The organism is Luteimonas aestuarii, assembly GCF_004357985.1.
GTDB classification, from domain to species: Bacteria; Pseudomonadota; Gammaproteobacteria; order Xanthomonadales; family Xanthomonadaceae; genus Luteimonas; species Luteimonas aestuarii.
In genome coordinates this window covers 56,481-169,482 of the sequence record NZ_SMTF01000004.1, presented here as the reverse complement: position 1 = coordinate 169,482, position 113,002 = coordinate 56,481, and the positions used below count along the sequence as shown (strand labels likewise).

Annotated in this window: 105 protein-coding genes and 1 pseudogene (2 of these 106 only partly in view); 63 read left to right on the top strand and 43 right to left on the bottom strand. The window is 68.1% G+C overall.

Annotated elements, in window-relative coordinates:
• Both E2F46_RS07860 and E2F46_RS07855 read right to left on the bottom strand, forming a co-directional pair.
• Positions 1-1,222: the 5' portion of an alkaline phosphatase family protein gene (locus E2F46_RS07860; RefSeq protein WP_133321523.1), read on the bottom strand. The gene continues 32 nt to the left of window position 1, outside the view; the window shows 1,222 of its 1,254 coding nt (coding positions 1-1,222); its start codon is at positions 1,220-1,222; the stop codon falls past the left edge of the window.
• A gap of 38 nt (positions 1,223-1,260) precedes the next feature.
• Complete coding sequence (locus E2F46_RS07855; RefSeq protein ID WP_133321522.1) at positions 1,261-2,040, bottom strand: ThuA domain-containing protein; 780 nt, start codon at positions 2,038-2,040, stop codon at positions 1,261-1,263.
• 148 nt (positions 2,041-2,188) lie between these two features.
• On the opposite strand from E2F46_RS07855, the gene E2F46_RS07850 reads away from it, so the two are divergent.
• Positions 2,189-2,500, top strand: coding sequence for a hypothetical protein (locus tag E2F46_RS07850; protein WP_133321521.1), 312 nt, complete (start codon positions 2,189-2,191; stop codon positions 2,498-2,500).
• Positions 2,501-2,602: 102 nt separating this feature from the next.
• Here E2F46_RS07850 and E2F46_RS07845 read toward each other — a convergent pair whose 3' ends face one another.
• Positions 2,603-5,749, bottom strand: a complete 3,147-nt coding sequence (locus tag E2F46_RS07845) for an efflux RND transporter permease subunit (protein ID WP_133321520.1) — start codon at positions 5,747-5,749, stop codon at positions 2,603-2,605.
• Positions 5,749-6,855: an efflux RND transporter periplasmic adaptor subunit gene (locus tag E2F46_RS07840; protein ID WP_165967396.1), complete on the bottom strand. Its 1,107-nt coding sequence runs from the start codon at positions 6,853-6,855 to the stop codon at positions 5,749-5,751. The genes E2F46_RS07845 and E2F46_RS07840 overlap by 1 nt, the downstream gene beginning before the upstream one ends.
• 196 nt (positions 6,856-7,051) lie before the next feature.
• On the opposite strand from E2F46_RS07840, the gene hutU reads away from it, so the two are divergent.
• The 5 genes and pseudogenes from hutU (at position 7,052) to E2F46_RS17825 (ending at position 11,551) form a co-directional block, all read left to right on the top strand.
• Positions 7,052-8,719 carry a urocanate hydratase gene (hutU, locus tag E2F46_RS07835; protein ID WP_133321518.1) on the top strand — a complete coding sequence of 556 codons (1,668 nt, stop codon included), beginning with the start codon at positions 7,052-7,054 and terminating at the stop codon, positions 8,717-8,719.
• 89 nt (positions 8,720-8,808) lie between these two features.
• The gene (locus E2F46_RS07830; protein WP_133321517.1) at positions 8,809-9,054 is read left to right on the top strand and encodes a type II toxin-antitoxin system prevent-host-death family antitoxin; all 246 of its coding nucleotides are present in this window, start codon (positions 8,809-8,811) and stop codon (positions 9,052-9,054) included.
• Entirely contained in the window at positions 9,044-9,334 is a 291-nt protein-coding gene (locus E2F46_RS07825; protein WP_133321516.1) for a type II toxin-antitoxin system RelE family toxin, read from the top strand. The genes E2F46_RS07830 and E2F46_RS07825 overlap by 11 nt, the downstream gene beginning before the upstream one ends.
• 152 nt (positions 9,335-9,486) lie before the next feature.
• Complete coding sequence (locus E2F46_RS07820) at positions 9,487-10,206, top strand: hypothetical protein (RefSeq protein WP_133321515.1); 720 nt, start codon at positions 9,487-9,489, stop codon at positions 10,204-10,206.
• 174 nt (positions 10,207-10,380) lie between these two features.
• Positions 10,381-11,551, top strand: a pseudogene (locus E2F46_RS17825) (AAA family ATPase).
• A 61-nt stretch (positions 11,552-11,612) separates the two neighbouring features.
• Here the strand turns inward: E2F46_RS17825 and E2F46_RS07810 are convergent.
• Positions 11,613-12,482: a leucine-rich repeat domain-containing protein gene (locus tag E2F46_RS07810; protein WP_133321514.1), complete on the bottom strand. Its 870-nt coding sequence runs from the start codon at positions 12,480-12,482 to the stop codon at positions 11,613-11,615.
• A 289-nt stretch (positions 12,483-12,771) separates the two neighbouring features.
• Between E2F46_RS07810 and E2F46_RS07805 the strand changes: the two genes are divergently transcribed.
• From E2F46_RS07805 to E2F46_RS07785, 5 genes are all read left to right on the top strand, one after another.
• Positions 12,772-14,334 carry a M20/M25/M40 family metallo-hydrolase gene (locus E2F46_RS07805; protein WP_133321513.1) on the top strand — a complete coding sequence of 521 codons (1,563 nt, stop codon included), beginning with the start codon at positions 12,772-12,774 and terminating at the stop codon, positions 14,332-14,334.
• A gap of 133 nt (positions 14,335-14,467) precedes the next feature.
• The gene (locus E2F46_RS07800) at positions 14,468-14,878 is read left to right on the top strand and encodes a CopL family metal-binding regulatory protein (RefSeq protein WP_133321512.1); all 411 of its coding nucleotides are present in this window, start codon (positions 14,468-14,470) and stop codon (positions 14,876-14,878) included.
• Between the two features lie 106 nt (positions 14,879-14,984).
• Positions 14,985-16,814 (top strand): copper resistance system multicopper oxidase, encoded by a 1,830-nt coding sequence (locus tag E2F46_RS07795; protein WP_133321511.1) that lies wholly within the window; start codon positions 14,985-14,987, stop codon positions 16,812-16,814.
• 296 nt (positions 16,815-17,110) lie between these two features.
• Positions 17,111-18,127 carry a copper resistance protein B gene (locus tag E2F46_RS07790; protein WP_133321601.1) on the top strand — a complete coding sequence of 339 codons (1,017 nt, stop codon included), beginning with the start codon at positions 17,111-17,113 and terminating at the stop codon, positions 18,125-18,127.
• Between the two features lie 130 nt (positions 18,128-18,257).
• The gene (locus E2F46_RS07785) at positions 18,258-19,010 is read left to right on the top strand and encodes a glutaredoxin family protein (RefSeq protein WP_133321510.1); all 753 of its coding nucleotides are present in this window, start codon (positions 18,258-18,260) and stop codon (positions 19,008-19,010) included.
• 58 nt (positions 19,011-19,068) lie between these two features.
• Here E2F46_RS07785 and E2F46_RS07780 read toward each other — a convergent pair whose 3' ends face one another.
• From E2F46_RS07780 to E2F46_RS07770, 3 genes are all read right to left on the bottom strand, one after another.
• Entirely contained in the window at positions 19,069-19,674 is a 606-nt protein-coding gene (locus E2F46_RS07780) for a YdeI/OmpD-associated family protein (RefSeq protein WP_133321509.1), read from the bottom strand.
• Positions 19,675-19,744: 70 nt separating this feature from the next.
• The gene (locus E2F46_RS07775) at positions 19,745-20,155 is read right to left on the bottom strand and encodes an SRPBCC domain-containing protein (RefSeq protein ID WP_133321508.1); all 411 of its coding nucleotides are present in this window, start codon (positions 20,153-20,155) and stop codon (positions 19,745-19,747) included.
• A gap of 278 nt (positions 20,156-20,433) precedes the next feature.
• A complete protein-coding gene (locus E2F46_RS07770) occupies positions 20,434-20,940 on the bottom strand; it encodes an alpha/beta hydrolase family protein (RefSeq protein WP_133321507.1) in 507 nt (168 codons plus the stop codon).
• Positions 20,941-21,064: 124 nt separating this feature from the next.
• Between E2F46_RS07770 and E2F46_RS07765 the strand changes: the two genes are divergently transcribed.
• The 3 genes from E2F46_RS07765 (at position 21,065) to E2F46_RS07755 (ending at position 24,091) form a co-directional block, all read left to right on the top strand.
• Positions 21,065-21,304 carry a hypothetical protein gene (locus tag E2F46_RS07765; protein ID WP_133321506.1) on the top strand — a complete coding sequence of 80 codons (240 nt, stop codon included), beginning with the start codon at positions 21,065-21,067 and terminating at the stop codon, positions 21,302-21,304.
• Between the two features lie 351 nt (positions 21,305-21,655).
• Complete coding sequence (locus E2F46_RS07760) at positions 21,656-23,098, top strand: MATE family efflux transporter (RefSeq protein ID WP_133321505.1); 1,443 nt, start codon at positions 21,656-21,658, stop codon at positions 23,096-23,098.
• A gap of 108 nt (positions 23,099-23,206) precedes the next feature.
• Positions 23,207-24,091, top strand: a complete 885-nt coding sequence (locus E2F46_RS07755) for an ATP-grasp domain-containing protein (protein ID WP_133321504.1) — start codon at positions 23,207-23,209, stop codon at positions 24,089-24,091.
• 101 nt (positions 24,092-24,192) lie between these two features.
• Here E2F46_RS07755 and E2F46_RS07750 read toward each other — a convergent pair whose 3' ends face one another.
• The gene (locus tag E2F46_RS07750; RefSeq protein WP_133321503.1) at positions 24,193-24,558 is read right to left on the bottom strand and encodes a DUF1428 domain-containing protein; all 366 of its coding nucleotides are present in this window, start codon (positions 24,556-24,558) and stop codon (positions 24,193-24,195) included.
• A gap of 187 nt (positions 24,559-24,745) precedes the next feature.
• Here E2F46_RS07750 and E2F46_RS07745 point away from each other — a divergent pair, with 187 nt between their 5' ends.
• Together E2F46_RS07745 and E2F46_RS07740 are read left to right on the top strand one after the other, a co-directional pair.
• A complete protein-coding gene (locus E2F46_RS07745; RefSeq protein ID WP_133321502.1) occupies positions 24,746-25,147 on the top strand; it encodes a DUF2177 family protein in 402 nt (133 codons plus the stop codon).
• 219 nt (positions 25,148-25,366) lie between these two features.
• On the top strand, positions 25,367-26,518 hold the full coding sequence (locus tag E2F46_RS07740; RefSeq protein WP_133321501.1) for a COG3904 family protein: 1,152 nt from the start codon (positions 25,367-25,369) through the stop codon (positions 26,516-26,518).
• A 24-nt stretch (positions 26,519-26,542) separates the two neighbouring features.
• On the opposite strand, the gene E2F46_RS07735 is transcribed toward E2F46_RS07740, so the two are convergent.
• Both E2F46_RS07735 and E2F46_RS07730 read right to left on the bottom strand, forming a co-directional pair.
• The gene (locus E2F46_RS07735) at positions 26,543-28,414 is read right to left on the bottom strand and encodes an ABC transporter ATP-binding protein (RefSeq protein WP_133321500.1); all 1,872 of its coding nucleotides are present in this window, start codon (positions 28,412-28,414) and stop codon (positions 26,543-26,545) included.
• A 77-nt stretch (positions 28,415-28,491) separates the two neighbouring features.
• A complete protein-coding gene (locus E2F46_RS07730; protein WP_207949549.1) occupies positions 28,492-29,481 on the bottom strand; it encodes a quinone oxidoreductase family protein in 990 nt (329 codons plus the stop codon).
• A gap of 103 nt (positions 29,482-29,584) precedes the next feature.
• On the opposite strand from E2F46_RS07730, the gene soxR reads away from it, so the two are divergent.
• Entirely contained in the window at positions 29,585-30,019 is a 435-nt protein-coding gene (gene soxR, locus E2F46_RS07725) for a redox-sensitive transcriptional activator SoxR (protein WP_279512682.1), read from the top strand.
• A gap of 29 nt (positions 30,020-30,048) precedes the next feature.
• Here soxR and E2F46_RS07720 read toward each other — a convergent pair whose 3' ends face one another.
• The gene (locus E2F46_RS07720; protein WP_133321498.1) at positions 30,049-31,794 is read right to left on the bottom strand and encodes a DUF2207 domain-containing protein; all 1,746 of its coding nucleotides are present in this window, start codon (positions 31,792-31,794) and stop codon (positions 30,049-30,051) included.
• Positions 31,791-32,342 (bottom strand): LemA family protein, encoded by a 552-nt coding sequence (locus E2F46_RS07715; protein ID WP_133321497.1) that lies wholly within the window; start codon positions 32,340-32,342, stop codon positions 31,791-31,793. The genes E2F46_RS07720 and E2F46_RS07715 overlap by 4 nt, the downstream gene beginning before the upstream one ends.
• A 170-nt stretch (positions 32,343-32,512) precedes the next feature.
• On the opposite strand from E2F46_RS07715, the gene E2F46_RS07710 reads away from it, so the two are divergent.
• Complete coding sequence (locus E2F46_RS07710) at positions 32,513-32,998, top strand: DUF4019 domain-containing protein (protein ID WP_133321496.1); 486 nt, start codon at positions 32,513-32,515, stop codon at positions 32,996-32,998.
• 80 nt (positions 32,999-33,078) lie between these two features.
• On the opposite strand, the gene E2F46_RS07705 is transcribed toward E2F46_RS07710, so the two are convergent.
• The 3 genes from E2F46_RS07705 to E2F46_RS07695 form a co-directional block, all read right to left on the bottom strand.
• A complete protein-coding gene (locus E2F46_RS07705; RefSeq protein ID WP_133321495.1) occupies positions 33,079-33,756 on the bottom strand; it encodes a serine/threonine protein kinase in 678 nt (225 codons plus the stop codon).
• Positions 33,757-33,777: 21 nt separating this feature from the next.
• Entirely contained in the window at positions 33,778-34,299 is a 522-nt protein-coding gene (locus tag E2F46_RS07700) for an RNA polymerase sigma factor (protein ID WP_133321599.1), read from the bottom strand.
• Between the two features lie 88 nt (positions 34,300-34,387).
• A complete protein-coding gene (locus E2F46_RS07695; protein ID WP_133321494.1) occupies positions 34,388-35,338 on the bottom strand; it encodes a DMT family transporter in 951 nt (316 codons plus the stop codon).
• 143 nt (positions 35,339-35,481) lie between these two features.
• Between E2F46_RS07695 and E2F46_RS07690 the strand changes: the two genes are divergently transcribed.
• Positions 35,482-36,552 (top strand): GGDEF domain-containing protein, encoded by a 1,071-nt coding sequence (locus tag E2F46_RS07690; protein WP_133321493.1) that lies wholly within the window; start codon positions 35,482-35,484, stop codon positions 36,550-36,552.
• Between the two features lie 91 nt (positions 36,553-36,643).
• Positions 36,644-37,258 (top strand): Pr6Pr family membrane protein, encoded by a 615-nt coding sequence (locus E2F46_RS07685; RefSeq protein ID WP_133321492.1) that lies wholly within the window; start codon positions 36,644-36,646, stop codon positions 37,256-37,258.
• Between the two features lie 25 nt (positions 37,259-37,283).
• Here E2F46_RS07685 and E2F46_RS07680 read toward each other — a convergent pair whose 3' ends face one another.
• Together E2F46_RS07680 and E2F46_RS07675 are read right to left on the bottom strand one after the other, a co-directional pair.
• Positions 37,284-38,618 (bottom strand): NTP/NDP exchange transporter, encoded by a 1,335-nt coding sequence (locus tag E2F46_RS07680; RefSeq protein WP_133321491.1) that lies wholly within the window; start codon positions 38,616-38,618, stop codon positions 37,284-37,286.
• Positions 38,619-38,636: 18 nt separating this feature from the next.
• Complete coding sequence (locus tag E2F46_RS07675; RefSeq protein ID WP_133321490.1) at positions 38,637-39,617, bottom strand: aldo/keto reductase; 981 nt, start codon at positions 39,615-39,617, stop codon at positions 38,637-38,639.
• Positions 39,618-39,959: 342 nt separating this feature from the next.
• On the opposite strand from E2F46_RS07675, the gene E2F46_RS07670 reads away from it, so the two are divergent.
• Both E2F46_RS07670 and E2F46_RS07665 read left to right on the top strand, forming a co-directional pair.
• The gene (locus E2F46_RS07670; RefSeq protein ID WP_165967394.1) at positions 39,960-41,168 is read left to right on the top strand and encodes an HD-GYP domain-containing protein; all 1,209 of its coding nucleotides are present in this window, start codon (positions 39,960-39,962) and stop codon (positions 41,166-41,168) included.
• A gap of 41 nt (positions 41,169-41,209) precedes the next feature.
• Complete coding sequence (locus E2F46_RS07665; protein WP_133321488.1) at positions 41,210-42,433, top strand: putative bifunctional diguanylate cyclase/phosphodiesterase; 1,224 nt, start codon at positions 41,210-41,212, stop codon at positions 42,431-42,433.
• Between the two features lie 25 nt (positions 42,434-42,458).
• Here E2F46_RS07665 and E2F46_RS07660 read toward each other — a convergent pair whose 3' ends face one another.
• Genes E2F46_RS07660 through E2F46_RS07645 form a run of 4 tightly spaced genes read right to left on the bottom strand, consistent with a single transcriptional unit; the run spans position 42,459 to position 47,723 of the window.
• Positions 42,459-42,716 (bottom strand): hypothetical protein, encoded by a 258-nt coding sequence (locus E2F46_RS07660; RefSeq protein WP_133321487.1) that lies wholly within the window; start codon positions 42,714-42,716, stop codon positions 42,459-42,461.
• Positions 42,703-45,048: an FdhF/YdeP family oxidoreductase gene (locus E2F46_RS07655; RefSeq protein ID WP_133321486.1), complete on the bottom strand. Its 2,346-nt coding sequence runs from the start codon at positions 45,046-45,048 to the stop codon at positions 42,703-42,705. The genes E2F46_RS07660 and E2F46_RS07655 overlap by 14 nt, the downstream gene beginning before the upstream one ends.
• Positions 45,045-45,899: a formate dehydrogenase accessory sulfurtransferase FdhD gene (gene fdhD / locus E2F46_RS07650; RefSeq protein ID WP_425599813.1), complete on the bottom strand. Its 855-nt coding sequence runs from the start codon at positions 45,897-45,899 to the stop codon at positions 45,045-45,047. Before fdhD ends, E2F46_RS07655 begins: the two co-directional genes overlap by 4 nt.
• A 6-nt stretch (positions 45,900-45,905) precedes the next feature.
• Positions 45,906-47,723: a DUF885 domain-containing protein gene (locus E2F46_RS07645; RefSeq protein WP_133321597.1), complete on the bottom strand. Its 1,818-nt coding sequence runs from the start codon at positions 47,721-47,723 to the stop codon at positions 45,906-45,908.
• A gap of 145 nt (positions 47,724-47,868) precedes the next feature.
• Here E2F46_RS07645 and E2F46_RS07640 point away from each other — a divergent pair, with 145 nt between their 5' ends.
• From E2F46_RS07640 to E2F46_RS07595, 10 genes are all read left to right on the top strand, one after another.
• Positions 47,869-49,503 (top strand): TldD/PmbA family protein, encoded by a 1,635-nt coding sequence (locus tag E2F46_RS07640; RefSeq protein ID WP_165967393.1) that lies wholly within the window; start codon positions 47,869-47,871, stop codon positions 49,501-49,503.
• Positions 49,504-49,686: 183 nt separating this feature from the next.
• Positions 49,687-51,321, top strand: coding sequence for a TldD/PmbA family protein (locus E2F46_RS07635; protein ID WP_133321485.1), 1,635 nt, complete (start codon positions 49,687-49,689; stop codon positions 51,319-51,321).
• 22 nt (positions 51,322-51,343) lie between these two features.
• Positions 51,344-52,678 carry a TldD/PmbA family protein gene (locus E2F46_RS07630; protein WP_133321484.1) on the top strand — a complete coding sequence of 445 codons (1,335 nt, stop codon included), beginning with the start codon at positions 51,344-51,346 and terminating at the stop codon, positions 52,676-52,678.
• A 563-nt stretch (positions 52,679-53,241) separates the two neighbouring features.
• Positions 53,242-53,940, top strand: coding sequence for a DUF4159 domain-containing protein (locus E2F46_RS07625; RefSeq protein ID WP_133321483.1), 699 nt, complete (start codon positions 53,242-53,244; stop codon positions 53,938-53,940).
• 19 nt (positions 53,941-53,959) lie between these two features.
• Positions 53,960-54,958 carry an AAA family ATPase gene (locus E2F46_RS07620; protein ID WP_133321482.1) on the top strand — a complete coding sequence of 333 codons (999 nt, stop codon included), beginning with the start codon at positions 53,960-53,962 and terminating at the stop codon, positions 54,956-54,958.
• 14 nt (positions 54,959-54,972) lie between these two features.
• Complete coding sequence (locus E2F46_RS07615) at positions 54,973-55,866, top strand: DUF58 domain-containing protein (RefSeq protein ID WP_133321481.1); 894 nt, start codon at positions 54,973-54,975, stop codon at positions 55,864-55,866.
• Positions 55,863-57,041 carry a BatA domain-containing protein gene (locus E2F46_RS07610; protein WP_133321480.1) on the top strand — a complete coding sequence of 393 codons (1,179 nt, stop codon included), beginning with the start codon at positions 55,863-55,865 and terminating at the stop codon, positions 57,039-57,041. The genes E2F46_RS07615 and E2F46_RS07610 overlap by 4 nt, the downstream gene beginning before the upstream one ends.
• Positions 57,038-59,239, top strand: coding sequence for a DUF4175 domain-containing protein (locus tag E2F46_RS07605; RefSeq protein WP_243720347.1), 2,202 nt, complete (start codon positions 57,038-57,040; stop codon positions 59,237-59,239). The genes E2F46_RS07610 and E2F46_RS07605 overlap by 4 nt, the downstream gene beginning before the upstream one ends.
• Positions 59,236-61,074, top strand: coding sequence for a carboxypeptidase regulatory-like domain-containing protein (locus E2F46_RS07600; RefSeq protein ID WP_133321479.1), 1,839 nt, complete (start codon positions 59,236-59,238; stop codon positions 61,072-61,074). Before E2F46_RS07605 ends, E2F46_RS07600 begins: the two co-directional genes overlap by 4 nt.
• 221 nt (positions 61,075-61,295) lie before the next feature.
• The gene (locus E2F46_RS07595; protein WP_165967392.1) at positions 61,296-62,009 is read left to right on the top strand and encodes a DUF4349 domain-containing protein; all 714 of its coding nucleotides are present in this window, start codon (positions 61,296-61,298) and stop codon (positions 62,007-62,009) included.
• On the opposite strand, the gene E2F46_RS07590 is transcribed toward E2F46_RS07595, so the two are convergent.
• Entirely contained in the window at positions 62,006-63,421 is a 1,416-nt protein-coding gene (locus E2F46_RS07590) for a DUF2867 domain-containing protein (protein ID WP_133321477.1), read from the bottom strand. The two genes, E2F46_RS07595 and E2F46_RS07590, sit on opposite strands and share 4 nt — an antisense overlap.
• A gap of 10 nt (positions 63,422-63,431) precedes the next feature.
• On the bottom strand, positions 63,432-63,752 hold the full coding sequence (locus tag E2F46_RS07585; RefSeq protein ID WP_133321476.1) for a metalloregulator ArsR/SmtB family transcription factor: 321 nt from the start codon (positions 63,750-63,752) through the stop codon (positions 63,432-63,434).
• 155 nt (positions 63,753-63,907) lie between these two features.
• On the opposite strand from E2F46_RS07585, the gene E2F46_RS07580 reads away from it, so the two are divergent.
• A complete protein-coding gene (locus E2F46_RS07580) occupies positions 63,908-64,867 on the top strand; it encodes an aldo/keto reductase (protein ID WP_133321475.1) in 960 nt (319 codons plus the stop codon).
• Positions 64,868-64,920: 53 nt separating this feature from the next.
• Here the strand turns inward: E2F46_RS07580 and E2F46_RS07575 are convergent, their stop codons facing one another.
• On the bottom strand, positions 64,921-65,217 hold the full coding sequence (locus E2F46_RS07575) for a hypothetical protein (protein ID WP_133321474.1): 297 nt from the start codon (positions 65,215-65,217) through the stop codon (positions 64,921-64,923).
• Positions 65,218-65,297: 80 nt separating this feature from the next.
• Positions 65,298-66,293, bottom strand: coding sequence for a peptidylprolyl isomerase (locus E2F46_RS07570; protein ID WP_425599812.1), 996 nt, complete (start codon positions 66,291-66,293; stop codon positions 65,298-65,300).
• Between the two features lie 55 nt (positions 66,294-66,348).
• On the opposite strand from E2F46_RS07570, the gene E2F46_RS07565 reads away from it, so the two are divergent.
• From E2F46_RS07565 to E2F46_RS07555, 3 genes are all read left to right on the top strand, one after another.
• Positions 66,349-66,726, top strand: coding sequence for a PadR family transcriptional regulator (locus tag E2F46_RS07565; RefSeq protein ID WP_425599811.1), 378 nt, complete (start codon positions 66,349-66,351; stop codon positions 66,724-66,726).
• Positions 66,723-67,631 (top strand): sensor domain-containing protein, encoded by a 909-nt coding sequence (locus E2F46_RS07560; protein ID WP_133321472.1) that lies wholly within the window; start codon positions 66,723-66,725, stop codon positions 67,629-67,631. Before E2F46_RS07565 ends, E2F46_RS07560 begins: the two co-directional genes overlap by 4 nt.
• Before the next feature lie 68 nt (positions 67,632-67,699).
• Positions 67,700-69,010 (top strand): hypothetical protein, encoded by a 1,311-nt coding sequence (locus tag E2F46_RS07555; protein WP_243720346.1) that lies wholly within the window; start codon positions 67,700-67,702, stop codon positions 69,008-69,010.
• Between the two features lie 13 nt (positions 69,011-69,023).
• Here the strand turns inward: E2F46_RS07555 and E2F46_RS07550 are convergent, their stop codons facing one another.
• A complete protein-coding gene (locus tag E2F46_RS07550) occupies positions 69,024-70,337 on the bottom strand; it encodes a polyhydroxyalkanoate depolymerase (protein ID WP_133321471.1) in 1,314 nt (437 codons plus the stop codon).
• 76 nt (positions 70,338-70,413) lie between these two features.
• Positions 70,414-71,007, bottom strand: a complete 594-nt coding sequence (locus tag E2F46_RS07545) for a class I SAM-dependent methyltransferase (protein ID WP_133321470.1) — start codon at positions 71,005-71,007, stop codon at positions 70,414-70,416.
• 583 nt (positions 71,008-71,590) lie between these two features.
• Here E2F46_RS07545 and E2F46_RS07540 point away from each other — a divergent pair.
• Positions 71,591-72,013: a CopD family protein gene (locus E2F46_RS07540; RefSeq protein WP_133321469.1), complete on the top strand. Its 423-nt coding sequence runs from the start codon at positions 71,591-71,593 to the stop codon at positions 72,011-72,013.
• A 108-nt stretch (positions 72,014-72,121) separates the two neighbouring features.
• Here E2F46_RS07540 and E2F46_RS07535 read toward each other — a convergent pair whose 3' ends face one another.
• Together E2F46_RS07535 and E2F46_RS07530 are read right to left on the bottom strand one after the other, a co-directional pair.
• On the bottom strand, positions 72,122-73,312 hold the full coding sequence (locus E2F46_RS07535; RefSeq protein WP_133321468.1) for a patatin-like phospholipase family protein: 1,191 nt from the start codon (positions 73,310-73,312) through the stop codon (positions 72,122-72,124).
• 213 nt (positions 73,313-73,525) lie between these two features.
• Complete coding sequence (locus E2F46_RS07530) at positions 73,526-75,223, bottom strand: alkaline phosphatase family protein (RefSeq protein ID WP_133321467.1); 1,698 nt, start codon at positions 75,221-75,223, stop codon at positions 73,526-73,528.
• 139 nt (positions 75,224-75,362) lie between these two features.
• On the opposite strand from E2F46_RS07530, the gene E2F46_RS07525 reads away from it, so the two are divergent.
• The 3 genes from E2F46_RS07525 (at position 75,363) to E2F46_RS07515 (ending at position 77,649) form a co-directional block, all read left to right on the top strand.
• On the top strand, positions 75,363-76,709 hold the full coding sequence (locus tag E2F46_RS07525) for a dicarboxylate/amino acid:cation symporter (RefSeq protein WP_133321466.1): 1,347 nt from the start codon (positions 75,363-75,365) through the stop codon (positions 76,707-76,709).
• 88 nt (positions 76,710-76,797) lie between these two features.
• A complete protein-coding gene (locus E2F46_RS07520) occupies positions 76,798-77,151 on the top strand; it encodes a DUF6152 family protein (RefSeq protein WP_133321465.1) in 354 nt (117 codons plus the stop codon).
• A 21-nt stretch (positions 77,152-77,172) separates the two neighbouring features.
• Positions 77,173-77,649, top strand: a complete 477-nt coding sequence (locus tag E2F46_RS07515; RefSeq protein WP_133321464.1) for a hypothetical protein — start codon at positions 77,173-77,175, stop codon at positions 77,647-77,649.
• A 33-nt stretch (positions 77,650-77,682) separates the two neighbouring features.
• Here E2F46_RS07515 and E2F46_RS07510 read toward each other — a convergent pair whose 3' ends face one another.
• The 4 genes from E2F46_RS07510 to E2F46_RS07495 all read right to left on the bottom strand — a co-directional run bounded on the left by E2F46_RS07510 (position 77,683) and on the right by E2F46_RS07495 (position 80,708).
• Complete coding sequence (locus E2F46_RS07510; RefSeq protein WP_133321463.1) at positions 77,683-78,567, bottom strand: bile acid:sodium symporter family protein; 885 nt, start codon at positions 78,565-78,567, stop codon at positions 77,683-77,685.
• Positions 78,568-78,594: 27 nt separating this feature from the next.
• Positions 78,595-79,014, bottom strand: a complete 420-nt coding sequence (locus tag E2F46_RS07505; protein ID WP_133321462.1) for a hypothetical protein — start codon at positions 79,012-79,014, stop codon at positions 78,595-78,597.
• 323 nt (positions 79,015-79,337) lie between these two features.
• Positions 79,338-80,006, bottom strand: a complete 669-nt coding sequence (locus E2F46_RS07500; RefSeq protein WP_133321461.1) for a C40 family peptidase — start codon at positions 80,004-80,006, stop codon at positions 79,338-79,340.
• A 108-nt stretch (positions 80,007-80,114) separates the two neighbouring features.
• A complete protein-coding gene (locus tag E2F46_RS07495) occupies positions 80,115-80,708 on the bottom strand; it encodes a C40 family peptidase (RefSeq protein WP_133321460.1) in 594 nt (197 codons plus the stop codon).
• A 66-nt stretch (positions 80,709-80,774) separates the two neighbouring features.
• On the opposite strand from E2F46_RS07495, the gene E2F46_RS07490 reads away from it, so the two are divergent.
• From E2F46_RS07490 to hutG, 5 genes are all read left to right on the top strand, one after another.
• Positions 80,775-81,254, top strand: a complete 480-nt coding sequence (locus tag E2F46_RS07490) for an FKBP-type peptidyl-prolyl cis-trans isomerase (protein ID WP_133321459.1) — start codon at positions 80,775-80,777, stop codon at positions 81,252-81,254.
• A 76-nt stretch (positions 81,255-81,330) separates the two neighbouring features.
• Entirely contained in the window at positions 81,331-82,581 is a 1,251-nt protein-coding gene (locus E2F46_RS07485) for a DUF418 domain-containing protein (RefSeq protein WP_133321458.1), read from the top strand.
• Positions 82,582-82,653: 72 nt separating this feature from the next.
• Positions 82,654-83,910 (top strand): NAD(P)/FAD-dependent oxidoreductase, encoded by a 1,257-nt coding sequence (locus tag E2F46_RS07480; protein ID WP_133321457.1) that lies wholly within the window; start codon positions 82,654-82,656, stop codon positions 83,908-83,910.
• Positions 83,907-85,277: a glutathione-disulfide reductase gene (gene gorA / locus E2F46_RS07475; RefSeq protein WP_133321456.1), complete on the top strand. Its 1,371-nt coding sequence runs from the start codon at positions 83,907-83,909 to the stop codon at positions 85,275-85,277. The genes E2F46_RS07480 and gorA overlap by 4 nt, the downstream gene beginning before the upstream one ends.
• A 128-nt stretch (positions 85,278-85,405) precedes the next feature.
• On the top strand, positions 85,406-86,191 hold the full coding sequence (gene hutG / locus E2F46_RS07470; protein WP_133321455.1) for an N-formylglutamate deformylase: 786 nt from the start codon (positions 85,406-85,408) through the stop codon (positions 86,189-86,191).
• 363 nt (positions 86,192-86,554) lie between these two features.
• On the opposite strand, the gene E2F46_RS07465 is transcribed toward hutG, so the two are convergent.
• Positions 86,555-87,094: a DUF1697 domain-containing protein gene (locus E2F46_RS07465; protein WP_133321454.1), complete on the bottom strand. Its 540-nt coding sequence runs from the start codon at positions 87,092-87,094 to the stop codon at positions 86,555-86,557.
• Positions 87,095-87,096: 2 nt separating this feature from the next.
• Positions 87,097-88,986, bottom strand: a complete 1,890-nt coding sequence (gene parE / locus E2F46_RS07460; RefSeq protein ID WP_133321453.1) for a DNA topoisomerase IV subunit B — start codon at positions 88,984-88,986, stop codon at positions 87,097-87,099.
• 229 nt (positions 88,987-89,215) lie between these two features.
• On the opposite strand from parE, the gene E2F46_RS07455 reads away from it, so the two are divergent.
• The 11 genes from E2F46_RS07455 (at position 89,216) to E2F46_RS07405 (ending at position 97,450) form a co-directional block, all read left to right on the top strand.
• Complete coding sequence (locus E2F46_RS07455; protein ID WP_133321452.1) at positions 89,216-89,491, top strand: hypothetical protein; 276 nt, start codon at positions 89,216-89,218, stop codon at positions 89,489-89,491.
• A gap of 132 nt (positions 89,492-89,623) precedes the next feature.
• Positions 89,624-91,321, top strand: a complete 1,698-nt coding sequence (gene pyrG, locus E2F46_RS07450; RefSeq protein ID WP_133321451.1) for a CTP synthase — start codon at positions 89,624-89,626, stop codon at positions 91,319-91,321.
• Between the two features lie 127 nt (positions 91,322-91,448).
• Positions 91,449-92,282 (top strand): 3-deoxy-8-phosphooctulonate synthase, encoded by an 834-nt coding sequence (gene kdsA / locus E2F46_RS07445; protein WP_133321450.1) that lies wholly within the window; start codon positions 91,449-91,451, stop codon positions 92,280-92,282.
• Positions 92,279-92,770, top strand: a complete 492-nt coding sequence (locus tag E2F46_RS07440) for a hypothetical protein (RefSeq protein ID WP_133321449.1) — start codon at positions 92,279-92,281, stop codon at positions 92,768-92,770. Before kdsA ends, E2F46_RS07440 begins: the two co-directional genes overlap by 4 nt.
• Entirely contained in the window at positions 92,767-94,053 is a 1,287-nt protein-coding gene (gene eno, locus E2F46_RS07435; protein WP_133321448.1) for a phosphopyruvate hydratase, read from the top strand. Before E2F46_RS07440 ends, eno begins: the two co-directional genes overlap by 4 nt.
• Positions 94,054-94,067: 14 nt before the next feature.
• Entirely contained in the window at positions 94,068-94,400 is a 333-nt protein-coding gene (ftsB, locus tag E2F46_RS07430; protein ID WP_133321447.1) for a cell division protein FtsB, read from the top strand.
• On the top strand, positions 94,393-95,115 hold the full coding sequence (gene ispD / locus E2F46_RS07425) for a 2-C-methyl-D-erythritol 4-phosphate cytidylyltransferase (protein ID WP_133321446.1): 723 nt from the start codon (positions 94,393-94,395) through the stop codon (positions 95,113-95,115). Before ftsB ends, ispD begins: the two co-directional genes overlap by 8 nt.
• Positions 95,112-95,582 (top strand): hypothetical protein, encoded by a 471-nt coding sequence (locus E2F46_RS07420; protein ID WP_133321445.1) that lies wholly within the window; start codon positions 95,112-95,114, stop codon positions 95,580-95,582. Before ispD ends, E2F46_RS07420 begins: the two co-directional genes overlap by 4 nt.
• Complete coding sequence (ispF, locus tag E2F46_RS07415; RefSeq protein WP_133321444.1) at positions 95,579-96,058, top strand: 2-C-methyl-D-erythritol 2,4-cyclodiphosphate synthase; 480 nt, start codon at positions 95,579-95,581, stop codon at positions 96,056-96,058. Before E2F46_RS07420 ends, ispF begins: the two co-directional genes overlap by 4 nt.
• A complete protein-coding gene (gene truD / locus E2F46_RS07410) occupies positions 96,055-97,134 on the top strand; it encodes a tRNA pseudouridine(13) synthase TruD (RefSeq protein WP_133321592.1) in 1,080 nt (359 codons plus the stop codon). Before ispF ends, truD begins: the two co-directional genes overlap by 4 nt.
• Positions 97,135-97,222: 88 nt before the next feature.
• Positions 97,223-97,450: a hypothetical protein gene (locus E2F46_RS07405; RefSeq protein WP_133321443.1), complete on the top strand. Its 228-nt coding sequence runs from the start codon at positions 97,223-97,225 to the stop codon at positions 97,448-97,450.
• Positions 97,451-97,459: 9 nt separating this feature from the next.
• Here the strand turns inward: E2F46_RS07405 and E2F46_RS07400 are convergent, their stop codons facing one another.
• Positions 97,460-98,002: a Smr/MutS family protein gene (locus E2F46_RS07400; RefSeq protein WP_133321442.1), complete on the bottom strand. Its 543-nt coding sequence runs from the start codon at positions 98,000-98,002 to the stop codon at positions 97,460-97,462.
• A gap of 106 nt (positions 98,003-98,108) precedes the next feature.
• Between E2F46_RS07400 and surE the strand changes: the two genes are divergently transcribed.
• From surE to E2F46_RS07380, 4 genes are read left to right on the top strand one after another with little or no spacing between them, the layout of a single operon-like run.
• A complete protein-coding gene (surE, locus tag E2F46_RS07395) occupies positions 98,109-98,891 on the top strand; it encodes a 5'/3'-nucleotidase SurE (RefSeq protein ID WP_133321441.1) in 783 nt (260 codons plus the stop codon).
• A complete protein-coding gene (locus tag E2F46_RS07390; RefSeq protein WP_133321440.1) occupies positions 98,888-99,586 on the top strand; it encodes a protein-L-isoaspartate(D-aspartate) O-methyltransferase in 699 nt (232 codons plus the stop codon). The genes surE and E2F46_RS07390 overlap by 4 nt, the downstream gene beginning before the upstream one ends.
• Entirely contained in the window at positions 99,586-100,170 is a 585-nt protein-coding gene (locus E2F46_RS07385; RefSeq protein ID WP_133321439.1) for a YqaA family protein, read from the top strand. Before E2F46_RS07390 ends, E2F46_RS07385 begins: the two co-directional genes overlap by 1 nt.
• Positions 100,167-100,937: a peptidoglycan DD-metalloendopeptidase family protein gene (locus E2F46_RS07380; RefSeq protein ID WP_133321438.1), complete on the top strand. Its 771-nt coding sequence runs from the start codon at positions 100,167-100,169 to the stop codon at positions 100,935-100,937. The genes E2F46_RS07385 and E2F46_RS07380 overlap by 4 nt, the downstream gene beginning before the upstream one ends.
• A gap of 227 nt (positions 100,938-101,164) precedes the next feature.
• Here E2F46_RS07380 and E2F46_RS07375 read toward each other — a convergent pair whose 3' ends face one another.
• Both E2F46_RS07375 and yhbY read right to left on the bottom strand, forming a co-directional pair.
• Positions 101,165-101,542 carry an Mth938-like domain-containing protein gene (locus E2F46_RS07375; protein WP_133321437.1) on the bottom strand — a complete coding sequence of 126 codons (378 nt, stop codon included), beginning with the start codon at positions 101,540-101,542 and terminating at the stop codon, positions 101,165-101,167.
• 13 nt (positions 101,543-101,555) lie between these two features.
• Positions 101,556-101,861, bottom strand: a complete 306-nt coding sequence (yhbY, locus tag E2F46_RS07370) for a ribosome assembly RNA-binding protein YhbY (protein ID WP_133321436.1) — start codon at positions 101,859-101,861, stop codon at positions 101,556-101,558.
• Positions 101,862-102,001: 140 nt separating this feature from the next.
• Here yhbY and rlmE point away from each other — a divergent pair, with 140 nt between their 5' ends.
• The 3 genes from rlmE to folP all read left to right on the top strand — a co-directional run bounded on the left by rlmE (position 102,002) and on the right by folP (position 105,655).
• A complete protein-coding gene (rlmE, locus tag E2F46_RS07365) occupies positions 102,002-102,649 on the top strand; it encodes a 23S rRNA (uridine(2552)-2'-O)-methyltransferase RlmE (protein WP_133321435.1) in 648 nt (215 codons plus the stop codon).
• Positions 102,650-102,679: 30 nt separating this feature from the next.
• The gene (gene ftsH / locus E2F46_RS07360) at positions 102,680-104,590 is read left to right on the top strand and encodes an ATP-dependent zinc metalloprotease FtsH (RefSeq protein WP_133321434.1); all 1,911 of its coding nucleotides are present in this window, start codon (positions 102,680-102,682) and stop codon (positions 104,588-104,590) included.
• 165 nt (positions 104,591-104,755) lie between these two features.
• Positions 104,756-105,655 (top strand): dihydropteroate synthase, encoded by a 900-nt coding sequence (gene folP / locus E2F46_RS07355; protein WP_133321433.1) that lies wholly within the window; start codon positions 104,756-104,758, stop codon positions 105,653-105,655.
• A 59-nt stretch (positions 105,656-105,714) separates the two neighbouring features.
• Here the strand turns inward: folP and E2F46_RS17445 are convergent, their stop codons facing one another.
• The 4 genes from E2F46_RS17445 to xseA all read right to left on the bottom strand — a co-directional run.
• Positions 105,715-108,141: an HzsA-related protein gene (locus E2F46_RS17445; RefSeq protein ID WP_165967391.1), complete on the bottom strand. Its 2,427-nt coding sequence runs from the start codon at positions 108,139-108,141 to the stop codon at positions 105,715-105,717.
• Between the two features lie 324 nt (positions 108,142-108,465).
• Positions 108,466-109,947 (bottom strand): aldehyde dehydrogenase family protein, encoded by a 1,482-nt coding sequence (locus tag E2F46_RS07345; RefSeq protein ID WP_133321591.1) that lies wholly within the window; start codon positions 109,945-109,947, stop codon positions 108,466-108,468.
• A 22-nt stretch (positions 109,948-109,969) separates the two neighbouring features.
• Complete coding sequence (locus E2F46_RS07340; protein WP_133321432.1) at positions 109,970-111,616, bottom strand: acetolactate synthase large subunit; 1,647 nt, start codon at positions 111,614-111,616, stop codon at positions 109,970-109,972.
• Between the two features lie 120 nt (positions 111,617-111,736).
• Positions 111,737-113,002, bottom strand: the 3' portion of a protein-coding gene (gene xseA, locus E2F46_RS07335) for an exodeoxyribonuclease VII large subunit (protein ID WP_133321431.1). It continues 84 nt past the right edge of the window; 1,266 of the gene's 1,350 nt are visible here — the last part of the coding sequence; the start codon falls outside the window, past its right edge; it ends in the stop codon at positions 111,737-111,739.

Sequence of the window (113,002 nt, the reverse complement as noted above, 5' to 3'; positions counted from 1 at the left end):
GGGTGTCCAGGTCGCCGTCGTTGTCCGCCGGCGGCAGGTCCAGCAGGCGCATCAGCAGCGGGTATACATCGACGTTCTCGAACGCGGGCAGGGTGACGCCGCCGCGGAACGACGGCCCGTGCGCGATGAAGATGGCGCGCATGTCGGGATGCGCGGGGTCGTAGCCGTGCGAGCCGCGGGTCTGTTGCGGACGGCGGGCGATGCGCTCGCGTGGCAGGGCGTCCCAGCCGACATCCATCTGGCAGACGATGGGTGGAATGCGCGGATGCGTGCCGTAGTGCCATCGCGCCGGCATCTCGTGCTTGCGCCAGCATTCGTAGTGCGGGTGCTTGCCCAGCAGCGATGCTTCGGCGGCCGCTTCGTGGCCGGCCCGCGGCGCGAAGCCGACCACCTGCCCCCACATCACCAGGTCGGCGATGCCGGGATCGGCCATGTCCTCGGTGGCGACCACGTTGCCGACCGGCACTTCGGCCATGCCATGGTCGGACACGATGACGATGTCGGTGCGGTCCCACGCGCCGGCCTGCTCCAGCCGCGCCCGCAGCTCGCCGATGGCGGCGTCGACCGAGCGCATCGCCTCGCGCAACGCCTCCGACGACGGGCCATGGTCGTGGCCTGCGCTGTCGGGGTGTTCGAAATACAGCGTCGCGAACCGCGGACGCGTCGCGTCGGGTTCCGTCAGCCAGCCGGCCACGATGCCGATGCGCTCGTCGATGGACCGGTTGGCGTCGAACACGTTCCAGCGTGTCGGCGAGACGCCCCGCACCGGGGCCTCGCTGCCCGGCCAGGACAGCGTGGCGGTTGGCATGCCGGCGTTTTCCGCGCTCACCCAGACCGGTTCACCGCCCCACCAACGGCCATCGCCCACGGCATCACGATTGGCCAGCCAGAACCGGCCGAGCCATTCGTCCTGCATCGTGTTGTGGATGATGCCGTGCCGGTCCGGCCGCAGCCCGGTGACCAGCGTGTAGTGGTTGGGGAAGGTCAGCGACGGATAGGAAGGCGTCATCCACTGCGCATGCACGCCTTCGCGCGCCAGCCGGTCGAGGTGCGGCGTCTCGCCACGGCCGAGGTAGTCGGGATGCACGCCATCCAGCGACACCAGCAGCACGCTGTTGCCGGGGGCTGCGACGGGGACCTCGCGCACCTGCGGAGCGCAGGCAGGAAGCACGAGAAGGATGGCGATGAAGGCGGCGAACAACCGCGGTTGCAATCGGATCATGCGCCCATGATAAAGCGCGATTGTGACGCCCGTCGCGCTCAGCAGTGGTCGCGCATGCCCGTGGTGTAGCGGATTCCCTGCAGCAGGTGCGCACGGAGCACCGGATCGGCATAGACCGCGATGTCGTGGCCCAGCCCGGTGTACCAGGCGCGTCCGCCCAGGCGGGCATGGCACCACGCGATGGGATGGTCATCGCCCATCGCGCCGCCTTCGTAGGCGCGTTCGTCCACGGTCGCCAGCACGTCCACGTGCGGGCGCGGATTGCGCCTGAAGTTGTAGAGCTCGTCGGTGACGTGCCAGCCGTCGCTGCCTTCCGGTGCGGGCCGCGATTCGAAGCGTACGGGCGAGGTCTGCAATCCCGGCGGATGGCTGTCGAACCACGCGCCCACCAGTTCGCCGTACCACGGCCAGTCGTGGCCGGTGTCGGACGCCGAGTGCACGCCCATGAATCCGCCACCGTTGCGCACATAGCGTTCGAACGCGTCGCGCTGCGCCGCATCCAGCAGGTTGCCGGTGGTGTTGGCGAACACCACCGCGCGGAAGCCCGGCAGCGTGGCGTCGTCGAACAGCGCCGGGTCTTCGCCGTGGACCACCGCGAACCCGGCATCGTCGGCCAGCGTGCGCAGGGTGTCCACGGCCACCGGGATGGAATCGTGGCGGAACCCGAGCGTCTGCGTGAACACCAGGATGCGGGGTGCCTGCGTTTCCGCGTGCTCGGCGTTGACGTTGACGTTGGCGGGCGTCGGTGCAGGCATCGCGCAGCCAGCAATCAGCGGGAGGGCGAGCAGCATGGCGGCGAGTCGGCGGATGGAAGACATGCCGCCATCCTAGCCGCCACGGCGGGCGGGCCGCATCGCGACATCACTGACGGCGCCATGAACTGGCATGCGCCAAGCCATTGATTCAGCGTCGAATGGGCGTATTTTGGTGCGTGGCTTCCTGCCACTGAATCCCGAGAGGTGTGCCATGAAATTCCCCCTGATCGCTGCCCTGGTCGCCGGCCTTGCCTTCACCGTCGCCGTGCCTGCCACCGCGCTGGCGCAGGACGAGGAACTGGAAGAGACCGGCGGCGCCACCGCCAAGCGCGGCAAGCCGGACGACCGCTTCTGCATCCGCGAAACCGGTTCGCGCGTGGTCGCCACCCGCAACCGCAACAAGCGCGCCGACGACGAGTGCGTGAACACCAGCGGCCGGGTGTACACCCGCGAGGACATCGAGCGCACCGGCTCGGTCGACATCCGCGACGCGCTGCGCCGGCTGGATCCGTCGATCAACTGATCCAGCGCGCATCCGGTGAATCGACACGCCCGGCGAAAGCCGGGCGTTTTTGTTGGGCTGCCGGGTGCCTGCATCGTCCCGGCCAGTGTTTCCTCTTGCGCCTCAGGACGCCCGCGGCGTTGGCTGCAGCGCTTTCGCGCGCCGCCTCGGCCCGCCCAATCCGCGGTACCACGGCGGCTGCTTCATGAAGAAGCGGTACAGCACCGGCACCACGAACAGGGTCAGCACGCTGGAGAATGCCAGGCCCCAGACGATGCTCGCCGCCACCGGTCCCCACAGCAGCGACTTGCCGCCGAAGCCGAACGCCAGCGACGCCAGTCCCGCGATGGTGGTGCCGGCCGTCATCAGCACCGCGATCACGCGACGCCGCGCGGCGTAGATGGTGGCGTGCAGGGTGCGCATGCCCAGCGCGCGACGGTCGTTGGCGGCGCTGATCAATACGATGGCCGCGTTCACCGCGATGCCGGTCAGCGCGATCACGCCGTACAGCGTGTACAGCGACAGCGGGTTGCGCGAGATCACCAGCCCCAGCACCACGCCGGTGAACGCCAGCGGCACCGACACCAGGATCAGCATCGGCTGGAAGTAGCTGCGGAATTGCGCCGCCAGGATCAGGTAGATCAGCCCCAGCCCGAGCAGGAACAGCGGGCCCATCGCATCCAGCGATTCCTGGATGTCGTCGAGCTGGCCGGAGAAGTCGAGGTCGGCATCGGGGAAGCGCGCGCGGATCGCTTCCCACTCGCGACGCAACTCGGCGTTCGCGGCGGCGGTGTTGTTGGCGTCCAGGTCGAGTTCCGCCTCCACCGTGATCGCGCGGCGCAGGTTCCAGTGGCGGATCATGCCAGGGCTCTTGCCTTCGGTCGCGGTGACGAAGGTCGCCAGCGGGGCGGTGCCACCGCCGGGCAGGGCGATGGGATCGGCCAGGATGTCGCGCACCGCGTCGGCATCGCGGCGCGGGCCGCGCACGCGCAGTTCCACCTTCTCGCCGCGGTCGCGCAGGTCGGCCACCACTTCGCCGTCCATGTGCAGGCGGATCAGCCGCGCCACCGCGCCCGGGTCCAGGCCGGCCCCGCGCGCGGCATCCACGTTGATCTCCAGCGACAGCTCGTCGCGCCCGGCCACGTCGTCGTCCACCACGTCGCGGGTGCCGGCGATGCGGGTCACGATGGCCTTCACCGCGTCGGCCGCCGCGCGCAGTTCCGCGGGATCGTCGGCGCGCACCTTCACGCTGACCGGCTTGCCGGTGGGCGGGCCGCCCGAGAGCGTGAGGAAGCTCACCGTCGCGCGGCCCGGCGTGCCTTCCACGTCGGCGCGCATGTCCTCGATGATCTCGTCGATGGCGCGGATGTCGTCGCTGGCGGGGTTCAGCGCCACCACCACCTGGCCGAACTGGTCGCCGTACAGCGGCTCGACCTCGGTGAACTTCAGCCCGGCCACCGAGGTGACCGCACGCGCTTCGCCTTCGCGCAGGTTGGCGCGCACGCGCGCTTCCACCGCCGATGTCTGCCGCAGCGTGTCGTCGATGCCCGCGTCCGGCGGCATGTCGACGTTGACGTAGTACAGGCGGATCGGGTCGAACGCGAAGAACTGCAGCTTCACCGCGCCCAGCGCCACCGCCAGGATCGCCGCCACGAACAGCCCCGCGGCGATGCCCAGGTAGCGCAGCGGGTAACGCATCACGTGGATCAGCGCCCGCGTGTAGCGCACGCGCACGCGGTGCGTCCAGCGTTCGCGGATGACCTGGTTGCGCGAATTCGAGATCGCGCGCGCGCCCATCGTGCCGACGTGCGCGGGCAGCATCCAGTACGCCTCGACCAGGCTCACCAGCAGGCCCACGGTCACCACGAAGGGGATGACGAACATGAACTTGCCCACGATGCCCGGCAGCAGCATCAGCGGCAGGAACGCGGCCATCGTGGTGCTCACCGCGGCCAGCACCGGCAGGCCCACTTCGCGCAGCGCCGCCATCGCCGCCTCGATCGCCTCCATGCCGCGCTGCATCCGGTAGTACATCGCCTCCATCACCACCACGGCGTCGTCCACCAGCATGCCCAGCACGATCACCACGCCCAGCAGCACGGACACGTTGAGCGTCGAGCCGGTGGCCGACAGCACCCAGAACGTGCCCGAGATCGAGAACACCACGCCCAGGCTGACCATCAGCGCGATCTTCGTGCCGAGGAACAGCCAGCACACCGCCATCACCAGCAGCAGGCCGATCAGCGCGTTCGACTGCATCACGCCCAGCGCCTCGCGCGTGGCCACGGTCTGGTCGTCGGCCAGCTCCAGGCGCAGGCCCTGCTCGGCCAGCACGTGGTTCTTGCTTGCCACGTAATCGTTGATGCGGTCCACCAGCTCCAGGGTGTTGACCCGCGCGATCTTGGTCACCGACAGCATCACCGCCGGCTGGCCTTCCACCGCGGCGCGGGTGCGCGGGTCCTCGCGGCCGCGACGCACGGTGGCCACGGTGTCCAGCGGCACGCGCGCGTCTTCGGCGCCGGGCACGCGCAGCGTGTAACCGGCCAGGCGTTCCGGGTCGGGGCTGGCGCCGGCCACGCGCACCAGCCATTCGCCGCCGCGCGTTTCCACCTTGCCGGCGAACACGTCGCGGAACCAGCCGCGCAGGCCGTCGGACAGCTGCACCGCGTTGAGGTTGCGCGCGGCCAGCTGCTGCGGGTCGAACTCGACCAGCAGTTCCGGGTCCTGGAAGCCCATCGTCAGCACTTGGTCCACGCCACCCAGCTGGCGCAGGTCGTCGCGCACCACGCGCGCGGCCGAGCGCAGGGTTTCGTCGTCGGCCTGCCCACGCAGCACCACCATCGCCGTCGGGAACCCGTTCGACGTGGTGATTTCCATGATGTTGGGGTCGGTGGCTTCCACCGGAAGTTCGGTGTTGGCCTTGTTCTGGATCTCGCGGCGCAGGTCGTTGACGCGCTTGTCGAAGGTGCGCTCGTCGATCTCGCGGAAGCGCACCAGGATGTTGCTGCTGCTCTCGCGCGAGGTGCTGACCACGAACTTCACGTCCTGCACGTTGCGGATCGCGTCCTCCAGCGGATCGGTCACGCGCGATTCGATGTCCGCCGCCGACGCGCCCGGCAGGCCGGTGCCGATGTTCACCCAGTTGAAGTTGATCTCCGGGTCCTGCTCGCGCGGCATGGCGAGGTACGACATCAGGCCCATCACGATCACCACCGCGAAGGTGATGTTGGCCAGCGGATGGTTCTCGATGAGCGCGCGCAGCAGGCGCATCACTCGGCCTGCGTCGGGTCGGCGGCGGCTGCGGCGGCCGCGTCGTTCGCCGGTGTGGCCGCGCCGCGCACGCGCACGGCCTGGCCGTCCTGCAGCGCCTGGTGGCCTTCGGTGACGATGCGGGCATCGGCGGGCAGGTCGGTCTCGCCGCCACGGCCGGGTTGCGCGCCGGGCAGCACCACGTGGCGCGCGCGCCCGTCCTCGACCACGAAGATGCCCAGGCCTCCGTCGCGACTGACCAGCAGGTCGGCGGGCACGCGCCAGCGCGCCGCCTGTTGCCAGCGCAGCGTGCCGTTGCTGCCGGGCGGCGGTGCATCGCCGCCGAACGCCAGCCGCGCCACGCGCGTGCGCGAGGTGGCATCCACCGCATCGGCCATGCGCAGCAGGGTCACCGGCCAAGTGCGGCCATCGATCTCCAGCATCGCCGCGCCCAGCTGTTCCAGCGTGGCGGCCTGCTGCGGCGGCAGGCGCACTTCCACTTCCGGCATCGCGGCATCCACGATGCGCAGCAGCGGGCTGCCCGGTGCCACCGCGGCGCCCACCTGCGCGATGCGTTCCAGTACCACGCCATCGAACGGCGCGACGATGCGGGTCTTCGCCAGCTCGCGCTCGGCCACGGCGCGCGCGGCCTGGCGCACGCGGGCCTCGGCCTGCGCGCCGGCGGTTTCGGCTTCCAGTGCGGCCAGCTCGTCGTCGGACACGTACTTGTCGGCGTTGAGCTGGCGCGCGCGCACCAGCCGCGCCTGCGCCTGCGTGGCGCGCGCCTGCGCGGCGGACGCCTGTGCGCTGGCCTGCGACAGCGACAGCCGGTAGTCGGTGGGGTCCAGTTCGACCAGCAGGTCGCCGCGGCGCACGCGCGCACCGGCATCGGAGCCGATGCGCGACACGCGCGCGGCCACTTCCGACGTCAGCACGCTGTCGTTGCGCGCCAGCACGTCGGCGGCGGCGCTGCCACCGGCGGGCGCGGCGATCTCGCCCAGCGCACGCGCCACCACTTCCGCGCGCGGGTCGGGCGGGGTGGCGCTGTCGTCGGTGTCGCGGCCGCACGCGGCCAGCAGCAGCGCGCAGGCCAACAGCGGGACGATGGAGCGGCGGATGCCGTGCATGCTGCCTCGCACTCTGGGCGCCGGGGCGCCGGGGATTATTGACCGCATCAGTTTACTTTTCGGCCGCGGCCGCGCCTACCTGCCAGATGTCACTTTGCCATCCGGCAGGGCACGCGCCCGTGCAGGCGTGGGGCGCGGCAGGGGCGCTTGGCGGCCGGTGCGATAATTCGCGGCATCGATTCCAGGATGCGTTGCCATGACCGACCCCCGCCACGACCCGTCCCGCGTCATCCGCGCCCCGCGCGGCGCCACGCTGAACTGCCGCAGCTGGCAGACCGAAGCGCCGTACCGGATGCTGCAGAACAACCTGGACGCTGAAGTGGCGGAAGACCCCACGTCGCTGGTGGTCTACGGCGGCATCGGCCGCGCCGCGCGCGACTGGGCCTGCTACGACCGCATCCTCGAGACGCTGCGGACCCTCGGCGACGACGAAACCCTGCTGGTGCAGTCCGGCAAGCCGGTGGGCGTGTTCCCCACGCATCCGGATGCGCCGCGCGTGCTGATCGCCAATTCCAACCTGGTGCCGCACTGGGCCACCTGGGAGCGCTTCAACGAGCTCGACCGCAAGGGCCTGATGATGTACGGCCAGATGACCGCCGGCAGCTGGATCTACATCGGCAGCCAGGGCATCGTGCAGGGCACCTACGAGACCTTCGTGGAGATGGGCCGCCAGCACTATGGCGGCAGCCTCAAGGGCAAGTGGATCCTCACCGCCGGGCTCGGCGGCATGGGCGGCGCGCAGCCGCTGGCCGCATCGCTGGCCGGCGCCTGCAGCCTGAACATCGAATGCCGCCAGAGCAGCATCGATTTCCGGCTGAAGACGCGCTACGTCGACGAGCAGGCCACCGACCTCGACGACGCGTTGGCCCGCATCGAGACGTACACTCGCGCCGGCGAGGCGAAGTCCATCGCCCTGCTGGGCAATGCCGCGGAAATCCTGCCGCAACTGGTCGAACGCGGCGTGCGCCCCGACTGCGTGACCGACCAGACCAGCGCGCACGACCCGGTGCACGGCTACCTGCCGATCGGCTGGACGGTGGAGCAGTGGCTCACCGAACAGAAGCAGCACCCGGAAAAGGTGCGCGACGCGGCCAAGCACTCCATGCGCGTGCATGTCGAAGCCATGCTGGCCTTCCACGCGCAGGGCATCCCCACGGTCGATTACGGCAACAACATCCGCCAGATGGCGCAGGACGAAGGCTGCACCAATGCCTTCGACTTCCCCGGCTTCGTGCCGGCCTATGTGCGTCCGCTGTTCTGCCGCGGCATCGGCCCGTTCCGCTGGGTGGCGCTGAGCGGCGACCCGGAAGACATCTACCGCACCGACGCCAAGGTCAAGGAACTGATCCCCGACGATGCCCACCTGCACAACTGGCTGGACATGGCCCGCGAGCGCATCCGCTTCCAGGGATTGCCCGCGCGCATCTGCTGGGTGGGGCTGGGCCTGCGCCACAAGCTGGGCCTGGCGTTCAACGAGATGGTGCGCAACGGCGAACTGAAGGCGCCGGTGGTGATCGGCCGCGACCACCTCGACAGCGGCAGCGTCGCCTCACCCAACCGCGAAACCGAAGCCATGCAGGACGGCAGCGACGCCGTGAGCGACTGGCCGCTGCTCAACGCCATGCTCAACGTCGCCGGCGGCGCGACCTGGGTCAGCCTGCACCACGGCGGCGGCGTGGGCATGGGCTACAGCCAGCACAGCGGCGTGGTGATCGTCTGCGACGGCACCGAGGAAGCCGACAAGCGCATCGCCCGCGTGCTGTGGAACGACCCCGGCACCGGCGTGATGCGGCATGCGGATGCGGGGTACGACATTGCGAAGGCGTGTGCGAAGGAGCAGGGGTTGAAGTTGCCGATGGGATGAGTCGGCCCGGTTTCAGTGACCCGGCTTATGGCCAGACTTGAAGTGGCGGTAGGTTGGTGCCATATTTGGCTCCGAATATGGAGCCGAAGATGGAACAGATCCTGTCCAGTGCTAGCGTCAGCATCACCGAGCTCAAGCGCAATCCCAGCGCGGTGATCGAGGCCGCCGACGACGAGGCCGTGGCCGTGCTGGTGCACAACAAGCCCTTGGCCTATCTGGTGCCGGCCGCCGCGTACAAGCGGCTGCTGGACCGGCTGGAAGACCTGGAACTTGCAGAATTGGTCCGCGCCCGTGCGAAGGAACGCCGGGTGAGGGTGGCGCTCGATGACCTATGAACTCGCGTTCGTCGAATCGGCACTGAAGGAATGGCGCAAGCTGGCCGCGCCGCTGCGCGAGCAGTTCAAGGCGAAACTGCGCGAGCGCCTTGTCAGGCCGCATGTCCCATCCGCACGCCTGCACGGCCTGCCGGACTGCTACAAGATCAAGCTGCGCGCGGCCGGTTATCGGCTGGTGTACCAGGTCGACGACAAGATCGTGCTGGTCACGGTGATTGCGGTGGGAAAGCGCAGCAAGTCGGACGTTTACCGGGCGGCGGAGGGAAGGGCGAAGCGGTAGTCTTTATCCTACAAGTGTATGCCGGCGAGTAGAAAGGATCGGGAGATGATTGCCTCTGTCCAATGGGCGTCGCTTTCTGGTGATTTTCCGCATGACGGTCCATTTCATTCGATGCCGCTTCGCGGCACGACTTGATACGAGAGTTAGGCGCCATGAGAACACTCGCGCTGGCATTGATGAGCTTCCTCGCGTTTTCGGCATACGGCTCGAGACCGTTGATGGGAGATGAGGCTATGGCCTGTATAAGCGGCGGAACGCCCGGTGAGGTGGGGGAGATGCATGGCGTCTCGTTCAACAATGGACACGAATTGGATGCTCTGCGTCCAGGTACGTTCGCCTCCGCAGTTGTCCTCAAGTCAGCAGAGCAACACAGTGCGGCATTCATGGTTGACGGTGTGATCACTCAGACCATCAGCTTCAGCTTCAACGACTCTCCCGGTCGAGATGTCTGTTTTCGTTACGACAACCACGAGAAGATTTGGTCGGTGAGCAAGACCGAGCGAAACTTCTGCCAAGGCTGCAATTCGGAAATCCAAGTGCGAATCGGCTTGTATCAATCAGAGCCATTCACGCTCAACGCTACCAATGCATCTGATCAGCCACACAGGCTGTACATGAGGGTTTTCCCTCGAAAGAAGATTGCATTGGTAATCTCACCCGCTACAGGTGAAGAGGTTAATCGGCAATTGCTTGAAGGCTCAGACATGGCTGGTGACAACTCTTATGTCGAGTCTGGCAGCGGCATTTCCTTCAACTCCGGACTAACGCAGCATACTGTCACCCCTTTCAAGGCAGGGTCCGTGAGATTGAGATCCGCGTATGCAAACGGCAACACTGAGGAGAGGGATCTTTCATTCGTGCCTATCGATTAATGAGAAAGGGAAATATGGAGTCGGGTTCATTTTTCTCGGCAAACGGGGTCGGGCCGCTGAAGGTGTAGGGTCATTTTATTGGTCGCTTAAGCGGGGCGTGACGGTCCAGTACGCTACGATCGATACGCCAGTTGAAGTTGCCAGTGGCGTGACACGGAAAGCCTTAGGGTCCGCATGCTCACCACCCTCGCCGTAGGCCATTACCGCTCCCTCCGCGAAGTCGTCGTCCCGATGGCGCGGCTCAACCTGGTCACCGGTGCGAACGGCAGCGGCAAGTCGAACCTCTACCGGGCGTTGCGGCTGCTTGCGGAGACGGCGCGTGGTGGCGTGGTGCCCGCGCTTGCCCGCGCTTGCCCGCGAGGGTGGGTCGCGCTCGACGCTGTGGGCCGGCCCGGAAGTCCTGACGCGTGCCATGCGCTGCGGCGACGCGGCGGTGCAGGGCACGGTGCGCCAGCAGTCCGTGGCGCTGCGGCTAGGCTTCGCCAGCGACGAGTTCGGTTACGCGATCGACCTGGGCCTGCCGATCCCGTCGGCATCCGCGTTTTCCCTGGACCCGGAGATCAAGCGCGAGGTGATCTGGAGCGGGCCGTTCCTGCGCAGCGGCAACGTGCTGGTCGAGCGGCGCGGGCCCATGGCCAAGGCGGCCGAAGGCCGCGGGTGGCGGGCGGTCGCGGAGCATCTGAACGCGTTCGACAGCCTGTTCGACCAGCTGGCGGACCCGCAGGCCGCGCCCGAGGCCATGGTGTTGCGCGAACGCATCCGCGGCTGGCGCTTCTACGACCATTTCCGCTCGGACCACCAGGCCCCGGCCCGGCTGCCGCAGCTGGGCACCCGCACGCCGGTGCTCAGCCACGATGGCCACGACCTGGCCGCGGCCTGGCAGACCATCCGCGAGATCGGCGACGCCGAGGCGCTCGCGGCGGCGGTGGACGATGCCTTCCCCGGCGCGAGCGTGGAGATCGGGATGGACGACGCACGGTTCCAGCTGCGCTTCCTGCAGGATGGCCTGCTGCGCCCGCTGTCCGCCGCCGAACTGTCGGACGGCACGCTGCGCTACCTGCTCTGGATCGCCGCGCTGCACACCCCGCGCCCGCCGGAACTGATGGTGCTCAACGAGCCCGAGACCAGCCTGCACCCCGACCTGCTGCCCGCGCTGGCGCGGCTGATCGCTGCGGCCTCGCGCCGCTGCCAGGTCTGGGTGGTCTCGCACGCCTCGCGCCTGATCGCCGCGCTGCGCGAACAGCCCGAGTGCAACGAGATCGCACTGGAGAAATCGCTCAGCGAGACCCGGGTGGCGGGGCAGGGCCTGCTCGACGTGCCTGCATGGCACTGGCCGGAGCGGTAGGCTGCAGATTCCGCTGCCCTGTGGTTCGGACGGCTAGTCCCTTGATGGCCAACGTCCCCGGTCAGGTCAATCTCGGCAGGATCGCCTGGATATCCTTGACTCTCGGATTGTAATGTCGACGATCCTGCATTCTTAGCTCGTGCAAGCGAGGAAGCTCCAGAAGTGGTGTCAAATCGCCATCCTTGATGTTGGTTGTTCCGAAGAGGTAGAGGGTTTCCAGCCGTGCAAGGTTGCGAATCGAACTCAGCGAATCGATCTCCCCGCACTCGCTGAAGTTCAGGCTCTTCAATCCGAGGCAGCAGGAAATGTCGCTGATGCTGGACAGACGACCGCATGACTGGAGCTCCAGGCTCTCAATAGTCTCGACATCCTTCAGGGCGCCAGTATCGTCAAGTTGTCCAGCGGAAAAAATCGAAAGCTCCTTGATGTTATGCAGTTCAGCCAGGCCGTCCAGCGAGCGGAGTCTCGGCTTGTCCTTCATCGTCATCCCGACCAGGCGACTGAGGGACGACAACGGTGAGATGTCTGGGCGGTCGTACCGAAGCAAGAACAAGTACCGAAGGCGTCTTGCGCCGGCGATGGAGTCTTTCACCTGCGCCCAGTCCGCCCCGAGGCTGGTTAATAACTCCAGCCTCGAAAGATCAAGAGTGAGAGAAGGGTTGGTAGTCAACTCCAGCAACTGCAACGTTGGGGCCAAACTATAGATTGGCTCAAGGTCCTTGACCCCGCGGTCCAGAATGACTAGCTGTCGGATCGGCAAGTTGCGCAAGAAGTCCAGGCTTGGTTCGTTGAATCCCAACGCGTAGTTCAAGACCAATCTATCTGCTTCACCCGTCAATAAGGCTCTTTCTGCGGCGGCAGACCAAGGGCCGGTGACCACGAGCTCGAGGTCTTCCTGGCGTGCTCGGATCGCGTAATGATCGCTGGTCACGGTCTTTATGGCTGGTAAGGCATTGGGTGGAGTTTCAACTGATCGATCATTCTGGTGATAGTGATTGCACATCGCTGCCATGGCCAGCGTCGCACCATCACTATCATGTCACCGTCGTTGACCGGCATGTAGTGTCATCGCTTGTCGCGTCTCCTTGCCCGTCATCCCCCTCGCAGCTGGGGAAAAGGGGTCTGGTTCATTTTTCTAAGCTGACCGTTTGTATAGCGCAGCGGTCCGTCCATAGCTGTTGTATGGTCCATCCCACTTGTTGCTGATCCGGAGACCGGGGATGACCGTTTCGCGCCTGTTGCCGTGCCTGCTGGCATCGTTGCTTGTCCTGTCCATGCATGCGGCCGGGGCTTCCGACTCGCCGCGACCCACGTATGCGTGGTCGACCGACGAGGTTTACGACGCGGCCGCCATTCCCGCATACGCCGGCACGCACGAGGCGGTCTACGCGCGCATCGATGCCGACCTGGACGCGCATGTCGCGCACCTGCAGCGCTGGGTGCGGCAGCGCTCGATCAGCGCCCAGGACGACGGCATCCGCGATATGGCCGGCCTGTTGGCCGACGACCTGCGTGCGCTGGGTTTCGCCGAGGTGGAGGTGGTGGACACGCCGGGGCATCCGGGCGTGCTGGGCTGGTACGACGCCGGGGCGGAGCGCACGCTGGTGGTGTACATGATGTACGACGTGCAGCCGATCGAGCCCAACTGGCGCATCGACGATCCGTTCGCGGGCGAGCTGGTCGAGCACGAACTGGGCACGGTGCTGATGGCGCGCGGCGCGACCAACCAGAAGGGGCCGCAGCGCGCCTTCCTCAATGCGCTGGACGCGATGATCGCCACCACCGGCACGCTGCCGGTCAACCTGTACGTGGTGGCCGAGGGCGAGGAAGAGCTCGGCTCGCCCAATTTCGGCGACGTGATCGCGCCCTGGCGCGAGCGCCTGCGCCAGGCCGACGGCGCGTTCTTCCCGATGAACATCCAGACGCCGGACGGCAAGGCGTCGCTCAACCTGGGCGTGAAGGGCATCGTGTATTTCGAGATGGAAGCGAAGGGCGGCGAGTGGGGCGGCCCGTCGAAAGCGGAGGTCCACGGCTCGCTGAAGGCGCTGGTGGATTCGCCGACGCTGCGGCTGGTGCAGGCCATCGCGTCGATGACCACGCCGGACGGCAATACCATCGTGATCCCCGGTTACTACGATGCGGTCACCGCGCCCACCGCCGAGCAGCAGCGGCTGGTGAATGCGCTGGCGCGCGACGCCGACGATGCCGCCATGCAGCGTGCGTTCGCCGTGTCGCGCTGGATCGGCGGCATGGAAGGCCGCGAGGCGATCGTGCGCAACCTGTTCGATCCCACGTTCAACGTGGACGGGCTGTGGAGCGGCTATACCGGCGAGGGCGTGAAGACCATCCTGCCGCACATGGCGACGGCGAAGGTCGATTCGCGCCTGCCGCCGGGGCTGGAGCCGGACGACGCCTACCGCATGATCCGCAGCCATCTGGACGCGAACGGCTTCAACGAAATCGAGATCCGGCCGATGTCCGGCTACCCGGCAGCATCCACGTCGGTCGAAGCACCGCTGGTGCAGGCGCTCCTGGGCGTGTTCAACAAGTACGGCGTGCAGACGCGCGTGTCGCCCTGGCTGGCCGGCAGCGCGCCGTTCTACCAGTTCACGCGCACGCTGGGCCTGCCGTTCGTGTTCGGCGGCCTGGGCCACGGCTCCGGCGCGCACGCCCCGGACGAGTACATGCTGATCCACCCCGCCGAAGGCGTGGGCGCGGCGGGGCTGGCCGACATCGAGAAGTCCTACGTCGACATCCTGCACGCGCTGGCCGACGGGTTCTGATGCAATGTGTTGAGCGTGGTGTCGCGCGCCTTGCGGAAGGCGGGTTGAACCCGCCCTATGCGAGGTGATGCCTCGCAGCCGCTGCCTCGGCTATCATCTGGCCTTCGCTTGAAGGTTGTTCCGGCCCATCCGCGTGAAATCCCTCGTCCTGCGCCTGCTGCTCTGCGCGACCCTGCTGTTCAACGGCATGGCGTCGGCGGTCGCGTCCGCGCACGTGGCGATGATGGCCCTGGACGCCGGGGCCATGGCCGAGGCAGCGCAGCCTGAAGGCCACGACATGGGCGTTGACTGTCCGCATGCGGCGATGCAGGCCGCGGCGACGCAGGCAAGTCCCTCGCATGCCGCGCCCGCGTCGCCCGCTGGCGTGGACACCGACTGCCTGCAGCAATGCATCGATGTCTGCCTGCAGCATTGCCAGGCCATGATCACGGCGATGCCCGCCGTGGCCACTGCGCCGCACGCTGCCGCCGTGCCGATGCCCGCGCCGGCCGGGCAGGCCGCGCCGATGCGGCACCCCCTGTTGCGACCTCCGATCGCCGGCTGACACGCTGGCCGCCACGGCGGCCTTAGCCCCTGCACGCGCGATGTCCGCGCGTGCCGTCATTCCAGATTGCGATTGCCGCGCCGCGTGCCGGCATCAGGAGTCCACCATGCAACACCACCCCTTCCGCGGGGCGCGCGACGGGCAGCTGTCGCGGCGCCGCTTCGTCCAGGGCCTGGCCCTGGGCGGGCTGGCGCTCGGCACCGCCGGCCTGCGCCTGCCGGCCTTCGCCGCCGACAGTGACGCGCGCACCGGACCGAACGTGCTCCGCGGCACCGAGTTCGAGCTGTCCATCGGCACCTCGCCGGTCAACTTCACCGGGCGTACGCGGCCGGCGATGACCATCAACGGCAGCCTGCCCGCACCCATCCTGCGCTGGCGCCAGGGCGACACCGTCACCCTGCGCGTGGCCAACCGGCTGCCCGATGCGATGACGTCGCTGCACTGGCACGGCATCATCCTGCCGGCCAACATGGACGGCGTGCCGGGACTGAGCTTCAACGGCATCCATCCCGGCGAAACCTTCCAGTACCGTTTCACGCTGGGGCAGTCCGGCACGTACTGGTACCACAGCCATTCGCTGTTCCAGGAACAGGCCGGGCTGTACGGCGCGCTGATCGTCGATCCCGTCGAACCGCTGCCGTACAGCTGGGACCGCGAACACGTGGTGCTGCTGTCCGACTGGACCGACCTCGACCCCGGCCGGTTGTTCCGCCGGCTCAAGCAGTACGCCGAGTACGACAACTACTACAAGCCGACCGTCGGCGATTTCTTCCGCGACGTGCGCCGCGATGGCTGGCGCGCCACCGTGGCCGACCGCAAGGCCTGGGGCCGGATGCGGATGACGCCGACCGACCTGTCCGACGTCAACGCGCATACCTACACCTACCTGATGAACGGCACCACGCCCGCGGGCAACTGGACCGGCCTGTTCCGCAGCGGCGAGAAGGTGCTGCTGCGTTTCATCAACGGCTCGGCGATGAGCTACTTCGACGTGCGCATCCCGGGCCTGAAGATGACCGTGGTGGCGGCCGACGGCCTGCCGGTGCACCCGGTCAGCGTGGACGAGTTCCGCATCGCGGTGGCCGAGACCTTCGACGTGATCGTCGAGCCGTCCGGACAGGACGCCTACACCATCTACGCGCAGGACATGGGCCGCACCGGCCACGCGCGCGGCACGCTGGCCGTGCGCGCGGGGCTGGAAGCGCCGGTACCGGCGAACGACCCGCGCCCGCTGCTGACCATGGACGACATGGGCCATGGCGGCCATGGCGGCCACGGCGGCCACGGCGCGCATGGTGCGCACGGTGCCCCAGCCGTGCACGGCGGAAACGATGCGCATGCCGGCCATGGTGCGCACGACGCGCACGCAGGCCACGACATGCCTGCGGGCCATGGCGCGCACGGCGCGGGCATGCAGGCGCATCCGGCCAGCGAAACGCGCAATCCGCTGGTGGACATGCAGACCATGACGCCCACGCACCGGCTGGACGATCCGGGCATCGGGCTGCGCGACAACGGCCGCCGCGTGTTGACCTATGCCGACCTGCACAGCGTGGCCGGGGACGAGGACGGCCGCGACCCCGGCCGCGACGTCGAACTGCACCTCACCGGGCACATGGAGAAGTTCGCGTGGTCGTTCGACGGCATCCCCTTCGCGGGCGCCGAACCGTTGCGGCTGAACTACGGCGAGCGGATGCGCATCGTGCTGGTCAACGACACCATGATGGCGCACCCGATCCACCTGCACGGCATGTGGAGCGACGTGGAGGATGCCGATGGCAATTTCAGGGTGCGCAAGCACACCGTGGACATGCCGCCGGGCAGCAAGCGCAGTTTCCGCGTGCGCGCCGACGCCCTCGGCCGCTGGGCGTTCCATTGCCACCTGCTGTACCACATGGAAGCGGGCATGATGCGCGAAGTGAGGGTGGAAGCATGAAGCACCTCATCCCCGGCCTGGTCTTCGTCATCGCGATCGGCATGGCGCCGGCAGCGGACTCGCAAGCACAGTCGCCCCCGGCGGCGCCTGCCTGCACTGCCGAGCATGCAGCGATGGGGCATTGCGCGTTGCCCGATGCGCCGGTGCAGAGGCATGGGCAACACCAACCAGCTTCGTCCGGTTGCACGCCGGAACACGCGGCGATGGGACACTGCACGTTGCCGGAAGCACCGAAGGCGTCGCACGGCCAGCATCAACAACCGGGCGCGACTGGTTGCACGCCGGAGCATGCGGCGATGGGGCACTGCACGTTGCCCGACGCGTCGGTGCAGGCGCATGGGCAACACGAACCGGCATCGTCCCGCTGCACGCCCGAACACGCGGCAATGGGACATTGCCAGTTGTCGGAAGCCGAAAATCCGTTGCATGAGTGGCATGCGGAACCGGATGCATTTCCCTGCACGCCAGAGCACGCGGCGATGGGCCACTGCACCTTGCCCGATGCGCCGGTGCAAACGCAGGGGCAACATGGCCCGGTGTCCTCCGGCTGCACGCCGGAGCACGCCGCGATGGGGCATTGCCGCATGGAAGCGCCACGTGAGCCGCGCACGCCGATCCCGGTGCCCACCGAGGCGGATATCGCGGCAGCCTTCCCGGCGCTGCACCACCACTCGATGGAACATGCCTCGCCCGTCAACTACATGGTCCTGTTCGATCGCCTCGAAGCCTGGGACGCCGATGACGGCAGTGGCCAGGGTTGGGAGGCGATTGCGTGGATCGGTACCGACCTCGACCGCCTGTGGCTGCGCAGCGGTGGCGAGCGCGAGGGTGGGCGCACCGGTACGTTCGATGTCGAGGCGCTGTACGGCCGCAGCGTGCTGCCATGGTGGGACGTGGTGGCAGGCGTGCGGCAGGAGCTGCGCCCGCGTTCGCGCACCTGGGCGGCACTCGGCGTGCAGGGCCTGGCACCGTACATGTTCGAGGTGTCGGCGACGGCCTATGCCGGTAGCGGTGGACAGGTGCAGGTCAAGGTCGAGGCGGAATACGACATGCGTTTCACCAACCGCCTGATCCTCCAGCCCGTGTTCGAAGCCTCGGTCGCGCTGAAGGACGAACCGATGGAAGGCATCGGTTCCGGGCTTGGCGGCATCGAGGCCGGCCTGCGCCTGCGCTACGAGATCAGCCGGCGCTTCGCGCCGTACATCGGCGTGGTGCACGAACGCGCCTATGGCAACACCGCCGACTACCTGCGTGCCGCGGGCGGACACGCACGCGACACGCGAGTGGTGGCCGGTGTGCGGCTGTGGTTCTGATGCGCGCGATCATCAATGGCGGTCCGGGACGCCGTTCGTCGGACGGCTGCGGGCGGGGTGACGCATTCGACAGGGTTGGCACCGGGCACTGCGTAAGGTGCTGGATGTCCGTGGCACAACGGGAGCTACGATGAATGCAGAAGCCAGGAAACGCGCGACGGTGTACCGGCTCGTCACCAGCGAGCACCTCTGCCCGTGGGGCCTGAAAGTCGTGGATCTGCTGCGGCGCGAAGGCTTCGAGGTGGATGATCGCCATCTCGCCGACAGTGCGCGGAACCAGGCGTTCAAGGCCGAGCATGGCGTCAGCACCACGCCGCAGGTCTTCATCGATGGCGAGCGCGTTGGTGGGTATGAGGACTTGCGACGGCATCTGGGGCTGCCGCTGCGCGACCCCAAGGCGACCAGCTACCAGCCGGTCATCGCGCTGTTCGCGATGACGGCGCTGATGGCGCTGGCGATGAGCCATGTCGTGCACGGCACGCCGTTCACCGGACAGGCCGTTGCATGGTTCATCGCGCTGAGCATGTGCGTGCTGGCGCTGCTGAAGCTGCAGGACCTGCATGCGTTCTCGACGATGTTCCTCGGCTACGACCTGCTGGCACGGCGCTGGGTGCCCTATTCGTATGTCTATCCGTTCGCCGAAGGGCTGGCCGGCGTACTGATGCTGGCCGGTGCGCTGGCGTGGCTCTCGGCGCCGCTGGCGTTGTTCATTGGTGGCGTGGGCGCGGTCTCGGTGTTCAAGGCCGTTTACGTGGACAAGCGCGACATCAAGTGCGCGTGCGTCGGCGGCGGCAGCCGGGTACCGCTCGGGTTCGTATCCTTGTCCGAAAACCTGATGATGGTCGGCATGGCGGCGTGGATGCTGTGGTTCCACATCGCCTGAGCGGCATCCCGGGCAGGGCGGTGGATGGCGTCGGGCCGTGCCGATCGTATCGGCACCATCAGCACTTCTCGTACTTCCAGTTCCGCGCCTTGCCTTCGGCGATCCATTCCACCGCTTGCGTGATGCGCCGTTCGCGCGTGGCGGGTTGTTTGGCTTCGACGATCCATTCCACGTAGTCGCGCTGCTTGCCCGGCGGGAACGCCGCGAAGTGGCGTTTGGCGGCGGCATCCTCCGCCAGGGCACGGGTGAAGTCTTCCGGTGCCGGCAACGCCGGCTTCGGCGCGGCGCGCTTGCTGCGCGGCAGGGTGGCGCCGCCGTCGATGGCCTTCGCCGCCTTGCGCAGTTGCGCGACCAGGGTGCGCCTGGCGGGCAGGTCGGGCAGTGCGGTGATACGGCCGTAGTGGCCCATGGCTTCGCCGCGTTTGCCGGCGTCGCCGTCGCTGGCATCCAGCATCGGCACGGCGAAGGCGACGTGCTGCTTGAACGCGGCCATGCCGGCGAGGATCTTTCCGCCGTGCGTGAAATGCGGGGCGCTCCATTTCAACGTTTCTTCCGCGCCAGGGCAGGCTTCATGCACCACCGCGCGCAGGTGTTCCAGGATGGGCCGCGCGAACGGGGCGGCCTTGGCGATGTAGGCATCGATGCGGGCATCACGCGTACTCATGGCAGGAGCGTCCGTGGTTGGCAGGCGGCATGATGCGCGTCGATGCCGGCCGCCGCCAGCGCCGGCGACGTCATGCGCAGGCTTCCGCATGGCGACCGAACCGTTCCAGGATCGCCTGCCAGCCTTCCTGCTGGTACTCGGCGGGATAGTCGCGATCCGGATCGAAGGCCACGCGCACGCGGACCGCATCGCCCTCCGGTTCGAAACGCACCGTCACTTCGCGACCGTCCGGCATGCGGTATTCGACCAGTTCGTGCGGCAGCACGCGGGTGTAGGTGCCTTCGAAATCGAAGCCCATGCTGCCGTCCTTCGCCTCCATGCGCGTACTGAACGTACCGCCCTCGCGCAGGTCCACGCGGCTGGTGGGCGAGTGCCAGTCGTCGGAAGCGGCATTCCAGCGCACGATGTGCGCCGGCGTGTTGTAGACGTGCCAGGCGTGCGCGGGGTCTGTCTGGACGAGGGTTTCGACGATGATCTTCATCGGGCGCTCCGGTTGCATCTGGGCATGGCGGCGCGTTCGCGCGCTGCCGGGGTGGCGACGAACCGGAGTGCGACGGATCGACATGCCGCTGCCCGCGGCATGCAGGGCGGCGCAACGGGCCGAGGCGTCGTTCAATCGCCCGTGCCGTGCCAGTCGTGGCTGAAGAACGCCTTGAGCCATGCGTTGCCGCGGTACGGCCAGGCATGGCCGGTGTCGTACAGGCCGAAGGCGAACGCCGCGCCTCCCGGCGCGGGTGGTTGCAGCTTGCAGCAGTCCAGCTAGTCGGCAAGCGGACCTTGCGTGCGGTTGTGGCGGACCAGTGCCTGCACGGGGTTCGCCCAATGCCCGCGATCGGCGGGGTTTTCGCCGCGGCCATCGAGATACAGCACCGGGCGAGGCGGCGAGTCGCTGGCGAAATCCGGCCGCACGGTGCCGATCACCGCGAATGCCGCGAATGCATCGGGCCGCGCGTCCATCAGCACGAACTGGAACCGGCCACCATCGGAGAAACCGGCGGCAGACGTGCGTCCTGGCTGCACGCCGTAGCGATCCTGCAGGTCTTCGAGCAGGCGATCGACCAGCTTGAGGTCGCGGTCGTCGGGTTCGCCGCCATGCCCTTGCCAACCGCGCATTCCGGAGGAGGGCGTCGGTTCGCCACGCGGGTAGGCGACGATGGCCTGTGGCCAGTCGGGATGCAATTGCACGGCCTCGGCGAAGGTGGTGCTGTCGTCGCCGTGGCCATGGAACAGGACGGCCAGGGCCGGCGGGCGGGTGCGGGCGTTCATCGGGGCGCGTGGCATCGTCGGCACCGTCACCGGCCCGGGCCATGGTTCAAGGGATGCTTTCACGTCGCGCATTCATGCTTGGCGCGATGATGGAGACACGACTGGATATGCGGGAACCACGCACATGAGTGGACAAGGTTCGGCGGGCAACGTGATCGCGGCCATCTGCAGTTTCTTCATCCCCGGGTTGGGCCAGCTGGTGCAGGGTCGGGTGCTGTCGGCCGTGTTGTGGTTCGTGGCCGCGTGCATCGCCGGTGCGGTGACCTGGCTGCTGACGCTGTCGCTGTTCCCGTTCGGCTGGTTCGTGGTGAGCGTATTCGCGTGTATCAATGCGGCGCTGTATCGCAGGCCTGGCGTGGTCTGAGGACCGAGCGGTTCACCTGGTCCGTGATGCCCGATGCCTCAGGCGCCATCCCCACGCGGGCGGGGATCCATGGACGCTGCGCACCGGGCGGTAACGAGGGTGGGTCCCGTCGTTCGCCGGGATGATGGTGGCCGGCTTGTGATCGCGGTTCCCACGCAGGCGGGAAGCGCTTCGAGGCGGCGCTGGCGCTGGCCATCCGCGGGTGTGGCAACCGGAGGCCAAGCGGCACGCAAGCGCCTCATCGCCATCTTCCGGTTTGTCGAATCCGGAAAGTCCTGATCGTCGTGTCCGGGAGCACGGGCGCCCTGCGTCGCTGCTACCATCCCGCCCGCGCGGCGACAAGGACACGGCATGAGTACGGAACAGACCGGCGGCGGGGACGCGGCCACGGCGGCGATGCCCGCACCCCCGGCGTCGGCCTGGGCCGCGTTGCGCGATGCCATCCGCGGCACCAATGCCGACTACACCCGCATCCCGCTGCGCCGCGCGGTGTTCCTGCTGTCGGTGCCGATGGTGCTGGAGCTGGTGCTGGAAGCCACCTTCGCGGTGGTGGACATCTTCTTCGTGGGCAAGCTCGGCTCGTCTGCCGTGGCGACGGTGGGTCTGACCGAAACCTTCCTGTTCCTGCTGTACTCCATCGCGATGGGGCTGGCGATGGCGGTGACGGCGGTGGTGGCGCGTCGCGTCGGCGAGGACAGGCGCGAGGAAGCATCGATCTCCGCGGTGCAGGCGATCTGGATCGCGGTCCTGGTGTCGATGCCATTCGCCGTGATCGGCATCGTCTGGGCGCAGGACCTGTTGCGGCTGATGGGCGCGGATGCCTGGACCCTGGAGCACGGCTACCGCTATACGCAATGGATGCTGGGCGGGAACGCGGTGATCATGCTGCTGTTCGTGATCAATGCGATCTTCCGCGGCGCCGGCGATGCGGCCATCGCGATGCGCGTGCTGTGGGTGGCCAACGGCCTGAACATCGTGCTCGACCCGATCCTGATCTTCGGCCTGGGCCCGATCCCGGCGATGGGCATCGAGGGCGCGGCCATCGCCACCAACATCGGCCGTGGCGTAGGCGTGCTGATGCAGCTGTGGATCCTGTTCCGCGGCGGCAAGCACATCCGCGTGCTGGGCTCTCAGCTGGCGCTGCACGTGGGGGTGCTGTGGAACATCCTGCGCACCTCGTTCGGCGGCATCGGCCAGATGATCGTGGCGATGACGGCGTGGATCTTCCTGATGCGCATCCTGGCCAGCATCGGCAGCGAGGCGGTGGCCGGAGCGACGATTGCCATCCGCGTCATGATGTTCACGCTGATGCCGGCCTGGGGCATGTCCAATGCCGCGGCCACGCTGGTCGGCCAGAACCTTGGCGCCGGGCAGGCTGCGCGCGCCGAATCGGCGGTGTGGCATATCGGCTGGTACAACATGGCCTACACGGTGTGCGTGTCGCTGGCGTTCTTCCTGTTCCACGACCCGATCGTGGCGATCTTCAGCGACGATCCGCGCGTCATCGCCATCGGCGGCGAGTGGCTGCGCATCCTGTCGTACTCGTTGTTCGTGTACGGCTGGTGGATGGTGGCCGTGCAGGCGTTCAACGGCGCCGGCGATACGGTCACCCCCACCAAGATCAACCTGGTGTTCTTCTGGCTGATCCAGATCCCGCTGTGCTGGTGGCTTGCGATGGGGCTGGGCTGGCAGCACAGCGGCGTGTTCTGGGGCGTGTTCGTATCCGAGACGGCGGTGGGCCTGTTCACGCTGTGGTTGTTCACCCGCGGACGCTGGAAGACCGCGGTGGTGTGATCGCGGCGTGCGCTGCGCGCCGCCGCCGCTCGTTGCCTGCGTCGTCGCATTTCGGCGCGAGTGTCGTCGGATCGGCGATACTGCGCGTCAGCCACGCGCGGAGCGCCCATGTCCGAGATCGCCATACTCACGCCGGATCCCGCCATCAAGGATGCCGAGGGGCCGTGGCGCAGGGTGCTGGAACGGCTGCAACGCGCGCTGTCGCTGGAAGGCATCATCGCCACGCCCACGCCATGGACGGGGCATGTCGACAGCGCCGACGGCCTGCGTGCCTACGCGCGGGTGCTGCCACTGCTGTGCTGGGGCTACCACCAGGACCACGCGCGCTGGCTGCGCGCCTGCGGCGCCTGGGAGGCCGCAGGCCTCGCGATGTCGAACGCGGCCAGTGTGCTGGCGTGGAATTCCGACAAGCGCTACCTCGCGGAACTCGCCGCGCGCGGCGTGCCGCTGCCGTACACGCAGTGGACCGATGCGCTGACCCGTGCGCAGATCGAAGAGGCCTTCGACGAAACCGGGGCCGACGAACTGATCGTCAAGCCGTCGGTCTCGGGTGGCGCGTGGAAGACCCGACGCCTTCGTCGCGGTGATCCCGCGATCGAGGCCGCGCTACGGGAAGCCGAGGGCATGACCATGCTGGTCCAGCCCTACCTGCCGGAAATCGCCAGCGCAGGCGAGACATCCCTGCTGTTCTTCGGCGGTCGCCTGAGCCACGTGGTCAACAAGCGGCCGGTGCCCGGCGATTTCCGCGTGCAGGAAGAACACGGCGGGCGGTACACCGTACTGCTGGAACCGCCCAAGGGCGCGTTGGCGCTGGCGGAACAGACGCTGGCGGCCATCGACGCACCGCTGCTGTACGCACGCATCGATGTGGTGCCAGCCGCGGATGGCGGCTGGTGGCTGATGGAGGCCGAGCTGATCGAACCCGACTTCTACCTCGGCGTCGATCCACAGGCAGGGGCGGGATTCGCCAGGGCATTGGGCGCATTGCTCTGATCCCGAATGCCGCGCACCCGCACGCCCGGGACGTGCGCCCCGACGCTTGCGCGTACGACGCTGTAGCCGGTGTGCAGTGCGCAGTTTCACCCGGGTTGGAATCAGCTCAGATCGAACACGTTGTCGAAGCCGCCGAAGATCATCCGCTTGCCGTCGAACGGCATCGGCGGGTTGTCGGGATTGGACGGGTCCATCCGCGGGTCTTCCATCATCTTCTTCATGCCGGCATCGCGCGTGGCCTTGTCGGGCCACTCGACGAAGGAAAACACCACGGTCTCGTCGGCGGTGGCTTTCACCGCGCCGCGGAAATCCGTGACCTTGCCGTCGGGCACATCGTCGCCCCAGTTCTCCACGACGCGGAGCGCGCCGAATTCGATGAACACCGGGTTGAACTGGGTGGCGTGGTCGATGAACTGCTGCTTGTTGGCCGTGGGAACGGCAATGACGAAACCGTCGAAATAGGACATGGCGCAGGACTCCTGTTGAAGGGTGGCTAGGGCCCGGTTGTGGCGGTACCTGCCAGGGCGACGAACGGGCGGGGCATGGATCGACATGCCGACTGGATGGCCAGCGTCCGCCGTGGGGAATTAACGCGGCGTCGACGCGGCAGCGGCGGACAATGCGACCCTCCGCCGCTGCCCACGGGAATGGCCCATGTGGCTCAAGCTCTACCTGATCGCCTTGCCCGTCTTCCTCGCGCTGGACGGGCTGTGGCTGGGCGTGGTTTCGCGGAAGTTCTACCGCAGCCAGATCGGCTGGCTGCTGGCGGACAAACCCAACTGGCTGGCGGCGGGGCTGTTCTACGCGCTGTTCGTGGCCGGGATCGTGTTCTTCGTGGTGCAACCGGCACTGGCGAAGGAGTCCGGGCGGCACGCCCTGTTCGCCGGCGCGTTCTTCGGGCTGGTCACCTATGCCGCTTATGACCTGACCAACCAGGCCCTGACCCGTGACTGGCCGGTGCTGGTGACCGTGGTGGACCTGGCCTGGGGCATGGTGCTGTGCGCGACGGTGTCGGTGGCCACCTTCCTGCTGGCCAGGGCCTTTTTCCACCCCTGATGCCCAGGGGCGGCATGTGCCGACCGCTTCGACAGGCTCTGGAATCTCCGCCCGGGGCGGATGCCCGCGTCCACCAGGCAGCGCGGCTGATCGACCGCTGGAGCGGCGGGGCATGGGCTCCGGCCTGCACGGGTTGAGTTCATCCCGCGTTCGGCTCGCGCACGGGCGCGCCACTACACTTGTGGCCAACCCAGCCGACGTCCGAGGACCGCGTTTCCGATGCTTGCCCGCTGCCTGCTTCCGTCGCTGCTGTGTGCCGTCGCGGTGGGCTGCCAGGTGCAGCAGGAAGCCGTGCCGGTTGTCGCTGAAACCGTCGAGGTGGCCAGCCCGGAAGATGGCGGTGCGGTCAGTACCGCGCCGGTCGAGCCCGTCAACGGCGCGCAGCCCAATGGCGTGTCGAAGCCGCAGCCGGGCGTACCGCTACCGATGGATTGGGCACCGTTGGAGCTCGCTTCCGGGACCGCGCGGATCAGTTGCGAGCTGGATTACGCGGCCGGCGACGGCGAACCGTTGCCGGGGCTGGAGCGGGAGACCGTCGATGCCGCGCTGTCGCCTTGCATGGAGCGCGGCGTGCTGCGGCTGCGCTACGAAGGCAAGATCGCGGCGGATTTCACCGCACTGATGCAGCGCGTGGCGCTGGTGGCCGACGACCTCGGCGTGGACAAACGCGTGCTGGACATCGACTCCAGCGGCGGCATGGTGGAAGACGCGATCCGAGCCGGCGATGCCATCGGCGGCTCGCGCTGGACCATCTGGGTACGCGAAGGTTCTGTGTGCCACAGTTCCTGCGTCTTCGTGCTGGGCGCGGGCGACGTGCGCATGATCAGCGGCCGCGTCGGCATCCATCGCATCATCCGCATGAGTTCGACGGCGACCACGCGCGTCGAACTGAACACCGAACTGCGCGCGGTCTACGGCCGCGTACGCGATTACTTCGAGCGCAACGGCGTGGCGACGGCGGTGGCCGACCTGATGATGGCCGTGCCCAACCGCAACCTCCGGCTGCTGACGCCGCAGGAGTTGCAGGAGTACGGACTGGACGGCATCAACCCGGTGCAGGACGACCTGGATCGACTGGCGTTGATGCGCAAGTGCGGGCAGGATTTCGTGGCGCGGCGCGACGCCTTCGTGCGTGCGTTCGACACGCGCTGCAAGCGTCCCGACCTCGAACTCGATGCACTCAATGCCTGCGGCGTCGAACTGCGCGCGGACTTCGGCTTCCCCGATAGCGCCTGCCCGGCGGAAAGCCCGCTGTCGGAGTTCGACAGCGTGGCCGATGTGTTTTCGACACCCGGCGCCGATGCGGCGCAACAGGGCTCGGCGAGCGTCGACGCGGGTGCCGGCGTCTCTTCGCCGGCCGGCGGCGGCTGAACCGTCGCCAGCCGCGCCTGTGGGTCACGCTTCGCTGGCGTCTCGCTGGCCGACCGTTGCGGCTTCGCCGCCGCAATCGATGAACCCACCCGACTGCCGCCGCCACAGTTGCGAGTAGATCCCGCCGGCCGCCACCAGCGCATCGTGGCCGCCTTGTTCGACGATGCGGCCGTGGTCCATCACGATCAGCCTGTCCATTGCGGCGATGGTCGACAGCCGGTGCGCGATCGCAATGACCGTCTTGCCTTCCATCAGCCGCTGGAAGTTCTCCTGGATCGCGGCCTCGACCTCTGAATCCAGTGCCGACGTAGCCTCGTCCAGCACCAGGATCGGCGCGTTCTTCAACAGCACGCGTGCGATGGCGATGCGCTGGCGCTGGCCGCCGGAGAGCTTCACGCCGCGCTCGCCGACGTGCGCGTCGTAGCCGCGGCGGCCGTGGCTGTCGGACAGTTCGAGGATGAACTCGTGCGCGCGTGCCTGGCGGGCGGCTTCCACCATCTCGTCCTCGCTGGCGTCGGGACGGCCATAGAGGATGTTGTCGCGTACCGAGCGGTGCAGCAGCGATGTGTCCTGCGTGACCACGCCGACCTGCGCGCGCAGCGTGTCCTGCTGCACGCTGGCGATGTCGGTGCCGTCGATGAGGATGCGGCCGCGCTCGCGGTCATGGAAGCGCAGCAGCAGGTTGACCAGGGTCGACTTGCCCGCGCCGGAGCGGCCGACCACGCCGATCTTCTCGCCCGGGCGGATGTGCAGGTCCAGTCCCTCGATGACGCCGCTGTCCTTGCCATAGTGGAAGCTGACGTCCTCGAAGCGCACGTCGCCGTGCACGCGCGCCAGGGCCGGCGCGCCGGGGGCGTCGTCCACGGTCGGCGGCAGCGAGATCGAGTTGATGCCGTCGTGCACGGTGCCGATGTTCTCGAACAATGCCGACAGCTCCCACATGATCCACTGCGACATGCCCAGGATGCGCAGCACCAGCGCGATCGAGACGGCCACCGCGCCCGCGGTCACCGCGCCCTGGTGCCACAACCACAGGCCCAGGCCGACGGTCGCGAACAGCAGCACCATGTTCATCGCGTACAGCAGGCCATAGACCCACGTGGCCAGCCGCATCTGCGGATACACGGTGTTGAGGAAGCCATCCATGGCTTCGTGTGCGTAGGCCTGTTCGCGCCGGGAGTGCGAGAACAGCTTGACCGTGGCGATGTTGGTATAGCTGTCGACGATGCGCCCGGTCATCACCGAGCGGGCATCGGCCTGCCTGCGCGAGATGCGCTCCATCCGCGGCACGAACAGGCGCATCAGCCCCGCGTAGGCGATGAACCAGCCCAGGAACGGCAGCATCATCCGCCAGTCGGCGGCGGCGGCCACCGCCAGCGTGCCGACGAAGAACACCAGCACGTAATTGCCGATGTCCAGCAGCTTGATCACCGTCTCGCGCACCGCCAGCGAGGTCTGCATCAGCTTGGTGGCGATGCGCCCGGCGAACTCGTCCTGGAAATAGCCCATCGACTGCCGCAGCAGGTAGCGATGCACGTTCCAGCGGATGCGCATGGGGAAGTTGCCCAGCAGGGTCTGGTGCTGCACCAGCGAGTTGAGCAGCACCATGAGCGGCAGGGCGAACAGGACCAGCACGCCCATCCACAACAGGCGCGCGCCTTCGGCCTCGAGGAAGGTGGCCGGCGTGGTGCTGCCCAGGCGATCGACCAGCGAGCCGACGTAGGCGTACAGCGCCAGCTCCGCGATGGCGATGCCGGCCGTGGTCAGCGCCATCAGCAACAGCCAGGGTTCGGTGCCGCGCGTGTAGTGGCGGCAGAACGCATACAGGCTGCCGGGAGGCTGCGCGGGCGGGTCGTTCGGGAAGGGGTCGATGCGGCGTTCGAACCAGCGGAACACGGAGAATGGCCGGGTGTGGGCGGGGCGCCATTGTCCCGCATCCCGGTGGTCGTCGCTTGGCGCCGCGTCGGCCGGACTCACAGCGTGGAGACCGCGATGCGGCCGAGGTGGTGCGCCCCGAGCGCGTGCTGCGCTTCGGCGATGCGTTCCAGGGGGAACCGGCGCGAGACATGGGGCATCAGTGGGCCTTGCACCACCAGGGCGTGCAGGTCTTCCATCAATGCAGGGCCGTAGCCCGCCGCATAGGCCCTGGCCTGCGGCAAGTCGACTGTCTCGGGAGGCGGCACGACGCCATGCGGCCATGCCATGCGTGCATTCCGGGGCATGGCACGGACCACCTGCGCGGCGCCGTCGCCGCCAGCCGTCAGCAGCGCGGCATCCAGGCCGCCGGGGGCGAATTGCCGCATGGCGACTGCAATGTCGTCGCGCCTGCCATCGATCGCCGCGTCGGCACCCAGTCGCGATGCCATGCGCACGCCGTCCTCGCCGGACGCGATGGCCAGCACGCGCGCGCCCATCCGCTTGGCGAGTTGCAGCGCCAGGTGGCCCATCCCGCCACTGGCGCCGAACAGAGCCAGCGCCTCGCCACCTTGCAACTCCAGGATGTCGCGCAACCCGCGCAGCGCGATGCCGCCGTCGACCGGCAACACCGCGGCCTGGTCCATCGACATGCGGCGTGGGACAAGGCGGGCGTAGTCGGTGTCCACCAACGCGAACTCGGCGTGGAAGCCTGCCATCGGGCTGCGATGGGCGACCAGGCCGTAGACGCGGTCGCCCTCCTCGAAACCGGCGGCACGGATGCCCGTCGCCACCACCACGCCGGCGCCTTCCGAGCCACCCACGTGCGGGAACCGAGTGCGGCGATTGCGTTGCAGGGCGAAGACCCCTTCGCGCTCGAGGATGTCCCAACGCCCGACCCCTGCGGCGTGCACGCGCAGCAGCAGCTGGCCGGGTCCGGGCCGCGGGATCGGAAGCACGTGAGACCGCAGCTGTTCGACGCCGCCATGCCGCAGCAGGGCGATGGCGTGCATGGTGTCCGCGGCGATGGCCGGCGTGGTGCGAGGCATGTGGTCTCCGGTTGAAGGATCGGTCCGGGAAGGGTAAAACCTCAACATTGATTGAGGTCAAGCGGAGGAGGCCATGCCTGGCGAGGCGACACGTGCAGCGGCATTGCCGCAGGAACTTGGTGTCGGTGAAGTCGCCGCGCGCACAGGCGTGGCGGTTTCGACGCTGCACTTCTACGAACGCAATGGCCTGATCCACGGCTGGCGCAGTGCGGGCAACCAGCGACGCTATGCCCGTGACGTGCTGCGGCGGATCGCGGTGATCCGTGCGGCGCAGCACACGGGCATGTCGTTGCTCGAGATCCGCGAGGCGCTGTCGACGCTGCCCGACGGACGGGCGCCGACAGCCAGCGACTGGAAGCGCCTGTCGAGGGCATGGCGGAAGGAACTGGATGCGCGGATCGAAGGACTGCAGCGCCTGCGCGACCAGCTGGACGGATGCATCGGTTGCGGCTGCCTGTCGTTGAAGCAATGCCCGTTGCGCAACCCGGGTGATCGCATGGGCCGCCGCGGCCCGGGCAGCAGCCTGTCGTCTCGTTGAATTACGGTGCGACCGGCACGTGCGGCACGTCAGCGGCCGCCGCCGCCGCCGCCACCGCCGCCGCCGCCGGAGAATCCGCCTCCGCCACCACCGGACGAACTGCCCGGTGGCGATGAGGATGATGCGATCTGGGAGGCGAGGCTGCTGCCGATCGACTTGCTGAAGCTGCCCAGGTCGCCAATGCCGCTGCGTCCGCTGCCGTGGTACCACGCGATGGCAGACGTGGCGGCGGCTGCTGCAGCAGCGCCGACGGCCAGCGTGAACTTCTTCGTCCAGGCTTCTTCCACGCCCAGCGCAACGGCATACGGCAGCAGGAACTCGAATCGCGCGGCGTCGAGCGCCGGCTCATCGCGACCGGGTCCCTGCAGCCGCTGCAGGTCCTGTTTCTCGGCCACGCCGAGGTAGCGGCGCAGGCCTTCGATGCGATCGAGCATCCTGCGACCTTCCTGCGTCGGCGCAGCCACCAGGATGGCGAACACGAAAGCAACCGCGAACATCGCAGCCACCAGCGGGATCGCCAGCAGCAGCCCCGAGCCGGTGCTCGCGGCGATGATCATGGCGGGCACGGAGAACGCCAGCGCGATCAGAAAGGCCAGCAGGGCCGAGCCGCCGTTGGTATTGAACATGCGTCCCTTGAACCGCTGCTGCAACGCGCGGCTGTGCGCGGCCATGGCCTTCTGCATCGTCGCGGCATTGGTGTTCTTCAATTCGATACGGTCGCCACCCGCGAACAGGTGGGACAGCAGCGCATCCTGCTCGGGTCCATGCGTGCGTCCCCCTGCGCCAGTGCGCTCCAGCGTCCAGTCGTCCTTCAGCAGGCCCTTGTCGCGATGGATGCCGAGGTGTCCACCCACCGCCAGCGACAACACGTCCGCGGAGAAACACGGCGTGTCATGGCCACGTCTCCGGATGTAGCGCAGCGCGGAAGGAGACAGGTCGTCCGGCGGATCGTACTGCACCACGACGGGCCCCGGAGGCGGATCGCGGCCCACCTGCCGCCAACGGACGATGCTGAACACCAGGAGCACCATCAGGCCGGCCAGCGCGACCAGGCCGGCGCGGTTGTCGCGCAACAGCCACCAGGCCTTCTGCGCGTCCGACGGTTCGATCACCACGCCCTTGGGAAACGAGAGCACGGTGGTGAACCCTTCGCGTGGATGCAGCGGGCGGGTGAGGGTGTAGCGCGCGATGCCGGGCGAGGGCAGTTCCGCCACATAGCCATCGCCTTGCGCACCCTGCACGCCTGTGTAGGCCTCGGCTTCGAGCTCGGCGACCGGCACGGGCTGCGGCAGGCGCACTTCGGTCGTGCCACCCTCGATGGCGAAGTCCCAGCCGGTTCCGATCGCATTCCAGTACAACTCGTCATGCGCGTCGAAGAAGCCCAGTTGCCGGGTGGTGCGGTAGCGCAGTGTGTAGGTGAATTCCGCCGGTACCGGCAGGAAGTCATCGTTGCCGGTGTTGATGCGCACGCCGTTGTCGCGGCGTTCGGTGAACCAGGGTTCCGGTTGCCCGTCGCGCAATACCTCCAGCACCTCCAGGTCCACCACCACGCGATTGCCGCGGCGATCGCGATAGCGCGTCGGGAAGTCGCGATAGATGCCGCGGCGGATCTGGCTGCCTTCGGCGCGTACGCGGATCCGTTCGGTCACGTCGAGGCTGGCGTCGCCGTTGACCTGCACGTCGCTGTCGTAGGACAGGATGCGCTCCTGCGCGGCGACCGGCGTTGCGATCGCGAGCAGCGCCGCGAAGAACAGCAAGGAAAGCAGGTGCCTCATGGCAGTTCCACCCGGATGGCGGCACGCTGCGCGTCGCCGGCTTCGAAGAAATCCTGCGCGACAAAGCCGAGCGGGCGTGCCAGCAGCAGGTCTGGGACACGCTGGATGGCGTCGTTGTGCTCGCGCACGGCGCCGTTGTAGAAGCGGCGGGCGTACTGCAAGTGCTCTTCCACGTCCACCAGATCACGCTGCAGCTGCTGGAAATTGTCGCTGGCCTTGAGGTCCGGATACGCCTCCTTCAGCACCAGCAGTTTGCCGATGGCGCGCTCCAGTGCGTCTTCCATGCCGGCCAGGCGGGCGCGATCGGTCTCTGCCAGCGCGCGCGCGCGCAGTTCGGTCACCGCCTCCAGCACGGCGCGTTCGTGGCCGGCATACGCGCCGACGGCCGACACCAGCTGGGGCACCAGGTCGTGGCGGCGGATCAGCTGCACGTCGATGTCGGCCCATGCGGTCCGCACCTGGTTGCGCAGGCGCACCAGGCGGTTGTACACGGCTACGGCCCAGCCCAGGGCGGCAGCCAGGGCGATCAGCAGGATGAGCGTTGGCATCGTCATGTTCAGGTTCCAGAACGGCCGGAGTCGCACCAGAAGGACAGCGGCAGCGGCCGGGACGTGACCGGAAGCGTAGCGGAAGCCGGTTCACGGGTGGTTGCCGCAGCCGAGGCCGACTGGCGTAAACTCGCCGGCACCAAACCAATGGATGGAGCCAGAAGAATCCCATGAAGATGCCGTATTTCCTGCTGGTGGCTGCCCTGTGCCTGACCGCCGGCCCCGCTTTCGCCCAGCAGCCTTCGCCCCAGGCCGGACAGGCACCGCAACTGACCGAGGAACAGCAGGCACAGCTTGCGCGCCAGGATGCCGAGATGTCCCAGGCGGCGCTTCAGGTCATGCAACTGGTCGATGCCAACCGCATTGGCGAAATCTGGGATGGCGCGTCGCCGGTGATGCAGCAAGCGGTGTCGAAGGACGACTTCGTCCGCCAGATCACCAGCGATCGCACTGCGCTGGGTGCCGTGTCCGGCCGCGCCAACCCTCAGGTCTCGCGCACCCAGGGCGAAGCCGGCGGCCCGGTGCCCGAAGGCCTGTACATCAACGTGCAGTCCGAGACCACCTTCGCCAACCAGCCGCAGCCGGTCCGCGAGCTGGTGTCGTTCCGGCTCGACGACGACCGCACCTGGCGTGTCAGCGGCTACACCTTGCGCTGATCGTTGCCGTCGTCTGCACTACCCGACGGGCGGCCCATGCCGCCCGTTTTCGTTGCTGATCGTATCCGCACGGACCGGGTTCACTCGCGCTCGAACCGCGCCAGTTCCTCGAGGTGCCGCTGGCTGCGGCGGATGCCGTCGCAACCGTCGGCACGGTCCGCGGTGTCCGCACCCGGCATCGCGCGCCGGCGCGTGCGCCATGACCACAGCGACCATCCCCACGTCGCCAGCAATCCTGCGACGCCGACGGCCAGGCTGATCGATATCCACGCCGGCACCGATGCCGTGGGGTCGATGCCGTCGCCCAGCCCGGCGAAGGCCACCACCACCACGACCCACATCACCCACCAAGGCGCGCCGCACACGTGGCCGTTGATCGCCTGCAGTCGCATCAGCAGCGCCGTGCGCTTGTGGATATCCAACACCGGCGCGCCGTAGTCGATGCTGCCGGCCAGTCCCATGACGATGCCGGCAAGCGCGACGTGGGCCACGCCGAAGGCGTGCACCACAATGCCCGTCGCCAGCAGGGCGGGCATGTCGGTGCTGCGCGTCCAGCAGGCCACGCCCAGCGCGATCAGGCCGACGCCGAGCAAGAGTTGCAGGCATTGCCCCCAGAGCAGCGGGCGCAGGCTGCGGCGGGCCTTGTCGAGCTTGCTGTCGCGCAGCAGCTGGAGCTGGATCGCGTCGTGGCGTTCCAGCTGGCGGCCCAGCGACTGCCAGGCGCGCTTGAGTTCGTCGAGTTCCATGGTCGTGTCCATCGGCAAGTCGTGTGGATGGTCTCAGCGGGCGACGTGGTCGCGGATGCGCTGCTTGAGGCGGTTCACCTTCGTGGTGACGTTGCTTTCCGACAGCCCCAGTACCTCGGCGATCTCGCGCGTGCTGCACTCCTCGAGGTAGAGCATCAACAGGGCACGGTCGAGCGGCTTCTGTGCGTCGATGAAGCGCAGCAGCGCCTGTACGCCGGCGCGCGCCTCATGGCCGGCATCGACCGGATCGGCGACCTCGTGCAGCGCTTCGTCCAGCGGCACCGAATGGCGGCTGCGTCGCGCCGTGGCCCGCACATGGTCGATGGCGACGTTCAGCGCGATGCGGTACATCCAGGTCGGGAAACTGCGCGTGGCGTCATGGCGCGGCCATGCCCGCCACAGCTGCGCGGCGATCTCCTGCGCCAGGTCGGCGCGGTCGTGCGGATCGCGTGCATAGGTGGCGGCCACCTTCAGCACGATGCCGCGATGGCGATCGAGGAGCGCGGGGAACGCCTGCTCGGTCTCGCGTGCCGTGCGCCGCCCGGTGTGGTCCATGTGCTCGCTGCCTGCGGGGGTGGTGATGCCTGTCATGCCGGGTGGTTCGCGCCGGCAGGCGGAATGTCACAGTCGCCGTGGGCTGGATTCAATCGCCGATGCGCTTGGCCTCGGACGTGCCCAGCACCTCGACATGGTCGATCCGGCGCGGCCGCTGCAGCAGGGGATGTGCGAACACCGCCATCAGGATGATCGCCACGCCTGCGTAGAACAGCCCGGTCAGTTCATGCTGTTCGCCCAGCAGCAGCATCGCAAGCACGATGGCGTAGACCGGCTCCAGGTTCACCGCCATCTGTGCGGTGAATGCGCTGATGTGGCGCAGTGCCACCAACGACAGCGCGAACGGGAACAGGGTGCAGGCGAAGGCGAGCAGCAGCAGCCAACCGGCATCCCCGGTCGATGGCAGCACCAGCAGGTCGCCGGCGAAGGCGGGGAATATCCACGGCATCGCCGGCGCCAGCAGCGTCAGTGCGACTGTGCCGGCGCCGAGTTCCACCGTGGTCACGGTGAGCGGGTCGGCGTGTTGCACCAATCGCTTGTTGAGCGAGGCGAAGAAGGCGACGAACAGGGACGAAAGCGCACCCACCGCCACGCCGATGCGCATGTCCGGCGACAGGCCGCCCACGACCATCGCCACGCCTGGCAGCACCGCGATGCCGAGCAGCAGCTCGGTGCGCGAGAAGCGGCGGTTCGCCAGGCGCGGTTCCACCAGCGCGGTGAACACCGTCGCCAGCGCCATGCAGGTGGCGGCGACCGAGGCATTGGCCAGCTTGATCGCGCCGTAGAACGTCAGCCAGTGCAGGGCCACCAGCACGCCGACGCCCGCATAGGCCAGCATCAACCGGGCCGGCATCGCGCGCAATCCGCGCCAGACGCGTGGCACCAGCAGCAGGGCCGCAACGACCAACAGCATGCGCCACCACACCAGCGGCAGGGCCGCCAGGGTGATCAGCTTGCCGAGGATGGCGGTGAAGCCCCACAACAGCACGCAGAGGTGGATCTGCAGGTGGGCGGTTCGGGCGGGGTCGTGCGAGGTCATGCGGAGGCAACGGGTCGACAATCGCCAGCATAGCTGCGTCCGGGCACGCAACGTGCGGATGGTCGCGGTTTCCGGATTGGTGCCGACGCGGGACACACGCGTACCGATGGCATACTCGGCGCGGGCCCGCGTCACGACCAGGCATGATCAAACCCTCCAAACCGGACAACGAGCAGGGGCGGCTGCAGGCGCTGCAGAGCCTCGACATCCTCGACAGCGCCCCCGAGCAGGGCTTCGACGACCTGGTCGCGATCGCCGCGGCGATCTGCGCGGTGCCAATGGCCACGGTGAGCCTGGTCGACAGCGACCGGCAGTGGTTCAAGGCGCGGGTGGGCATCGACGACGCGCAGACCAGCCGCGACTGCGCATTTTGCGCCCACGCCATCCTTCAGCCGGATGCGATGACCATCGTCGACGACGCCACCGCCGATGCGCGCTTCTCCGGCAACCCGTATGTCACGGCGCCCGACGGCATCCGTTTCTATGCCGGCGCGCCGTTGGTGACCAGCGAGGGGTTCGCGCTGGGGACGCTGTGCGTGATGGACGACAAGCCGCGGCAGCTCGAGCCCTACCAGGTCGAGGCCATGCAGGCGCTGTCGCGACAGGTCACGCGGCTGCTGGAACTGCGTCGCGTCAGCCGTGCGCTGGGATTGCAGCTGCGCGAGCGAGAATGGTACGAACAGCAGTTGCAGCACTACCAGGACGAACTGGAGCAGCAGAACGCGGACCTGGCCGAGCAGACCCGCACCGATCCCCTCACCGGCCTGCCCAACCGGCGCGCGTTCGCGGCGGCGCTGTCGATGGCGATGGAGCGTTCGCTGCGCGATGGGCAGCATTTGTCGGTGGCGATGCTGGACATCGACCATTTCAAGACCATCAACGATATCCACGGGCACGCGATGGGCGACGAGGTGCTGGTGGCGATCGGCGGGATGCTGCGCTCGCAGTTCGCCGGAAATGGCCTCGCTGCACGCCATGGCGGCGAGGAGTTCGTGCTGCTGCTCGCGGATTGCAATGCCGACGAGGCGCGGTTGCAGTGCGAGTTCGTCCGCCAGTCGATCGCCATGTTGCCGGTGGGTTTGCCGGTGACGGTGAGCATTGGCGTGGCCCAGTTCCGTCGCCGCGACGATACGGTCGAGGCCATGTTCAAGCGCGCCGACGAGGCGATGTACGCCGCCAAGCGCGCGGGCCGGGACCAGGTGGTGGTTGGCTGACGCTTTGCGGCCGTGCCGCGCGGGATGCGCGCCACGCGCTTTCGGGGGAAGGGACATGCACGAGATGGGGGGATGGCGAACAGGGGCGCGGTTGACCGCGGGCCTGGTGGCCGGGCTGGCGTGCGGGGCGCTGGTGCTGCAGTACGTCTTGTTGCTGCGCGCGGCGCCGGACGGTGCCGCACTGGCGACCATCCGTTTCTTCAGTTACTTCACCATCCTCGGCAATACCCTGGTTGCCCTGGCTTGCATCACGGTCGCGCATGGGCGCGACATGGCATGGATGGCGCGCCCGCGCGCGCTGGGTGCGGTGGCGCTGTACATCGCCATCGTCGGCTTCGTTTACGTCACGGTGCTGCGGCCGCTCTGGCAGCCGCAGGGCGCGCAATGGCTGGCCGACGCGGCGTTGCATTACGCCGTGCCCCTGGCCTACGTCGGATGGTGGGCCTGGGCGGTGCCGCATCGCCGCTTGTCGTGGACCGACCTGGCATGGTGGCTGCCGTTTCCGCTGGCCTACCTGGCCTGGGCGCTGTGGCGCGGCAGCTGGGCAGGCGAGTATCCCTATCCCTTCATCGATGTCGGCGCGCTGGGCATCGGCACGGTGTTGCGCAACGCGCTGTCCGTGACCGCCGTCTTCATCGCCTTCGGTGCGCTGCTGGTGTGGCTGGATCGTCGCTGGCCGCAGCGCGGAAACATGCGGCCAGGCTGATGGCGACGCAACCCCTGGACGGGTGTCAGCGGGGCGATGCACCGTCGGAGGGTGGAGACGCCAGCACCACGGATGCGGTGGCGCGTCGGTTCTGCTCGCGCCCCAGCCACAGGCCCAGCGCCGCCCACACCACCGCCAGCGGCACTACCACGCTGGCCAGCCCGCCCAGCGCCAGTCCCAGCCGGCCCAGCAGGCCTTCGGTCTGCGCACCGACCACGTCGCCGGCGCGATAGACGAAGGTGTCGATGAAGGCCTTGGCCTTGTACTTGTCCTCACGACTGGCCACGGTGAACAGCGCCTCGCGTGCCGGGCGCGTCAGGCCGCGCTGGAAGGCGCGGTTGGCCGCTTCCAGCAGGACCAGCACGGCGAACGAGCCGTAGACCGCCAGGCCGATGAAGCCCAGCGCCATCGCCAGCGGCAGCAGTGCCAGCGCCACGCCCAGACCGAAGCGCTTGATGATGCGGCCGGTCAACGTGAGCTGCAGCAACAGCACCGCGACCTGCGTCCACATGTCGATGTTGCCGAACATCGCGGTTTGCGCGTCGAGGTCGTCGGTGGCGGCGGCCACCATCTGCAGCCGGGTGAAATAGATGAAGGTCGCCACCACCGTCATCAGCAGCACATAGCCGGCGATGCCGGCGAGGTAGGGCGACGAGAACACCGCGCGGATGCCCGCCCAGGCGTTGCCGCCGATACGCACGGCTTCCTCGTTGCGTGTTGCCACGGCAGTCGTGGCGTCCAGGGGCGTGGCGCGGTCAGGCCGCACCCGGACCAGCAACCATGCCGCCACGATCGCCAATGCCAGGAACAGCGAGGCCACCAGCAGCAGGTTCGCGGTGCCCAGTGGTTCAGCCAGGCGCGATGCCAGCCATGGCCCGAAGATCGCGCCCAGGGTGCCGCCCACCGCGATGAGTGCGAAGAACCGCTTGCCCTGGTCGCTGCTGAAGCGGTCCGCCAGCAGCGCCCAGAACACCATCGTCACGAACAGGTTGAACACGCTGAACCAGACGTAGAACACCTGCCCGCTGCGTTCGCCGACCATCCCCGGCGCGAATACCAGCAACGCCCAGAATCCGCACAGGCTGGCGATGAAGAAGACATAGGTGGCGGAAATGAACTGAAGGCGGCGGAAGCGCGCGACCAGCCAGCCGAACATCGGATTGACCATCAGCGTAACCACCGCGGTACCGATGAACAGCCAGCGGATGCTGTCGAGGCCGCTGCGCATGCCCAGCGCGTCGCGCGCCGGGCGCAGCATCATCAGCGCGGTGAGGATGCAGAAGAAGAAGAACGCGGCGATGAGCACCGGCGCCACTTCGTCGCGGCGCAGGTTGAACAGCCCGGCGATGCGCTCACGCATGGACGACTCCGGCCGGCATCACGCGAATGTCCGGACCAGTTCGGCCTGCTGTTCCTCGTCAAGGAGTGGACCGATGCCGCCACGCAGGTTGTCGGCCTGCCGCTCGGGCCTGCCCGTGGCCGGGATGACCACGGTGACCGCCGGATGGCTGACCACGAACTTCAGGAACAGCTGCGCCCAGGAGGTGACTTCGACGTCATCCGCCCAGCCGGGCAGCGGCTTGTCGCGCACCATCGCGAACAGCCTGCCGTCATCGAAGGCACGGTTCACGACCACGGCGATGCCGCGTTCCTGCGCCAACGGGAAGATCGCGCGCGCCGCCTGCGGCGCATTGACCGAATAGTTGATCTGCACGAAGTCCGGTGATTCATCGCGCATGATGCGTGCGGTTTCGGCATGGCCGCTTTCCAGGTAATGGGTGATGCCGATGTACTTGGCCAGCCCCTGCTGCTGCAGTTCCCGGGCGTAGGGCAGGGCCTGGCCGAGGTTGCGCAGGTTGTGGACCTGCAGCAGCTCCACGCGATCGGTGCGCAGCCGGCGCAGTGAATCGGCCCATTGCCGTTCCAGCGCATCGCGACTGTCGGCGGCCAGCTTGGTGGCCAGGAAGCAGCGGTCGCGCCAGCCGCCGTCTTCCAGCAGCGCGCCCACCACGTCTTCTGCATTGGAATAGTTGGGCGACGTATCGATCACGGTGGCACCGCCGTCGAAGAACACCTTCGCGACCTCGCGCAGGTCCTGGAATTCGCCGGAAGCCAGCGGCACTTCGTAGCTGCCCGACGTGCCGGCACCGATCACCGGCAGCATTTCGCCGGAGGACGGGATCGGTCGCGCCAGCAAGGCGGCGGACAGCGGCGTGGCATCGGCGATTGCGCCAAGCGGCTTGTCCAGCGGGGTCGATGGCACCCGCGGCGCATCCTGGCTGCAGGCGGCGAGGGGGGCGAGGGCAAGCCCGGTGGCAGCAAGGCCGACGCTGGTGAGGAAGTCGCGACGGTGGGTCATGTGCATGCTCCTGCCGGGGGAATGCCACGATCTTGTCGCAGCTTGCGTGTCGATGCCAATCGTGGCGCGTGCCGATGGTCATGCTGAATGGATGACAGTTCCCGACGGGATGGGGGGCGGCGACTGGCAATGGCTGAACCCGTGTCTGTCAGGATCGGACGCAGACCCGCGACATCTCCGCCACTTCTTCGGCGCCGTGGCGGGGATGAAGGTGGGCGGTACAGCGAACGCACTGGATTGGCCTTCATCCCTTCCTCACGCCATGTGTCCTCTTCTAATTCCACTTGCTGTCCAGCATCATGTCGACCGGTGTCTTGGGGCGCCGGTCCGGGAAAACAGTGGATGCAAATCGAGGAACGCCGGGTCGAGGTCGACCAACTGCGTGCCGGCATGTTCGTGTGCCGGCTCGATCGCGATTGGGTTGGTACGCCGTTCCTGCTCCAGGGCTTCCTGGTCGAGGGGGAAGGCGAAATCGAGCAGCTCAAGCGTTGTTGCAGGCACGTCTTCATCGATGTGGAAAAGAGCGTCGACGTGGATGAAGGCCTCTTGGCGTCGGGACCAGCCGGCGCCGGGGCACCGTCGAACACGGCGCGTCCGCGGGTGGACGTGCTCGCCGCCGTTCCGCACGCTGCCAGTGCACTGGAACGCGCCACGGCAGGCGTGGCGGAGATCTATTCGATCCTGCGCGAAGGCGGCAGGATCGACCGGCGCGTCGCCGATGCCGTGGTCCAGCCCATCATGGGCAGCCTCGCGCGCCATCCGGATGCGTTCTTCTGGCTGCAGGCCCTGCGCAAGCATGACGATTACGCCTACGGACATGCCGTCAACTGCAGCGCACTGTCGGTGGCCTTGGGCCGCGAGCTGGGCCTCGAGGAGTCCGAGCTGGCCGATATCGCCGCCGGCTGCCTGCTGATGGATATCGGCATGATCCATGTGCCGGCGGAAATACTTGCCCATGGCGGCCCGCTGCCTGCCGACCAACGCCACATCGTGCGCGAGCATGTGCAGACCAGTGCAGCGCTGTATGCGGCATCGGGCCTGCATGACGTGGCAGTGCTCGAGATCATCCAGGGCCATCACGAACGGCATGATGGCAGCGGATACCCGGCGGGAACGGTCGGCACGGAGATTCCGCTGCATTGCCGGATCGCCGGCCTCGTGGACAGCTATGACGCCATGATCTCGGATCGGCCGTACCGCCGTGCGATTTCGCGGCACGATGCGTTGCAGCAGCTCTACCGGCAGTGCGGGCATGGCTTCCAGGCCGAACTGGTGGAAAAGTTCATGCAGTGCATGGGCATCTATCCGGTGGGTAGCCTGGTCGAGCTCGACAGTGGGGAAGTGGCCGTGGTGATGGCGCAGAACCGCGTCCGGCGCCTCCGCCCGACGCTGATGCTGCTGACCGATGCCAGCAAGGCGCTGCGCGACCAGTTCATCCCGGTCGACCTGATGCTTGCCGATCGGAAGGCGCTGCCAGAGTCGCGATTGAAGATCATCCGCGGCCTCGAGCCAGGCGCGTACGGCCTTGATCCGCGCGAGCTGTACCTGTAGGTGTCCAGGATGCCGGTCGCCGCCACCCGGGGTGGTATGCCATGCTGAATCGCGACGCGCTGCTTGCCTGCGTGGCCGAGACCGATGGTGACGGTGGCTGCATCGGCGTGCTGGTACTGCGGACGCAGCGTCTGCGTGATTTCGAGATGCTGTTCGGATACGCCGCCGGCGAGGCATTGGCGACTGCGCTGGAACACCGCTTGCGCGAGGCATTGCGACCGGTGGATCGCCTGTTCCGCATCGGCGAGTGCGATTTTGCGATGGTATTGCCCGGCCTGAAGCAGCGCCAGCACGCCGCGCTTGCCGCGGGAAAAGTTTCGCGTGCGGCGCGCGCGCCGCTTGAAGTCTGCGGCCACCCCGTGCGCGCGAACATCGCCGTGGGCGTGGCGACCCGGCCGCACGATGGCACCGATCCGGTTACCCTCTGCCGGCGGGCGGACGAGGCGACGCTGGAAGCGGTCCAGACGGCAGAGCGCCATGCCTTCAATTCTTCGGTCGAACGACAGCTGGTGTCCCACGACGCGCTGCGCGAAGCGATTGCCGCCAACCACCTGGCCATCTGGCTGCAGCCAATCCGATCCGTGCGTGACGGTCGCCTGCACGGTTTCGAGTCGCTGGCGCGCTGGCGGCATCGGGATGCATGGGTCGCGCCCGAGCGCTTCATCGCCACGGCCGAACAGACCGGGTTGATCGGGCCGCTCACGCACTGGAGCCTCCATGGGACGTTGCGCGCCTGCGCTCCGGCGCTTCGTGAGAATCCAACGCTGGTCTTTTCGATCAACCTGTCTCCGCGCGCGGTCCTGGAAGATGATGTCGTGGCCGCGTTTTCGGCAGCGCTGGCACTGTGGGGCGTTCCCGCGTCTGCGCTGAAGGTGGAGGTGACCGAAACCGCCTTCGTATCGGATATGCCGGCACTGTCCGAAGTGCTCCGCGAGCTGCATGCGACGGGTGTCGCCATCTCCATCGACGACTACGGCACCGGATACTCGTCGATGGCCTACCTGCGTGAGTTCCCGGTCGACGAGGTCAAACTCGACCGCAGCTTCATCCAGGACATCACCGTCAACACCCGCAGCCGGCAGCTTGCAGCTGCCGCCGTATCGCTGGCGCACGGCATCGGGGCGCAAGTGGTGGCCGAAGGCGTCGAGTCCGCGCAGACGCTGGCCCTACTGGCCGAAATGGGCTGCGACCGCTACCAGGGCTACCTGCACGGAAGGCCAGCGCCTGCCGCTGAAGCCATCGCGGCGATGACAGGCGGCGACTGAGGTCATCCCTCGCGCGATGGCCAGCTCAGCCGCTGCCGTCCGCTTCGTGCCCGAGGCCGGTCAACCGCGCGACCTGCCGTTCGCCCTCGGACGACACCTGGACGAGGCCTTCGGCGTGGATGCCGCCTATGTCGCCATCGCCCAGCCACGCCAGCTCCCGCAGCAGCACGCTCATCCGCACGCCGAGCCGCTTGCACAGCCGTGGCAGCGACACGCCCTCGGGGTGCGCCGCCAGCTCGGCCAGCAGCGCAGTCCGCAACGGGGCCTGGTCAGACGATGACATCGAGCGGGATGTCGCGCGACGCGGTGGATGCCTCGGGTGTGGGGCGATGGACCAGCACCGGGATCGATTTCGACGTGGGCGTGCGCGCCTGGTCGGCGAAGCTTTCCAAGGGCACCAGGCCATTGGTCTCCGGGTAGTACGCCGCCAGGCAGCCACGCGGGATGTCGTAATCGGCCAGCAGGAAATGCCGGGCGACACGACGCACGCCATCCTCGCCCAGGCTTTCCAGGTCCACCCGGTCGCCCGCCGCCATGCCCAGTGCGGCGATGTCGTCGGCATGGGCGAACAGCACGCGGCGCTCGCCGGATACGCCGCGGTAGCGATCATTCAGCCCGTAGATCGTGGTGTTGTACTGGTCGTGCGAGCGCACGGTGGTGAGGTTGAAGACCGGCGCGTCGCGACCCGCACGCGCGCGATGCAGGGCAGTGTCGACCGGAATGGCATGCGCGCGGAACGACGCGCGACCATCGGCCGTGTGCCAGTTGCGGTCGCGTGCGCCATTGGGTAGCTGGAATCCGCCGGGGACGCGCACGCGTGCATTGAAGTCGTGGAAGTCGTCGAACACCCGGGCGATGAGGTCGCGGATGCGGTCGTAGTCCTCCACCAGCCAGCGCCAAGGCACGTGGCCGCGGTCGCCCAGGGTGGCCTGCGCCAGTCGCGCGACGATGGCCGGCTCCGACAGCAGCGCCGGCGAGGCGGGCGCATTGATGCCCGCCGACAGGTGCACCATGCTCATCGAATCCTCGACGGTCACCGCCTGAGGGCCGGTGGCCTGCATGTCGATCTCGGTGCGGCCCAGGCAGGGCAAAACCAGCGCCTCACGGCCATGGACGAGGTGGCTGCGATTGAGCTTTGTGGCGACGTGCACGGTCAGCGCGCACTTGCGGAGCGCCGCGTGGGTGGCCGTGGTGTCCGGCGTGGCGGTGGCGAAGTTGCCGCCCATCGCGAAGAACACCTTCGCGCGCCCGTCGCGCATGGCTTCGATGGCGCCGATGGTGTCGTAGCCGTCCGTGCGCGGTGGCTCGAAACCGAAGACGTCGCGCAACCTGTCGAGGAATGCGACCGGGGGCTTTTCCCAGATCATCATCGTGCGGTCGCCCTGTACGTTGCTGTGGCCACGCACCGGACAGGCGCCTGCACCCGGACGACCGAGGTTGCCGCGCAGCAGCAGCAGGTTGACGATCATCTGGATGGTCGCCACCGAATGCTTGTGCTGGGTGATGCCCATGCCCCAGCAGGCGATGACCTTGCCTGCGCCGAGGTAGATGTCGCCAGCCTTGCGCAGTTGGGCTTCGGTCAGCCCCGATTCGGCAACGATGGTGTCCCATGATTCCGCCATCACGTCGTCGGCGAATGCCTCGAAGCCGCTGGTGTGCGCATCGATGAACGCGCGATCCAGCAGCGAGGGCGCACCCGACGCCAACACGTCGGCATCGCGTTCCAGCATATGGCGGATCATGCCCTTGAGCGCGGCGAGGTCGCCGCCGATGCGCAACTGGAAATAGTCCGACGCGATGCGCGTGGAGCCGTTGTGCAGCATCTCCAGCGCGTCCTTGGGATCGGCGAACTTCTCCAGGCCACGTTCGCGCAGCGGGTTGAACGCGACGATGGCCGCGCCGCGCTTCGCCGCCGCACGCAGTTCGCCGAGCATCCGCGGGTGATTGGTGCCGGGGTTCTGGCCGAAGATGAAGATCGCATCGGCCTGCTCGAAGTCCTGCAGCGATACCGTGCCCTTGCCGACGCCGATCTGCGGCTTCATCGCCGCGCCGGAGGGTTCGTGGCACATGTTGGAGCAGTCGGGGAAGTTGTTGGTGCCGTATTGGCGCACGAACAGCTGGTACAGGAACGCGGCCTCGTTGGAGGTGCGGCCCGAGGTGTAGAAGATCGCCTGGTCCGGCGAGGGCAGGGCATCGAGGTGTGTGGCGATGATGGTGAAAGCATCGTCCCACGCGATGGGCACGTACTTGTCCGTCGCTGCGTCGTAGCGCAACGGCGTGGTCAACCGGCCCTGACCTTCCAGCCAGTGGTCGCTGTAGCGTGCAAGTTCGGTCACGGCGTGGCGTGCGAACAGCTCGGGCCCGGCGCGCAGTGCTGTCGCTTCGGCGGCCACCGCCTTGGCGCCGTTTTCGCAGAACTCGAAGGTGGAGGTGTGGTCGCGATCGGGCCAGGCGCAACCCGGGCAGTCGAAGCCGTCGGGCTGGTTCATCGACAGCAAGGTCTTCGCGCCGCGCACCGGGATGTGCTGTTCGTGCAGGTGGCGGGCGACGCTCTTCAGCGAATCCCAGCCGCCGGCGGGCCCGTCGTAATCGCGGAGGGTGCGTTCGTCGCTCATGGCGAGGATTCTGCCAGCGGCGACGCGTGCAGGCGATGCGGGTGCGCATAGGCCACGCAGCCATCGCCCCGCGCGAAGCCGACCAGGGTCATGCCGGCGCTGTCTGCAAGCGCGATGGCAAGTGCGGTGGGAGCGGAGATCGCGGCCAGCATCGGCATGCCCGACTGCGCGGCCTTCATCGCCATTTCGTAGCTGGCGCGGCTGGTGACGACGCAGAAGCCGCTGCCGGCATCGATGTCGGCGGCCTGCATGGCACCAATCAGCTTGTCCAGCGCGTTGTGCCGGCCCACGTCCTCGCGTACCAGCAGCAGCCGGCCTTCGGCATCGGCCCATGCGGCGGCGTGGGTGGCGCCGGTCAGCGCATTCAGCGGCTGCCGGCGCTCCAGTTCGATCAGTGCGGCAGCAAGGGATCCGGATGCGATGGCGATGCCCCCGGATACGCGCCGTGGTGGCCGCAGCACCGCATCGATCGACGCCGCGCCGCAGATGCCGCAGCCGCTGCGGCCTTCGATGTTGCGTTTGCGTTCCGACATGGCGGCCATGCGCGCGGCCGGCACGCGCAGCGACACCGCAATGCCGTCGACCGTGGTGTCGATGGCCTCGATCTGCAGTTCATTGGCCGTTTCGACGATGCCTTCGCTGAGGGCGAACCCCACGGCGAAGTCCGCAATATCCGCAGGCGTGGCCATCATCACCGCGAACGGCTCGCCATTGAACGCGAAGGCGACAGGGATTTCCTCGGCGATCCAGTCCGCTTCGCGCGCAGCGGCATCGCCGCGAAGACGCAGCGGCTCGCGCCGTACCGCGCCTTGCGGCGCGCCGTCCGTCCGCGGATCCTGGCGCGCCTCCACCACCGGCTACTCGATCGGCTCGCCCAACAGCAGCTGGCGCGCGAAACGGACCGGCGGTGCGCCCTGCGCGAGGATGCCGTCGTGGTAGGCCTTCACGTCGAAACCGTCGCCCAGCTTGGCCTCGGCGGCGCGGCGGGCATCGAAATGCTCCTGCGCACCGACGAAGTAGGTCGCCAGCTGGGTCGAGGACAGCTGTGCGCGGATCCACTTGCCGTCGGCTTCACTCTGCTGCTGGAAGGTCTGGCGCACCATGAGGTCCATCGCCTGTTCCCGCGTCCAGTTGTCCACGTGGATGCCCTGGTCGAGGATGGCGTTGGCCACGGCGCGGGCGTAGAACTTCAGCTGCATCAGCCGGAACAGCGGGTCGTTGTCGAGGTAGCCTGCATCGGCCAGGGTGCGCTCGGTATAGACCGCCCAGCCTTCGGCAAAGGGGCCGGAGCGGAACACGGCGCGCAGCGTGGAAGGGTGGTTCACCGAATGCGCGCCCTCGAGGTAATGCCCCGGCATCGCCTCGTGGATGGTGAGCACGTGGATCATGTAGTTGTTGTACTCGCGCAGGAACGAGTCGACCTGTGCCTCGCTCCACTCGTCCGGGATCGGCGAGATCGCGTAGTAGGTGTCCAGGCCCTTGTCCAGCGGGCCGGGCGAATCGCAATACGCGACCGAAAAGCCGCGCTGGAACTCCGGCATCAGGATGATCTTCACCGGATCGTCCGGCACCGTCACAAGGTCTTTGGCGCGTACGAAGTCGGTGGCGACCTCCAGCGTGTGCTTGGCGAAATCGACCACGCCATCGCGTTCCGGGCGCTCGGCGTAGGCGAGTTCCATCGCAGCCTCGATCGCCGCCTGCTTCTGGTTCTCGTCGGGCCTTTCAGGTGTATCCGGTGCGCCGGGCTGGTCGGCCAGCACGGTGCGCGCGACGGCGTACATCTCGTCGCGGATGCGCGACAGCTCGGCTTCGGCACGTTGCTTGATTTCGGCACGCGACAGCGAGGCGTTGAGTGCGAACTTCAGCTGCTGGTCGTAGCGCTCGGCGCCGATGCGGAACTCGCCGGTCGCATTCGGCACCAGCGTGTCGTCCAGCCATTGCTGGTGTTCGGCGACGGCGTCGCGCAGCGTCTCGACGGCGGCATCCAGGCGCTCGCGGTCTGCGCCCTGCAACTCGCCGGCGTTCGGCGTGATGAAGGTGTCCAGCAAGGTCAGCACGCCGGCGTTCTGGCGCGCCACGGTCTCGGCATGCGTCTTCGGCACGCGTGACGGATCGAGGTTCGCGCGCGCCTGTGCGAACAGCGTGGGCAGGCGTTCCATGCGCTCCATCGCAGAACGCATGCGCTCGGGCAGGGGCGCGAACTCACGCGCCATCAGGCCGTAGATCGCGCCACCGGCCAGGCCGCTGTAGATCTGCGGATCCCAGGCCCACGACTGGAATGTTTCTTCCTGCCACAGCGCGTACTGCAGGTGGTTGCGCAGGATGCGCGCATCCACCTGGTGCTCACGCGACAGGGCCGCATCGTCGATGGCGTCCAGTTCGGCCAGCATGGCGCGGTTGAAGGCAGCCGATGCCGCTCGGCCCTCGGCGCTCATGTCGTCGATCTGCGCATCGAAGCGGTGGTCGCCGATCTGCGTCGCAGACACCGGGGAGAACGCCAGCGCCTCGTCGAGATAGCGCGCGGACAATGCTGCGAATGCGATGTCGGCCTGCGATTGCGATTGCGATGCCGCATGCGTATCGGACGTCGGACGGGACGCGTCGCCTCCGGCGCTGCCGTTGCAGGCGGCCAGGGCAAGGGCGAGGAGGGCGATGGCGGGCAGGCTGCGGCGCATGTCGGGTTCCATGGGAAGTCTGTGGTGAGGATATGCGCTTGCATCACGGCTCGCATGTGCCGGATGCGCTGCCATGACCATCGGCGTTTGACCGCGACACCGGCACCGCACCAGAATCCCGGCTTCCCCGACGTGGAGCAGGCCCGTGCAACGACGTGATTTCCTCGCCCTCGGTGGATTCGGCATGGGCAGCCTGTTGGTGCCTTCCCTGTTGGGACGTGCGGTGGCGGCGGAGGTCCTGGCTACGCCGATGGACGCGGCGCTGAAGAAGCCGCTGGCGGATGCCGGGCTGGAAGCCGCGCGTTCGTCGGGCGCGAGCTACTGCGACGTGCGCGTGGGCCGCTACCTGCGCCAATACGTGATGACCCGCGAGGACCGCGTGGAGAACGTGGTCAACGAGGAGTCGTTGGGTGCGGGCATCCGAGTCATCGCGAACGGCGCCTGGGGTTTTGCCGCGACCAACGTGCTCACCACGCAAGCGGTAGCGGATGCCGCGCGTCGCGCCACTGCGATCGCGCGCGCCAACGCGCGCCTGCAGGAGGAGCCGGTGCAACTGGCGCCGGTGACCGGCGTGGGCGAAGTGGCCTGGCGCACGCCGATCCGGCGCAACGGCATGGAAGTGCCGCTGGAAGAAAAGGTGGACTTGCTGCTGGGGGTGAATGCCGCGGCCATGGCGGCCGGCGCGGACTTCTTCAGCTCGCGCATGTTCGTGATCAACGAGCAGAAGTACTTCGCATCCACCGACGGCTCCTACATCGACCAGGACGTGCACCGCATCTGGGTGCCGTTCACCGCCACCGCGGTGGACAAGGCCAGCGGCAAGTTCCGCACCCGCGACGGCCTCTCGGCGCCGATGGGCATGGGCTACGAATACCTCGATGCCGACCCGTCTCAACGCTTCGAGATGCCGGGCGGCGTGGTGGCCTATGGCCGCAGCTACGACATGCGCGAGGATGCGGTGGCCGCGGCACGGCAGGCGCGCGAGAAGCTGTCCGCGCGCTCGGTCGAACCGGGCCGCTACGACCTGGTGGTCGACCCGTCCAACCTGTTCCTGACCATCCACGAGAACGTCGGCCACCCGCTGGAACTCGACCGTGTGCTCGGCTATGAGGCCAACTACGCCGGCACCAGCTTTGCCACCCTCGACAAACGTGAATCTGGCTACCGCTACGGCAGCGACATCGTCAGCTTCTTCGCCGACAAGACCCAGCCGGGCAGTCTCGGAGCGGTCGGTTACGACGACGAGGGCGTGAAGACCAAGCAGTGGGACCTGGTGCGCGACGGCATCCTGGTCGATTACCAGGCCACGCGCGACCAGGTGCACATGCTGGGCAAGACCGAATCCGATGGCTGCAGTTATGCCGATTCGTGGTCCAGCATCCAGTTCCAGCGCATGCCCAACGTGTCGCTGGAGGCGGGCAAGACGCCGCTGAGCGTGAAGGACATGGTGTCGGGCGTGGAGCGCGGCCTGTACGTGCACGGCCGCGGCTCGTATTCCATCGACCAGCAGCGTTACAACGCGCAGTTCGGCGGGCAGTTGTTCTATGAGATCAGGAACGGCGAGATCGCCGGCCTGGTCGAGGATGCGGCATACCAGATCCGCACCCCCGAGTTCTGGAATGCCTGTTCAGCGATCTGCGACGAACGCGATTTCCGGCTGGGCGGCTCGTTCTTCGACGGCAAGGGCCAGCCCGGGCAGGTGTCGGCCGTCTCGCACGGCTCGGCGACGACGCGCTTCGATGGGATCAACATCATCAACACCGCGCGCAACCTGGGTTGACGCGGCCGGAGCATGGCCCGGACCGTGACGCATGCAGCGTCACCCCTGCCGAAAGTCATTTGACCCCATCGGGCATGGCGGCAAGAATCGACGGGTTGCCGTGACGGTCGCCTTGCGCGGTCGGTCCGGCGTTCCTTTCGCGCGGCGCCGCTGCGCGGGAGCCACAAAACCGGGAGAACTGCCTTGCAGCGTCGCGACTTCCTGGCCCTCGGCGGCCTTGGTGTCGGCAGCCTCGTGCTGCCATCCTTCCTCGGCAAGGCGATCGCCGCCGAGCAACTGCTCACGACACTGGACGTCGCGGTCAAGAAGCAACTCGCCGATGCCGCCCTGCAGGCGGCGACGTCGGCCGGAGCCAGCTATTGCGACGTGCGCATCGGCCGCTACCTGCGCCAGTTCGTGATGACCCGCGAGGACAAGGTGCAGAACGTGGTCAATGCCGAATCCCTGGGTACCGGCGTGCGCGTGATCGCCGATGGCGCGTGGGGCTTCGCGGCCACCAACACGGTGACGGCCGATGCCATCGCCGAGGCGGCGCGCCGCGCCACCGCGATCGCCAGGGCCAACGCGAAGATCCAGACCGAACGCGTGCAGTTGGCGCCCGCGCCGGGCCATGGCGAAGTGTCGTGGCGCACGCCGATCCGCAAGAACGCGATGGAAGTGCCGATCGCCGAGAAGGTGGAACTGCTGCTGGGCGTCAACGCCGCGGCCATCGAGGCCGGGGCAAGCTTCGTCAATTCCACCCTTTTCCTGGTCAACGAGCAGAAATACTTCGCCTCCACCGACGGCTCCTACATCGACCAGGACGTGCATCGCATCTGGGCGCCGATGACGGTGACCGCGATCGACAAGGCCAGCGGCAAGTTCCGCACCCGTGCCGGGCTGTCCTCGCCGATGGGCCTTGGTTACGAATACCTCGACGGCGATGCCTCGCAGAAGTTCGTTTCGCCCAATGGCGTCGTGAACTACGGCCTGTCCTACGACATGCGCGAGGACGCCATCGCCGCCGCCAGGCAGGCGCAGGAGAAGCTCAAGGCGCCGTCGGTCGAGCCCGGCCGCTACGACCTGGTGCTCGACCCCTCGCACCTGTGGCTGACCATCCACGAGAACGTCGGCCATCCGCTGGAGCTGGACCGCGTGCTTGGCTACGAGGCCAATTATGCCGGCACCAGTTTTGCCACGCTGGACAAGCGCGAGCAGCGCTTCCAGTACGGCAGCGAGCGCGTGACCCTGTTCGCCGACAAGATCCAGCCCGGCAGCCTCGGTGCGGTCGGCTACGACGACGAAGGCGTGAAGTGCAAGCGCTGGAACCTGGTGGAGGACGGCAAGCTGGTGGACTACCAGACCATCCGCGACCAGGCGCACATCCTCGGCAAGACCGAGTCCGACGGTTGCTGCTACGCAGATTCCTGGTCGAGCGTGCAGTTCCAGCGCATGCCCAACGTGTCGCTGGCGCCGGGCAAGGACAAGCTGTCGGTCGCCGACATGATCTCGAACGTCGAGAACGGCATCTACATCATCGGCGACGGTTCGTTCTCGATCGACCAGCAGCGCTACAACGCGCAGTTCGGCGGCCAGCTGTTCTACGAGATCAAGAACGGTCGCATCACCCGCATGCTGGAGGACGTGGCCTACCAGATCCGCACGCCGGAGTTCTGGAACGGCTGCTCGGCCATCTGCGACGACAGCGATTACCGCCTTGGCGGCTCGTTCTTCGACGGCAAGGGCCAGCCTTCGCAGGTTTCGGCCGTGTCGCACGGTTCGAGCACGGCGCGCTTCGACGGCATGAACGTCATCAACACGGCCCGTTCGCTCGGCTGACCGGACCAGGAGACCCAACACCATGAGCATCTTTACCGAAGCACAGGCCAAGGCCATCCTCGACAAGGTCATCGCGCTGTCGCAGGCCGACGAGTGCACCGCGTCGCTGTCCGGCAGCATGGCCGGCAACATCCGCTTCGCCCGCAACAACGTGTCCACCAGCGGCATCGTCGAGAATGTGCAATTGGGCGTGAGTGTCGCGTTCGGCAAGCGCGTGGGCACCGCCACCACCAACGAGTTCGACGACGCCTCGCTGGAACGCGTGGTGCGCCGCGCCGAGGACCTGGCGCGGCTGGCGCCGGAGAACCCCGAGTTCATGCCGGCCATCGGCAAGCAGACCTATGCGCCGACCAGCACGTTCAGCGCCGCGACCGCGGCCATCACGCCGGAGTTCCGCGCCCAGGTGGCCGCCGACTCCATCCTGCCGTGCCGCGGCAACGGACTGGTGGCCGCCGGCTTCCTCGAGGACAGCCAGGGCTTCACCGCGATCGCCAACAGCAAGGGCAACTTCGGCTACCAGACCTCGACCAGTGCCGACTACACCTGCACCGTGCGCACCGAGGACGAGCGCGGTTCCGGTTGGGTGGGACGCAACGTCACCGACATCTCGACCTTCAATGCCGGCCGCAACGTCGACATCGCCATCCGCAAGGCGCGCGATTCGGCCGACGTGCGCGCGCTGGAACCGGGCAAGTACACCGTGATCCTGGAACCGCACGCCGCGGCCGGGCTGATCTCGTTCATGATGAACTTCTTCGACGCGCGCAGCGCAGACGAAGGCCGCAGCTTCCTGTCCAAGCGCGGCGGCGGCAACAAGGTGGGCGAGCAGGTGTTCGACCCGCGAGTGAACATCGTCTGCGACCCGGCGCACCCGGAGGTGCCGGTGCTGCCGTGGGACGGCGACGGCCTGCCGCGAACGGCGATGCCGGTCATCCAGGACGGCAAGGTGGCCAACCTGGCGTACTCGCGCTACTGGGCCAACCGCCAGGGCGTGCCCGAGCGGGCGATGCCCGGCAACCTGATCATGTCCGGCGGCACCAAGTCCACGGCCGACCTGGTGCGCGAGACGGAGCGCGGTGTCCTGGTCACGCGCACCTGGTACATCCGCATGGTCGATCCGCAGACCGTGCTGCTGACCGGCTTGACCCGCGACGGCACGTTCTACATCGAGAACGGACAGGTCCGTTATCCGATCAAGAACTTCCGTTTCAACGAGTCGCCGGTGATCATGCTCAACAACATCGACGAGCTGGGCAGGCCGATCCGCGTGAGCGGCGACGAGTCGCGGTTCGCGATGATGATCCCGCCGATGCGGTTGCGGGACTTCACGTTCACCTCGTTGTCGGATGCGGTGTGAGTCAGGTATTGGTTGATGGTGGCTGTTGCATTCCCCATGCCGGCGCGAGGGTCCTCCCAGACCCGTAGGGCGCCGCACATGGACGTGCGGCGTTTTCCGACCGACCCAGGATGGGGAGTCGGAAAATCCCGACGTACTCTCCGACCCATCGTTAGCTTCGTCGGGGAAGGCCCTTTTTCTTTGGTTCGTTTCTTTTTGGGCCAGCAAAAAGAAATGAACCCGGCCGCGAAGCGGGCGGAAGCTGTTGCTTTTCCTCTTGTCCATGAAGAAGCAAGAGCAAGAGCTTCCGCCCATGAACGGGCGGGTTACTTTTCTTTGCTTGCCCAAAGAAAAGTAACCAAAAGAAAAAGGGCCTTCCCCGACGGAGCTAACCAGTCGCATCGGTCTCGACGGGATTTTTCGACAGGACACCCCTGTCCTGTCGAAAAACGGCTGGCGTCCATGCCAGCCGCCCTCCGGGTCTGAATAGGATGTCGTTCATTTGGGTGGAAGAGCGAACACGTGGATGAACTGCGAATTTGTAGGTTGTTAGCGGATCCGACATTCGACAAGGTCCTGAGTCGATGAATCGCGCGCAATTCCTCCGGATGATGCTCGGCGCCGCCGCAGCCGCGGCGCTGCCGCAGGTGCGTGCGCAATCGGCCGCCTACGATTTCTGGTTCACCCGGCTCAAGTACGATTCCGGCGACTGGGACGTGGACGAGCGGATGCCGTCGAACATCATCACCTCGCTGATCGACTACACCAACCTGCGGGTCGATCCCAAGGAGCACGTGGTCGAGCTGGCCGACCCGAAGATGTTGCAGGCGCCGTTCTGCTACCTCGCCGGGCACAAGCTCGTCGAGTTCAACCCGGCCGAGCGCCGCAATTTCGAGCGCTATGTGCGCAACGGCGGCTTCGTGTTCGTCGACGACTGCAACCACGACATCGACGGGCTGTTCGCCAAATCGTTCGAGGCGCAGATGGCGTCGATCTTCGGCGCCCGTGCCCTGGCGAAACTGCCGAACACGCACGCGATCTACAGCAGCTTCTTCCGCTTCCCGGACGGCCCGCCGGCCACCAGTTTCGAGCTCAACGGCTGGGGCGACGACCTGGTGCACGACTACCTGAAGGGCATCCACATCGACGGCCGCCTCGGCGTGCTCTACAGCAACAAGGACTACGGCTGCGAGTGGGACTACGACTGGCGGAACAAGCGTTTCCTGGCCGAGGACAACACGAAGTTCGCGGTCAACATCGTGATCTACGCGCTGACGGCATGAGCACCCCCACAGGAACGACATGACTCCCCCCCTCACCGAATCCGAAATCCAGTCGCGGCTGGCGCGCCTGGACGCACTGCGCGATGCCATCGCCACTGCCATCGTCGGCCAGCACGACGTGGTCGAACAGCTGTTGACCGGCCTGCTTGCCGGTGGGCATTGCCTGCTGGAAGGCGTGCCCGGCCTGGGCAAAACCCTGCTGGTGCGCACGCTGGGGGAAGCGCTGGACCTGCAGTTCCGCCGCGTGCAGTTCACCCCGGACCTGATGCCCAGCGACTTGCTGGGCACCGAACTGCTGGAGGAGGACCACGGCACCGGGCATCGCCATTTCCGCTTCCAGCAAGGGCCCGTGTTCACCAACCTGCTGTTGGCGGATGAATTGAACCGCACGCCGCCGAAGACGCAATCCGCGCTGCTGGAGGCGATGCAGGAGCACACCGTCAGCTATGCCGGGACGACCCACGCGCTGCCGTCGCCATTCTTCGTGCTGGCGACGCAGAACCCGATCGAACAGGCTGGTACCTACCCGCTGCCGGAGGCGCAGCTGGACCGCTTCCTGCTGCACATCGCACTGGAGTATCCCTCCGAGGCGGAGGAGCGCGATATCCTGTTGCAGACCACTGGCTCGCACGTGGTCGAGGTGCCGCGGGTAATGGGCGGTGAGGACGTACTGGCGCTGCAGGCGCTGGTGCGCGAGGTGCATGTCGGCGACGACGTGCTCGGCTGGATCGCACGGCTGGTCCGCGCCACTCGACCGGGCGACGACGCACCCGCGGTGGTGCGCGAATACGTGCGTTGGGGCGCCGGCCCGCGCGCCGGCCAGTCGCTGGTACTGGCCGGCAAGGCGCGCGCGCTGTTGCAGGGTCGCCTGGCGGTGACGCGCGAGGACGTGGCCGCCCTTGCTGCACCGGTACTGCGCCATCGCCTGCTGCTGTCGTTCGCGGCCGAGGCCGAGCGCAAGCGTCCGGATGACGTGGTGGCCGCCTTGCTGCGCGAAGTGCCCTTCAGCAAGGCCTGACGGAGCGACGCCGGATGGCCCGCGACCTCCTGCCCGCCGAACTGCGGGCGCGGCTGTGCGACTTGCGCATCGCGTCGCGCCGCACCAGCCCGTTGCGCGGTGGCGGACAGCATCGCAGTCGCGATCGTGGTGCCGGGCTGGAGTTCTCGCAATACCGGGCCTACGAGCCCGGGGACGAACTGCGGCGGATCGACTGGAAGCTGTACGCACGCAGCGACCGCTTCTTCGTGCGCGAAGCCGAGCGAGATAGCCCGCTGGCGGTGTGGGTGCTGCTGGATGCCAGCGCATCGATGGCGCAGTCCGACGAGTCCCGTCCCGACTGGATGCGGCTGGATGCCGGAAAAGCGTTGGCTGCGGCCATTATCGAAACTGCGGTTCGGCAGGGGGATCGCATCGGCCTGGCCGTCCTGCATGACGCGGGCTCGACCTGGTTGCCTGCATCGTCCGGATCGCGTCACCGCGATCGCGCGTTGCTCGCCTTGCATGGCGCGCAGGCTGGCGGCGGCGTACCTGGCGAGCAGGCCTGGCGCCCGCTGTGGGAACGCATTGCCGCGGATGAGATGGTGGTCTACATCGGCGACTGCTTCGATGACGGGCCGGTGTCGCTGCTCGAGCGCCTGGCGCGCGCCCGGCGCGAGGTCTGCGTGATCCAGGTACTGACGGCTGCGGAGCGCGATTTCCCGTTCGCCGATGGCAGGCGCTTCATCGATCCCGAGACCGGCGAGGAACTGCCCGGCGACGGCCGCGCACTGCGCGAGGCGTTCCTGGCGAGGTTCGGCGAAGCGCAAGGGGTGTTGCATGCACGCTTCGATGCGGCCGGTATCCGCCACGCGACCTGCCATCTGGACACGGCGCTGGACTTGCCGTTGCGCACCCTGTTCCCGACGCACGCCGGTGGCGCTGGATGAGCCTGTCGTTGCTGCTGCCGGCCGCGCTGTCCTCGCTGCTGGCCCTCGGCATCCCGCTGCTGCTGCATCTCGCGCGGCGCGAACAGCAGCGGCGCACGGTGTTCGCGGCCCTGCGCTGGCTGCGCGCGCGGCCACGGCCACGACGCAGGATCCGGTTCGACGAATGGCCGTTGCTGCTGTTGCGCCTGATGCTGCTGGCGCTGCTGGCGTTGTGGCTGGCGCATCCGGTGTTGATCGGCACCGGCGATCGCACGCCGTGGATCGCCGTTGCGCCGGACGTCGATCCTGCCGCTGCATCCGCGGCCGTGCAGGGCGAGGCGGCAGAGGTGCGCTGGCTCGCGCCGGGATTTCCTGCCGTGGACACGCCGTTGCCTGCGGCATCGCGTCGACCGCCGCTGGCCAGCCTGCTGCGCGAGCTGGACGCCCGGCTGCCAGCCGACGCGCCGCTGCGGGTGGTCGTACCGGCGAGCGTCGCGGGGTTGGATGGCGCAGTCGTTTCGCTGTCGCGAGACGTCGACTGGCAAGTGATCGAAAGCGGTGCCGCAAAGGCTGCGGATGCCGTCGAAGCAGAAGTATTCGACCTTGCGATCCGCCACGCGCCGGGGCAGGCGGATGCGTTCCCGGTGCGCGCGCTGCGTGCGGCCGCGCTCGCATTGCGCGATAGCGATGCTGCCGATGCGCCATTGGATGTTGCCGACGCGCAGGTGCCGCTCGACGCGGGCACGCAACGCCTCGCCTGGCTGGCGCCGGGCACGCTGCCTGCGGGCATCGTGGGCTGGATCGAGGGCGGTGGGGATGCGCTGCTGGCGTTTGATGTCGAAATCGTACTGCCGGAAACAACGCGTCGCACGCTTTGGCGCGATGTTGAGGGTGTCGCACTGATCGAGGAGGCCCCGTTGGGCGCGGGGCGCATGATGCGTCTCCTGCAACCGATGACCCCGGATGCGATGCCGCAGTTGCTGGACCCCGGCTTTCCGCAACATTTGCGGGCGCTGTTCGACGCAACGCCCGCACCGGGCGTTGCCCATGCGCACGAAGTCGCCCCCACGCGCAGCCCCATGGCGTGGCCGGTCGCGCCTCGCGATCTGCGGCCTTGGCTGGCCTTGTTGATCGCGCTGCTGGTGCTGGCCGAACGCTGGCTGGCGACATCGATGCGCCGCGAGGTGCGGCCGTGAGCGACGTGCTGCGCCGGCTTGCACAGGCATCGCGCATGCGCGCGACATCCAGCATCGCGCTGGCAGGCATCGCTGCGGCGCTTGCATTCGCGGCACTGGCCTGGCGCATGTGGGGGACGACCGCAGCCTTGGTGTTGTTTCTCGGGGGATGCGTGCTGGCAATTGCCCTGGGTGCATGGCGGGCGCGCCGGTTCGATATCGCTTGGGCAGCGGCACGGCTCGACGCCGCACGGCGCGATCTGGATGACAGCGCCCACCTGCTGTCGCGTCCGCAGGCATCGTTGTCGCCGTTGCAGCGCCTGCAGCAATCGCGCGTGCAACAGCGATTGCGCGATCGCCCGGCGCCGGATCTGCGGCCAGCATGGTCCTGGCACCTCATCGTGCCGGCATGGGCATTGGCGGTCCTGGTCGTGGCATGGGCGTTGGCATGGCCGGCAGCGACCATCGTGCCGTCCACGGCGACGCAGGCGTCGCGTGCCACGGCAGCTGTTGGACCACCTGCGTTGCAGACGGCAACACTCAACATCGCGCCGCCCGCCTACACCGGCATCGCCGCCAGCCGGACAGACTCGCTGGACGCACAGGCGCCTGTCGGTTCGCGCCTGCAATGGCGGCTGCGCTTCGATCCGCAACCCGAGGGCGTCGTGTTGCGGACGCACGAGGATCGTGACATTCCGCTGCGGCGCGAGGAGGGCGACTGGCTGGCCGAGACAGTCCTGGATGCCTCGATGCTTTACCGCGTGGTGGTGCAGGGCGATGCCGCGGTGGCAAGCCTGCATCGCATCGATGCCCGGCCCGACCAGCCGCCGCGCGTGCGCGTGCGACAGCCGGAACGGGCCCTGACCCTGGCCGATCCCCTGCCGCGCGCGTGGGCCGTGGCATTCGAGGCCGAGGACGACCATGGCCTGGCCATCGACGCGCGCCTGCTGGTCACGCGTACGGAAGGGACCGGCGAGAACATCCGTTTCATCGAACATGACATGGCGCTGCGCGGGCGAGGCGACCGCCGGCAGCTCCGATTCGAAACCACGCTCGATCCGGCGCGTTACGGCGTGCAGCGTGGCGAGGACCTGATCGTGCGACTGGAGGTGCGCGACAACCGCGCGCCGCAGCCGCAGGTCGCGCGCAGCGCCAGCGCGATCCTGCGCTGGCCGGAGCGCACGCCGCTGGGCGCCGAGGGCCTCGACGGACTGGCGCGGCAAATCCTGCCGGCGTACTTCCGCAGCCAGCGCCAGATCATCATCGATGCAGAAGCGCTGATCGCGGAAAGACCACGCCTGACGGATGACGCCTTCCTCGCGCGATCCGACACCATCGGCGTCGACCAGCGCCTGCTGCGCCTGCGCTATGGCCAGTTCCTGGGCGAAGAAAGCGAAGGGGCGCCGTCTTTGCCAACCAGCGACTTGCCGACCAGCGACCTGGACCCGGACTCGCTGCCCGGCTCGCCACATGCGCACGACGACGGCCAGGACCATTCCGACCATGCGCATGGCCCCGGCGACGGACATGGCCACGACCACGACGATCACGACCATGCGGTCCCGGCACCCACCGACGGTTTCGGCGATGGCAGTGGTGTGGTCGAAGCCTTCGGCCACATCCACGACCTGCCGGAAGCGGCGACGCTGCTGGACCCGAAGACGCGCGAAATCCTGCGCGGCGCGCTGCGCGAGATGTGGCAGTCCGAGTTGCACCTGCGCCAGGGCGCGCCACGGGATGCGCTGCCCTACGCCAACCGTGCGCTGGAGCTGATCAAGCAGGTGCAGCAGGCCGACCGCATCTACCTGCCGCGGGTTGGGTCGCAATTGCCCCCGGTGGATGAAAGCCGACGCCTTGGCGGCAAGCGAGATGGCATCGCTTCGCGCGCCTTGCCCGCACCGCCCGCACGCGACACCGATCCAGTGCTGGCGGCGTGGCGTGGGCTCGAGACGGGGGCTACCCCCGATGTCGCCGCACTCGATGCGCTGCAGGCCTGGGCGGCGACGCATCCGGCGCGTGTGCGCGATCCGCTGGCGCTGGTGGCGGCGATCGATGCGCTGCGCATCGACCCAGCGTGTCGCAGCTGCCTCGACGCACTGCGTGCGGTGCTGTGGGCGGCGATGCAGCGCCCGGCGGCGGGCATCGCGCCGCGCGATGCGGCGGGAGCATCCGGTCGACGCTATCTCGATGCGCTGCAGGCAGGGGAGGGCGCGCAATGAACCTGCCGCTCGCCACCGCTGTGGTCCTTGCCGTTGCGGCTTCGGTCGCGTGCCTGCGCGTGGCGTGGCGTTGGCATCGCCTGCGCAGGCAGGTCCGGCCATGGCGCCCGATCGTGCTGTTGCTGGCGCAGCCGCTGTTCGCAGGGTTGCTGTACCTGACGCTGTTCCCACCGGAGCGCGCGGTCCGTGCCGAAGCCGTGTTGACGGTCCTGGCGGAAGGCGCGGATGCGCGCGAAGCGATGCGGGCAAGGGGGCGTGTGGTTGCGCTGCCGGAAGCGCCCGCCGTGCAAGGCGCCGAACGCGTGCCGGACCTGGCGACGGCGTTGCGGCGATACCCGGACACGCGTGCGCTGCACCTCATCGGCTTCGGACTGCCTGCCCGCGACCGCGATGCCGCGGCGGGCTTCGCGATGGAGGCCGCGTTCCCGCCGATGCCGCGAGGGCTCCACGCGCTGGCCGTCGAAGAAGACGTGGTCGCTGGGGCGCGGTTCGCCGTGTCCGGCAGGGTCGCCGGTGCCGACGGGGCGCAGGTCGAACTGCGCGACCCGGCGGGCCGCCTCGTCGATGCGGTTGCCGTGCACGAGGGCGGTGAGTTCCTGCTGCACGCACCCGCATTCGCACCCGGGAGCGCGATGTTCGACCTGCAGGTCAGCGATGGCGATGGCGTGCGCATCGAAACCGCCGATGTGCCGGTTCGTGTCCAAGCTGCGCCACGATTGCGCGTGCTGCTGCTGGCTGGCGCGCCGAATCCTGAAACCCGCGCGCTGCGACGCTGGCTGCAGGACGCGGGGTTCGACGTGGATGCGCGCATTGCGCTGGGCGCAGGCATGCAGCTGGGCGACGCGCCGTCGATCACGACGGATGCGTTGGCGCGCCATGACCTGCTGATCGCGGATGCACGGGCTTGGTCCGATCTTGGTAGAAGCGGTCGCGCGACGGTGCTGCAGGCTGTCGATGCCGGGCTCGGCCTCATGGTGCGCGCCGACACGGTGCTGGCTGGCGCGGCATTGCAGTCGCTGCAGGGCGATGGCCTGCGTTTCGAGGGCGGTCGTGGCACCAAGGTGGTCCGTGTTCCAGCGCCGATACTATCTGGCGACGATGCCATCCACGCCTGGCGGGGGACCGGCAGCGACGATGCGCCGATCGAGACGACCGGACAGGACGAGGATATACCCACGCTGACGCATCGCGACTGGCGTGTCGTGGGTACAGGCGCAGTGCCGATGCGGTTCGCCGCCGAAGGCGCGCCGCCGGGATGGTGGCATGCACGTGGCGAGGGTCGCGTGGGCATCTGGACCCTGCTGGACACCTGGCGATTGCCGCTGTCCGGGCATGCCGACCTGCATGCCGGGCTGTGGAACGCGGGCCTCTCGCCATTGGTACGTGCGCGGGCGAGGGATGCCGCGGAGATCATCGGGACCCGGCGCGTCGACGAGCGGCTGGCGATCTGCACCCCTGCGCAGGACGCCTTCGTGCTGGCGCCGGACGGACGTCGCGTCGCGCTTGTCGCTGATGCCGCCGCACGCGGTTGCGCTGCGTTCTGGCCACGCAGCGCTGGCTGGCATGTGCTGGAGACGCCATCGGAACGACAGTGGTTCCATGTGTCGAACAAGGACGCGCTGCCGGGCGTGCGTGTGGCGGAGCTGCGAGAGGCCACGCTGGCGCTTGCCGCGCGGCCGGATCGCCCGGCGTTGTCGGACGAGCGCGTTGGCGTGGTGCATCAGGCCACCAGCGCCTGGCCCTGGTTCCTCGCCTGGTTGGCATTGGCCGCGGCCCTGTGGTGGCTCGAACGCTCCCGGCTCGGTCATCGCGAAGTGGGTGGCGAGTCACGTTGACCGGCGCGCTATGCTGCGCGCTTTCCAGGCTGGAGCGGGCGATGTCGATCCATCCGTGTCGTAACGGTTTCGTTCGCGATGCATCCCGGTGCAGGGGCCATCGTCCCGCGCACGCACGGCGTTTCGCCATCGCGCTGTCGCTGTCGTGCGTGGCGCTGGCGGCGTGCGATCGTCCGCAACACACTGACGGGTTCGCCAGTGCGGCCACCGCGGATGTCGGCATGGTCGCACCGCGGGGCGCGCCGGGCGAGGAGGCCGGGCTGCGTTCGTTCCTGGCCTATGAGCACGTCGTTGGCGTGCGCATGCCTGCCGCTGGCATCGATTCGAAGCTCAAGGCTGCCCAGACGGCGTGCAACGAAGGCCGCTTTGGCGAGTGCGTGGTGTTGAACGTGCAGCAGCAAGGGGGCGACTATCCCAGTGCCAGCCTCGGCATGCGCATCGTTCCCACAGGCGTCGAGCCGATGGTTGCGCTGGCGAGCGAGGGCGCCGACATCGGCCAGCGATCCACGCGTGCCGAGGACCTTGCGGTTGCAGTGCACGACAACGAGCTCAGCCTCGCGCGGCTGCGCAACGAGCGTGAACGGCTGCAGGAGTTCCAGTCGCGTCGCGACCTGGCCGTCGCCGACATGATCGCACTGTCGCGGCAGGTGGCCGAGGTTGAATCCCAATTGGAAGCGGCCGAGCAACAAGGTGCGCAGCACCGCAGGCGCATCGACACGCAATTGCTTACGCTCAACTTCCAGCCGCCCAGCGGCCAATCGAACCGCAACGATATCGTCGTCGCCCTGCGCGAATCCGGCGGCATCCTCGCCGCAGGCGTGGCCTGGACGATCCGGGCATTCGCGTTCCTGCTGCCGATCGCGGTGCTGGTTGCGGGGGTGGTGTTCTGGATCCGTCGTCGCCGCAGGCGACGTGAAACGTCCCGAGGGCCTTAGCCGCGCGCCATCGCCATGGGACCAGGCGTCGCTTCCGTGCGGGCGTGGAGGACGTAGGCAACGGCCATGCGCAGCATCGCCGGGGAAATGTACTGGCGGTGCACGCCGGTGATCGCGGCCATGTAGAAGCGACCGAACAGGTTGGTGCAACGCACGCGCGTGCCCAGCCAGATGCGGGCAGCGCCGTCTTCGTCGATGGCGATGCCGACGCAGGAGCGGAATTGCAGGTGCCTGTCGTCGGCGCCGAGCAACACTTCGGCATAGCGCGCGCCGGGTACGCACTGCGCGAGCACCGGGTGGCGGCCTGCGAACAACTGGTCAGGTTGCTCCGAGAGCAAGGAGGACACAGGGCACCCCAGCGGCGAGGTGCGTAACCGCCACGGCCTCACCAGCACGTTGCGCAGCCGCATCAGCCAGGACACGCCGGTCGGAGGGTTGTGGAGGAAGCCATCGAGCACGTCGGCCAGCAGGTTTCCCGCATCGCCGCGAGGCACCGTGCCGGCAGGCAGCGTGAGCACGAACATGTCGTCATGGTCATGGCTTTCATCGAACTGCCTCGCGAGCAGGGATTCGTGCGGCACCGCATCCAGCTCATCCAGCTGGTGGCGGTGGTCCGTCCCGATGAAGCCGGGAGACGTGCGGCGTGCGGCGATCGCGCGCCGGACACGTCCCGAGGCATCGCGCAGGCGCGCGCACAGTCGCGCAGGCAGCGTGTCCGGTGCGGCATGGAGGGAGAGGGTGGTCGTGCGGCCTTGGCGTGGATCGATCCGTCCATCAGCGAGCCGCTCCGCCGCGGGCGCGGGCAGGAGCTCTGTCAGTGCGGGGATGCTGGCACGATCCTCGCCGATTGCGGCGAGCAGTGCGGGGTCCGTGATGCCCCCGCGTTCGTCGGTGTGGCAAGACAGTGCGAAGAAAGCCGGATGGCGGCTGCCTTGCCGCAGCGGAACGAACTGGTGCCAGGTGCCACCGCCGAAGCGGACCACGAACAGGCTGTCCGGCGCCACGTCCACGCAGTGCAGCGAACCGGCGAATGCATCGGGGTCGGCCCGCAGTGCGTCGTCAGCGATGGTCGAGAAACGCAGCTGCGCGCCACCGCTGCCGGCGACGGCGGTGAACACACGATGGCCGGCGTGGCGATGGAAGGGGTGGCCGCCGTGGTCCACTGTGAACGAGTACAACGATGTCGCTTCGCCGCGGGCCAGATCGATGCCGAACAACTTGGTGGAAGGCTCGTCGAGGGCGTCGATGTAACCGGGATGGCCGCGCTGCCGATGGCCGGCGTCGGCGAACAGCTGGTTGCCGGTGCCCGGCGGGAGCTGCGCGACCAGGCAGACCTCCACCGCCATGCCGCCGTTGCCGGAGGGGATGCGGACGAGGGGGAATCCCGTGGTCCTGTGGACGAATGCAGGCATGGGCCGATCCTCAGCGTGTCTTCGCGGCCTTCGACAACTTGCGCGACTCGCGCTTCAGTGGCCCGGCGGTGGGGCAGATCTCGAACGCGAATCCGGTCAACGAATTGACCAGGTTGTCCGGCCTCAACCGGTAGTGCACGAACTGGCCACGACGCTGGCCGATGACCAATCCCGCGGACTCGAGTACCGAGAGATGGCGGGAAATCGCGGGCGCGCTCATGTCGAAGCGACTGGCGATCTCGCCGGCCGTCAGTTCCTGCGCGGACAGGTAGGCCAGGATTTCCCGCCGCGGCTGCGAGGCCAGCGCTTCGAACACCTTGTCGATCGACATGATTGTTTAATTATGCAATTAACTTATTAGTTAAGTTATTCATCATCGGCTGCCGTGTCAAGTGACTTCCGTCGGTTGAACCCCGCACTGCGCTGGGCCAGACTCAAACATCCCCACGCATCACCTCTTTCCCCATTCATCAAAGGAGACCGTCGATGGCGACCCGTCGCGATTGCCTGAAGTTTTCCGTTGCCGCCGCGCTGGCGGCCGCCTTGCCTTCGGGCCGCCTGTTTGCAGAATCCGGTGCCGGCCCCGTGCTCACGCGTGCCATTCCGTCATCCGGCGAACGCGTGCCGCTGGTGGGGCTCGGCAGCTCGGCCACGTTCTCGCAGGTTGCGCGAAGCGAAGATGTCTCCGCCCTGCGCGAGGTGCTGCAGGCGCTGGTCGATGGCGGGGGCACGGTGTTCGATACCGCGCCAAGCTACGGCGCGTCCGAGGAGGTGGCGGGCACCATTGCGCGCGAACTCGGCCTGACCGACAAACTGTTCTGGGCCACGAAGGTGAACGTGGTCGGGCGTGGCGAGGACAAGGCCGACCCGGCGAAGGCGCGCGAGCAGATCGAGAATTCGTTCAAGTTGATCGGCAAGGACACGCTGGACCTGGTGCAGGTGCACAACCTGGCCGACATTCCGACCCAACTGGGCATCCTCAACGAATACAAGGCCGAGGGCCGCATCCGCTACGTCGGCGTCACCTCCACCAGCAAGCCGGCGTATCCGCGGCTGATCGAAGCGATGCGCAACGAGGACATCGACTTCATCGGCGTCGACTACGCGGTGGACAACCGTGATGTGGAAGAAACCATCCTGCCGCTGGCGCTGGAGCGCAAGATCGGCGTGCTGGTGTACGTGCCGTTCGGGCGCACGCGCCTGTGGAACCGCATCGGCGACCGTCCGCTGCCGGAGTGGGCGGCGGAGTTCGACGCCACGTCGTGGGCGCAGTTCATGATCAAGTTTGTCGCCGCGCATCCGGCGGTGACCTGCGTCACCCCGGCCACCAGCCGCGCGCGCAACATGGCGGACAACCTCGGGGCTGCGCGCGGGCGCTTGCCCGACGAGGCGCAGCGCCGGCGCATGGTCGAATTCATCGAGGCGTTGCCCGCGGCCGAAGGCTGACGAGCCAAGGGGTCGCGGCGCGTGCCGCGGCCCTCACGCCCCGGGTCCGGCGGTCACGCTTCTTCGTCATCCTCGATCTCGACCAGGGCGTCGAGGTCGAATGCCAGTGCTTCCACCGCTTCGCGCACCTTGCGCGCTGTGGACGGGTTGGGTACTTCCACTTCCACCTGGTGCGTCTTGGCGCTGCGCACGTCGTGCAGGCCGGCCGAGCTGGAATCGGCATCGTCCATGTGCGGCATCAGGTCGTCGGTTTCCTCGACGTGCTCGATGCCCTCGAGGCTTTGCAACAGGTTGATGATCGCGCGGGCGTGGTCGTCGCTGCCGGCGATGCGGAGTCGTAGCTGGGCCATGGGGTCCTCGATGCGTATGGGGGCGACCGCAGCGTAGGAATCACCGGGGGAAATCGGCGTGACGATTTGCAGGCGCGGATTCAGCCTTCCCCGTCCGATGGCACGCGCGTGGGGATGGCGATGTTGCACAGGTCGACATGGCCCGCAGGGCGCTTGTAGAACGCGTCGCGACGATTGCGCCGCGATTCGACGTAGGCATCGAACGTGGCGGTGTCGGTGCGCAGCACTTCGATGCGTTCGCGTTCATCTTCGGGCACGTCCGAGGCAAGGCGCAGCGATGGGATCGGCGTGCGCTCTGCCTCGGTTTCGTAGAAGCCCAGCGGGCCAGTGCCGCGCGGCAGTGCGCTCAACAGTTCCATGCCCGACAGCACGCGACCCACGACGGTGATGTTCCGGTCGAGTTGACGCGGCGATTGCCCGGTTACCACGTAGAGTTCGGCGCCGATGCTGCTGTCGGCCTCCATGCCGCGCCCCGCACCCAGCGCGCCATAGCAGTGCGCCATCCAGGCCTGGCCCTCGGCGCTCTCGCGGGCGGCGGGGAAGCCGTCACTGAACCCGACCTCGGCCGCCCAGCCATCCGGGTCCGGCAGCGGATGGAAGGGCAGGCCGCGCGCGCTGCGCTCGAACTCGGCGGGTAGTGCGGATTTCGCGCTGCCGATGGACTTGGCCAGCGCCGGTTCGTCGGCGTCGGCGTCGCCGAACTGCACCACGAAGTTGTCATGCGAGCGGTACAGGCTGGTGCCGTTCCAGAAGCCCTCGCGGGCCAGGGTGCGGATGTTGGCCACGTGCTCCGGCGCGAACGCAGGCGCCAGCTCGATCACGACGCGCCCGCCTTCGAGGTCCATGTACAGGGTGTTGGCCGGGTCGGGCGTACGCCAGTCCGAAGGCTGCGAGGCATCCAGGACCTGCTGCGTGGTCGGCGGCCCGGCAGCGTCGTCGGCGGAGGCTGGCGCGGCGAGGCCCAGCAGCAGGGCAGGCAGGAGGGTGCGCAGGGGCGAAAGGACAGGCATCGGGACTCCGGCGTCGGGCGGTCCCCGGATTGTGGCCGAACTCCGGCCGGGGGCGACTAATGGCACATCCGCTATAGCGAACTGAGTAATAGTATCGTCTCCACCATCAGGGAGGCCGCCCGTGGGCGCTGGCGACGACATCGGTGACCCGCAGCTGCGCAAGTTCCAGAAGGAACTGAGCGCCGGCACGGTGGCGCTGGTGCTGCTGGCGGTGCTGGCCGCCTCGGGGGAACCCATGTACGGCTATCAGATCGCCAAGACCCTGGAGCGCAGCGGCGACGGCGTGCTCGCCGGCAAGCAGAGCGCGCTGTACCCCGTGCTGCGCAACCTGCAGGCGGCCGGCCTGCTGGACAGCTTCGTCGAACCGTCCGACGCGGGGCCGCCGCGTCGCTACTACCGCATCACCGCGCAGGGCCGCACCGCGCTGCGCGACTGGGCCGCCGCCTGGCGCGCCACCCGCGATTCCGTCGATTCCGTCCTGGAGGGGAGCCGAGAATGAACACCGAACGCCTGCCGACCACGATCCCCGAATACCTGGCGCATCTTCGCCGCTCGCTGGCCGGGGCCGATCCCGCGTTGATCCAGGACGCGCTGTACGACGCCGAGGAATACCTGCGTTCCGAACTGGCCGAAAACCCCGGCAAGTCGGAAGCGGAGGTGATCGCCGCCGTTGCGTCCAGTTACGGCGCGCCCGACGAGGTGGCCGACATCTACCGGGACACCGAGGTGAAGGTACAGACCGCGCTGCGGCCGCCTCCGCCGCCGGTACGCAAGTCTGCCTGGGGACGGTTCTTCGGCGTATTCGCCGACCCGCGCGCCTATGCCTCGCTGTTCTACATGGTGCTGGCGCTGGCCACCGGCATCTTCTACTTCGTCTGGGTAGTGGCGGGCTTCTCGGTGTCGCTGGGTCTGTCGGTGACCATCATCGGCATTCCGCTGCTGATCCTGTTCTTCGGTTCGGTGCGCGTGCTGTCGCTGGTGGAAGGACGCATCGTCGAGGTGATGCTGGGCGAACGCATGCCGCGACGGCCGCTGTACACCGTGCGTGGCCGCAGCCTGTGGCAGCGCATCGGCGACATGTTCACCGACCCGCGCACCTGGAGCACGCTGCTGTATTTCCTGCTGATGCTGCCGCTGGGCATCGCGTACTTCACCATTGCTGTGACGCTGTTGGCGGTATCGTTGTCGTTCGCACTCAGTCCGCTCACGCTGTTGCCGGGCATCGAGTTGAGCGTATGGATGTTCGGTTTGAACCTGCCCGAGCAGACGCCGTGGCTGCTCCCTGTGGTCAGTCTGGTCGGCATCGCCCTGCTGTTCGCCACGATGCATATCGCCCGCGGCATCGGACGGCTGCACGGCCTGTTCGCGAAGCACCTGCTGGTGAAGACATCGCAATACGCGTGAGAATGGCGGCATGGTGCACCGGTTGGCACCAGAGCGGTTCGTCATCCGTGCGTTCCGGGGAGGGGGAGATGAGCAGGCAGCGGGGTAAGCGTGAAGCCATCTTGATAGCGGCATCGCTGGTGATGGCGACGACGGCGATGGCGATGGCGGTGGAACCGGTGCCCGCGGAGATCGCACGGGACCTGGCCCGCGTCGCCGACATCGCCGACGATCCGGAATCGGGCCGGCGTGCGCAGGCGCTCTGGGGTCTGGCGCTGGACGCGCCGGTGCTGCTGATCGAGCCGTCGACGCGCCGGGCCTGGCGCAGCGACCCGGCTTCGGGCCAGCCGCTGCGCGTCGCGCTGCGCGAGGGGCAGTTGCCGGCCAACACCTGCATCGAGGTGGACGGCGCGCCGATGGTGATGCTGATGCTGCCGCTGGCGGATGACGACGACGCGCTCGCGCGCCTGCTCTGGCACGAACGCTGGCACTGCGAGCAGGACGCGCTGGGCCTGCCGGCGGAAGAGGGCGACAACGCGCACCTGGACGGGGAGGCGGGCCGCACCTGGCTGCGACTGGAGTTGCGTGCCCTGTCGCAGGCGATTGCAAGCGACAAAGATGCCGCCGCCCGCGGCCACGCGCAGGCCGCGCTCGCGTTCCGGGCGCGCCGGTCGGCCCAGGGCGAACTGGGCACGGACGTGCTGGCGCAGGAAGCGCGGCTGGAACGCAACGAGGGCCTGGCCGAATACAGCGGACGCGTCGCCAGCGCAGCGGATCCCGCGCCGGCTCTGCTGGAGGCGCTGCACACGGCCGATGCGAACGACGGCTTCGTACGTTCGATGGCCTACGCCACCGGGCCGGCCTATGGCCTGTTGCTGGACCGCTGGCGCGACGGATGGCGCGCGGAGGTGGGCGGCCAGAGCGACCTGCCGTCGCTGCTGGCGCAGGCCCTGCCGCCAAGTGAAGTCGAGGCCGGAACCGCAGGGCTCGATTACGGGATCGTCGAGGTGCGTGCCGCCGAGCGCGAACGCGCGGTGGCCAGGGCGCGGCGAGCGGACGCCTACCGCAGCCGCTTCGTCGAGGGCCTGACATTGCGGTTGCCGATGCGCGATCCTGCGGTGTCGTTCGACCCGCGCACGCTGTTTCCGCTGGGCGACGCCGGCACCGTATACGGCACCCTGACCGTGCGTTCGGCCTGGGGCGAATTGTTGGCTACCGAAGGCGCACTGATGGCGCCGGACTGGTCCGGCGTCACTGTCGATGCCGCGACGCTCGAAGGCTGCGGCGCCACGTGGACGGGGCAGGGATGGACGCTGTCGCTCTCGTCCGGCTGGCGACTGCTGCGCACGGACGATGGCTGGCGGGTGTACGAAGGCCTGCAGGACGCCTGCGCCGACTGACACCCGGTGGCGATCAGCCGCGTGTGGCTTTTCGAGCGGGCTTGCGGGGGGTCTTGCGAGCGGCAGGCTTTCGCGTCGCCGCCGTCGCATTCCCGGCAATGAACTCACGCACCTGCGGGTAGACCTGCTCGCGCCAGCGGCGGCCACTGAAGATGCCGTAGTGGCCGGCGCCCTTGACGGTGAGGTGCTTGCGGTCCGCTTCGGCGACGCCGGTGCACAGCTTGTGCGCGGCGCGGGTCTGGCCCTGGCCGGAAATGTCGTCCAGTTCGCCCTCGATGGTCAGCAGGGCGGTGCCGCGGATGGCGGCGGGGGTGACGCGTTCGCCGGCCACGTCCCACTCGCCGCGCGGCAGCAGGTGCTGCTGGAACACCACGCGCACGGTGTCGAGGTAGTACTCGGCCGGCATGTCCAGCACGGCGTTGTATTCGTCGTAGAAGCGGCGGTGCGCGTCGGTGGTGTCCAGGTCGCCCTTCAACAGGTCCTGGTAGTAGTCCCAGTGCGACACGAAGTGGCGTTCGGGGTTCATCGCCATGAAACCGGCGTGTTGCATGAAGCCCGGGTACACGCGGCGGCCGGCGCCGGGGTAGTTTTGCGGCACCGGATGGATCAGGTTGGACTCGAACCACCACAGCGGCTTTTGCGTGGCGAGGTTGTTGACCGAGGTCGGCGATTCGCGGGTATCGATGGGCCCGCCCATCATCACCAGCGAGCGCGGGGTGTCTTCGCCACGCGCGGCCATCAGCGATACGGCGGCCAGGACCGGTACGGTCGGCTGGCACACGCTCATCACGTGCAGGTCCTTCGCGCCGATCTGGCGGATGAACTCCTCGATGTAGGCGACGTAGTCGTCCAGGGTGAATGCGCCGGCCTCCTTCGGCACCATGCGCGCATCGACCCAGTCGGTGATGTAGACCTTGTGGTCGCGGAGCATGGTACGCACGGTGTCGCGCAGCAGGGTGGAATGGTGCCCCGACAGCGGCGCGACGATCAGCACCGTCGGCTGGCCCTTCATCTCCGAGATGCTGCCGGCATCGTCGGTATAGCGCTTGAAGCGCAGCAGGCGGCAGAACGGCTTGTCCAGCGCGATCTTCTCCACCACCGGATAGGTCGCGCCATCCACCTCGACCGCGTGGATGTCGAACGCGGGCTTCTCGTAGTCCTTGCCGATGCGGTAGGCCAGCTCGTTCGCCGCGGCGATGCGCTCGGCGCCGGCCAATGCCGACAGCCAGCTGCCCGAAGCGGAAAACGCCTTGGCGTTGGCTTCGGCCCAATACGTGAAGGGCGCCATCCAGGCGCGTCCGAGTTCGTGGAACTGGTACAGGAGCATGGGAGGGTCCACTGCGGTTGCTGCGTCGCAGCATATCCGATCCAGCCGGTGCGCGGGTGAACCGGTTGGCGTCCTTTCAGGACGTGGTTTCCAGCGCCGCGGCGTCATCGGCGAGGACGGGTGACAGCCAGCAATGCGAGCCGACCTGGCGGAAACCTGCGCCTTCGAAGCGCTTGCGGTAGAAGGTCGCAGGGCGGCGCACGAAGCCATCGTCGTCGCCGTCGGCCTCGTCCTCGCGGGCGAAGCATTCCAGGAAGGCGACGCCGCCGCAGAGCTCGGCCAGCCCGGGCAGGCCGTGGTCGATCTCGCGCGCGGGCAGGTAGTGCAGCACGTCGCTGCAGACCAGCAGGTCCACGGGAGGGCACGGCCGCAAGTGCGCGAAATCGGCGAAGCGCGCGAAGTGCAGGTTGCGGCGCGCACCGTGCCGCTCGATGGCCCAGGTGCTGCTGTCGAAGCCGAGGTACTGCAGCTTCGGCCGTAGTTTCAGCAGCGGCGCGCGCCAGGTGCCTTCGCCGCAGCCGATGTCGAGCACGCTGCGCAGCGGGCGTTCGAGGTGGTATTCGGCCGTTGCCACCGCCAGCGCCACCTTGCGCGCCAGTCGCCGCGCGCCGCCGATGTCGCCGCGGCGGTACCAGCGGTCGAAGTAGGCCTGGTCGTAGCGCTTGTCCATGTGGCGGTTCGCGGGAGAGCAGTCGCCATTGTAGGAGCACGCCATGCGCGCGACACACGGCCGGGGCTGGCGGAGCCATGCAAGCACAAGAGCGCTTCGCCCTGAAGGGCGGGCCATGTTCTGTGCTGGCACACTGCGAAGCGAACGGCGCAGCCGGTCAAGGAAGTAACCAGAGAAATGCCCTTCCCCGATCAGGGCTGACCGGGCATGTTGGGCTCAACGGGATTTTTCGACAGGACACCCGTGTCCTGTCGAAAACCGGCTGGCTTGTCCGCTTCGCCGCCAAGTCCGGCCGGTGCTTGCTGCGCGGGCGTTGGACAATGCGCGCGCCAGTGGCGCGCGAGCGTGCATCGGCTCACCCAGGCCAGCCGCCCTCCGGGTCTTCCAGCAGTATTGCTGCTCCACGTAGATCGACGGACCAACACTTGTCATCCCGGCTTGCGCCGGGGTGACGGTTTCGAACGATTTGTCCCGTTGCCACCGCAGCGTGTCCGTCGCGACAGTACGCGGGCTTGGTCGCGCGCATGGCGTGCTTCTACAATGGGCCGATCGCGCGATCGGGTCGCGCAGCGAGTGCAACGCGATGCAAGCCTACCTGTGGACGAAGACCTTCCACCTGCTGTTCGTGATGGCCTGGGTGGCGGCGGCGTTCTACCTGCCACGGATCCTGATCAACCTGGTCGAGGCGGGGGACGATGCCGCGGTGCGCGCGCGACTGGTGACGATGGGGCGGCGGCTGTATCGCTTCGGGCACGTGATGTTCGGTTTCGCCATCGTGCTTGGGCTGGTGCTGTGGATGCACTTCCGCATCGGCGGCGGCTGGATGCACGCCAAGCTGCTTGTGGTCGCGTTGCTGCTCGCGCATTTCATCGTCGCGGGGCGCTGGCTGAAGGGCGCGGCTGCCGGACGTGCGTTGCCGTCCTCCGGGGCGTTGCGCTGGTTCAACGAGATCCCGGTGTTCCTGCTGCTGGCGGTGATCTACCTGGTGCTGGCGAAGCCGTTCTGACGGCTTGGTCCGGCGACAGGCGCATCACCAGGTACGCTGGATCGAGGCACCGCGATCCCTCAGGCGGCAGGCGACCGACACCGCGCGCAGGAATGCATCCGCGGGATTTCAGCCGTTGGCGTGCCGATGCACGTCGTGGGTGGCCACGCCGATGTCGCGATCGGGAAGATCGAAGAACGCCGGGTGGTCCAGCGTCAGCGCCATGTCGCGCAGGCCGCTGTCCCAGTGTTCCCGCAGCGGGATGCGGCCGAAGGCGTAGTCCTTGTGCTGCTGCTCGTGCGTCTTGCTCTGGTAGATCAGGTGCACGATGTTGAACACGCGGTCGTCGAGGTAGGGCGCCAGGACATCCTGGAGGTGCGCGGGCAGCTTGCGGTCGGGGATGCGTTCGATCAGTTCCTTCAGCGACGTGCGCAGCCGCTGCGCCAGTTCCACCATCTGCGTGCCGTGCCGGGTGCGGCTGGAGAAGCGGATGTCCTTCATGCGTTCCAGCACGTCCATCATCGTCCGCGGCGGTTCGCCGCGCGCACTCCACAGGTCCACCTGCAGGGCAAGGGTATCTTCGTGCGGGCGGCATTCCAGGATGTATTCCAGCGGCGTGTTGGAGACGATGCCGCCGTCCCAGTACCACTCGCCCTCGATCTCCACCGCGGGAAACGCTGGCGGCAGCGCACCGGATGCGACGATGTGTTCCGGGCCGATGGCCTCGCGTGCGCTGTCGAAGTAGCGGAAGTTGCCGCGGGTGATGCCGGTGGCACCCACGGTGAGCCGCACCTCGTCATCGCGGTTGATGCGATCGAAGTCGACGAAGCGCTCCAGCGTGGCGTACAGCGGCGTGGTGTCGTAGAAGCTGGTCGACTGCGGGCTGCCATCGGTGAACAGGAACGGCGACAGCAGACGCGGTTCGAAGAAGCCGCGCTGGCCCTGCAGCAGGGCGCCGAATGCGCTCATGCCGCGTGCCCAGGCCAGCAGCTCGGTCTCGTCCGGAAACGCGGCGATCGCGCCACGCACCGCCATTGCCGGCAAGGCGAAGTTGCCACCCGGCTCGCTGATCAGTTCCCAGAAGCCGCGCAGCGCCGCGACGCGATCTTCCGGCGCATTGCCGGCAAGGATGGCGGCGTTGATCGCGCCGATGGAAATGCCCGCGAACCAGTTGGGACGGAGGCCGGCCGCATGCAGGCCTTCGTACACGCCGCACTGGTAGCCGCCCAGCGCGCCGCCGCCCTGCAGGACCAGCGCGACGGTCGGGTAGCGCGCGACGCGCTCGCAAACGTCGGGACGGGGATCGATGGCGACGGGCATGCACGCAGCATAGCGCGGGTGGTTTCCCCGGGGCGGTACGGCTGGGGCACCTGTTGTGGGTCATCCACCCGCCGGCGTGCGATCCCCCGACAAGCGGCGTCGCCCCCGCGGACGCGGGCTCCAGGGACGTCACAGTCGCATGCCGTCATCTGCAAGGATCCCCGTGTTCGCGGAGGTGAGGGGTTGGCGGGTGGAAAGGCCGGAAGCCGTTGGTTACTCGGCGACGCTGTCGCGCGCGGGGACCCGCGGCAGTTCCACCGGCACACCCTCGGCGTTGCAGGTCCCGTCCGCGCACAATTGTTCGCGCAATGCGGGCATGGACTGCACGATGACGTGGTAAATCACGTGCTGTTCCATGGTGCCGCGCAGGGCGTGGCTGCCCGGGCCGCGCGACCAGATGCCCACGTCGTCGCCGCCGTGCGTTTCGCTGGCCATCGGCACCAGCGCTTCCTGCATGAAATCCGGATCGGTGGTGTCCACCCCGGTCAGGTCGGGACGGCCGGTGGCCGGCTGGAACCCACCAGGCTGGTGCAGGTGCCGTTTCGGTCCCGCGGGCTGGCGGCGGCTGGCACCGGTGTAGCCCGGGCCATTGGCGTACACCAGCGTGGTGTACGGCAATCCCAGCGCGTCGAGCGCGTAGTGGTCGGGATCGTCGTCCTCGGTCATGCGCCCGCGGACCTTGCCCAGGATCGGGTTGCCACGCTTGGGGTAGCCCACGAAGCCGAGGGTATGCGAATGATCGGCGGTGACGATGATCAGCGTATCGTCGGCGGACGTCATCTCCGCTGCGGCGTGAACCGCACGCGACATCGCAAGGGTGTCGACCAGCGCGCGATGGGCGTTGCCTTCGTGGTGGGCGTGGTCGATGCGCCCACCCTCGACCAGGAGCACGTAGCCGTTGCCGCCGCGCGAGAGGCGGTCGATGGCGAAGCGTGTCATCTCCTCGAGGTCGGGTTCGCCGGCGTCGCTGTCGTCGCGGTCGTGGTCGTACTGCATGTGGTCGTGCTCGAACAGGCCGAGCACGGGCGTGGCGCCGCCAACCGCGCGGAATTGCGCGCGGTTCCAGACAAATGCGCCGCCAGGGTTGCGTCGTCGCCATTCTTCGATGACGTTGCGACCGTCACCGCGCAGGCCCGCCTTGCCAGGGGTTTCGGGATCGCCCTGCGTTACCGGCATGAATTCGCGGCGCCCGCCGCCCAGCAGTACGGCCGGCCCGCGGCCGGGCGCGAAGTCGAGCAGCTGGCTGGCGATGTCGCGGCAGCCGGCCTCCTGGGCGGCGGCTGGCGTGCTGGCGTCGCTCTCCCAGTTGCGGTCTGGCGAGTGCGCATACAGTGCTGCGGGCGTGGCATGGGTGAGGCGCGTGGTGGTGACGATGCCGCTGGCCAGCCCTGCGGCATCGGCCAGGCGCAGCCACGACTGTAGTGGACGCTGCAGGCTGCCCGCGCAGTCGCTGCGCAACCCCGAGGCCACGCCGATCGCGCCCATGTGCGATTTCACGCCGGTGGCGATCGCGGTCATGGTGCCGGCCGAGTCCGGCGTCTGCGAATCGGTGTTGTAGGTCTTGGCGAACGCGGTCTGCGGGAAGTGCTCCCACGACAGCAGTTGCTCTTCGCCCGGCTGGCCGTTGCGCTGGCCTTCCAGGATGCGCGCGGCGGCCACCGTGGTCAGGCTCATGCCGTCGCCAAGGAACACGATGACGTTCTTCGCCCGCGCCGACATCGCGCCATTGGCCGCGGCATGCGCGGCGCCGCTGCGGTACCACCACGCGGGGGTTTCGCCTTGTGGGCGCTGGATCGAGGGGACGTCCACGTGCCAGCGCGTGGCCTGTGCGGACCGGTCCGGCGCGGTGCTGGCGCAGCCGGCCAGCAGGGCAGTGAAGAGCGCGGCGGGCATCGCCAGTTTCCGGTGCATCAAGCCTGGTCCCCCAGAACAAACCACGGATTATGCCGCGTGCCGGTGTCCCGGCCATGACAGCGCGGCGTTCCAGCGCCGGGATCGCCAGCGCGTGGCGCGTCGGCTAAGGTGCGGACTTGGTATGTGAGGAAGCACGATGCGACTGGTGTCTGCGTGGTTGGCGATCCCGTTCTGGCAGCGCGTGGCCGGCGCCTTCGTGTTGGGCGCACTGGCCGGCTGGCTGATGGGGCCCGCGGCGCAGGCTTGGTTCGGGCCGCTGGGCACGGTGTACGTCAACCTGATCAAGATGATCGCGATCCCGCTGGTGTTCTTCGCCGTGGTGAGCGCGGTCGGCTCGCTCGCGGGCCAACGTTCGATCGCGGGCCTCGCCGGGCGCACCTTCCTCTGGTTCGCGATCACCGCGGTGCTGGCGGTCGCGGTGGGTTTGTCGTTCGGCCTGCTGCTGAAGCCCGGCACCGGCGTGGATGTCGCCAGCCTGCAGGTCGCGGAAAACTACCGTCCGCGCGACGTGCCCGGTCCGCTGGACGTGCTGGTCAACATCGTGCCGGAGAACCCGTTCCGCGCGCTGGCGGCGCTGGGCGCGGGCAGGACCGTGGACGGGCAGAACATCATCATCCCCAGCAACTTCACCATCCTCCAGGTGATCTTCTTCGCCGGGCTGATCGGGTTCGCACTGGTGAAACTGGGCGAGAAGACCCTCGGCCTGCGCTCGCTGTTCGACCAGGCGCGCGAGCTGATGATCCAGGTCACGCGCTTCGTGCTGGAAGCCACGCCCATCGGCACTTTCGGCCTGATCGCGGCGCTGGTGGGCACGTACGGGTTCGAGCAGCTGATTCCGCTGGGCAAGTTCGTCATCGCGCTGTACGTCGCCTGCGCCTTCCACATCGTCGTGGTCTACGGCGGACTGCTGCTGGCGCACCGGTTGAATCCGCTGAAGTTCTTCCGCGGCGCGGCGCCGGCGATGCAGGTCGGCTTCGTCGCTTCCAGCAGCTTCGCCGCGCTGCCGCTCTCGCTCAGCTCGGCCACGCACAACCTGGGCGTGAACCGCGATTACGCCGGTTTCGCCGTGCCGCTGGGGGCCAGCATCAAGATGGACGGGTGCGGCGCGATCTACCCGGCGCTGGCCGCGGTATTCATCGCGCAATACATGGGGCTGGAACTGTCGGCCGGGCAGTACTTCATCATCGCCCTGGCGTCGGTGCTGGGGAGCTTCGGCACCGCCGGCGTGCCGGGCACGGCGGTGGTGATGGTGACCGTGGTGCTGAGCGCGGCGGGCCTGCCGCTGGAAGCCATCGGCATCCTCTACGCCATCGACCGCATCCTCGACATGATGCGCACGATGACCAACGTCACCGGCCAGGTGCTGGTGCCGGTGCTGGTGGCGAAGCAGACCGGGCTGCTGGACCACGAAGTGTACGAGGCGGCTTCGAGCAACGTGGGCATCGACCCCTCGACGTCGCCGGCGGGCCGCGATGATGGTTGAGGCCGTCCGCGGCCTGGCGATGCGCATGCGCCCTTGACGCGGGTTGCGCTATACACGGCCTTCACCGATACCCCGCTGGAGAATGCCGATGCGCATCAATCGCCTGCTGCCGTTCGTCCTTGCCGCCCTGTTCGTGGCGTTGCCTGCCGCTGCCCACCACGGGTGGAGCAGCTATGACGCCGACCAGGCGATGCGCTTCGACGCGGAGCTGATCGAGGTCCGGTATCGCAACCCGCACGCCGAAGTCGTGGTCGAGCATGAAGGCAACCGTTGGGACGTGGTGCTCGCACCGACGACCCGGATGGAAACGCGCGGTTTGCCGCAGGATGGCCTGGCGGTGGGGCGGACCATCACCATCGAGGCCTACCCGCGCCTCGACGGCACGCGCGAACTGCGTGCCGAGCGCATCGTGGTCGATGGCACCACCGTCGAGCTTCGCTGAGGGCCCGCAGGGACCGGCTGGATGGATCCGCAGGCGCTCGCGGCCGCGCTGGAGGCGTCGTCGCTGGGCGCCTGGGTGCGCGCCGGGTGGAACTACCCGATCGTCAACGTCCTGCACCTGGTCGGCCTGGCGCTGCTGGTCGGGCCGATCGTCTTGCTCGATCTGCGACTACTCGGGTACGGGAAGGCGTTCGCCCCGGATGCCGTATCCGCCGCGCTGACGCCGATTGCCGTCGCCGGCGGCGTGCTGATGCTGGCGAGCGGCATCGCACTGTTGGCCGCGGATGCGACGGCTTTGGCGGCCAATCGCGTCATGCTGCTGAAGCTGCTGCTGGTCGCGCTCGGACTGGCCAACGCCGTTGCGTTCCGCGTCCTCCAAGGCCGGCACCTGGGGCGCTGGCGGAACGTGGTGCCGCTGTCGGCCCGCGTCCAGGCGTTGCTTTCGATCCTGCTGTGGAGTCTGGCGCTGGTGGCCGGGCGCATGATTGCCTACGTCTGACCGTGGTGCATGCCCCTGGCAGGTGGCGTGTGCTCAGGCTGGCGCGCTTCCCGGCTCTTGCGTCCCCTTGCGACGCGACGCCCAGAACGCGAACACGGCGGCGGTGAAGAACATCAGCAGGCTGTAGATCGCGGCCGGCACCGACATCGCCGCGTTCTGCAGGACGTTGAGCGCGATGAAGATCGCCAGCGTACCGTTGTGGATGCCGATCTCCATCGCGATCGCGATCGCCTGCTTCTTCGGCAGGCGGATCGCCAGCGGCGCGAGGTAGCCGGTGCCCATGCTGACCAGGTTGAACAGCAGGCAGGCCAGGCCGACCGCCGCGAACCAGGCGACCAGCAGCGTCCACGATTGCGCCACGGCGGCGCCGATCAGCAGCACCAGCACGACGACCGACAGCAAGCGGATCGGCTTTTCCATGCGCAGCGCGAACGCGGTGGCGAAGTGGCGGATGGTCATGCCCAGCGCCACCGGGATCACGATGATCGAGGCCACCTCGACGATCTTCTGCACCGGCGGCGGGACGTATTGTCCGGCGCCGAGGAAGTATTCCAGCGACAGATTCAGGATGATCGGCAGCGTCAGCAGGCACAGCAGGCTGTTGATCGCGGTGAGCGTGATGTTGAGCGCCACGTCGCCGTGCGCGAGGTGGCTGTAGATGTTGGCCGTGGCACCGCCCGGCGAGGCGGCCAGCAGCATCAGGCCCACGGCCAGCTCCGGTGGCAACTTGAACAGCAGCGCCAGCGCGAACGCGGCCCACGGCAACACGCCGGTCTGCAGGAACAACCCGATCAGCACGGCGCGGGGATAGCGGGCCACGCGCTTGAAGTCGTCGATCGTCAGGCCCAGGCCGAGGCCGAGCATGATTACGCCCAGCGCGAGCGGCAGCAGCAGGTTGGTCAGCAGGGATGCCTGCATGGTGGGCGGTCTCTTGTCGGGAACGGGTCAGGAGTGGGGTGGTGCCATGCCGGCACGCATGGTGTGCCGTGCAGCCAGCCAGGCGATCGGCAGCGGCAGCAACAAGCCTGTGGCGACCATCCACGCCGGATGCGGAATGGTGGCGACGGTCGCTCCCACGCCGACCACGATCAAACCACCGACGCAGAGCGCCGCGACGCGGCGATGGGCGCGTGACAGCCGGGCCGCGGTCCAGCCACCGAGCAGGGCGGCCAGCGCCCATCCCAGCGCGACCCACAGCAGTTTGCCGGTCGGAGCCTCGGCGACCAGGCGGGCGAGGTCGGCTTCGTCCTCGAGCGTGGCGCCGGCGGGCACAGGGAACAGCGACATCCCGAGGTATTCCATCGCGACGATCGTCACCAGTGCGACCAGCAGGCCGGCGAGTATCGCCAGGATCGTTCGCAGCACGTCGGGTTCCCCTCGGCATCGGTGGTCGGGATGCGCCTGCGCAGGATGGCGCGCATCGGAGGGCATCGCAAGATCGTGGCGCCGGGTTCCTGTTCCGACTCCACGGGCGCAGAGGGCGCCAGCCGGGACCACGCCGGGTCGCGGCCCGATATCCGCTTGGTCGGCGCGGCCCCGGCAGGCGCCTCCACTTCCCGGTGGGCTGGGCGGACAGCCGAGGCAAGGACCTGCCGCCAGCGCACGACAGTCGTTCGATCGAGAAAAGAGCCACGAAAAAGGCCGCATCGCTGCGGCCTTCGATCCGGACGGTCAGTCGGTCGGAGCGATCAGCTGCCGATCCCGGCGACGCGACGCGCCTGCATGAAGCGCTGCGACCAGTAGCCGGTGTCCAGCTCCGAGACCATCACGTCCTTGCCGGTGCGCGGGGCATGCACGAAGCGGCCTTCGCCGAGGTAGATGCCCACATGGTCGATGGTGCGGCCACGGCGGCTGAAGAACACCAGGTCGCCGGCGCTCAGGGCGGTACGCTCGACGCGCTCGCCGTCGCGGGCCATGTCGCGCGAGACGCGCGGCAGTTCGATGCCCAGGGTGGTGCGGAACACGTAGTTGACCAGTCCGCTGCAGTCGAAGCCGCCATCCGGCGAGGTGCCGCCCCAGCGGTAGGGCGTGCCCAGCAGCGACAGCGCGCCACGCAGCATGCGCTGCACGCGACCTTCCGGCTCGACCTGGATCGGGGTTTCGGTACGGGCGGCGATCAGCTGGTTCACGTCGCTGGCGAACAGCAGCTTGCGGTCTGCCACCGGCACGGTGTCCGGGGCGATCGACTGCACCACGGAGTCGTTCACGGGCAGCTGGTCGGCCGAGTCGGCAACGAGGCCGGGGCCGGCAAAAGCGGGGAGTGCAATGAAGGTCAGTACGCAAGCACAGGCGAAGGCTGGCAAGCGGCGGATGCGGAGGGCGTTGGGGCGGCCTGTTGGGTGGTCAGTCGTCGTCACGCGGGCTTCACGTCGTCAAAAGCAGCGGCGATGTTGCCCGAGAAGACGGCGTGAAATGTTCAAATAAAGTTAACGCTGCGTGGGCAACCCTGTGATTTCCTTCACGTTTCAACGCAGGACCCGGCGTGCGCCCGAGTAATTCCTGCGCCAGTAGCTGCCGTCCAGATGGTCGAGCCGCACCGTGCCGCCCGTACTGGGCGCGTGCACGAAGCGGCCTTCGCCGACATAGATCCCGACGTGGGTGACCTGTCCGCCACTGCCGAAAAACACCAGGTCGGCTGTCGCCAGCCGGTGGGGGTCGATCCGCGGCCCCTGGTAGGCCGCCAGTTCCCGCGAGGTGCGCGGCAGGCGCAGGTCCAGCATGTCGCGGAACACGTAATTGACCAGCCCGCTGCAATCGAAGCCACCTTCGGGCGTGTTTCCCCCGTACCGGTACGGGGTGCCGACCAGACTGATCGCACGCATCAGCACGGCGTTGGCGGCGGCGGGGTCGCCGGGTTGGACCACCGGCCAGTCCCGTGTCGCCGGGCTGGCGGTCGGGCTGGAGGCGGGCGGGGCGGGGCGGGTGTCCTTGCGGCCGCAGGCGGCCAGCAGCAGGCACGGCAGCAGCACCGACAGGCCCGTGAGCCGGATGATTGGCGCGGCCGTGCCGCAACTTGGATAATGCCCGGCCTTGCGTGGGCCACTCTGCCTGCGTTCCATGCCGGCATCGTGCCTTCGCCGGGCAATTCCCTCAAGCGGCCGCGGCCGCCGTCTTCCGGATCACCCATGAAAATCGCAAAAGACCACGTCGTCCGTTTCCACTACAGCGTCGCCGAAGCCGGCCAGGAGGCCATCGAGTCCTCGAAGGACCGCGAGCCGCTGGCGATCCTGTTCGGCCACGGCAACATCATTCCGGGGCTGGAGAAGGCGATGGAGGGTCGCGAGGCCGGCGAGCGATTCGCCGCCGACGTCGCGGCGGCCGAGGCCTATGGCGAGCGTCGCGATGGCTTGACCCAGCGCGTGCCCAAGAAGCATTTCGGCGAGCAGAAGCTGGCGCCGGGCATGCAGGTGGTACTGAATACCAACTTCGGCCCGCGCGCGGTGACCGTGGAGAAGGTGGGCATGAGCGTGGTCGACGTGGACCTCAACCACCCGATGGCCGGCAAGGACCTGCATTTCGACATCGAGATCGTCGACGTGCGCGAGGCGCAGCCGGAAGAGATCGAACACGGCCACGTGCACGGCGAAGGCGGCCACCAGCACTGAGCCATCGCACTGCCGTGGTCGCGTGGCGAGGGCCATGCGGCTGCGGACCCATCCAGGGCGGGGAGGCCCGGCACGCATGAACGATTCCGCAGCATTGAGCCCCGTGGGTGCGGACGACCGCATCCAGTCCATGGACGTGCTGCGCGGGTTCGCGCTGCTCGGCATCCTGTTGATGAACATCGAGGGCATGGTCGGGCCGCTGTTCGCCTCGCTGAGCGGCGTCGATCCGGCGCTGACCGGCGCCGACCATACCGTCGACACGCTGATCTACCTGTTCGTGCAGGGCAAGTTCTTCCCGCTGTTCTCGCTGCTGTTCGGCATGGGCTTCGCGGTCATCCTGATGCGGGCCACGGACGCCGGCAGGCCGTTCTTCGGCACCTACCTGCGGCGTGTGCTGGCCCTGCTGGCGATCGGCCTGGCCCATGCGTGGCTGGTCTGGTCGGGCGACATCCTGGTGACCTACGCGTTGCTGGGGCTGCTGATGCTGCTGTTGTTCCGGCGCACGCCCGTCTCGCGCCTGCCCAAATGGGGCGTTGCGTTCGTGCTGTTGCCTTGCGTATTGATGCTGGCCGGTGGGCTCGCCGGCTCGATGGCGCAGATGCAGCCGGACAGCGCCGCGGAGTTCCAGGCGGCGATGGACGCGCAAGGGGACAAGATCGCGGCGCTGATCGAGGCCGAACGCGTGGCCTACGGCAGTGGCAGCTACGCCGAGGCGACCGCGCAGCGACTCCGGGACTTCGGCGTGATGATGGAGATGCTGCCGATGTTCGGCGCGTTCATCCTGGGCCTGTTCCTGGTCGGCGCGTGGTTCGCGCGCAGCGGTGCGGTCGCGCGCCCGCACGAATACGCACGGGTCCTTGCCCGCCTGCGCTGGGTGGTGTTCCCGATCGGCGTGTTGCTGACCCTGGTCGCGTGGCGGCTGGAGCCGACGATGGACTTCGCGCGGATGGATGCCCGCGCCATGGGCGCACACGCCATGCAGATGCTGGGTGGCGCGATGATGATGCTGGGTTACCTGGCGTGGATCCTGCGCGCGCTGCAGGGTTCGCCCTTCGCCGGGTTGCTGGCCTGGCTGGCGCCCGCCGGCCGGATGGCGCTGACCCACTACCTGCTGCAGTCGCTGGCGATGACGTGGATCTTCTACGGCTACGGGCTGGGCTACTTCGAACAGCTGCCGCGGGCCTGGCAGCCGTTGCTGGTATTCGCGTTCTTCGCGCTGCAGGTGGCGGCGAGCCACTGGTGGCTGGCGCGCTTCCGCTTCGGCCCTGCCGAGTGGTTGTGGCGATGGTTGACCTATGGCCGTCGTCCGCCGATGCGGATGGGCTGAACGGGTGGCGCGCCGTTGCGCTGGCGGTGGCGTGCACGATGAAACCACGCGTTGAATGGCTACACTCTCGGCATGACCCCACGTAGTGATGTGATCGTCGTCGGCGCCGGCGTCGTCGGCCTGGCCAGTGCGCTTGCGCTGCTCGAGCGCGGACGCAGCGTTCATCTCGTCGACGCCGGCCGCATCGGCGGCGGCAGCTCCCATGGCAATTGCGGCACGCTCACGCCCAGCCATGCCGGCCCGCTGTATGCGCCGGGCATGATCACCAAGGCGATGGGCTGGATGCTGACGCCGGACGCGCCGTTCTACGTCAAGCCCTCCGCCGACCCTGCGTTGTGGCAGTGGATGATGCAGTTCGCCCGCCGCTGCAACACACGCGACTGGCAGCGTGCGGCACAGGCGCGCGCCGCGATCCTCAATGCCTCGCGCACCGCCTTCCCCGAGTGGATGCAGCGCTATGGCTTCGACTGCCGGTTCTCAGAAGGCGGCGCCGATACCGTGTTCCGCGATGCGCGCGAAATGGACGCCTACGTCGCGCAGCTGCCGGCGCTGGCGGAGCTGGGCGTGGCCTCGGAAGTGATCGATGCCGCCGAGTACCACCGGCAGGAACCGGCGCTGCGCGAGGGGATCGTCGGCGCGGTGCGCTATCCGGGCGATGCGCACCTGCGGCCGGATCGCTACGTGGCCGAACTGGCCCGTGCCGTGCGCGAGCGCGGCGGCACCATCGAGGAACACAACGAGGCGCGCGTGCTCACCGCGCATGGCGATGGCATGCGCGTGACCACGGCGGACGGTGCGCGGGATGCACGCGACGTGCTGCTGGCCGCGGGTGCGTGGTCGCCGCTGATGGCCAAGGCGCTGGGCATGCGCTGGCTGCGCAACGCCATCCAGCCGGGCAAGGGCTATTCGATCACCTACTCGCGCCCGGGGCTTGCACCGAAGCGGCCGTTGACGCTGCACGAACGCAAGGTCTGCGTGACGGTGTGGGAAGACGGCTTCCGGCTCGGCAGTACGATGGAGTTCTCCGGGTACGACGCCACGCTCAACCGGCGCAGGCTCGCTGCGCTGGAGCGCGCGTCCGCCGAGTACCTGCACGAGCCCGTCGGCGCCGACAAGCAGGAAGAGTGGTACGGCTGGCGTCCGCTGTCGTGGGACGACACGCCCATCATCGGCCCCGCGCCCGGCCTGGGCCAGGTGTGGCTGGCGACCGGCCACGGCATGCTGGGCGTCAGCATGAGCCCGGCGACCGGGCGCCTGGTCGCGGAGTTGATGACGGGCGACGAAACGCACATCGATCCCGCGCCCTACGCACCGTCGCGTTTCGCATGAGCACCGCAGGCGCCGACCTCGACTTCGACCTCGTCGTGCTGGGCGGCGGCAGCGGCGGTCTCGCCGGTGCGTTCCGTGCCGCGCAGCACGGGGCGCGCGTGGCGCTGCTGGAGCCGGGTGAGCTGGGCGGCACCTGCGTCAACGTCGGCTGCGTGCCGAAGAAGGCGATGTGGATCGCGTCGGAGCTTGCGGACCGCATCGCGCTGGCGTCGCGGCTGGGGTTCGACGTGCCGCCGTCGCCGGGTTTCGACTGGGCCGGTTTCATCGCCGATCGCCAGCGCTACATCCACGGCATCCACGGCAGCTATCGCAAGCGCCTGGACGAGGCCGGCATCGTGCTGATGCCATCGCGCGGACGGCTGGACGACGCGCACACGGTGGCGTGCGAGGACGGTACCCGCCTGCGCGCCGGCCATATCCTGCTGGCCACGGGCGCACGGCCGCGCGCGCTGGGCATCCCGGGTGGCGAGCTGGCGTGGTCGTCCGATGACTTCTTCGACTTGTGCGATCCGCCCGGGCGGGTGGCGATGATCGGCGGCGGCTACATCGCGGTCGAACTGGCCGGCGTGCTGCAGGCCCTGGGTAGTCGCGTCGACCTGTTCGCGCGCAGCGAGCGCCTGCTCAGCCATGCCGACGACGAGCTGGCGGTGCAGCTGGCGGAAAACTACCGGCAGCAGGGCGTGCATCTGGCCTTCGGCTATCGGCTGGCCGCGATCGAGCGTGACGGCGAACGACTCCGGTTGCATGACCAGGCCGGCGCACACAGCGATGCCTACGACGTGGTGATCTCGGCGGTGGGCCGGCAGGCCAACACCGCCGGACTCGGGCTGGAAGACGCCGGCATCGAACTCGATGGTGATTGCAACGTCGTGGTCGACGCGCAACAACGCGCGTCTCTGGACCACGTCAGTGCCGTGGGCGACGTGACCGGCAAGGCGACCTTGACGCCGGTCGCCATCGCCGCGGCGCGCAAGGCGATGGATCGCGTGTTCGGCGGCCAGGCGGACGCGCGGCTGGATTACGAGGGCATCCCCACCGTGGTCTTCGCGCATCCGCCGCTGGGCGCGGTGGGCCTGACCGAGGCCCAGGCGCGCGCCCGCCATGGCGACGGCGCGGTGCATGCGTACCGCGTCGATTTCCGGCCGATGGCGCATGCGCTGGCCGACCGGCCCGTGCGCAGCCTGTTCAAGCTGGTCTGCGTGGGCGAGGCGCGCCGGGTGGTGGGCATCCACCTGCTGGGCGAGGGTGCCGACGAAATCCTGCAAGGGTTCGCGGTGGCCATGAAGAAGGGCATCACCCTGGACGACCTGCACGACACGGTCGCGATCCACCCCACCAGCGCCGAAGAGCTGGTGTTGATGCGATAGGGCGGGCCCTGGCGCGCCATCGCGGATCGTTCGCGCGGCAGCGGACAGGATCGGCCATCGACAGGCGTGGACGATGGCAGTTCCAGGCCACCCCGGATCGAATCCAGGGCCGGGCCTACAATGCCGCCATGGATACCTTCACCCTGCATCGCGGCACCGCGCCGCTACTGGTCAGCGTCGCCCACGACGGCACCCGCGTTCCCGACGACATCGCCGCACGGCTGACACCGGAAGCGCGGCGGGTGCCGGATACCGACTGGCACCTGTCGACGCTCTATGCCTTCGCCAAGTCGATGGGCGCCTCGATGATCGTGCCGCGGTTCTCGCGCTACGTGGTGGACCTGAATCGCTCCGAGGACGATGTGTCGCTGTACCCCGGCCAGAACACCACCGGCCTGTGCCCGGTGGTGCGCTTCAGCGGCGAGCCGGTGTACCTGCCTGGCCAGGAACCTTCGGAAGACGAGGTGCGTGCGCGGGTCGAGACGTACTGGCGGCCGTACCACACGGCGCTGCGCGCCGAACTCGACCGGCTTCGCGCCGCGCATGGGCGCGTGGTGCTGTGGGAAGGCCACTCCATCAAGGGTGACCTGCCGTTCCTGTTCGACGGCCGCCTGCCTGATCTGAATCTCGGCACCGCCAATGGCGTCAGCTGCTCGCCCGCGTTGCAGTCGCGGCTGGAAGGCGTGCTGTCGTCGCAATCGCGGTACGGTTGGGTCCACAACGGCCGCTTCAAGGGCGGTCACATCACCCGTCATTACGGCGACCCCGCGAACGGCATCGATGCCGTGCAGCTGGAAATCAGCCAGCGGATCTACATGGACGAAGACAGCTTCGGGTACGACGAGGCGAAGGCAGGCGAGGCGGGGCAGATGATCCGCGCGCTGCTCGCGGCGGCGTCGAGTCCGATCGACTGAGCTGTTGGTGGCGTTATGTCTGCGGAAGCGGGGATCACGTGGCCTTGTGCCTTCGATCGCATCGAACAGGGGGAAGCTCAAGAGCTTCCGCCTTCGGCGGGTTCATTTCTTTTGCTGGCCCACTGCCTGCGCGAAGCGCGTGCGAACAGCGAAGCCGGAAGTGCGGTCGAAGAATCCCGTCGAGCCCAGCCCGAAACGTCAGCTCCGTCGGGGACAGGCATTTCTTTGGCTACCTTCTTGACCGGCTGCGCCGTTCGCTACGCAGCGTGCCAGCAAAAAAGGTTATCCGCCCGTGCATGGGCGGAGCGTTCTCGCTTCGAACCGGCATTGCCTGGACCCGACATGGCAGGTCGGACGGCCGGCTCAGTGGTATGCGTCAACCAGCGCCAACAGCTTCAGTGTCGTCGTCCAGTTGCGGGTGGTGACGCGGTCGCGGAATCCCGCGCTGGCCAGGGTTTCTCCGATCGGGCTTTCGAGGATGCCGTCGGGGCACCAGAGGTAGCAGGCATGCTCGCCCGCGGCAAAGTTGCCGTCGCGCGATTCAAGGTGCAGCGATTCGAAGGGCGTGGTGTCGGCAGCCAGATAGAAGCCGACGAGCATGCGCGATGGATCGTCGATGCAGCCGGCAAACGGGTTGCCTTCGACCGCCGCGCGCAGCGTCGCCACGTCGAGCACCAGCGTGTTCGCCGAAAAACCGGCTTGCCTTTCGAGCGCGGCGGCGATCCGCTTCGCGTTCACGGCAGGCGGGCTGCGCCCGGCCTCGAACACCACGTTCCCGCTGTTGAGCAGGGTACGCACGTCGCTGAAGCCCAGCGTGCCGAACAGCGCCTTCAGTTCGACCATGGCGATGCGCTTGGCCTTGCCGACGTTGATCCCGCGGAACAGGGCGACCTGGATCGCCATGTTCAGACTTCCAGAGTAGCCAGGTCGCCCTTCTGTTCCAGCCACGCCTTGCGGTCGCCCGCCCGCTTCTTCGCCAGCAGCATGTCCATCAGGCCGCGGGTTTCCATGTCGTCGTCGATGGTCAGCTGCACCAGCCGCCGCGTGTCGGGATGGATGGTGGATTCGCGCAGCTGCGACGGGTTCATCTCGCCGAGACCCTTGAAACGGGTGACATTGATCGCGCCCTTGAGTTTCTCGCGCTCGATTTTTTCGAGCAATAGCCGCTTCTCTTCCTCGTCCAGTGCGTAGAACACCTGCTTGCCCACGTCCACCCGGAACAGCGGCGGCATGGCGACGAAGATGTTGCCGGCACGCACCAATGCCGGGAAATGGCGCAAGAACAGTGCACACAGCAGGGTGGCGATGTGCAGGCCGTCGGAGTCGGCGTCGGCGAGGATCACGACCTTGCCGTAGCGCAGCCCGCTGATGTCGTCCTTGCCCGGGTCGCAGCCGATGGCCACCGCCAGGTCGTGCACTTCGTTGGAGGCGAGCACGCCGCCCGAGGCCACTTCCCAGGTGTTGAGGATCTTGCCGCGCAGCGGCAGGATGGCCTGGAAATCCTTGTCGCGCGCCTGCTTGGCGCTGCCGCCGGCCGAATCGCCCTCGACCAGGAACAGTTCGGTGCGGGACAGGTCCTGGCTGATGCAGTCGGCCAGCTTGCCGGGCAGGGCGGGGCCCTGGGTGACCTTCTTGCGGACGATCTGCTTCTCGGTCTTCAGCCGCGCGCTGGCGCGTTCGATCGCCAGCTGCGCGATCTTCTCGCCGAACTCGGTGTGGGTGTTGAGCCACAGGCTGAAGGCGTCGTGCGCGGCGCCCTCCACGAAACCGGCGGCCTGGCGCGAGCTCAGCCGCTCCTTGGTCTGGCCGCTGAACTGCGGGTCGGTCATCTTCATCGACAGCACGAACGACACCCGGTCCCACACGTCCTCCGGCGCCAGTTTCACGCCGCGAGGCAGCAGGTTGCGGAAATCGCAGAACTCGCGCAGCGCATCGGTGAAGCCGGTGCGCAGGCCGTTGACGTGGGTGCCGTGCTGCGCGGTGGGGATCAGGTTGACGTAGCTTTCCTGCACCAGGTCGCCCTCGACCACCCAGGCGACCGCCCAGTCGACGGTCTCGGTGTCCTTCTTCAGCGCGCCGACGAACAGGTCCGGCGGCAGCAGTTCGCGCCCCGCGAGTTCGCCCTTGAGGTAATCACGCAGGCCATCCTCGAACAGCCACTGGTCGCGTTCGCCGCTGGCCTCGTCGAACAGGGTGACGGTCAGGCCCGGGCACAGCACGGCCTTGGCGCGCAGCAGGTGGCGCAGGGCGCGCACGCTGAACTTCGGGCTGTCGAAGTACTTCGGGTCGGCCCAGAAGCGCACGCGGGTCCCGGTGTTCTTCTTGCCGACGTTGCCGACCACTTCCAGCGCCGAGGCGCGGTCGCCGTCGCGGAAGGTGATGCGATGCTCGTTGCCGTCCCGCTTGATGTGTACTTCGACCAGGGTCGACAGCGCATTGACCACGCTCACGCCTACGCCGTGCAGGCCGCCACTGAAGGTGTAGTTCTTGTTGCTGAACTTGCCGCCCGCGTGCAGGCGGGTGAGGATCAGCTCGACGCCGGGGATCTTTTCCTCCGGGTGGATGTCGACCGGCATGCCGCGACCGTCGTCGGACACCTCGCAGCTGCCGTCCTTGAACAGGGTGACCGCGATCTCGCGTGCATGGCCGGCCAGGGCCTCGTCCACCGCGTTGTCGATCACCTCCTGCGCCAGGTGGTTCGGGCGCGTGGTGTCGGTGTACATGCCGGGGCGGCGCTTGACCGGGTCCAGCCCGGACAGGACTTCGATATCGGCGGCGTTGTAGCGTGAGCTCATCAGGGATCGCGGTATCTCGGGGGCGGCACATGGTAGCCGCAGTCGGATGGTCGCCAATGACCGGTCGTGGGTCGCTGGCGCGGGGTCGCCATGTTAAGTGCGCGTGCAAACCCGGTGAAGGGCAAGCGGCGACTTCACGAAGCCTGGCTGGCTAAAGTCCGGATCGTCGCCATTGCGGCCATCCCCTGCCTGACGATCCATCCCTGTCCAGTCGATCCGGAGTTCCCACATGAAAGTACGCCACATGCTCGCAACCGCTCTTCTCTCCACCGTGTTCGCCGCGCCGGCCGCCTTCGCGCAGGATGCCCAGGCCCATGCCACCGAGCAGGCGGCGCAAGAGGCCGAGCAATCGGCGCAGGCTGCGGAGCAGGCCGCGCAGCAGGCGGAAGCCGCCGCCGCCGCCGCGGATGCGGCCGCCGAGTCCGCCGAGGCCGATGCATCGGATGCCGAGACCGCCGCTGCCGAAGCCGAGACCGCTGCGGACGACGCCGACGATCCGCGCTGATCGCCGCCGGAGCCGCTTGGGAACGCCCCGGCCCGCCGGGGCGTTCGTGTTTCGGGCGCCCCTCGGCGCGTGCAGGGGGAGGCGGGTGCCGGGCCGAGCCTGTAGAATGGGGCTTTCCAGCGGGTGCTTCCCATGACTTCCCCCAGTCCCGTCACGCCGCTCGTTTTCGTCACCGGCGGCGTGGTGTCCTCGCTCGGCAAGGGCATTGCCGCGGCCTCGTTGGCCGCGATCCTCGAGGCCCGTGGCCTCAAGGTGACGATGATGAAGCTGGATCCGTACATCAACGTCGATCCGGGCACCATGAGCCCGTTCCAGCACGGCGAGGTGTACGTCACCGATGACGGTGCCGAGACCGACCTCGACCTCGGCCACTACGAGCGCTTCATCAACGTGCGCCTGTCCGGCGCCAACTCCATCACCACCGGCAAGATCTACGAATCGGTGATCCGCAAGGAGCGCCGCGGGGATTACCTGGGCGCAACCGTGCAGGTCATCCCGCACATCACCGACGAGATCAAGCGCCGGGTCGACGAGGCCACGGCCGGTTTCGACGTGGCGCTGGTGGAGGTTGGCGGCACGGTGGGCGACATCGAATCGCTGCCGTTCCTCGAGGCGATCCGCCAGTTGCGCACCGACCGCGGTGCGGACAAGGCCATGTTCATGCACCTGACCCTGGTGCCGTTCATCGCCGCCGCCGGCGAGCTCAAGACCAAGCCCACCCAGCACTCGGTCAAGGAACTGCGCTCGATCGGCATCCAGCCCGACGTGCTGCTGTGCCGCAGCGAGCAGCCGCTGCCCGACGGCGAACGGCGCAAGATCGCCTCGTTCACCAACGTGCCGGAAAAAGCGGTCATCTCGGCGGTAGACCTGGACAACATCCACAAGATCCCGATGTGGCTGCACGCGCAGGGCTTGGACCAGATCGTGGTCGAGCGGCTGGCGCTGGGCGGCAAGGCCGCGCCCATGGCCGACCTGTCGGAATGGCAGGCGGTGGTGGATGCGGTGGAGCATCCGATCGACGAGGTCACCATCGCGGTGGTCGGCAAGTACGTCGACCACAAGGATGCCTACAAGTCCGTGGGCGAGGCGCTCAAGCACGGCGGCATCCGCCAGCGCACGCGCGTCAACCTCAAATGGATCGAGTCGCAGGACATCGAGCGCGAAGGTGCGGAGGCGGCGCTGGGCAAGGTGGACGGCATCCTCGTGCCCGGCGGCTTCGGCGACCGCGGCTTCGAGGGCAAGGTGCTGGTCGCGAAACATGCACGCGAGCACGGCATCCCGTATTTCGGCATCTGTTACGGCATGCAGGCGGCGGTGGTGGACATGGCGCGCCATGTCGCGGGCCTCGCCGGTGCCAACAGCACCGAGAACGACAAGCAGTCGCCGCACCCGGTGATCGGCCTGATCACCGAGTGGCGCACGCAGACCGGCGAGATCGAGAAGCGCGACGAGCGCTCCGACCTGGGCGGCACCATGCGCCTGGGCCTGCAGGAGCAGCGGTTGAAGCCGGGCACCCGGGCGCGGGAGATCTATGGCAAGGACGTGGTGGGCGAGCGCCACCGCCACCGCTACGAGTTCAACAACCGGTACCGCACGCAGCTGGAAGACGCCGGACTGGTGATCTCGGCCAAGTCGATGGACGACCTGCTGGTGGAGATGATCGAGCTGCCGGACCATCCGTGGTTCATCGCCTGCCAGGCGCATCCCGAGTTCCTGTCCACGCCGCGTGGAGGCCATCCGCTGTTCGTCGGCTTCGTGCGCGCCGCGCGCGAGCGCAAGGCGAACCATGGCGTTGCCGGTGGCAAGCTGCTCAAGGAGGCATCCGCATGATGCGCATTGCCGACGTTGCTGCCTCCCCCGCACGCGGGGGAGGGCCGGGGTGGGGGCGAACGCAGCTTCGTCGTTCGGATTCGCCTGTTCCGACGTCCACCCGCACGCGGATGGAGGAGTACAAGTGATGAAACTCTGTGGATTCGACGTCGGCCTCGACCAGCCGTTCTTCCTGATCGCCGGGCCCTGCGTGATCGAAAGCGAACAGTTGCAGGTCGACGTGGCAGGGAAGCTGAAAGAAATCACCGGCAGGCTCGGGATCAACTTCATCTTCAAGTCCAGCTTCGACAAGGCCAACCGCACCTCGGGCACCAGCTTCCGCGGCCCCGGGATGGAGGAAGGCCTGCGCGTGCTGGCCGAGGTGAAGCGCCAGATCGGCGTACCGGTGCTGACGGACGTGCACGAATACACGCCGATGGACGAAGTCGCGGCGGTGGTGGACGTGCTGCAGACGCCGGCCTTCCTGGTGCGCCAGACCGATTTCATCAAAAAGGTCTGCAGCGCCGGCAAGCCGGTCAACATCAAGAAGGGCCAGTTCCTGTCGCCGTGGGACATGAAGCCGGTGGTGGAGAAGGCGAAGTCCACCGGCAACGACCAGATCATGGTCTGCGAGCGCGGCGCCAGCTTCGGCTACAACAACCTGGTCTCCGACATGCGCAGCCTCAGCGTGATGCGCGACACCGGCTGCCCGGTGGTGTTCGACGCCACCCATTCGGTGCAGCTGCCGGGCGGGCAGGGCACCTCCAGCGGCGGCCAGCGCGAATTCGTGCCGGTGCTGGCGCGTGCTGCGGTGGCGGTCGGCGTGGCCGGCGTGTTCATGGAGACGCATCCCGATCCGGCCAACGCCTTGTCCGACGGCCCCAATGCTTGGCCGCTCGACAGGATGGAAGCGCTGCTGGAGACGATGCTGGCGCTGGATCGCGTCACCAAGCAGGGCGGGTTCCTGGAGGCAGGGATTTGAAGATCGATGCGGACCCGCTTCCGGCCCGCCTGATCCAAGCCCATGGTTGGGCCGCGGCCCTGCTGGTACTGGCCGCATCGTTCCCGGGCGCCGCGTTGGCTTGCGCCCGGATATTCGATCGCCCCTATGGACTCGAGTTGTCGTACAGCGAGATTTTCCACGCGCAGATCGAAACGCTCCGTACTTTCGATGTCGGCGAAGATCGCGAAGGCGTGGTGGCCGGGTATCGCCTCATCGAGTCGTTTCGTGGTTCGCCCCCTTCGTCGGGAGAAGTGGTCCAGACACGGCATCGTGATTTCTCGACGTCTTGTGATTCCCGGATCCTGTGGGAGCTAGCCGAGGGAGACCACGTCGTGTTGTATGTGTGGGTTTCGGATGAAACCCCGCCAAGGCGTTTCCCGGGTGTCGATTCGGCCCATCTGCGAAACGACGCCAACGCTTCCCTTACCATCGATCGTCTCCGCAAGTTCAAATCAGAGCAGCCATGACCACAATCGCCAAGATCCACGCCCGCGAAATCCTCGACTCCCGCGGCAACCCCACCCTCGAAGCCGAAATCACGCTGGCCGATGGCTCGTTCGGTCGTGCCGCCGTGCCCTCCGGTGCCTCCACGGGCGCCAAGGAAGCGGTGGAGCTGCGCGACGGCGACAAGACCCGTTACCTCGGCAAGGGCGTCACCCGGGCCGTGGCCAACGTCAATGGCACCATCGCCGAAACGCTGGCCGGGTTCGATGCCAATGACCAGGCCGGGCTGGACAAGCGCCTGATCGATCTCGACGGTACCGAGAACAAGGGCCGCCTGGGCGCGAACGCGCTGTTGGCCGTGTCGATGGCGAACGCGCATGCGCTGGCCGCGTCGAAGAAGGTGCCGCTGTGGAAGCTGCTGGCCGGCGATCGGGCGCCGGTGCTGCCGGTGCCGATGATGAACATCATCAACGGCGGTGCGCACGCCGACAACAACGTCGATTTCCAGGAATTCATGGTGCTGCCGGTCGGCTTCGACTCGTTCTCCGAGTCGCTGCGCGCCGGCACCGAGATCTTCCACGCGCTCAAGTCGGTGTTGAAGGGCCATGGGCTGAGCACGGCGGTGGGCGACGAGGGCGGCTTCGCCCCCGATTTCCGCAGCAATGTCGAAGCGCTCGACACCATCCTCGAGGCCATCGGCAAGGCCGGTTACGCCGCCGGCGATGACGTGCTGCTGGGCCTGGACGTGGCGTCCAGCGAGTTCCACGACAACGGCAAGTACCACCTGGTCGGCGAGGGCAAGCGCCTGTCCAGCGAACAGTTCGTGGACTTCCTGGCCGACTGGGCGGCGCAGTACCCGATCGTCAGCATCGAGGACGGCATGGCCGAGGACGATTGGGCCGGCTGGAAGCAGTTGACCCAGCGCGTCGGCAGCAAGGTGCAGCTGGTCGGCGACGACCTGTTCGTGACCAACCCGAAGATCTTCAAGGAGGGCATCGACAGCGGCACCGCGAACGCCATCCTGATCAAGGTCAACCAGATCGGCACGCTGACCGAGACGCTGGAAGCGATCGCCATGGCCGATGCCGCGGGCTATGCGTCCGTCGTGTCGCACCGGTCCGGCGAAACCGAGGACACCACCATCGCCGACATCGCCGTTGCCACCACCGCAACCCAGATCAAGACCGGCTCGCTGTGCCGCAGCGACCGCGTGGCCAAGTACAACCAGTTGCTGCGGATCGAGGAAGCCTTGGGCAGCGCGGCGCGGTACGCCGGTCGCAATGCCTTCGTGTCGCTGAAGGGCTGACAGGGCGCGCACGGATGCGATGGAAGCTGCTCTTGCTGCTTGGGCTTGCGGCGCTGCTTGCGGCGCTCCAGTACCGGCTGTGGTTCGGTGGCGGCGGCAACCTGCAGGGCGCCGAGTTGCAGGCGCGCGTGGACCAGCAGCGGCGGCAGAACGAAGGGCTCGAGCAGCGCAACGCGGCACTCGCGGCCGAAGTGGCCGACCTGAAGTCCGGCGAGGCGGCGATCGAGGAGCGCGCGCGCAGCGAGCTGGGCATGATCAAGCCCGGCGAGACGTTCTACCGCGTGGTGGACCAGGAACGCGGCAACGGATCACGCGAGGACGCGCCGCGGAGTCGCGGCCATGAGTAGCGAACCGGCGCGCGCGGGTCTGTGGACCATCGTGCCGGCGGCAGGGCGGGGCGCCCGCTTCGGCAGCGACCTGCCCAAGCAGTACGTCGATGTCGCGGGCGCGCCGCTGCTGGCGCATACCTTGCGCGCGTTGCTTTCGCACCCGGGTGTGGCGGGCGCAGTGGTGGTGCTGGCCGCGGACGACGTGCATTTCCCGGGCTGGCAGGACATCGCGGGCAAGCCGGTGTTGCGCTGCGAAGGCGGCGATGCGCGCGCCGATTCGGTGCTGGCAGGCCTGGCGGCGTTGCCGGACGCGGTGCGCCCCGACGACTTCGTGCTGGTGCACGATGCCGCGCGCCCGAACCTGGCGGCGTCCGACCTGTCGGCACTGGTCGAGCGCGGCCGCGACGATCCGGTGGGCGCGATCCTGGCCGCGCCGGTGCGCGACACCCTCAAGCGTGCCGGCGACGACGGCGGCATCGATGGCACCGAGCCGCGCGAACGCCTCTGGCGCGCGCTCACGCCGCAGCTGTTCCGTCGCCTGCAGCTGGCGCGCGCGCTGGAAGCGGCGCGCGACGCCGGCATCGCCGTCACCGACGAGGCCATGGCCATGGAGCGCCAGGGCATGCGCCCGCTGCTGGTGGAGGGCCGCGAGGACAACCTCAAGATCACCACGCCCGCAGACCTGCGGTATTTCGACTACCTCCTGCGCAGTCGCACATTGGACATGCCATGACACGGACAGCACGCCACCGCATCCCCTTCATCGTCCTGCTCATGCTGGGCGGGGGGCTTTCCGGCCTTGCGCAGGCAAGCGGTGCCCGGGAAGCATTCGCCACCTGCATCTCGTCCAAGGCCTCGGCCAAGGACGACACCGTACTTGCCCGATGGCTGTTCCTCGCAATGGCCGAGCATCCGTCGATGCGTGGGCTGGTGCGGGTCGACAGCCAGCAGGGTCTGGAGGTGGATGAGCGCATGGCGGCGCTGTTCCAGCGGTTGATGACGGTCGATTGCGCCGTGCAGCTGCGCGCACTGCAGCAGGCGGACCTGCAGCAGGCGTTCGAGGTGGCGTTCGAGCGCTTGGGCCAACGGGCCGGCAGCGCGATCTTCGACGCACCGGAAGTCGCTGCCGCGACCGAGCGCATGGTCGAGCTGATCGACATGGACGCGGTCGAGGCAGCTTTCCGGCCGGAGGCGCGATGACCGTCCGCATCGGCCAGGGCTACGACGTGCACGCCTTCGGCGACGGCGACCATGTCATGCTGGGCGGCGTGCGCGTGCCGCACGCGCGCGGCGTGCTGGCGCACAGCGACGGCGACGTGGTGCTGCATGCGCTGTGCGATGCGATGCTGGGCGCGCTGGCGCTGGGCGACATCGGCGTGCATTTCCCGCCCTCCGACGACCGCTGGAAGGGGGCCGACAGCCGCATGTTGCTGCGCCACTGTAATGCCTTGCTGGCCGAACGCGGCTGGCGCGTGGGCAACGCCGACGTCACCGTGGTCTGCGAGCGACCGAAGGTGGGGCCGCACGCGGCTGCGATGCGCGCGAATATCGCGGCGGACCTGGGCATCGGCCTCGACGACATCAGCGTCAAGGCCACCACCAGTGAACGGCTCGGGTTCACCGGGCGCGAGGAAGGCATCGCTGCGCTGGCGGCGTGCGTGCTGTCGCGGCGATGAGCGAGGCGAAGGGTCGGCCGATGGCGCACGGCGCGCCGGTGCTGTCGGCGACGTTGCGCCGGCTTGCGGAGGACTTCGTGGTGGAGGAGATCGACGCCTTCACCGCATCGGGTGACGGCGAACACGCCCTGCTCACCGTCCGCAAGCGCGGCCTCAACACCGCGTTCGTCGCGCGCCGCATCGCGCAATGGGCCGGCGTGGCTGAAGTCGCGGTCGGGTACGCCGGCCTGAAGGACCGGCACGCAGTGACGACGCAGCGCTTCAGCGTGCACCTGCCGGGCAAGCCGACGCCGCCGCTCGAGGCGCTGGCCTTCGACGACGCGGCCTCCGGTGAATCGCTGGTCGTCATGGACGCCACGCGCCATGCGAGGAAGCTCCCGAAAGGTGCGCTGGCCGGTAACCGGTTCGTGCTCACGTTGCGCGACGTGGAAGGCGACCGAGCGGCCATCGCCACGCGCCTGGCGGAGATCGCGGCGCGCGGCGTCCCCAATTACTTCGGCGAACAGCGGTTCGGCCGCAGTGGCGACAACGTCGCGCAGGCGCTGGCGATGTTCGCCGGTCGCCGCATCAAGCGTGAGCAACGCGCGCTGCTGCTGTCCGCGGCACGTTCAGAACTGTTCAATCGCGTGCTGTCCCACCGGGTGGACGCAGGCGCATGGGACGCACCGCTCGAGGGCGAGGCCTGGATGCTGGACGGCAGTCGCAGCGTGTTCGGCCCGGAACCCTGGAACGACGTGCTGTCGCAACGACTGGCGGATTTCGACATCCATCCCACCGCGCCGCTTTGGGGCGAGGGCGAGCTGCGCAGCACCGGCACGTGCGCCGCCCTGGAGCGCAAAGTCGTGTCGCTGGGCGACGGACCGGCCCTGGCGCGCGGGCTGGAAGCGGCGCGATTGCGACAGGAGCGCCGCGCCACCCGCCTGCGACCGCAGGCGTTGTCGTGGGATCTTCCCGGCGACGCGAGCCTGCGGCTTTCGTTTTCACTGCCTGCGGGTGCCTACGCCACCACGGTGCTGGCGGAGCTGGGGATGGTCGTCGACGTCCAGAAGGCGGGATCCGGCCGTTCGTCGGAATAGGACGGACGGGACTGGCAACCGCAACCGGACAGGCGTATCTCCTGAACCGATGCCCCGCGCCCCGCGGGGCGGCAACGGGAGTGGAACCATGAAGACATTCCTTCGGTCCGCCATCGCCACGGTCTCGGTGGCCGCGCTTGCAGCGTGTACCAGCAGCCACCAGCTGGCGACTGCACCGGGTCCGGCTGCGCAACCTGCGCTGGACGGCCACTACCAGGGCGACGTGCGGTACATCGCAGCCGTCGAGCACATCGCGCGCAAGCGCGGGGTGCAGGTGCGCTGGGTCAATCCGCCGGTCCGGCGCGTCGACCAGTGACCGCGGTCGTCAGGCTGGCCTGACCAGGACCAACACGGCGCCGGTACCGCCCTGCGCGGCCGGCGCGGAATGGAACGCCAGCACGTCCGCGCGCTGGCGCAGCACCCTGTCGACCAGGTTTTTCAGCATCGGCACCCCCGCGTCGGAATGCCGCCCCTTGCCGTGGACGATGCGGATGCAGCCGTGCCCTTCGCGACGGGCCAGCGGCAGGAAGATCCGCAGCATGGCTTCGGCCTCCGATGCGCGCGCGTGGTGCAGGTCCAGTTCGTCACGCACGGCGTAGTCGCCGCGCGCCAGCCGGCGCAATACGCGGGCGGGCACTTCGTCGCGTCGATACGACAGCACGTCGCCGGCCTCGAGCGACCCGCGCTCGTCGAGCATGGCCTGGAATTCGCTGCGGGCCTCGGCATCGTCACGGGCCGCCATGTGCGCGGCGGGTGCCGGCCTGGGGCGCGCAGGTGGCGGTGCCGCAGGCGACAGCGGCCGCACCGGGCCGATGGCATCCCGGAACAGTGCCGCATCGTCCTGGTCGTCGTCGCGTTCGCTGGACATCGCGTCCAAGCGTAGCGCGCCGCGGTGATCGCCGCGCGCCCGCGGGCCGCAACCTGCATCCGGTATCATGTGCGCGGTCATCGAACGGGGCGGGATACTCAGCGGCATGCGCGTACTGGTCAGCAACGACGACGGCGTCGACGCCCCCGGCATCCGGATCCTCGCCCAGGGCCTGCGCGACGCCGGCCACGACGTGCTGATCGTCGCCCCCGACCGCGACCGCTCCGGCGCCAGCAATTCGCTCACGCTGGACATGCCGTTGCGCGTGCAGCAGCTCGAAGACACGGTGTGGCGCGTCTATGGCACACCCACGGACTGCGTGCACGTCGCCATCACCGGCATGCTGGAACTCGAGCCGGACATCGTGGTGTCGGGCATCAACAACACTGCCAACCTCGGCGACGACGTCATCTACTCGGGAACCGTGGCCGCGGCGATGGAAGGCCGGTTCCTCGGCCTGCCGGCGATCGCGATGTCGCTGGCCACCGTCAACCACGATGGCCGCCATTACGAGACCGCCGCGCGTGCCGCGGTGGAGATCGTCGAGCGCCTCAAGGCGGATCCGCTGCCCGCGGACACAATCCTCAACGTCAACGTGCCCGACCGCGCCTGGGCCGATGTCGCCGGTTTCGAGGTCACGCGTCTCGGCAACCGCCACCGCGCCGAGCCCTGTACCAAACAGGAGGATCCGCGTGGACGCACCTGGTGGTGGATCGGCGCGGCCGGGCCGGAGATGGACGCAGGGCCGGGCACGGACTTCCACGCCGTGCGCTACGGCAACATCTCGATCACGCCCATCCATGTCGACCTGACCCGCTACCAGGCGCTGGAGCAGGTGGCCAGCTGGGTCGGCAGCCTGGCCGAGGAACTGCGGGAACCGCGCACATGACGCCGCGGTTGCGGCTGCAGCCCGAGGCGGTTGGCATGGGCATGACCTCGCAGCGCGTGCGCGACCGCCTGATCGACCGGCTGCGCGACGGCACGCACGGTGGCGGGGGCATCACCGACGAACGCGTGCTCAATGCCATCCGTACCGTGCCGCGCCACCTGTTCGTCGACGAGGCGCTGGCCACGCGCGCCTATGAAGACACGGCGCTCCCGATCGGCCACGGCCAGACCATCTCGCAGCCCTGGGTGGTGGCGAAGATGACCGAAGCGCTGTATGCGGACGGTCGCCAGCCCGCGAAGGTGCTCGAGGTCGGCACCGGGTCCGGTTACCAGGCCACGATCCTCGCCGCGTTGGGCATCGAGGTATTCACCGTCGAGCGCATCGGTGAATTGCTGCGCGTCGCGCGCAAGCGGTTCCGTTCGCTTGGCCTGAACGTGCGCAGCAAGCACGATGACGGTCGGATCGGCTGGCCGGAGGAAGCGCCGTTCGACGGCATCGTCGTGACCGCGGCTGCACCGGCACTGGTCGACGCGCTCACGGCGCAACTCGCACCCGGCGGCATCCTGGTGGCGCCGGTGGGCGCGCCGGGCGGCCAGGTGCTGGCCTGCCTGCGCGCGCGCGCGGATGGCAGCATCGAACGCACCGACCTGGCGCCGGTGTCGTTCGTGCCCCTGCTGTCGGGCGTGCTCGGCTGATGCGGCTGTTCGGTCCACTCTACGAGCGCTGCCTGCAATGGGCGCGCCATCGCCACGCACCGCGCTACCTGGCGGCGATGAGCGCAGCCGAATCGGTCATCTTTCCGATCCCGCCGGACGTGATGCTGGCACCGATGGCGCTGGCCAAGCCGGCGGCGTGGTGGCGCTATGCGCTAGTGTGCACAGTGGCGTCGGTAGTCGGTGGATTGCTGGGCTATACGCTGGGCAGCTACGCGTTGGACCTGATCTGGCCATGGATGCAGCGCATGGGCTGGGAGCCGGCGTTCCTGCAGGTCCAGGACCTGTTCCAGCGCTACGGATTCGTGTTCGTGCTGCTGGCCGCGTTCACGCCGATCCCGTACAAGGTGTTCACGATCGCTTCGGGTGCGTTGGGCGTGGGCCTGTTACCGTTCCTGCTGGGCTCGGTGATCGGGCGCGGCACGCGATTCTTCCTGGTCGCGGGCCTGATCGCCTGGGGTGGCGAACGCCTGGAAGGCGTGCTGCGCCGTTACGTCGAGGCCCTGGGATGGTTTGCCGTAGTACTGGTTGCCGTGGCCTTGGTCTGGTTGGAGTGGTTTCGATGAGGATGTGGATCGTGGTGGCCTGCATGGCCTTGCTGGTGGCCTGCGGCAAGAGCACGGTGACGCGCTCGGGTGCGCCTTCGTCGCAATCGTCGGCCACGTCCACGCCGCGCCCCGGGCAGACGGTGACCGTCCAACGCGGCGACACCCTGTATCGCATCGCCGTGAACAACCGCATCAGCCCGATGGACCTCGCGCTGTGGAACGGGATTTCCGCGCCTTACACCATTTATCCGGGCCAGCGACTCAACCTGTATCCGTCGTCCGGCACGCGCACCGCGTCCACCACGCGCCCTGCAGCGGCGGCACGCCCGGCGTCCGGTGGCGCCCAGGCCAGGCCCGCCGTTGCCCCCACGCAGGCACCGCCGCAGGCAGCGACGCCCGCACCGGCGGCGTCGCCCTTCAGCTGGCGCTGGCCCACCGACGGCCAAGTGGTGGCGCGGTATGCCGCAGGCGATCCGACCAAGCAGGGCATCGGCATCGGCGGCACGGCGGGGCAGCCGGTACGCGCAGCGGCCGAGGGCGTGGTGGTCTATTCGGGCTCCGGCCTGGTCGGCTACGGCGAACTGGTCATCATCAAGCATGACGACCAGTGGCTGACGGCCTATGGCCACAACCGCACGCGTCTGGTGAACGAAGGCGCGCGTATCGGCGCCGGCCAGCAGATCGCGGAAATGGGGCGCAGCGGTGCCTCCCGCGACATGCTGCATTTCGAGATCCGCTACAACGGCCGCCCGGTCGATCCGATGCAGTACTTGCCGGCGCGCTGATCGCGAGGCGTGCTCCGCGAGTCGCGGATCCCCGGCCCGGCTCAGCGCGCCGGGCGCTCACAGGCGCGCGATCCAATGGATCGCAGGCGGCGCCTGATCGCCCGCTACAACGACCGCCCGGTCGATCCGATGCAGTATCTGCCGGCGCGTTGATCGTGCCGTGGCTGGCAACGGGTGATGTGGAAGGGCCGAGGTGTCCTCGGCTGTTGCCGGTCAGCGATCGGCCATCACTGTCCCGCAAGCACGAACGCGGCCACCACGCGCCGGCCTTCGCCTGCCAAGACGTTGTAGGTGCGGGCGGCGGCACCGTTGACCATGGTTTCCAGGCCGATGCCGCGCGACAGGCAGGCGGCCAGGGTGCGCGGCGGCGGGAAGACCTGCGCTGCGCCGCAACCCAGCACGATCAATTCGGGTCGCAGCGCGAACAGGGGTTCGAGGTCATCGGGTGTGAGCGTCGCCGCGGCATCGACCTGCCAGTCTTCGACCAGCCGGTCGGGCGCGACGATGAAACTGCGCAGCAGGGTACGATCGTTGACCAGCGCGTGTTGGCCATCGGCGCCGCGCAGGAAAAACTCGAAATCCGGGCGTTCGTGGACCAGTTGCATGTGTCGGCCCGGCTCAGGCCCGCGGCAGCACGATCTGGCGACGGTCCTTCGACGGGCGGTACAGCACCGCCACGTGGCCGATGCGCTGCACCAGGGCCGCGCCGCTGCGTTGCGTGATCTGTGCGATCAGGGCATCGCGCTCGTCCCGGTCGGCGGCGGCCACCTTCACCTTGATCAGTTCGTGGTGCTCCAGCGCGCCGTCGATCTCGGCGACCAGCGACTCGGTCACGCCTTTCCCGCCTACCTGCAGCATGGCCTTCAGATCGTGCGCCTGCCCGCGCAGGAAGCGTGTCTGGGCGGCGGTCAGCGCGAGGGTCATGCAGGAGTCGGGAGGCGGCGGGATGCGCAGGGTATCATGCGGGCCCGCATCGCCCGTCCCGCGCGGCTTCCTTGTCATCGTGGCGACCGGCTTGCCCCCACCCCATCCCTTCCCCGCACGCGGGGGCGGGGGTTGATCGTATGGCCACACGCAGCAAGAGCAGCCAGCGCTGGCTCAAGGAACATTTCTCCGACCCCTTCGTGAAGAAGGCACAGGCCGAAGGCCTGCGCTCGCGCGCGGCGTACAAGCTTGAGGAACTGGTGGCGCGCGACCGCCTGCTGAAGCCGGGGATGGTGGTGGTGGACCTGGGCGCGGCGCCCGGCGGGTGGTCGCAATGGGTGCGGCAGGAACTGGACCGGTTGGACCCGGCGCGGCCCGGGCGCGTGCTGGCGCTCGACATCCTGGACATGCCGCCGCTGGCTGGCGTGGAGTTCCTTCATGGCGATTTCAGGGAGGATGCGGTCTTATCGAGCCTTGAGACTCTCTTGGGTGGCCGGCCCGTGGACCTTGTGTTGTCAGACATGGCCCCCAACAAAAGCGGTGTGGGCGCGGTGGACCAACCGCGCGCGATGCACCTGGCGGAACTGGCGATGGAGTTCGCCGACCAGCACCTCAAGCCCGGTGGCGCGTTCCTGATCAAGCTGTTCCAGGGCGTGGGGTTCGACGAGTACGTGCGTGAGTTGCGCAGGCGCTACCCCAAGGTGGCGATCCGCAAGCCGGCGGCATCGCGCAAGCGTTCGCCGGAAGTCTATGCGCTGGCGCAGGGCAAGCTGGCATCGATGAAGTAGCATGGCGAACAGGGAAACAAGGCATATCCAATGAACGATCTCGTGAAGAACCTCCTGCTGTGGGCCCTGGTCGCCGTCGTGCTGATGGTGGTGTTCCAGAGCTTCAGCCCGCGCACGGCCGGGTCGCAGGAGGTCCTGTACTCGCAGTTCATGGAGCAGGTGCGCGACAACCAGATCCGCAAGGTCGATATCGCCGAGGACGAGAAGACCATCACCTTCGAGACCCGCAACGGCCAGAGCGGCACCGTCATCGCACCGCGCCGCGACGAAGGGATGATGAACGACTTCATCAACCACGGCGTCGAGATCAAGGCCGAGCGCCCGTCCAGCGGGCCGTCTCTGCTCTACATCCTGATCAACATCCTGCCCTGGCTGCTGTTCATCGGCATCTGGGTGTACTTCATGCGCCAGATGCAGCAGGGCGGCGGCAAGGGCGCGATGTCGTTCGGCAAGTCGCGGGCCAAGCTGCTCAACGAGGACCAGACCAAGGTCACCTTCGCCGACGTCGCCGGCTGCGACGAGGCCAAGGAGGAAGTGTCGGAGCTGGTCGAGTTCCTGCGCGACCCCTCCAAGTTCCAGAAGCTGGGCGGCAAGATCCCGCGCGGCGTGCTGATGGTCGGCCCGCCCGGCACCGGCAAGACGCTGCTGGCCAAGGCGATCGCCGGCGAGGCCAAGGTGCCGTTCTTCTCGATCTCGGGTTCGGACTTCGTCGAGATGTTCGTAGGCGTCGGCGCCAGCCGCGTGCGCGACATGTTCGAGCAGGCCAAGAAGCACGCGCCGTGCATCATCTTCATCGATGAGATCGACGCGGTCGGCCGCCATCGCGGCGCCGGCCTCGGCGGCGGCCACGACGAGCGCGAGCAGACGCTGAACCAGCTGCTGGTCGAGATGGACGGCTTCGAGGGCGGCGAGGGCGTGATCGTGATCGCCGCGACCAACCGTCCCGACGTGCTGGACCCGGCGCTGCTGCGCCCGGGCCGCTTCGACCGCCAGGTGGTCGTCGGCCTGCCCGACGTGAAGGGCCGCGAGCAGATCCTCAAGGTGCACATGCGCAAGGTGCCGCTGGCCGACAACGTCGAGCCGATGATCGTGGCGCGCGGCACCCCCGGTTTCTCCGGCGCGGACCTGGCCAACCTGGTCAACGAGGCGGCGCTGTTCGCCGCGCGCGAGAACGCGAAGGAAGTCCGCATGGACCACTTCGACCGCGCGCGCGACAAGATCCTGATGGGCGCCGAGCGCCGGTCGATGGCGATGAGCGAGGACGAAAAGAAGCTCACCGCCTACCACGAGGCCGGCCACGCCATCGTCGGGCGGCTGATGCCCGAGCACGACCCGGTCTACAAGGTCACCATCATTCCGCGCGGCCGCGCGCTGGGCGTGACCATGTACCTGCCCGAGGGCGATCGCTACAGCTACAACCGCACCTACATCGAAAGCCACCTGGCCTCTCTGTACGGTGGTCGCGTGGCCGAGGAACTGATCTTCGGCACCGACAAGGTCACCACGGGTGCGTCCAACGACATCGAGCGCGCGACCAAGATGGCGCGCAACATGGTCACCAAGTGGGGCCTTTCCGACGAACTGGGTCCGATTGCCTACGGCGAGGACGAGGACGAAGTGTTCCTCGGTCGTTCGGTGACGCAGCACAAGAGCGTGTCCGACGACACCGCGCGCAAGATCGACGAAGTGGTGCGCGGCATCCTCGACAAGGCGTACGCCCGCAGCACGACCATCCTGACCGAGCACATCGAGAAGTTGCACAAGATGGCGAAGCTGCTGCTGGAATACGAAACCATCGACGTGCCGCAGATCGACGCCATCATGGAAGGCCGGGATCCGCCGCCCCCCATGGGCTGGAGCAAGCCGGACGCACCCGCTGGCGACGATGAGGGCGGCCCACGCCCGGTATCGCCCATCGGTGGTCCGGCGGAGCAGGCCTGAGCCCAGGCGCTCCGCCCCGGGTGATGTGATCGCGCAACGGCGCCGGCAAACCGGCGCCGTCGTCGTATCCATCGATCGCAGGTGCGCGGGCACGGAACCGGCGCGACCCGGTGTGGCAAGCTGTGCGATGCGGCGACTCGCCTTCCCCTTGCCTGGTCATTCCCGATGTTCGACACCACGCCACAGCTCGATTGCGCCGGCCGCAAGCTCAGCCTCGATGTCCCGCGCGTCATGGGTATCGTCAACGTCACGCCGGATTCGTTCTCCGACGGAGGTGCGCACGATGATGTCGATGCCGCCGTCGCGCACGGCCTTCGCCTCGCGGAAGAGGGGGCCGATGTGCTCGACATCGGTGGCGAATCCACGCGCCCGGGTGCGCAGCTCGTACCCGTCGACGAGGAACTGCGTCGCGTGATCCCGGTGGTCGAACGCCTGGCCGTGCAGACCGCGCTGCCGATCAGCATCGACACATCCAGGCCCGAGGTGATGCGTGCGGCGGTGGCCGCGGGTGCGGGCATGATCAACGATGTCCGAGCGCTGCGTCGCGAAGGTGCGCTGGATGCGGCCGCGGCACTGGGCGTGCCGGTGGTGCTGATGCACATGCGGGGCGAGCCGGGGTCGATGCAGGACGCGCCGGAGTACGACGACGTGGTGGGCGAGGTGCATCGTTTCCTGACCGAGCGGATCTTCGCGGCGGAAATGGCCGGCATCGCAAGGCGCAACCTGCTGGTGGACCCGGGATTCGGCTTCGGCAAGTCGACCGCGCACAACCTTGCCTTGCTGGCGCAGCTGGCGAGGTTCGTGGAGCTGGGCGTGCCGGTACTGGCCGGCCTCTCGCGCAAGCGCAGCATCGGTGAGCTCACCGGGCGCGATGACCCTGCGACGCGCGTGCATGGATCGGTCGCCGCGCACCTCATCGCCGCGCAGCGCGGTGCGCAGCTGGTGCGCGTGCACGACGTGGCCGCCACGGTCGACGCGCTGAAGGTCTGGAATGCGGTGGCGGCGGTGCCGGTGCCGCGCACGGCCTCGGCTGCGCCGGCGATCAGCTGGCCCGACGCGGACTGAGCCCGCGCGGGCGGAACACACGGGCAGGCGGGCGGCAGTTCAACTGTCGCCAAACACCATCAGCGCAGCGCCTCGGTCCTGCGGGAACCGTCGAACGGCAGCGGAGCACGCACAGGCACCTGCTGCGACCGGACCTGTGCGCGCGCACCCGTCACCATGCCTGGCGTGAGCGTCGCGGCGACTGGCTGCGCTTGCGCACCGGCTGTGACCGCGCTTGCGGCGGCGGCGCCGGGTGGCAGCAATGGCTGGGCGCTGTTCTGGCGAAGCGGCGCACTGCCGCCTTGCTTCCAGTGGCGCAGCAACGTGCGCAGCGCCTGGGGCTTTGCGGCGGATGCCGTTTGCCCGGCCTGGTTGCGGCTGTTCTCGCCGTGGCAGCCGGTGCAGGTGCGGATCTCGCCGGGCTGCATCGTCACCCACAGGCGCTCGCGGACCACGGCATGGCCGGCGGGGTCGGTGATCTGCCAGGTCAGGGCACGGTTGGCGGGGACGAAGGCGGCGGAAGACCCGTCGCTGGCGATCGCCACGCTGCCGGCGGGGCCGGCAGGATACGCCGGGTTGCTGGGAACGATGCTTGGCTGCGCGATCACGCGGCGGCCGCGGTTGTAGTTGTCGTAGGCCCGCACCAGGTTGCCCTGGAAAACCTGGAAATGGGCCACGTCGTACACGCGGCCGTTGCCGTTCACCGTGCGGACGCCACCGGGCACCTGCAGGTTGAACGGCTGCTGGCGGTCGCCGCGGTCGCGGCTGGTCTGGTTGCGCACGATGATCAGGGCAAGGTTGTTGTTCTTCATCCACAGCCGCAGCGCATTCTCGTCTACCTGCTCTTCGGTCAGGACGGCGCGTTCGACCGAGGGCAACGCAAGGGTGGGGCTGGGCGGACGTGGCCGCGCAACCACTTCCACCGGCTCCAGCTCCCACAGCAGTCCGCTGTAGGAACGCTGGTTGTTGGGGTCCCACCAGCTCACGCTCTTGCTGATGCCGGGCGTCAGTGCCGTGCCCGAGGTGTACAGGCCCGACGCATTGGTGCCCAACGCGTGCAGGCGGATGCTGCTGCCGGCTCCGAAGCTCGACGTGGACACATAACCAGCCACCATGGCACCCGAGGTGGTGGGCAGCGGGTTGCGGAAGCGGCCGCCGTCGCTGGATTCCGGCGATGCGTCCACGATCGCCATCTGTTCCGGATTGACGTTCGGCGCACCGTTGAAACGCACGATCTGGTTGGTCGTGCCTTCCGCGAACTCGCGCGCGTAGATGCCGAAGTAGGTGCCGGGCGCGCGCGGGTCTTCGCGCAGGTGGAACAGGCCGCTGTCGGGGCGGATGTGCTTGCGGTTGGCGAACATCGAGGTGTTGCCGGCGTCGGCGAGCGCGGAATCGGATGCGAACGTGCGCGGCACGTACATGTACGACAGTTCCTGCCGGCCGATGTGGTTGAGCGTGACTTCGTCGGTGCCGTCCTGGTTCATCTGCCACGGCGTGAACAGGTTGAAGGTATGGCCGTTGACCTGGCCATAGGGGCTGCTCATGCCGGTGCGCGATTCGGGGAAGGTCTCCGGCTGCATCGACAGCTTGGCGGCGTTGCTGGCCTCGCTGGCCAAATCCACCGCGCCGAACGCGCTGTAGCCCTGCTGGTCGCGCTGCAGGTGGTCCCAGCGGGTGAAGATCACGCGGCCATAGCTGTCGATCGTGGGCGAGAACGCGCCGCTGGGTGCATGGTTGAGGATGGCCAGTGCGCCCGTCGCGGGATCCAGGCTGTAGATGCCGGTGATGGTCGGCGTGCTTTCGTATTCGTCCAGCTGCGGGTGCAGGTGCGTGGCGCCATTGCGCGGGCGATCGGACGTGAACAGGATGCGGTCGTCGCTGGCATAGAGCGGGGAGACATTGTTGTATGCGGTCGGCTGGTGCGGCACCTTGGTGATGCGAGCGGTCTGGCCACGCGCCAGTCCGGTGACTTCATACATCTGCCAGCGTGCATTCGGCGACTGGTAGCGCGCCGGGGCGCCACCCACCAGCATGCTGAAGATCGCCTTGTTGCCGTCCCAGTGCACGGTGGGCTCGCGCACGGCGATCGCGTCGCCGCCCTGGAGTCCATCGACGCCAAAGCCAGCCTCGCGGGTGAGGTTGCGCAGCACGCCGTCGGGGTAGCGGATCATCAGGTCGCCGCCGCGCGGAACAGCGCCCAGGTCCGGGATGTGGTTGGCGAAGGTGGACAGGCGGCTGCCGAAGGGATCGCCCGCGGCCACCGGCACCTGGGTCACGAACAGGATCGGGTTCTGTACGGTGGTGGACTTGGCCGTGGCGCTGGCCATGACCGGGCGACCGGTATTGGCGCCGGTGTCGTCGTTGTCGCCGTCGCTGGCGACGGACTTGCTGGTGGCGGTGGAGGTCGAGGTGTCGAGGGTCAGGTCGCAGCCGGTGGTCGACACCAGCGCGGCGGACAGGGCCAACAGGCACCCGATGCGGAAAGAGCCGCGGGAAAGGAGGGTCATGGCAGGAAAGCTTCCGGGAGGGCGGTCAGGCCGTGGTTGACGGTGGCAGATGGCACCGGCCCAGCGAAGCAGGCGGAATCGCGAGCCGCGCCCGCGTACCTGCATCCATGAAGCGTGGCGATGACTGCCACGATCCCCCCGGTCAGGATTATGAACACGCCAAGTTCCCGAAGCTGCACTGCCGGCTGAACGAATCCTCCAATTCGGGCCGCGAATCAGTGACTTGCATCGCAGAAGCGGATGTTGCCCCTGAATGGGTGGCCGTTCTGCGGGCGCTTCCGCGTTTTCGGGGGCGCTACGGGTGGAAAACGAGGCCTCCCCGGCTCAGGTCTTGACCACCAGCAGGCGCGGTTCGGTCATGTCCTCGATGGCGTGGCGCACGCCTTCGCGCCCCAGTCCCGACAGCTTCACGCCCCCGTAAGGCATGTTGTCGACGCGGAAGCTGGGCACGTCGCCGACCACCACGCCGCCCACGTCCAGCCGGTCCCATGCGCGCATCGCGTGGGCCAGGCTGGCGGTGAACACGCCGGCCTGCAGGCCGAAGTCGCTGTCGTTGACGCGGTCGATGGCCTGATCGAAGTCGTCGAAGGGCTCCAGCATCGCGACCGGGCCGAAGGCTTCCTTGCGGTAGAGGTCGCTGTCGCGCGGCACCTTCTCCAGCAGCATGGCGGGCAGCAGGTTGCCCTTGCGCTTGCCGCCGGCAAGCCGTTTCGCGCCCTTGCGCTCGGCGGCGGTGACCCAGGATTCGATGCGCCTGGCGGCGTCCTCGTCGATCACCGGGCCGATGAAGGTTTTCTCATCGCGTGGATCGCCCATGCGCAGCTCCGCAACCTTCTGCTTCAACTGCTTGCGCAGGGCCGGATAGAGGCTGGTGTGCACCAGGATGCGCTGTACGCTGATGCAGCTCTGGCCGGACTGGTAATAAGCGCCGAACACCAGGCGGTCGACGACATGGTCGAGGTCGGCGCCCGGATCGGCATCGACGATGCAGGCCGCGTTGCCGCCCAGTTCCAGCGTGACCTTCTTGCGGCCGGCGCGCGACTTCAGGTCCCAGCCGAGCAGGCTGCCGGTGAAGCTGAGCAGGGCGATGCGTTCATCCTCGACCAGGATGGCCGCATCCTCGTTCGAACAGTTGAGTACCGAGAACGCGCCCTTGGGCAGGTCGGTCTCGGCCAGCACCTCGCCGATGATCAGCGCCCCCACCGGCGTCTTCAGCGCCGGCTTGAGCACGAAGGGGCAGCCGGCTGCGATCGCCGGCGCTACTTTGTGCGCCACCAGGTTGAGCGGGAAGTTGAACGGCGTGATGAAACTGCACACGCCCACCGGCACGCGCTTGACCATGCCGCGATAGCCGCGGGTGCGCGGCGACAGCTCGAGGTTCATGACATCGCCGGGCGGGCGCGTGGCCTCGCCGGCGGCGATGCGGAAGGTGTCGATGAGGCGGTCGACTTCGCCGCGCGCATCCTTGATCGGCTTGCCGGCCTCGATGCACAGCGACAGCGCGAGTTCGTCGTGGCGCTCGCGGAAGCGCCGGACGCAATGTTCGAGGACATCGCGGCGGGCATCGGGCGGGAAGGCGGCCATCGCGTCGCGCGCCTTGTGCGCGGCGACGATGGCCTTGCGCACCTCGGCTGCACCGACCAACGGCACCCGCGTGGCGACCTTGCCGCTGAACTTGTCGAGGACATCGAGGTCCGCCTTCGCCGCGACCGCTTTGTTGGCGAGGTACCACGGATAGCTGGCGGGCAGGCTGGCCTTGGGCTGCTTGCCGTCCGTCGAAGTCTTGCTGTGCTTGCGCTTGGCCATGGAGGTCTCCGTCATGCCGCGCTCATTCGACCGCGGCGGCGAGCTTGGGGATGTCTTCGTTGAGCAGCCGGTCGTCGTCGACGTAGGTGATCGGCACTTCGACGACGTGCACGCCGGGCGTGTCCAGGATTTCGCGCAGGCGTGGCGCGAAGGCATCCAGCGATTCGATCCGGTGCCCGTGCGCACCGTAGCTTCTGGCGTATTGCACGAAGTCGGGGTTGCCGGTGTCCATGCCGTACACCGGGTAGTCCTCGTGTTGCTGCTTCCACTTGATCATGCCGAAGGCATCGTCGCGCAGCACCAGCACCACCAGGTCCTGCTGGAGACGTACCGCGGTTTCCAGTTCCTGCGAATTCATCATGAAGCCGCCGTCGCCGCAGATGGCGACGACCTTGTGCTCGTGGTCGTGGATACGCGCCGCAATGGCGGAGGGCAGGCCCGCGCCCATCGTGGCCAGGGCGTTGTCCAGCAGCATCGTGTTCGGATGTCGGCAGCGGTAGTTGCGCGCGAACCACAGCTTGTACAGGCCGTTGTCCAGGCACAGGCGGTCGCGCGGCGACAGGATCCGCTGCAGCTCCGCCACCATCCGCGGCACGGTCATCGGGAAGCGGTCGTCGCGGCCGCAGCGTTCGACCTGTTGCAGCAGCGCGTCCCGGGTCCGCTGGAAGAAAGCGAAATCCCAATGCGGCTGCGGGTCGAGCGCCTCGGCCAGTTGCCAGACGGCATTGGCGATGTCGCCCACCACCTCGATCTGCGGGAAGTACACCGCATCGACCTCGGCGCTGTTGTAGTTGACGTGGATCACCGTGCGCCGGCCCTTGCGCATGAAGAACGGCGGCTTCTCGATCACGTCGTGGCCGATGTTGATGATGCAGTCGGCGGCATCGATGGCGCGATGCACGAAATCATGGTCCGACAGCGCGGCGTTGCCCAGCCACAGCGGATCTTCCTCGTCCATCACCCCCTTGCCCATCTGGGTGGTGAAGAACGGGATGCCCAGCTTGCCGAAATAGTGGCGCAGGCTGTTGGCCACGGTCTTGCGGTTGGCGCCGGCACCGATCATCACCAGCGGATGCCGTGCGCTGCGGATCGCGTCCGCCGCGGCGGCGATGGCCTTGTGCTCGGCGATGGGGCGGCGCGAGTAGGACGCAGGGATCAGGATCGCCTCGCTGGCGTCGCCCGCGATGTCCTGCGGCAGTTCGAGGTGGGTGGCGCCCGGGCGTTCCTCCTCGGCGCGACGGAAGGCTTCGCGCACGCGGGCGGGGATGCTGTCGGCGGACACGATCTGCCGCGTGTACTTGGTCAGCGGCGACATCATCCCGACCACGTCGACGATCTGGAAATGGCCCTGCTTGCTGCTGCGGATGGGTTTCTGCCCGGTGATCATCATCATCGGCATCGCGCCCAGCTGCGCGTAAGCCGCCGCGGTGACCAGGTTGGTCGCGCCCGGCCCCAGCGTGGACAGGCACACGCCGGCCTTGCCGGTGAGTCGGCCGAGCGTGGCCGCCATGAACCCTGCGCCCTGCTCGTGGCGCGTCAGGACCAGTTCGATCGGGGAGTTGCGCAGGGATTCGAGCAGGTCGAGGTTTTCCTCGCCGGGGATGCCGAAGACATGCGTCACCCCTTCGGCTTCCAGCGCGGCGACGAACAGATTGGATGCCTTGGTCATGCGGGCGTGTCCTCCGATGGAGCGGGGTGGGCGCCCGTCGCGACGCCATGGCGTGGACGGGGGGCGTGCGCCAGTGTGCGCGACGACAGGTTATCGGCAGGCGATGACCGCGGCGCGCCCTTATCCGGATCGCTGCGTTCCCTCGATGCGCACCGCCAGAGTCCCGTCCTGCAGCCGCGCCTCGAGGTGTTCGCCGACATTGGCGTCGTCGATGCTGCGCACCACGCGACCACTGTCGTCCTGCAGGATGGCGTAGCCGCGTGCGATGGTGGCCAACGGGCTCACTGCATCGAGTGAGCGGGCCAGCCCGCGCAGGTGCAGGGCGTCGCGCTGCAGGCGTCTCGCCATGGCGGCCTGCGGGCGCAAGCGCAGCAGTCCCAGGCGTTGGTGCAGCGACTGCAGTCGACGCTGCGGTCGCATGGCATTGAGCACGGCGTTGGCGTGGCGCAGCGTGGCGGCATGGCGTTGCATGCGCTGTTGCCATGCGGCCTGCAGGCGACGCAGGGCCTCGTCACGACGCGTGCGACAGGCGTCGAGTCGCGCCTGCGGCCGCAGCGCATTGAGTCGCAGCATGGCGCGGTCGGCACGCTGTGCGTGCTGGCGCAGCCGGTTCACGTGCAGGGTGGCCAGGCGGCGGCGCAAGCCATCGATCCGCAGCGCCAGGTCGGCGCGTTCCGGCACCAGCAGTTCGGCGGCGGCCGATGGCGTGGGCGCGCGCAGGTCGGCGACGAAGTCCGAGAGGCTGAAGTCGGTCTCATGGCCGATGGCCGACACCACCGGAACCGGCGATGCCGCGATCGCGCGCGAGAGGGCCTCGTCGTTGAACGCCCACAGGTCTTCCATGGACCCGCCGCCGCGGGCCAGCAGCAACACATCGTGGCGACCGGCGGCTGCGGCGCGGCGCAAGGCGTCGGCGATCTGTGCCGCAGCGCCTTCGCCCTGCACCGGCACCGGCAAGACCTCCACCTCCAGCAGCGGGAAGCGTCGCGCCAGGACGCTCAACACATCGCGCACCGCCGCGCCCGAGGGCGAGGTGATGATGCCCAGCCGCCGGACGTACGCGGGCAACGGGCGCTTTCTCGCCGGATCGAACAGCCCCTCGGCTTCGAGTTTCGCCTTCAGCTCTTCGTAGGCGCGGCGCAGGGCGCCTTCGCCGGCTTCCTCCAGCGTATCGAGGATCAGCTGGTAGTCGCCGCGCGCCTCGTACAGCGTCAACCGGCCGCGCGCCAGCACCTTCAGCCCCTCGCGCGGCTGGAACGGCAACCACTGGCTCTTGGGCTTGAACAGGGCGCAGCGCACCTGCGCACGCGCGTCCTTCAACGTGAAATACAGATGGCCGGAGGCCGGGCGTGACACATTGCCCAGCTCGCCTTCCACGAACACCAC

Bases quoted from the DNA above. Each gene is read 5' to 3' on its own strand.
- hutG (WP_133321455.1), top strand. From the start codon at position 85,406: ATGGATACCTTCACCCTGCATCGCGGCACCGCGCCGCTACTGGTCAGC.
- E2F46_RS07600 (WP_133321479.1), top strand. From the start codon at position 59,236: ATGAACCTGCCGCTCGCCACCGCTGTGGTCCTTGCCGTTGCGGCTTCG.
- E2F46_RS07545 (WP_133321470.1), bottom strand. From the start codon at position 71,007: ATGGACAAGCGCTACGACCAGGCCTACTTCGACCGCTGGTACCGCCGC.
- E2F46_RS07515 (WP_133321464.1), top strand. From the start codon at position 77,173: ATGGATCCGCAGGCGCTCGCGGCCGCGCTGGAGGCGTCGTCGCTGGGC.
- E2F46_RS07820 (WP_133321515.1), top strand. From the start codon at position 9,487: ATGAGAACACTCGCGCTGGCATTGATGAGCTTCCTCGCGTTTTCGGCA.
- E2F46_RS07405 (WP_133321443.1), top strand. From the start codon at position 97,223: ATGAAGACATTCCTTCGGTCCGCCATCGCCACGGTCTCGGTGGCCGCG.
- E2F46_RS07770 (WP_133321507.1), bottom strand. From the start codon at position 20,940: ATGAACGCCCGCACCCGCCCGCCGGCCCTGGCCGTCCTGTTCCATGGC.
- kdsA (WP_133321450.1), top strand. From the start codon at position 91,449: ATGAAACTCTGTGGATTCGACGTCGGCCTCGACCAGCCGTTCTTCCTG.
- folP (WP_133321433.1), top strand. From the start codon at position 104,756: ATGTTCGACACCACGCCACAGCTCGATTGCGCCGGCCGCAAGCTCAGC.
- E2F46_RS07495 (WP_133321460.1), bottom strand. From the start codon at position 80,708: ATGGAACGCAGGCAGAGTGGCCCACGCAAGGCCGGGCATTATCCAAGT.
- E2F46_RS07400 (WP_133321442.1), bottom strand. From the start codon at position 98,002: ATGTCCAGCGAACGCGACGACGACCAGGACGATGCGGCACTGTTCCGG.
- E2F46_RS07670 (WP_165967394.1), top strand. From the start codon at position 39,960: ATGCAAATCGAGGAACGCCGGGTCGAGGTCGACCAACTGCGTGCCGGC.
- E2F46_RS07785 (WP_133321510.1), top strand. From the start codon at position 18,258: ATGAATGCAGAAGCCAGGAAACGCGCGACGGTGTACCGGCTCGTCACC.
- E2F46_RS07525 (WP_133321466.1), top strand. From the start codon at position 75,363: ATGCGACTGGTGTCTGCGTGGTTGGCGATCCCGTTCTGGCAGCGCGTG.
- ftsB (WP_133321447.1), top strand. From the start codon at position 94,068: ATGCGATGGAAGCTGCTCTTGCTGCTTGGGCTTGCGGCGCTGCTTGCG.
- E2F46_RS07710 (WP_133321496.1), top strand. From the start codon at position 32,513: ATGAAGATGCCGTATTTCCTGCTGGTGGCTGCCCTGTGCCTGACCGCC.
- E2F46_RS07755 (WP_133321504.1), top strand. From the start codon at position 23,207: ATGTCCGAGATCGCCATACTCACGCCGGATCCCGCCATCAAGGATGCC.
- E2F46_RS07610 (WP_133321480.1), top strand. From the start codon at position 55,863: ATGAGCCTGTCGTTGCTGCTGCCGGCCGCGCTGTCCTCGCTGCTGGCC.
- E2F46_RS07720 (WP_133321498.1), bottom strand. From the start codon at position 31,794: ATGAGGCACCTGCTTTCCTTGCTGTTCTTCGCGGCGCTGCTCGCGATC.
- E2F46_RS07560 (WP_133321472.1), top strand. From the start codon at position 66,723: ATGAACACCGAACGCCTGCCGACCACGATCCCCGAATACCTGGCGCAT.
- gorA (WP_133321456.1), top strand. From the start codon at position 83,907: ATGAGCACCGCAGGCGCCGACCTCGACTTCGACCTCGTCGTGCTGGGC.
- ispD (WP_133321446.1), top strand. From the start codon at position 94,393: ATGAGTAGCGAACCGGCGCGCGCGGGTCTGTGGACCATCGTGCCGGCG.
- E2F46_RS07750 (WP_133321503.1), bottom strand. From the start codon at position 24,558: ATGTCCTATTTCGACGGTTTCGTCATTGCCGTTCCCACGGCCAACAAG.
- ispF (WP_133321444.1), top strand. From the start codon at position 95,579: ATGACCGTCCGCATCGGCCAGGGCTACGACGTGCACGCCTTCGGCGAC.
- pyrG (WP_133321451.1), top strand. From the start codon at position 89,624: ATGACTTCCCCCAGTCCCGTCACGCCGCTCGTTTTCGTCACCGGCGGC.
- E2F46_RS07715 (WP_133321497.1), bottom strand. From the start codon at position 32,342: ATGCCAACGCTCATCCTGCTGATCGCCCTGGCTGCCGCCCTGGGCTGG.
- E2F46_RS07760 (WP_133321505.1), top strand. From the start codon at position 21,656: ATGAGTACGGAACAGACCGGCGGCGGGGACGCGGCCACGGCGGCGATG.
- surE (WP_133321441.1), top strand. From the start codon at position 98,109: ATGCGCGTACTGGTCAGCAACGACGACGGCGTCGACGCCCCCGGCATC.
- E2F46_RS07625 (WP_133321483.1), top strand. From the start codon at position 53,242: ATGAATCGCGCGCAATTCCTCCGGATGATGCTCGGCGCCGCCGCAGCC.
- E2F46_RS07765 (WP_133321506.1), top strand. From the start codon at position 21,065: ATGAGTGGACAAGGTTCGGCGGGCAACGTGATCGCGGCCATCTGCAGT.
- E2F46_RS07630 (WP_133321484.1), top strand. From the start codon at position 51,344: ATGAGCATCTTTACCGAAGCACAGGCCAAGGCCATCCTCGACAAGGTC.
- E2F46_RS07520 (WP_133321465.1), top strand. From the start codon at position 76,798: ATGCGCATCAATCGCCTGCTGCCGTTCGTCCTTGCCGCCCTGTTCGTG.
- E2F46_RS07850 (WP_133321521.1), top strand. From the start codon at position 2,189: ATGAAATTCCCCCTGATCGCTGCCCTGGTCGCCGGCCTTGCCTTCACC.
- E2F46_RS07645 (WP_133321597.1), bottom strand. From the start codon at position 47,723: ATGCGCCGCAGCCTGCCCGCCATCGCCCTCCTCGCCCTTGCCCTGGCC.
- ftsH (WP_133321434.1), top strand. From the start codon at position 102,680: ATGAACGATCTCGTGAAGAACCTCCTGCTGTGGGCCCTGGTCGCCGTC.
- E2F46_RS07740 (WP_133321501.1), top strand. From the start codon at position 25,367: ATGCTTGCCCGCTGCCTGCTTCCGTCGCTGCTGTGTGCCGTCGCGGTG.
- E2F46_RS17445 (WP_165967391.1), bottom strand. From the start codon at position 108,141: ATGACCCTCCTTTCCCGCGGCTCTTTCCGCATCGGGTGCCTGTTGGCC.
- E2F46_RS07840 (WP_165967396.1), bottom strand. From the start codon at position 6,855: ATGCACGGCATCCGCCGCTCCATCGTCCCGCTGTTGGCCTGCGCGCTG.
- E2F46_RS07795 (WP_133321511.1), top strand. From the start codon at position 14,985: ATGCAACACCACCCCTTCCGCGGGGCGCGCGACGGGCAGCTGTCGCGG.
- E2F46_RS07420 (WP_133321445.1), top strand. From the start codon at position 95,112: ATGACACGGACAGCACGCCACCGCATCCCCTTCATCGTCCTGCTCATG.
- E2F46_RS07510 (WP_133321463.1), bottom strand. From the start codon at position 78,567: ATGCAGGCATCCCTGCTGACCAACCTGCTGCTGCCGCTCGCGCTGGGC.
- E2F46_RS07790 (WP_133321601.1), top strand. From the start codon at position 17,111: ATGGGGCACTGCACGTTGCCCGACGCGTCGGTGCAGGCGCATGGGCAA.
- E2F46_RS07465 (WP_133321454.1), bottom strand. From the start codon at position 87,094: ATGGCGATCCAGGTCGCCCTGTTCCGCGGGATCAACGTCGGCAAGGCC.
- E2F46_RS07615 (WP_133321481.1), top strand. From the start codon at position 54,973: ATGGCCCGCGACCTCCTGCCCGCCGAACTGCGGGCGCGGCTGTGCGAC.
- E2F46_RS07540 (WP_133321469.1), top strand. From the start codon at position 71,591: ATGCAAGCCTACCTGTGGACGAAGACCTTCCACCTGCTGTTCGTGATG.
- E2F46_RS07555 (WP_243720346.1), top strand. From the start codon at position 67,700: ATGAGCAGGCAGCGGGGTAAGCGTGAAGCCATCTTGATAGCGGCATCG.
- E2F46_RS07775 (WP_133321508.1), bottom strand. From the start codon at position 20,155: ATGAAGATCATCGTCGAAACCCTCGTCCAGACAGACCCCGCGCACGCC.
- E2F46_RS07745 (WP_133321502.1), top strand. From the start codon at position 24,746: ATGTGGCTCAAGCTCTACCTGATCGCCTTGCCCGTCTTCCTCGCGCTG.
- E2F46_RS07675 (WP_133321490.1), bottom strand. From the start codon at position 39,617: ATGACCCACCGTCGCGACTTCCTCACCAGCGTCGGCCTTGCTGCCACC.
- E2F46_RS07845 (WP_133321520.1), bottom strand. From the start codon at position 5,749: ATGCGCCTGCTGCGCGCGCTCATCGAGAACCATCCGCTGGCCAACATC.
- E2F46_RS07380 (WP_133321438.1), top strand. From the start codon at position 100,167: ATGAGGATGTGGATCGTGGTGGCCTGCATGGCCTTGCTGGTGGCCTGC.
- E2F46_RS07855 (WP_133321522.1), bottom strand. From the start codon at position 2,040: ATGTCTTCCATCCGCCGACTCGCCGCCATGCTGCTCGCCCTCCCGCTG.
- E2F46_RS07550 (WP_133321471.1), bottom strand. From the start codon at position 70,337: ATGCTCCTGTACCAGTTCCACGAACTCGGACGCGCCTGGATGGCGCCC.
- E2F46_RS07655 (WP_133321486.1), bottom strand. From the start codon at position 45,048: ATGAGCGACGAACGCACCCTCCGCGATTACGACGGGCCCGCCGGCGGC.
- hutU (WP_133321518.1), top strand. From the start codon at position 7,052: ATGACCGACCCCCGCCACGACCCGTCCCGCGTCATCCGCGCCCCGCGC.
- E2F46_RS07340 (WP_133321432.1), bottom strand. From the start codon at position 111,616: ATGACCAAGGCATCCAATCTGTTCGTCGCCGCGCTGGAAGCCGAAGGG.
- yhbY (WP_133321436.1), bottom strand. From the start codon at position 101,861: ATGACCCTCGCGCTGACCGCCGCCCAGACACGCTTCCTGCGCGGGCAG.
- E2F46_RS07660 (WP_133321487.1), bottom strand. From the start codon at position 42,716: ATGTCATCGTCTGACCAGGCCCCGTTGCGGACTGCGCTGCTGGCCGAG.
- rlmE (WP_133321435.1), top strand. From the start codon at position 102,002: ATGGCCACACGCAGCAAGAGCAGCCAGCGCTGGCTCAAGGAACATTTC.
- E2F46_RS07490 (WP_133321459.1), top strand. From the start codon at position 80,775: ATGAAAATCGCAAAAGACCACGTCGTCCGTTTCCACTACAGCGTCGCC.
- E2F46_RS07680 (WP_133321491.1), bottom strand. From the start codon at position 38,618: ATGCGTGAGCGCATCGCCGGGCTGTTCAACCTGCGCCGCGACGAAGTG.
- E2F46_RS07705 (WP_133321495.1), bottom strand. From the start codon at position 33,756: ATGGACACGACCATGGAACTCGACGAACTCAAGCGCGCCTGGCAGTCG.
- E2F46_RS07695 (WP_133321494.1), bottom strand. From the start codon at position 35,338: ATGACCTCGCACGACCCCGCCCGAACCGCCCACCTGCAGATCCACCTC.
- E2F46_RS07830 (WP_133321517.1), top strand. From the start codon at position 8,809: ATGGAACAGATCCTGTCCAGTGCTAGCGTCAGCATCACCGAGCTCAAG.
- E2F46_RS07485 (WP_133321458.1), top strand. From the start codon at position 81,331: ATGAACGATTCCGCAGCATTGAGCCCCGTGGGTGCGGACGACCGCATC.
- E2F46_RS07700 (WP_133321599.1), bottom strand. From the start codon at position 34,299: ATGGACCACACCGGGCGGCGCACGGCACGCGAGACCGAGCAGGCGTTC.
- E2F46_RS07690 (WP_133321493.1), top strand. From the start codon at position 35,482: ATGATCAAACCCTCCAAACCGGACAACGAGCAGGGGCGGCTGCAGGCG.
- E2F46_RS07585 (WP_133321476.1), bottom strand. From the start codon at position 63,752: ATGTCGATCGACAAGGTGTTCGAAGCGCTGGCCTCGCAGCCGCGGCGG.
- E2F46_RS07375 (WP_133321437.1), bottom strand. From the start codon at position 101,542: ATGCAACTGGTCCACGAACGCCCGGATTTCGAGTTTTTCCTGCGCGGC.
- E2F46_RS07455 (WP_133321452.1), top strand. From the start codon at position 89,216: ATGAAAGTACGCCACATGCTCGCAACCGCTCTTCTCTCCACCGTGTTC.
- E2F46_RS07575 (WP_133321474.1), bottom strand. From the start codon at position 65,217: ATGGCCCAGCTACGACTCCGCATCGCCGGCAGCGACGACCACGCCCGC.
- eno (WP_133321448.1), top strand. From the start codon at position 92,767: ATGACCACAATCGCCAAGATCCACGCCCGCGAAATCCTCGACTCCCGC.
- E2F46_RS07590 (WP_133321477.1), bottom strand. From the start codon at position 63,421: ATGCCTGCATTCGTCCACAGGACCACGGGATTCCCCCTCGTCCGCATC.
- E2F46_RS07825 (WP_133321516.1), top strand. From the start codon at position 9,044: ATGACCTATGAACTCGCGTTCGTCGAATCGGCACTGAAGGAATGGCGC.
- E2F46_RS07580 (WP_133321475.1), top strand. From the start codon at position 63,908: ATGGCGACCCGTCGCGATTGCCTGAAGTTTTCCGTTGCCGCCGCGCTG.
- E2F46_RS07730 (WP_207949549.1), bottom strand. From the start codon at position 29,481: ATGCCTCGCACCACGCCGGCCATCGCCGCGGACACCATGCACGCCATC.
- E2F46_RS07345 (WP_133321591.1), bottom strand. From the start codon at position 109,947: ATGGCCAAGCGCAAGCACAGCAAGACTTCGACGGACGGCAAGCAGCCC.
- E2F46_RS07390 (WP_133321440.1), top strand. From the start codon at position 98,888: ATGACGCCGCGGTTGCGGCTGCAGCCCGAGGCGGTTGGCATGGGCATG.
- E2F46_RS07620 (WP_133321482.1), top strand. From the start codon at position 53,960: ATGACTCCCCCCCTCACCGAATCCGAAATCCAGTCGCGGCTGGCGCGC.
- parE (WP_133321453.1), bottom strand. From the start codon at position 88,986: ATGAGCTCACGCTACAACGCCGCCGATATCGAAGTCCTGTCCGGGCTG.
- E2F46_RS07665 (WP_133321488.1), top strand. From the start codon at position 41,210: ATGCTGAATCGCGACGCGCTGCTTGCCTGCGTGGCCGAGACCGATGGT.
- E2F46_RS07780 (WP_133321509.1), bottom strand. From the start codon at position 19,674: ATGAGTACGCGTGATGCCCGCATCGATGCCTACATCGCCAAGGCCGCC.
- E2F46_RS07385 (WP_133321439.1), top strand. From the start codon at position 99,586: ATGCGGCTGTTCGGTCCACTCTACGAGCGCTGCCTGCAATGGGCGCGC.
- E2F46_RS07805 (WP_133321513.1), top strand. From the start codon at position 12,772: ATGACCGTTTCGCGCCTGTTGCCGTGCCTGCTGGCATCGTTGCTTGTC.
- E2F46_RS07595 (WP_165967392.1), top strand. From the start codon at position 61,296: ATGGTCGCACCGCGGGGCGCGCCGGGCGAGGAGGCCGGGCTGCGTTCG.
- truD (WP_133321592.1), top strand. From the start codon at position 96,055: ATGAGCGAGGCGAAGGGTCGGCCGATGGCGCACGGCGCGCCGGTGCTG.
- E2F46_RS07530 (WP_133321467.1), bottom strand. From the start codon at position 75,223: ATGCACCGGAAACTGGCGATGCCCGCCGCGCTCTTCACTGCCCTGCTG.
- E2F46_RS07480 (WP_133321457.1), top strand. From the start codon at position 82,654: ATGACCCCACGTAGTGATGTGATCGTCGTCGGCGCCGGCGTCGTCGGC.
- E2F46_RS07535 (WP_133321468.1), bottom strand. From the start codon at position 73,312: ATGCCCGTCGCCATCGATCCCCGTCCCGACGTTTGCGAGCGCGTCGCG.